Origin of the sequence: Flavobacterium sandaracinum, from assembly GCF_004349135.1 — a bacterium.
GTDB classification, from domain to species: Bacteria; Bacteroidota; Bacteroidia; order Flavobacteriales; family Flavobacteriaceae; genus Flavobacterium; species Flavobacterium sandaracinum.
The window spans coordinates 288,358-403,700 of the sequence record NZ_SMFN01000001.1; the positions used below are offsets into that span (position 1 = coordinate 288,358).

General features: G+C 34.2%; 105 protein-coding genes, 4 tRNA genes and 1 riboswitch (2 of these 110 only partly in view). Of the genes, 64 read left to right on the plus strand and 45 right to left on the minus strand.

Annotated features, from left to right (window positions below):
• Positions 1-346, plus strand: the 3' portion of a protein-coding gene (locus E0F91_RS01295) for a phosphoribosyltransferase domain-containing protein (protein ID WP_132064564.1). 155 nt of this gene lie to the left of the window's left edge; 346 of the gene's 501 nt are visible here — the last part of the coding sequence; its start codon lies beyond the left edge, outside the window; it ends in the stop codon at positions 344-346.
• Here the strand turns inward: E0F91_RS01295 and E0F91_RS01300 are convergent.
• Positions 338-856 (minus strand): shikimate kinase, encoded by a 519-nt coding sequence (locus tag E0F91_RS01300; RefSeq protein ID WP_132064565.1) that lies wholly within the window; start codon positions 854-856, stop codon positions 338-340. The genes E0F91_RS01295 and E0F91_RS01300 overlap by 9 nt on opposite strands.
• Positions 857-982: 126 nt before the next feature.
• Here E0F91_RS01300 and E0F91_RS01305 point away from each other — a divergent pair.
• From E0F91_RS01305 to E0F91_RS01315, 3 genes are all read left to right on the plus strand, one after another.
• Positions 983-1,055: transfer RNA gene (locus E0F91_RS01305), tRNA-Lys, on the plus strand.
• 39 nt (positions 1,056-1,094) lie between these two features.
• Positions 1,095-1,167 (plus strand) — tRNA-Lys (locus tag E0F91_RS01310).
• A 42-nt stretch (positions 1,168-1,209) separates the two neighbouring features.
• Positions 1,210-1,292: transfer RNA gene (locus E0F91_RS01315), tRNA-Leu, on the plus strand.
• Positions 1,293-1,397: 105 nt separating this feature from the next.
• Here E0F91_RS01315 and E0F91_RS17650 read toward each other — a convergent pair.
• On the minus strand, positions 1,398-1,559 hold the full coding sequence (locus E0F91_RS17650) for a hypothetical protein (RefSeq protein WP_165930072.1): 162 nt from the start codon (positions 1,557-1,559) through the stop codon (positions 1,398-1,400).
• Positions 1,560-1,800: 241 nt separating this feature from the next.
• Between E0F91_RS17650 and E0F91_RS01320 the strand changes: the two genes are divergently transcribed.
• On the plus strand, positions 1,801-2,307 hold the full coding sequence (locus E0F91_RS01320) for a tetratricopeptide repeat protein (RefSeq protein WP_132064566.1): 507 nt from the start codon (positions 1,801-1,803) through the stop codon (positions 2,305-2,307).
• Positions 2,308-2,389: 82 nt separating this feature from the next.
• On the opposite strand, the gene E0F91_RS01325 is transcribed toward E0F91_RS01320, so the two are convergent.
• The 4 genes from E0F91_RS01325 to E0F91_RS01340 form a co-directional block, all read right to left on the minus strand.
• Positions 2,390-2,926 (minus strand): DUF4252 domain-containing protein, encoded by a 537-nt coding sequence (locus E0F91_RS01325; protein ID WP_132064567.1) that lies wholly within the window; start codon positions 2,924-2,926, stop codon positions 2,390-2,392.
• Position 2,927: 1 nt separating this feature from the next.
• On the minus strand, positions 2,928-3,482 hold the full coding sequence (locus tag E0F91_RS01330) for a DUF4252 domain-containing protein (protein ID WP_132064677.1): 555 nt from the start codon (positions 3,480-3,482) through the stop codon (positions 2,928-2,930).
• Positions 3,483-3,603: 121 nt separating this feature from the next.
• Entirely contained in the window at positions 3,604-4,101 is a 498-nt protein-coding gene (locus E0F91_RS01335; protein WP_132064568.1) for a hypothetical protein, read from the minus strand.
• Positions 4,088-4,597, minus strand: coding sequence for an RNA polymerase sigma factor (locus E0F91_RS01340; RefSeq protein WP_132064569.1), 510 nt, complete (start codon positions 4,595-4,597; stop codon positions 4,088-4,090). Before E0F91_RS01340 ends, E0F91_RS01335 begins: the two co-directional genes overlap by 14 nt.
• Before the next feature lie 121 nt (positions 4,598-4,718).
• Here E0F91_RS01340 and E0F91_RS01345 point away from each other — a divergent pair, with 121 nt between their 5' ends.
• On the plus strand, positions 4,719-6,170 hold the full coding sequence (locus E0F91_RS01345) for a S41 family peptidase (protein ID WP_132064570.1): 1,452 nt from the start codon (positions 4,719-4,721) through the stop codon (positions 6,168-6,170).
• Between the two features lie 239 nt (positions 6,171-6,409).
• Complete coding sequence (locus E0F91_RS01350) at positions 6,410-7,030, plus strand: N-acetylmuramoyl-L-alanine amidase family protein (RefSeq protein ID WP_132064571.1); 621 nt, start codon at positions 6,410-6,412, stop codon at positions 7,028-7,030.
• A 70-nt stretch (positions 7,031-7,100) separates the two neighbouring features.
• Here the strand turns inward: E0F91_RS01350 and E0F91_RS01355 are convergent, their stop codons facing one another.
• Complete coding sequence (locus E0F91_RS01355) at positions 7,101-9,056, minus strand: TonB-dependent receptor plug domain-containing protein (protein WP_165930073.1); 1,956 nt, start codon at positions 9,054-9,056, stop codon at positions 7,101-7,103.
• A gap of 99 nt (positions 9,057-9,155) precedes the next feature.
• Positions 9,156-9,493: riboswitch (cobalamin riboswitch) on the minus strand.
• A gap of 82 nt (positions 9,494-9,575) precedes the next feature.
• Between E0F91_RS01355 and E0F91_RS01360 the strand changes: the two genes are divergently transcribed.
• From E0F91_RS01360 to E0F91_RS01370, 3 genes are read left to right on the plus strand one after another with little or no spacing between them, the layout of a single operon-like run.
• A complete protein-coding gene (locus E0F91_RS01360; RefSeq protein WP_132064572.1) occupies positions 9,576-10,718 on the plus strand; it encodes an ABC transporter substrate-binding protein in 1,143 nt (380 codons plus the stop codon).
• Between the two features lies 1 nt (position 10,719).
• Entirely contained in the window at positions 10,720-11,751 is a 1,032-nt protein-coding gene (locus tag E0F91_RS01365; RefSeq protein WP_243698815.1) for a FecCD family ABC transporter permease, read from the plus strand.
• A complete protein-coding gene (locus tag E0F91_RS01370) occupies positions 11,751-12,533 on the plus strand; it encodes an ABC transporter ATP-binding protein (protein ID WP_132064573.1) in 783 nt (260 codons plus the stop codon). The genes E0F91_RS01365 and E0F91_RS01370 overlap by 1 nt, the downstream gene beginning before the upstream one ends.
• Here E0F91_RS01370 and E0F91_RS01375 read toward each other — a convergent pair.
• Positions 12,530-12,985, minus strand: coding sequence for a tRNA (cytidine(34)-2'-O)-methyltransferase (locus tag E0F91_RS01375; RefSeq protein ID WP_132064574.1), 456 nt, complete (start codon positions 12,983-12,985; stop codon positions 12,530-12,532). The genes E0F91_RS01370 and E0F91_RS01375 overlap by 4 nt on opposite strands.
• A 23-nt stretch (positions 12,986-13,008) precedes the next feature.
• Positions 13,009-13,593, minus strand: a complete 585-nt coding sequence (locus tag E0F91_RS01380; RefSeq protein ID WP_132064575.1) for a pseudouridine synthase — start codon at positions 13,591-13,593, stop codon at positions 13,009-13,011.
• 167 nt (positions 13,594-13,760) lie between these two features.
• Here E0F91_RS01380 and E0F91_RS01385 point away from each other — a divergent pair, with 167 nt between their 5' ends.
• The 6 genes from E0F91_RS01385 (at position 13,761) to E0F91_RS01410 (ending at position 21,022) form a co-directional block, all read left to right on the plus strand.
• Positions 13,761-14,126 (plus strand): hypothetical protein, encoded by a 366-nt coding sequence (locus E0F91_RS01385; protein ID WP_132064576.1) that lies wholly within the window; start codon positions 13,761-13,763, stop codon positions 14,124-14,126.
• Positions 14,127-14,337: 211 nt separating this feature from the next.
• Positions 14,338-17,751, plus strand: coding sequence for a T9SS-dependent choice-of-anchor J family protein (locus E0F91_RS01390; protein WP_132064577.1), 3,414 nt, complete (start codon positions 14,338-14,340; stop codon positions 17,749-17,751).
• Positions 17,752-18,014: 263 nt separating this feature from the next.
• On the plus strand, positions 18,015-19,385 hold the full coding sequence (locus E0F91_RS01395) for a DNA recombination protein RmuC (protein WP_132064578.1): 1,371 nt from the start codon (positions 18,015-18,017) through the stop codon (positions 19,383-19,385).
• Between the two features lie 6 nt (positions 19,386-19,391).
• Positions 19,392-19,757 carry a 6-phosphogluconate dehydrogenase gene (locus E0F91_RS01400; protein ID WP_132064579.1) on the plus strand — a complete coding sequence of 122 codons (366 nt, stop codon included), beginning with the start codon at positions 19,392-19,394 and terminating at the stop codon, positions 19,755-19,757.
• On the plus strand, positions 19,758-20,303 hold the full coding sequence (locus tag E0F91_RS01405; RefSeq protein WP_132064580.1) for an acyl-CoA thioesterase: 546 nt from the start codon (positions 19,758-19,760) through the stop codon (positions 20,301-20,303).
• A 179-nt stretch (positions 20,304-20,482) separates the two neighbouring features.
• Entirely contained in the window at positions 20,483-21,022 is a 540-nt protein-coding gene (locus tag E0F91_RS01410) for a YceI family protein (RefSeq protein ID WP_132064581.1), read from the plus strand.
• 2 nt (positions 21,023-21,024) lie between these two features.
• Here the strand turns inward: E0F91_RS01410 and E0F91_RS01415 are convergent, their stop codons facing one another.
• Positions 21,025-21,939: a TIGR01777 family oxidoreductase gene (locus tag E0F91_RS01415; RefSeq protein WP_132064582.1), complete on the minus strand. Its 915-nt coding sequence runs from the start codon at positions 21,937-21,939 to the stop codon at positions 21,025-21,027.
• Between the two features lie 117 nt (positions 21,940-22,056).
• Between E0F91_RS01415 and E0F91_RS01420 the strand changes: the two genes are divergently transcribed.
• The 9 genes from E0F91_RS01420 to E0F91_RS01460 all read left to right on the plus strand — a co-directional run bounded on the left by E0F91_RS01420 (position 22,057) and on the right by E0F91_RS01460 (position 30,303).
• A complete protein-coding gene (locus E0F91_RS01420; RefSeq protein WP_132064583.1) occupies positions 22,057-22,716 on the plus strand; it encodes a TetR family transcriptional regulator C-terminal domain-containing protein in 660 nt (219 codons plus the stop codon).
• Positions 22,716-24,023: an ABC1 kinase family protein gene (locus tag E0F91_RS01425; protein WP_132064584.1), complete on the plus strand. Its 1,308-nt coding sequence runs from the start codon at positions 22,716-22,718 to the stop codon at positions 24,021-24,023. Before E0F91_RS01420 ends, E0F91_RS01425 begins: the two co-directional genes overlap by 1 nt.
• Entirely contained in the window at positions 24,023-24,157 is a 135-nt protein-coding gene (locus E0F91_RS01430) for a DUF2256 domain-containing protein (protein WP_165930074.1), read from the plus strand. The genes E0F91_RS01425 and E0F91_RS01430 overlap by 1 nt, the downstream gene beginning before the upstream one ends.
• Positions 24,133-25,437, plus strand: a complete 1,305-nt coding sequence (locus E0F91_RS01435; RefSeq protein ID WP_132064585.1) for a DASH family cryptochrome — start codon at positions 24,133-24,135, stop codon at positions 25,435-25,437. The genes E0F91_RS01430 and E0F91_RS01435 overlap by 25 nt, the downstream gene beginning before the upstream one ends.
• Positions 25,438-25,446: 9 nt before the next feature.
• Positions 25,447-26,931 (plus strand): cryptochrome/deoxyribodipyrimidine photo-lyase family protein, encoded by a 1,485-nt coding sequence (locus E0F91_RS01440; RefSeq protein ID WP_132064586.1) that lies wholly within the window; start codon positions 25,447-25,449, stop codon positions 26,929-26,931.
• 48 nt (positions 26,932-26,979) lie between these two features.
• Positions 26,980-27,264: a TIGR03643 family protein gene (locus E0F91_RS01445; protein WP_394331019.1), complete on the plus strand. Its 285-nt coding sequence runs from the start codon at positions 26,980-26,982 to the stop codon at positions 27,262-27,264.
• 56 nt (positions 27,265-27,320) lie between these two features.
• Positions 27,321-28,004 (plus strand): SDR family NAD(P)-dependent oxidoreductase, encoded by a 684-nt coding sequence (locus E0F91_RS01450; RefSeq protein ID WP_132064587.1) that lies wholly within the window; start codon positions 27,321-27,323, stop codon positions 28,002-28,004.
• A gap of 153 nt (positions 28,005-28,157) precedes the next feature.
• Positions 28,158-28,769 (plus strand): GTP cyclohydrolase I FolE, encoded by a 612-nt coding sequence (gene folE / locus E0F91_RS01455; protein WP_073350854.1) that lies wholly within the window; start codon positions 28,158-28,160, stop codon positions 28,767-28,769.
• A 115-nt stretch (positions 28,770-28,884) separates the two neighbouring features.
• Positions 28,885-30,303, plus strand: a complete 1,419-nt coding sequence (locus E0F91_RS01460) for an SDR family oxidoreductase (RefSeq protein WP_132064588.1) — start codon at positions 28,885-28,887, stop codon at positions 30,301-30,303.
• Positions 30,304-30,377: 74 nt separating this feature from the next.
• Here E0F91_RS01460 and E0F91_RS01465 read toward each other — a convergent pair whose 3' ends face one another.
• From E0F91_RS01465 to E0F91_RS01495, 7 genes are all read right to left on the minus strand, one after another.
• Positions 30,378-31,673 (minus strand): cryptochrome/photolyase family protein, encoded by a 1,296-nt coding sequence (locus tag E0F91_RS01465; RefSeq protein ID WP_132064589.1) that lies wholly within the window; start codon positions 31,671-31,673, stop codon positions 30,378-30,380.
• Positions 31,673-32,134, minus strand: a complete 462-nt coding sequence (locus E0F91_RS01470; RefSeq protein ID WP_073350848.1) for an SRPBCC family protein — start codon at positions 32,132-32,134, stop codon at positions 31,673-31,675. Before E0F91_RS01470 ends, E0F91_RS01465 begins: the two co-directional genes overlap by 1 nt.
• 165 nt (positions 32,135-32,299) lie before the next feature.
• Positions 32,300-32,740 (minus strand): sterol desaturase family protein, encoded by a 441-nt coding sequence (locus E0F91_RS01475; RefSeq protein WP_132064590.1) that lies wholly within the window; start codon positions 32,738-32,740, stop codon positions 32,300-32,302.
• 46 nt (positions 32,741-32,786) lie between these two features.
• On the minus strand, positions 32,787-33,626 hold the full coding sequence (locus E0F91_RS01480; RefSeq protein WP_132064591.1) for a phytoene/squalene synthase family protein: 840 nt from the start codon (positions 33,624-33,626) through the stop codon (positions 32,787-32,789).
• 1 nt (position 33,627) lies between these two features.
• Complete coding sequence (locus E0F91_RS01485) at positions 33,628-35,103, minus strand: phytoene desaturase family protein (RefSeq protein WP_132064592.1); 1,476 nt, start codon at positions 35,101-35,103, stop codon at positions 33,628-33,630.
• Positions 35,104-35,140: 37 nt separating this feature from the next.
• Entirely contained in the window at positions 35,141-36,037 is an 897-nt protein-coding gene (locus tag E0F91_RS01490) for a MerR family transcriptional regulator (protein ID WP_132064593.1), read from the minus strand.
• Between the two features lie 664 nt (positions 36,038-36,701).
• Positions 36,702-38,744 carry a CotH kinase family protein gene (locus E0F91_RS01495; RefSeq protein WP_132064594.1) on the minus strand — a complete coding sequence of 681 codons (2,043 nt, stop codon included), beginning with the start codon at positions 38,742-38,744 and terminating at the stop codon, positions 36,702-36,704.
• A 422-nt stretch (positions 38,745-39,166) separates the two neighbouring features.
• Here E0F91_RS01495 and E0F91_RS01500 point away from each other — a divergent pair, with 422 nt between their 5' ends.
• The 6 genes from E0F91_RS01500 to E0F91_RS01525 all read left to right on the plus strand — a co-directional run bounded on the left by E0F91_RS01500 (position 39,167) and on the right by E0F91_RS01525 (position 48,168).
• Entirely contained in the window at positions 39,167-39,802 is a 636-nt protein-coding gene (locus tag E0F91_RS01500; protein WP_132064595.1) for a phosphoribosyltransferase, read from the plus strand.
• Between the two features lie 312 nt (positions 39,803-40,114).
• A complete protein-coding gene (locus E0F91_RS01505; protein WP_132064596.1) occupies positions 40,115-40,798 on the plus strand; it encodes a nitroreductase family protein in 684 nt (227 codons plus the stop codon).
• Between the two features lie 37 nt (positions 40,799-40,835).
• The gene (locus tag E0F91_RS01510; RefSeq protein WP_132064597.1) at positions 40,836-41,729 is read left to right on the plus strand and encodes a dienelactone hydrolase family protein; all 894 of its coding nucleotides are present in this window, start codon (positions 40,836-40,838) and stop codon (positions 41,727-41,729) included.
• Positions 41,730-41,862: 133 nt separating this feature from the next.
• A complete protein-coding gene (locus E0F91_RS01515) occupies positions 41,863-42,264 on the plus strand; it encodes a (deoxy)nucleoside triphosphate pyrophosphohydrolase (RefSeq protein ID WP_132064598.1) in 402 nt (133 codons plus the stop codon).
• Positions 42,261-45,401 (plus strand): DEAD/DEAH box helicase, encoded by a 3,141-nt coding sequence (locus E0F91_RS01520; protein ID WP_132064599.1) that lies wholly within the window; start codon positions 42,261-42,263, stop codon positions 45,399-45,401. The genes E0F91_RS01515 and E0F91_RS01520 overlap by 4 nt, the downstream gene beginning before the upstream one ends.
• Positions 45,402-45,735: 334 nt before the next feature.
• Complete coding sequence (locus E0F91_RS01525) at positions 45,736-48,168, plus strand: zinc-dependent metalloprotease (protein WP_132064600.1); 2,433 nt, start codon at positions 45,736-45,738, stop codon at positions 48,166-48,168.
• A 227-nt stretch (positions 48,169-48,395) separates the two neighbouring features.
• Here the strand turns inward: E0F91_RS01525 and carB are convergent, their stop codons facing one another.
• Together carB and rpmH are read right to left on the minus strand one after the other, a co-directional pair.
• A complete protein-coding gene (gene carB / locus E0F91_RS01530; protein ID WP_132064601.1) occupies positions 48,396-51,248 on the minus strand; it encodes a carbamoyl-phosphate synthase large subunit in 2,853 nt (950 codons plus the stop codon).
• A 157-nt stretch (positions 51,249-51,405) separates the two neighbouring features.
• Positions 51,406-51,567 carry a 50S ribosomal protein L34 gene (gene rpmH / locus E0F91_RS01535; protein WP_007136275.1) on the minus strand — a complete coding sequence of 54 codons (162 nt, stop codon included), beginning with the start codon at positions 51,565-51,567 and terminating at the stop codon, positions 51,406-51,408.
• A 164-nt stretch (positions 51,568-51,731) separates the two neighbouring features.
• On the opposite strand from rpmH, the gene E0F91_RS01540 reads away from it, so the two are divergent.
• Entirely contained in the window at positions 51,732-52,247 is a 516-nt protein-coding gene (locus E0F91_RS01540; protein ID WP_132064602.1) for a DUF2892 domain-containing protein, read from the plus strand.
• A 357-nt stretch (positions 52,248-52,604) separates the two neighbouring features.
• Here the strand turns inward: E0F91_RS01540 and E0F91_RS01545 are convergent, their stop codons facing one another.
• On the minus strand, positions 52,605-53,519 hold the full coding sequence (locus tag E0F91_RS01545; RefSeq protein ID WP_132064603.1) for a lytic transglycosylase domain-containing protein: 915 nt from the start codon (positions 53,517-53,519) through the stop codon (positions 52,605-52,607).
• 54 nt (positions 53,520-53,573) lie between these two features.
• Positions 53,574-54,230: an alpha/beta hydrolase gene (locus E0F91_RS01550; RefSeq protein WP_132064604.1), complete on the minus strand. Its 657-nt coding sequence runs from the start codon at positions 54,228-54,230 to the stop codon at positions 53,574-53,576.
• A gap of 113 nt (positions 54,231-54,343) precedes the next feature.
• Here E0F91_RS01550 and E0F91_RS01555 point away from each other — a divergent pair, with 113 nt between their 5' ends.
• On the plus strand, positions 54,344-55,060 hold the full coding sequence (locus E0F91_RS01555) for a pirin family protein (protein WP_132064605.1): 717 nt from the start codon (positions 54,344-54,346) through the stop codon (positions 55,058-55,060).
• A 29-nt stretch (positions 55,061-55,089) separates the two neighbouring features.
• The gene (locus tag E0F91_RS01560) at positions 55,090-55,374 is read left to right on the plus strand and encodes a GNAT family N-acetyltransferase (RefSeq protein ID WP_132064680.1); all 285 of its coding nucleotides are present in this window, start codon (positions 55,090-55,092) and stop codon (positions 55,372-55,374) included.
• A gap of 244 nt (positions 55,375-55,618) precedes the next feature.
• Here the strand turns inward: E0F91_RS01560 and E0F91_RS01565 are convergent, their stop codons facing one another.
• Together E0F91_RS01565 and E0F91_RS01570 are read right to left on the minus strand one after the other, a co-directional pair.
• Positions 55,619-57,253, minus strand: coding sequence for an ABC-F family ATP-binding cassette domain-containing protein (locus E0F91_RS01565; RefSeq protein WP_132064606.1), 1,635 nt, complete (start codon positions 57,251-57,253; stop codon positions 55,619-55,621).
• A gap of 171 nt (positions 57,254-57,424) precedes the next feature.
• Positions 57,425-58,888 (minus strand): alanine/glycine:cation symporter family protein, encoded by a 1,464-nt coding sequence (locus E0F91_RS01570; RefSeq protein ID WP_132064607.1) that lies wholly within the window; start codon positions 58,886-58,888, stop codon positions 57,425-57,427.
• Positions 58,889-59,244: 356 nt separating this feature from the next.
• On the opposite strand from E0F91_RS01570, the gene E0F91_RS01575 reads away from it, so the two are divergent.
• Positions 59,245-59,778: a murein L,D-transpeptidase catalytic domain family protein gene (locus E0F91_RS01575; protein WP_132064608.1), complete on the plus strand. Its 534-nt coding sequence runs from the start codon at positions 59,245-59,247 to the stop codon at positions 59,776-59,778.
• Between the two features lie 116 nt (positions 59,779-59,894).
• Here E0F91_RS01575 and E0F91_RS01580 read toward each other — a convergent pair whose 3' ends face one another.
• Together E0F91_RS01580 and E0F91_RS01585 are read right to left on the minus strand one after the other, a co-directional pair.
• Positions 59,895-61,070: a GlmU family protein gene (locus E0F91_RS01580; RefSeq protein WP_132064609.1), complete on the minus strand. Its 1,176-nt coding sequence runs from the start codon at positions 61,068-61,070 to the stop codon at positions 59,895-59,897.
• 525 nt (positions 61,071-61,595) lie between these two features.
• A complete protein-coding gene (locus E0F91_RS01585) occupies positions 61,596-61,847 on the minus strand; it encodes a type B 50S ribosomal protein L31 (protein ID WP_066077760.1) in 252 nt (83 codons plus the stop codon).
• A gap of 242 nt (positions 61,848-62,089) precedes the next feature.
• On the opposite strand from E0F91_RS01585, the gene E0F91_RS01590 reads away from it, so the two are divergent.
• From E0F91_RS01590 to E0F91_RS01625, 8 genes are all read left to right on the plus strand, one after another.
• Positions 62,090-62,620, plus strand: a complete 531-nt coding sequence (locus E0F91_RS01590; protein WP_132064610.1) for a DUF4199 domain-containing protein — start codon at positions 62,090-62,092, stop codon at positions 62,618-62,620.
• 6 nt (positions 62,621-62,626) lie between these two features.
• Positions 62,627-63,586 carry a glycosyltransferase family 2 protein gene (locus E0F91_RS01595; RefSeq protein ID WP_132064611.1) on the plus strand — a complete coding sequence of 320 codons (960 nt, stop codon included), beginning with the start codon at positions 62,627-62,629 and terminating at the stop codon, positions 63,584-63,586.
• 171 nt (positions 63,587-63,757) lie between these two features.
• Positions 63,758-65,485 (plus strand): phospho-sugar mutase, encoded by a 1,728-nt coding sequence (locus E0F91_RS01600; protein ID WP_132064612.1) that lies wholly within the window; start codon positions 63,758-63,760, stop codon positions 65,483-65,485.
• Positions 65,486-65,563: 78 nt separating this feature from the next.
• Positions 65,564-67,411 carry an ABC transporter ATP-binding protein gene (locus tag E0F91_RS01605; protein ID WP_132064613.1) on the plus strand — a complete coding sequence of 616 codons (1,848 nt, stop codon included), beginning with the start codon at positions 65,564-65,566 and terminating at the stop codon, positions 67,409-67,411.
• A gap of 38 nt (positions 67,412-67,449) precedes the next feature.
• On the plus strand, positions 67,450-67,629 hold the full coding sequence (locus E0F91_RS01610) for a hypothetical protein (RefSeq protein WP_132064614.1): 180 nt from the start codon (positions 67,450-67,452) through the stop codon (positions 67,627-67,629).
• A gap of 2 nt (positions 67,630-67,631) precedes the next feature.
• Positions 67,632-68,333, plus strand: a complete 702-nt coding sequence (locus E0F91_RS01615) for a DUF2971 domain-containing protein (RefSeq protein WP_132064615.1) — start codon at positions 67,632-67,634, stop codon at positions 68,331-68,333.
• 579 nt (positions 68,334-68,912) lie between these two features.
• Entirely contained in the window at positions 68,913-69,170 is a 258-nt protein-coding gene (locus E0F91_RS01620; protein WP_132064616.1) for a hypothetical protein, read from the plus strand.
• A gap of 15 nt (positions 69,171-69,185) precedes the next feature.
• Positions 69,186-69,983, plus strand: coding sequence for a DUF3667 domain-containing protein (locus tag E0F91_RS01625; RefSeq protein WP_132064617.1), 798 nt, complete (start codon positions 69,186-69,188; stop codon positions 69,981-69,983).
• Positions 69,984-70,121: 138 nt separating this feature from the next.
• Here E0F91_RS01625 and E0F91_RS01630 read toward each other — a convergent pair whose 3' ends face one another.
• The 3 genes from E0F91_RS01630 to E0F91_RS01640 form a co-directional block, all read right to left on the minus strand.
• Positions 70,122-70,844: a hypothetical protein gene (locus E0F91_RS01630; RefSeq protein ID WP_132064618.1), complete on the minus strand. Its 723-nt coding sequence runs from the start codon at positions 70,842-70,844 to the stop codon at positions 70,122-70,124.
• Between the two features lie 108 nt (positions 70,845-70,952).
• Entirely contained in the window at positions 70,953-73,421 is a 2,469-nt protein-coding gene (locus tag E0F91_RS01635; protein ID WP_243698816.1) for a TonB-dependent receptor, read from the minus strand.
• 11 nt (positions 73,422-73,432) lie between these two features.
• Entirely contained in the window at positions 73,433-75,130 is a 1,698-nt protein-coding gene (locus E0F91_RS01640; protein ID WP_132064619.1) for a M23 family metallopeptidase, read from the minus strand.
• A 174-nt stretch (positions 75,131-75,304) separates the two neighbouring features.
• On the opposite strand from E0F91_RS01640, the gene E0F91_RS01645 reads away from it, so the two are divergent.
• From E0F91_RS01645 to rny, 3 genes are all read left to right on the plus strand, one after another.
• A complete protein-coding gene (locus E0F91_RS01645; protein WP_132064620.1) occupies positions 75,305-75,595 on the plus strand; it encodes a hypothetical protein in 291 nt (96 codons plus the stop codon).
• A gap of 8 nt (positions 75,596-75,603) precedes the next feature.
• Positions 75,604-75,897, plus strand: a complete 294-nt coding sequence (locus E0F91_RS01650) for a cell division protein ZapA (protein ID WP_132064621.1) — start codon at positions 75,604-75,606, stop codon at positions 75,895-75,897.
• Between the two features lie 208 nt (positions 75,898-76,105).
• Complete coding sequence (rny, locus tag E0F91_RS01660) at positions 76,106-77,671, plus strand: ribonuclease Y (RefSeq protein ID WP_132064622.1); 1,566 nt, start codon at positions 76,106-76,108, stop codon at positions 77,669-77,671.
• Between the two features lie 110 nt (positions 77,672-77,781).
• On the opposite strand, the gene xerD is transcribed toward rny, so the two are convergent.
• Together xerD and E0F91_RS01670 are read right to left on the minus strand one after the other, a co-directional pair.
• Positions 77,782-78,699, minus strand: coding sequence for a site-specific tyrosine recombinase XerD (xerD, locus tag E0F91_RS01665; RefSeq protein ID WP_132064623.1), 918 nt, complete (start codon positions 78,697-78,699; stop codon positions 77,782-77,784).
• A gap of 75 nt (positions 78,700-78,774) precedes the next feature.
• Positions 78,775-79,365, minus strand: a complete 591-nt coding sequence (locus tag E0F91_RS01670) for a porin family protein (RefSeq protein WP_132064624.1) — start codon at positions 79,363-79,365, stop codon at positions 78,775-78,777.
• Positions 79,366-79,765: 400 nt separating this feature from the next.
• Between E0F91_RS01670 and E0F91_RS01675 the strand changes: the two genes are divergently transcribed.
• From E0F91_RS01675 to E0F91_RS01685, 3 genes are all read left to right on the plus strand, one after another.
• A complete protein-coding gene (locus tag E0F91_RS01675; RefSeq protein WP_132064625.1) occupies positions 79,766-80,329 on the plus strand; it encodes a porin family protein in 564 nt (187 codons plus the stop codon).
• A 76-nt stretch (positions 80,330-80,405) separates the two neighbouring features.
• Complete coding sequence (gene aroQ / locus E0F91_RS01680; RefSeq protein WP_132064626.1) at positions 80,406-80,819, plus strand: type II 3-dehydroquinate dehydratase; 414 nt, start codon at positions 80,406-80,408, stop codon at positions 80,817-80,819.
• A 94-nt stretch (positions 80,820-80,913) separates the two neighbouring features.
• Positions 80,914-83,400: a DUF5686 and carboxypeptidase regulatory-like domain-containing protein gene (locus E0F91_RS01685; protein ID WP_132064627.1), complete on the plus strand. Its 2,487-nt coding sequence runs from the start codon at positions 80,914-80,916 to the stop codon at positions 83,398-83,400.
• 169 nt (positions 83,401-83,569) lie between these two features.
• Here the strand turns inward: E0F91_RS01685 and E0F91_RS01690 are convergent, their stop codons facing one another.
• The 4 genes from E0F91_RS01690 to E0F91_RS01705 all read right to left on the minus strand — a co-directional run bounded on the left by E0F91_RS01690 (position 83,570) and on the right by E0F91_RS01705 (position 87,063).
• Positions 83,570-84,439 (minus strand): cation diffusion facilitator family transporter, encoded by an 870-nt coding sequence (locus tag E0F91_RS01690; protein WP_132064628.1) that lies wholly within the window; start codon positions 84,437-84,439, stop codon positions 83,570-83,572.
• A gap of 114 nt (positions 84,440-84,553) precedes the next feature.
• A complete protein-coding gene (gene murA / locus E0F91_RS01695; protein WP_132064629.1) occupies positions 84,554-85,864 on the minus strand; it encodes a UDP-N-acetylglucosamine 1-carboxyvinyltransferase in 1,311 nt (436 codons plus the stop codon).
• 100 nt (positions 85,865-85,964) lie between these two features.
• Positions 85,965-86,690, minus strand: a complete 726-nt coding sequence (locus tag E0F91_RS01700) for a DUF4290 domain-containing protein (protein ID WP_132064630.1) — start codon at positions 86,688-86,690, stop codon at positions 85,965-85,967.
• Between the two features lie 88 nt (positions 86,691-86,778).
• The gene (locus tag E0F91_RS01705; RefSeq protein ID WP_132064631.1) at positions 86,779-87,063 is read right to left on the minus strand and encodes a DUF493 family protein; all 285 of its coding nucleotides are present in this window, start codon (positions 87,061-87,063) and stop codon (positions 86,779-86,781) included.
• Between the two features lie 147 nt (positions 87,064-87,210).
• On the opposite strand from E0F91_RS01705, the gene E0F91_RS01710 reads away from it, so the two are divergent.
• The 5 genes from E0F91_RS01710 to E0F91_RS01730 all read left to right on the plus strand — a co-directional run bounded on the left by E0F91_RS01710 (position 87,211) and on the right by E0F91_RS01730 (position 91,782).
• Positions 87,211-87,750 (plus strand): AAA family ATPase, encoded by a 540-nt coding sequence (locus tag E0F91_RS01710; RefSeq protein WP_132064632.1) that lies wholly within the window; start codon positions 87,211-87,213, stop codon positions 87,748-87,750.
• A gap of 59 nt (positions 87,751-87,809) precedes the next feature.
• A complete protein-coding gene (locus tag E0F91_RS01715) occupies positions 87,810-89,705 on the plus strand; it encodes a RecQ family ATP-dependent DNA helicase (RefSeq protein ID WP_132064633.1) in 1,896 nt (631 codons plus the stop codon).
• Entirely contained in the window at positions 89,705-90,652 is a 948-nt protein-coding gene (gene fmt / locus E0F91_RS01720) for a methionyl-tRNA formyltransferase (protein WP_132064634.1), read from the plus strand. Before E0F91_RS01715 ends, fmt begins: the two co-directional genes overlap by 1 nt.
• A 178-nt stretch (positions 90,653-90,830) precedes the next feature.
• Positions 90,831-91,103 carry an HU family DNA-binding protein gene (locus tag E0F91_RS01725; RefSeq protein WP_073017033.1) on the plus strand — a complete coding sequence of 91 codons (273 nt, stop codon included), beginning with the start codon at positions 90,831-90,833 and terminating at the stop codon, positions 91,101-91,103.
• A 118-nt stretch (positions 91,104-91,221) separates the two neighbouring features.
• Positions 91,222-91,782 carry a YqgE/AlgH family protein gene (locus E0F91_RS01730; protein WP_132064635.1) on the plus strand — a complete coding sequence of 187 codons (561 nt, stop codon included), beginning with the start codon at positions 91,222-91,224 and terminating at the stop codon, positions 91,780-91,782.
• On the opposite strand, the gene E0F91_RS01735 is transcribed toward E0F91_RS01730, so the two are convergent.
• Entirely contained in the window at positions 91,779-92,618 is an 840-nt protein-coding gene (locus tag E0F91_RS01735; RefSeq protein WP_132064636.1) for an aminotransferase class IV, read from the minus strand. The two genes, E0F91_RS01730 and E0F91_RS01735, sit on opposite strands and share 4 nt — an antisense overlap.
• 55 nt (positions 92,619-92,673) lie before the next feature.
• On the minus strand, positions 92,674-93,066 hold the full coding sequence (locus E0F91_RS01740) for an START-like domain-containing protein (RefSeq protein ID WP_091203555.1): 393 nt from the start codon (positions 93,064-93,066) through the stop codon (positions 92,674-92,676).
• Between the two features lie 154 nt (positions 93,067-93,220).
• Here E0F91_RS01740 and E0F91_RS01745 point away from each other — a divergent pair.
• From E0F91_RS01745 to E0F91_RS17655, 3 genes are all read left to right on the plus strand, one after another.
• Positions 93,221-93,294 (plus strand) — tRNA-Met (locus tag E0F91_RS01745).
• Positions 93,295-93,347: 53 nt separating this feature from the next.
• Entirely contained in the window at positions 93,348-94,712 is a 1,365-nt protein-coding gene (locus tag E0F91_RS01750) for a tyrosine-type recombinase/integrase (RefSeq protein ID WP_132064637.1), read from the plus strand.
• Between the two features lie 281 nt (positions 94,713-94,993).
• Positions 94,994-95,248, plus strand: a complete 255-nt coding sequence (locus E0F91_RS17655) for a hypothetical protein (protein ID WP_165930075.1) — start codon at positions 94,994-94,996, stop codon at positions 95,246-95,248.
• 1 nt (position 95,249) lies between these two features.
• On the opposite strand, the gene E0F91_RS01755 is transcribed toward E0F91_RS17655, so the two are convergent.
• From E0F91_RS01755 to E0F91_RS01785, 7 genes are all read right to left on the minus strand, one after another.
• Positions 95,250-95,942 (minus strand): M48 family metallopeptidase, encoded by a 693-nt coding sequence (locus E0F91_RS01755; RefSeq protein ID WP_132064638.1) that lies wholly within the window; start codon positions 95,940-95,942, stop codon positions 95,250-95,252.
• Between the two features lie 2 nt (positions 95,943-95,944).
• Positions 95,945-99,106 carry a type I restriction endonuclease subunit R gene (locus E0F91_RS01760; RefSeq protein ID WP_132064639.1) on the minus strand — a complete coding sequence of 1,054 codons (3,162 nt, stop codon included), beginning with the start codon at positions 99,104-99,106 and terminating at the stop codon, positions 95,945-95,947.
• A 161-nt stretch (positions 99,107-99,267) separates the two neighbouring features.
• Positions 99,268-101,157: an AAA family ATPase gene (locus E0F91_RS01765; RefSeq protein WP_132064640.1), complete on the minus strand. Its 1,890-nt coding sequence runs from the start codon at positions 101,155-101,157 to the stop codon at positions 99,268-99,270.
• Between the two features lie 11 nt (positions 101,158-101,168).
• Entirely contained in the window at positions 101,169-102,428 is a 1,260-nt protein-coding gene (locus E0F91_RS01770; RefSeq protein ID WP_132064641.1) for a restriction endonuclease subunit S, read from the minus strand.
• 322 nt (positions 102,429-102,750) lie between these two features.
• The gene (locus E0F91_RS01775) at positions 102,751-104,568 is read right to left on the minus strand and encodes an RNA-binding domain-containing protein (RefSeq protein ID WP_132064642.1); all 1,818 of its coding nucleotides are present in this window, start codon (positions 104,566-104,568) and stop codon (positions 102,751-102,753) included.
• A 92-nt stretch (positions 104,569-104,660) separates the two neighbouring features.
• Positions 104,661-106,184 carry a type I restriction-modification system subunit M gene (locus E0F91_RS01780; RefSeq protein ID WP_132064643.1) on the minus strand — a complete coding sequence of 508 codons (1,524 nt, stop codon included), beginning with the start codon at positions 106,182-106,184 and terminating at the stop codon, positions 104,661-104,663.
• A 1-nt stretch (position 106,185) separates the two neighbouring features.
• Positions 106,186-106,749: a restriction endonuclease subunit S gene (locus E0F91_RS01785; RefSeq protein ID WP_132064644.1), complete on the minus strand. Its 564-nt coding sequence runs from the start codon at positions 106,747-106,749 to the stop codon at positions 106,186-106,188.
• A 109-nt stretch (positions 106,750-106,858) separates the two neighbouring features.
• Here E0F91_RS01785 and E0F91_RS01790 point away from each other — a divergent pair, with 109 nt between their 5' ends.
• The 7 genes from E0F91_RS01790 to E0F91_RS01820 all read left to right on the plus strand — a co-directional run bounded on the left by E0F91_RS01790 (position 106,859) and on the right by E0F91_RS01820 (position 113,370).
• Positions 106,859-107,860, plus strand: a complete 1,002-nt coding sequence (locus tag E0F91_RS01790; RefSeq protein ID WP_132064645.1) for a hypothetical protein — start codon at positions 106,859-106,861, stop codon at positions 107,858-107,860.
• 92 nt (positions 107,861-107,952) lie between these two features.
• Positions 107,953-108,249: a helix-turn-helix domain-containing protein gene (locus E0F91_RS01795; protein WP_132064646.1), complete on the plus strand. Its 297-nt coding sequence runs from the start codon at positions 107,953-107,955 to the stop codon at positions 108,247-108,249.
• Positions 108,250-108,251: 2 nt separating this feature from the next.
• The gene (locus tag E0F91_RS01800; protein ID WP_132064647.1) at positions 108,252-108,713 is read left to right on the plus strand and encodes a hypothetical protein; all 462 of its coding nucleotides are present in this window, start codon (positions 108,252-108,254) and stop codon (positions 108,711-108,713) included.
• Between the two features lie 79 nt (positions 108,714-108,792).
• Positions 108,793-109,848, plus strand: a complete 1,056-nt coding sequence (locus tag E0F91_RS01805; protein WP_132064648.1) for an AAA family ATPase — start codon at positions 108,793-108,795, stop codon at positions 109,846-109,848.
• Positions 109,848-110,048 (plus strand): hypothetical protein, encoded by a 201-nt coding sequence (locus tag E0F91_RS01810; RefSeq protein ID WP_132064649.1) that lies wholly within the window; start codon positions 109,848-109,850, stop codon positions 110,046-110,048. The genes E0F91_RS01805 and E0F91_RS01810 overlap by 1 nt, the downstream gene beginning before the upstream one ends.
• 60 nt (positions 110,049-110,108) lie before the next feature.
• The gene (locus tag E0F91_RS01815) at positions 110,109-111,113 is read left to right on the plus strand and encodes a DUF6371 domain-containing protein (RefSeq protein WP_279432778.1); all 1,005 of its coding nucleotides are present in this window, start codon (positions 110,109-110,111) and stop codon (positions 111,111-111,113) included.
• A 718-nt stretch (positions 111,114-111,831) separates the two neighbouring features.
• A complete protein-coding gene (locus tag E0F91_RS01820) occupies positions 111,832-113,370 on the plus strand; it encodes a Fic family protein (RefSeq protein ID WP_132064651.1) in 1,539 nt (512 codons plus the stop codon).
• Between the two features lie 665 nt (positions 113,371-114,035).
• Here the strand turns inward: E0F91_RS01820 and E0F91_RS01825 are convergent.
• Together E0F91_RS01825 and E0F91_RS01830 are read right to left on the minus strand one after the other, a co-directional pair.
• Positions 114,036-115,040 (minus strand): PorP/SprF family type IX secretion system membrane protein, encoded by a 1,005-nt coding sequence (locus E0F91_RS01825; RefSeq protein ID WP_132064652.1) that lies wholly within the window; start codon positions 115,038-115,040, stop codon positions 114,036-114,038.
• A 5-nt stretch (positions 115,041-115,045) separates the two neighbouring features.
• Positions 115,046-115,343, minus strand: the end of a protein-coding gene (locus E0F91_RS01830; protein ID WP_132064653.1) for a PKD domain-containing protein. Its footprint extends 8,669 nt past the window's final position; the window shows 298 of its 8,967 coding nt (coding positions 8,670-8,967); its start codon lies beyond the right edge, outside the window — the gene reads right to left on this strand; it ends in the stop codon at positions 115,046-115,048.

Genomic DNA, 115,343 nt, shown 5'->3' on the forward strand with positions numbered 1-115,343 from the left:
GCTAGAAACTATTTCGCCAATTAAAGTTTCTCTTTGCGAAGTACAAATTAACAAACAGAATCCGGACTTACCGATCCACACTTCTTTATCAAAAGAGCACTATGCCAACAAAGGCCTTATTCTTGTGGACGATGTATTGAATTCAGGAACCACATTGATCTATGCCGTACGACACTTTATAGACGTTCCTTTGAAAAAATTTAAAACAGCCGTTCTAGTTGACAGGAATCATAAAAAATACCCTGTAAAAGCAGATTTCAAAGGCATATCCTTGTCCACATCATTATTAGAGCACGTTCAAGTGGTATTTGATGAGAACAATGATAATTACGCGTATTTAAGCTAAAAGGTCCATAATATCCAACACCGTCTGATGAATTGTCTTATCATCAACCACCACGTTATATTGTGCTTGATTGTAATAGAAACTTCGTTCAAAAAGGTGGATAGCAATAAACTCTTTCATTTCGCCCTCACTTTTATCCGCAAGTAGAGGGCGTTTACTTTTATTAACTGCTAATCTTTGAAACAAAGTTTCAATGGACGCTTTCAGATAAATAGAAACAACACCTTCCCCTTTTAGCAATTCATGGTTATTGGCATAACATGGCGTTCCTCCCCCTAAACCAATAATTAACTCATCGGGAGAATGCAACAATTCCAAAAAAACTTCGTGTTCTAATTTTCTGAAATAAATTTCTCCATGCTTTTCAAAAATAGCATTTATCGATAAATTCGTTTTCTCTTCTATCTTTTTATCCAAATCAACAAAAGGGATTTTGATATTTTTTGACAGGCTACTGGCAATTGTAGACTTACCACACCCCATATAGCCTAATAATATAATTTTTCTCATAGAATAAAACCTTATAAATTAAGGCGTTAAGATTTATTGTTTAAAAAAGACAAATTTATAATAAAATTGCTTGGAAAACTCCAAAATAAGTCCTTATATTTGCACCCGCATTCAAGGAAAGAATATGACTCGATAGCTCAGTTGGTAGAGCACATCACTTTTAATGATGGGGTCCTGGGTTCGAGCCCCAGTCGGGTCACAATTTTAGTGATCAACACATAATTTCCTTGAAAGCATTGACTCGATAGCTCAGTTGGTAGAGCACATCACTTTTAATGATGGGGTCCTGGGTTCGAGCCCCAGTCGGGTCACAAAAGGTCGAGTAATTTATTACTTGGCCTTTTATCTTTTTAGGCCACGTGGAGAAACGGTAGACTTGCCAGCTTGAGGGGCTGGTGCTCGCAAGGGCGTGTGGGTTCAAATCCCACCGTGGTCACAAAACAAAATGCTTCTGAAAAATCAAGTTCACTTGACGTTTTCAGAAGCATTTTTGTTTAACAAAAAATCGATTTATAGAAATAACAAGAATCTCATTGTTTAGTTAAAAAATTTTCCCCAAAGCATTTAAAAAAAACATAACCATCAAAACTCCTACAGATACGCTTCCTGCAAACAAGAAGAAAGTTCCAATGTATAAAAATACTGTAGTATTCTTTTTTTTTACAGGTTTGTTATAGTGTCTTTCTGCTGCTGTGTTTTCCATCTTTAGTCTGTATTAATTTAAAAAAAGGATCCGATTAAAATCTTTACTAATGCAAAATTACAAGTATAAAAAAGCTTCCACAATACCAACTTTTAGTGATTTTTACTATTTGGACCACCTAATTTAAAATAAATTCTATTTCTGTTCGTTAACTAACTAGCTAAAAAAAAGATTGTACCTTTATCTCATAGATTTTGGTAAAAAAATAAAGAAATTACCCCAATATCAAACCTTACTTTTTATGAAGAAATTAGTCCTACTCGCATTATTATTAAGTTCCTTGGCTGGATGGAGTCAAAGTCCAATCGCTTATGATCTATTTGACAAAGCCATAAAAAAAGCAGAAGGCGGCAACACCAAAGGCGCTATCGACGACTACAGCAAAGCTATTCGGATTGATCCTTTGTTTGCCTCAGCTTATTTAAACAGAGCGCTTTTGAAACAAAAATTAGGCGATATTAAAGGTGCTTTAAATGACGTTAACACCACAATAAAAATAGAACCTAAAAGAAGTGATGCTTACACCACAAGAGCTGACATCAACTATAAGGCGAAGGATTACAAGAGCACTATTGAAGATTGCACCATGTCTATTAGTTTAAACGAAAAGGATTATATCGCCTATAACCTGAGAGGTCTTTCTAATTTTCATGCACAAAATAAGAAAAATGCATGTGCCGATTTTACCAAAGCAATTCAGTTAGGCAGTCAAAGTGCCGTTAAAAACAAAAAAATGTTTTGTAAATAATTCTTTTAAAAAAAACTGGAATTTACTCAAAAAAAAAGCGTCTTGAACTTATCAAGACGCTTTACTTTTTTGAACTAACAATTTATTTATTCATTAATTGTTGCAGCGGTTTCAACTGCTCCAAATCAATATTAGATTGTTGCAACACCGTCATCATGGTCATCACACTAGTAGGGTTCATATCTTTACCTAAAATGCGCACTACTGCAAAACCATTTTCTTTCTTATTGGCATAAAAAACAAATTCCTCGATGTGCTCATCTGTTCCCACGAAACTTACTGAAGCACCTTCCTTTCCAGAACCAAATTTCATCAATTGTTGGTATTTTTTATCCTTCAAAATCAAGTCCACTTTGGCACGTTCCATTTCAAACTCCGCTTTGTTTTTATCATTTAATTTGAAAGCCAAAACATTCATTTTGTCAAAAGATTTTAAAGCATCATTTTGAGCTACAGATAATTTTGTTTTATCGACATTCAAGATATCAGGAGACACATCCAAAGCAATAAAGTTTTTATTTTCGGTGTTTTCTACAAAATATTTTTGCAAAGTCGGCTCCGAATTACAACTGATCAGTATTAAACTCAACAGCAGCAAAATTCCATATCCTGTTTTCATCTTATCTTTTTCCTTTAGTTGCTTTTTTCAAATCATCACCTCCAGGAATTCTCATCTTGTCAGTAAGAATCGAAATTTCATTTAAATCAAAGTTACCAGTCAAAGACATTAAAACGGTATCCTCATTTTTAGCGCCTTCAATAAACATCAACAACTCTCTGATTTGAGAATCTGTTGACCCTGATTTTACCAATATTTTGATGTTTCTGCCATTTTCATTGACGCGCATTAACTCTTCTAAACCAGCTGATTTGATATACTTATCAGCCACTACTTTCATTTCACCTTCTACACGAGTACTTTTTGTGGTGAATACTTTTAAATTATCCAGCTTTTTGATCAACGCTAAATATTGTTGGGTTTCTTTATCTGAGGCGTCAACTTTTACTTTACTCATTAAGTCAAACATTTTTTTGTTGACAATAATAGAGGTTACGTCATCTTGTCCGTCGAATTTATCAAATGCCGCTTGCGCAAAAATGGGACTCGCAATAAAAACTAACATTACGGTGATTAAAAACTTTTTAGCAGTACTTAAACGGCTTTTGTTTTGCATCTGATTTGCTGGTGTGCAAAAACTTGGATTGGGATTGATTGATTTCATTTTTTTAAATTTATTTAGCATTATTTTAATTGATTGTGGCGTTTACGCCGTGATTATTGTTTTCTAAAAGCAATTAAATACCTCTAGATTTATTTTTGGTTTTTCGGAATACTTTGTTTTTTGCTATTTGATATTCTTCAACATACTTTACACTTTCTATGCCAACATTTACATTTTTTGACAATAGTGAAAGCGCTTTTTGAGTTTCTTTAAAAGCTACTTCGGGATCATCATACGTTCCTAAATCTTTGCTGTTATTTACCGGTTCCGAATGATAGAAAACATACGTACCAATTCCCATCAAAACAACAACCGAAGCTGCGATCGACAACCAGCCTAAATTTCGTTTTTTAATGCCGCTTTCCTCCTTTTGAATTTCAAATAACGGCATTTCTTGTTCAAACTGTTGTTCTTTTGCCACAGCAAAATGATTAAATAATGCAGCATACTTTTCTAAATGTGGCGCAACCTGCTGAGTCGCAAAATAATCCTGTAATTCTCTCTCTTCCGCAATAGAAGTTTCACCTTCAAAGTATCTTTCAAGTACCGTTTCTACTTTATATAATTCCATAATTATGTGTTTTTGTCATGTATTCTCGTATCGTTTTTCGTGCTCTGGAAAGGGCTACTCTAATTGCACTCTCGGTCATATCAAGCATTTTTGCTATTTCTTCAAACTCATATTGTTCTATATCACGGAGCTGAATGATGATTCGCTGTTGTTCGGGCAAGAGACTGATACTTCTTTCAACCCAATTCAAACTATCGCAATCTTCCAGTTTTTTATCTAATGTGGGCGCTGAATCTGTATAATTGGAATGAACAATTTTGAGATTTCCTGATCTTTTGGACTTTAACTGGTCTAAACAATAATTTTTTGTCATCGTCATCGCAAAAGCTTCAATGCTACTATAGCCCGCCAATGCTGTATTTTTGCTCCATAATCTCACCAAAACTTCCTGCGTGGCGTCTTCGGCTTCCTCTGTACTGACTAGCAAGCGCTTTGCTAATCTAAAGACTTTGTCTTTGAATGGAGCCACCATTAACACAAACTCATTTTGGTTCATAACAACTTCGGTATTAAACGGGTTATACAATTAAGACGATTCAAAATTATTTTTGCTACATTAAACTTAAAATAAAACTAAAGTTAGTATTTTTACGTTACTATAGTATTAAACCAAATTTATGAGAACCTACTTCAAACTTACGCTTTTATTGTTCATTACGGCTTTTACTTTTCAAAGTTGCCAAGACAACGATGACATTCCGCCTCCCCCTAGTTTAGAAATCCAAGATTTTATTTGGAAAGGAATGAATCAATATTATTTATGGCAAGCCGACGTGCCTAATTTAGCAGATGATCGTTTTGCTGACCAAACCGCATTAAATACTTTCTTAAGTGGCTACCCCGTTCCAGAAGATTTATTTGGAGCATTAAGAGTGAGTCCATCAATAGATAAATTCAGTTGGATTGTAGATGACTATTTAGAACTAGAAGGCAGTCTTCAAGGTACTACTAAAAACAACGGTGTCGATTTTGGTTTAAGTTACAAACCAGGAAGTTCAACTGAACTATTTGGTTATGTACGTTATATTATTGCCAATTCAGATGCATCGACTAAAAACATTAAACGTGGGGATTTCTTTACAGCCGTAAATGGGACACCACTTACCCTAAGCAATTACCAATCGTTGTTATTTGGTTCCAATGAAAATTACACACTAAATCTTGCGGATTTTAATGGAACTACTATTGTTGGAAATGGCAAATCAGTAGACTTAGCAAAAACAGTATTAACTGAAAATCCAATTTTAATCAATAAAGTAATCACCTCTGGTTCTCATAAAATTGGGTATTTAATGTATAATGGTTTTTATGCCAATTTTGATACTCAGTTAAACGAGGCTTTTGCGTCTCTAAAATCTCAGGGAGCTACCGAACTAGTTTTGGACTTACGGTATAACGGAGGAGGTTCCGTTCAAACTGCCACTCGATTGGCCAGTATGATTACAGGACAGTTTACAGGAAAAGTATTTGCTAAGCAACAATGGAATAAGAAAATCAATGATTACTTCGAAGCCGAAAGCCCAGAAGCTTTGTACAATTACTTTACAGATAAAATAGGAGCTACAGCAATTAATAGTTTAAACTTAACCAAAGTTTACATTCTTACCAGTGCTAGTTCCGCATCAGCCAGCGAACTCGTAATCAATGGGCTTGAACCACACATCAATGTAATCCAAATTGGGGATGTTACTGTTGGAAAAAATGTTGGATCTGTGACGTTATATGATTCCCCAACATTTGGATCCGAAAATAGAAATCCAAAACACCGATATGCCATGCAACCTCTTGTGTTAAAAATTGTAAATTCTGTTGGTTTTGGCGATTATTTCAATGGATTGCAACCTGATTTTTTAGTGAAGGAAACAGTGAGTACTTTAGGCGTTCTTGGAGATCCTTCAGAACCATTATTAAGTACCGCGATTGCAAAAATCGCAGGAGCATCCCGAATGATGAGACAAAGTCCGGGTAAAGAATTTAATTTTTTGACCGATTCAAAATCCATATTAGGAATACAAAACCAAATGTATCTTGAGAAAGCTCCAGAAGGACTTTTGAGAGCTCTAGAATAATAGAATAACTATTTTTCATCTTACAGAACCATAGAACTGCAAGATTAATTATTGGAATACAGTACCAGTTTGCCACATTTTTGAAGAGCACCATCTTTGAATCTGTGGCAATCTTTTTTAATGATGGCCCTTTTTTGAACCTAAATTTTTACTATTACTCGTTAAAAAATAAAAAAATTGAGATAATAAATATCTTTTTTGTAAGTTTATATGGAATAACTTCCCAAACTGAAAACCCTATGAAAAAATCAATTCCGTTATTTTTAATCTGCGCAGCTCTAGTTTCTTTCGCATTTGTAAAACCTGATACAAAAACAACCAAGCAAATCAATGTGGTTATTGATGCTGGACATGGTGGCACTGACTTTGGAGCCACTTCCAGTTCTGGTACTGAAAAACTGATTGTAGAACAAATCACTACTAAAATAAAATTCTTGAATAAAAATGAAAATGTAGTAATTCATCTTACGAGAAATGAAGATAAATATATTTCTCTATCCGATAGAACGGCGATTATTAACAATATCAAACCAGACTTAGTTTTGTCCTTGCATGTGAACCAAAGTGCAAATGTAGCTAAATCCGGAATGGAGTTTTATGTCGCCAATGAATCTGCGGCTAGCGAAAAATCCATTTTGATTGCAAATGCCCTTCGTACTAAATTCACTCAAAACAATACGCTCAAATCATCTGAAGTAAGAAAAGCGCCTTTTTTCATCTTAAAAAAATCAGAGGCACCTGCAGTATTGGTTGAATTGGGTTATATGTCGAATCTTGATGATCGAGAATATTTGACCAATGACTTGGAACAAAACAAAATTGCAGCAACAATTGTAGCATTTATTTCTGAATTGAAATAACAACAACTCTTGTAAACAATAAAAGGCTTTCAGTGACGAAAGCCTTTTTTGTATTAATAAAAATTCCGAATTATAACTTGATATTCATACCCAATTTAAAATTCCTTCCTAACGTATTATAGCCTACATTTTCAACAAAATCAGCATTTAAAATATTGCTAACCGCACCAAAAACGGACAACCTGTTTTTAACCAATTCATAGCGAACTGAAGTATTTACCAATTGGTAGGAACCTAAAACAATCTTCGTTGTAGCAAAAGTATTTCCATCAAAAAAAGCATCATTTCTACTGTCCACATATTGATAATCCAGATTAAAAAACAATCGGTCATTGATTTGAAAATCCAAAGCTGAATTCACTTTATGCTTTGGAATCAAGCGATCCAGGGCTTTATCTACTTGTGTAAACGTATAATTAGAGTTCCAATTGATTTTTTCGCTCAAGGCAAAAGAGAATTCGGTTTCTACTCCTTTTGCTTTATTCATTCCGTCTATATTAATGTAGTTCGAATCGAAAGTTACCGGATTGAAATAAAATCCTATGAAATTAGTTTGTTCCCGGTAAAAAGCGACCGCATTCAATTTGATTTTTTTATCCGAAAGTTGGGTTTCAAAACCAGCTTCTACAGTTCTGTTTTTCTCCGGTGTTAAATCTGCATTTCCATATTCAGAATACAATTGGTACAAACTAGGCGTTACAAAAGCGGTGCTGTACGACGCTAAAATTTTCAAAGGAATCGATTTAAAATCAAAAGAAGGATTCACATTATAAACCAATTGATTCCCGTACTGACTGTGAATATTCAATCGTGCTCCAGCGTTTAAATTCAATCCAAAATCCGTGGAAAAAACACCTGTAACATACGGATCAATCATATTAAACTTTGTAGCTTCCTTCAAAATTCCGCCAAAAGGAGTAATACTGTTCATATCATGAAACTGATATTGTGCTCCAGCCACAACAAAGAAAGATTCTGAAAATTCATATTTATTAAAACCATCTACATTCACACTTCGAGATTCATATTGCGAGAATCCCGGTGTATTCGAATAAAAATTGAAATCATTATACGTTCGTACTATTTTATTAAAGCTGGAATTCAAAACAAATTCCCCTTTAGAATATTTGTATTTTGGTAAAAAACCAAAGCGAAATTGCTCTGAATCGGTGGAATTCAAATCGGTATCATTTGTACCGGTATTATCAAAAGTAGCATCGTAATCCATTTTGACTTTGTCATAACTACCAAAGAAATCCAAGGTCAATTTTTCTGTGGCTTTATACCCTAACTTTGCCAAATAATTGATTCTGGAAAAAAGATCTTCTTCGTAATTATCATCTGGATTTACAGGAGCAATCTGTGACATTCCGCTTATTTCAGTGCTATTCAAAGAGGCAAAATAATTCACTTTATTTGCATTTCCGTTAACCGAAAAACCTTGATTGTAATTTTGAGCGCTGGTTTTAGCAGTATTTGCAGTATTATTGGTTCCTACATTTACATAGGCATTTCCTTCAATCGCTTTTTTGCCAGATTTTTTTAACGTAATATTTATTACTCCAGTTCCGGCACCTGATCCATACAACGTACTTGCTGCGCCTTTCATAATTTCGATACTTTCCACCTGCTCTACCGGAAGCAAACGCAAATCATACTCAAAACTAATTCCTGATGCATCATTCACCGGAATTCCATCAATAAGAATCAAAACCTGATTGTTTTTTCCACCGCGAATGTAATACCCTAAATTTTTTCCCGCAGCACTTTGGTTCCCATTAATTTCTACCCCTGCAACGGAACTTAAGACATTGGCAAGGCTTTGTCCCGCTTTGTTTTTCAAATCCTGAGCGGTAATTTTAGTGATTACTTTTCCTGATTTCTCCTTTGCCAAAGCAAATTTAGAGTCGGAGACCACTACTTCTTTCAATTCATCTTGAGAAGAAATAGTTTCATTTTGTTGCGCAAAAGCACAGCTAGTTATTAGTACGCACAACGCACTAATACGAACGATTTTTTTGTTCATTTAATTAAACATTTAGTAACAGCTATTTTCTGTTACATGACTAAAAATGGGGAGAAAAGCATAGAATTACCCATACCCAAACCTTTTTTCCCGAAAGTTTGATACTCGATGTAATAGGCAGGTCTCCTGGCTTGCGTCTTGTTGTTTACCTTCTCATTCTGGATTTTAGGATTCTAAATTTATTCATTAAGGATTTTTTACTCCTAATTCGTAAATCAATATTTCTAAAATTTTTGAACAATGGTTTTGTAGATAACAACAAGCTTGATAGCTTACAGTTGCGGGTACAGCCCAGGATTTTAGATTCTTGATTTAGGATTCTTGATTTAGGATTTAACTCCTGAAATCTGAATCCTGAAATCTGTAATCTCTCACCTGATTCCCTTTTAATGCTATTTTGAAAAAACAAAACAGCAACCTCAATACGGGTGCAAATATAGCTTTATGATTGGAATAAAAAATAAATTTTGATTTTTAAAAAGGATTAAATATACCTTTGCACTTCTTGAAAACCATTTTATGAAATCTTTTTTATTCCCGTTCACGCTCTTTTTATTTGTCATTTCCATAGCTGGATGCAAACAAAACAAGGACAATCCAACCGCCAATAATACAACTTCAGCAAATGAAATTCAGTACGCTAAAGGATTGGAAATCTATAAACACAACGGGTATACAATCGTTACCATCACAAGTCCTTGGCCTAACGCCAAAGAAAATTTCACCTACGTTTTACAAGAAAAAAACGGAATCATTCCAGACAGTTTAAAACAGTTTCCCATCATTCCAATTCCTATAAAATCGATTGTTGTCACCTCAACCACGCACATTCCAGCATTAGAAATGTTAGGCGTAGAAAACACCTTAGTAGGTTTTCCAAACACCGATTACATCTCTTCCGAAAAGACCAGAAAAAGGATTGATTCTGGAAAAATCAGGGAAGTTGGCACCAACGAAACTTTAAATACCGAGGTTTTAATTGATATGAATCCCAATCTAATCGTCAGCTTTGGTTTGAACAACAGCAATCCAACTTTAGATAATCTGCAAAAAAGCGGTTTAAAAGTGATGATAAACGGCGACTGGACGGAGCAATCTCCACTTGGAAAAGCCGAATGGATTAAGTTTTTCGGCGCGTTGTATGGATTAGATTCCAAAGCCAATACTATTTTTTCTACTATCGAAAAAGAATACACAAACACTTTGGCTTTAGCCAAAAAAGCAACATCAAAACCCACCGTCCTTAGCGGTGCAATGTTCCAGAATCAATGGTACGTTCCACAAGGCGAGAGTTGGGCTTCGCTATTTCTTAAAGACGCACAATCTAATTATTTATGGGCTGAAACTAAAGGGACTGGCAGTTTGCCATTGCCTTTTGAAAAAATCCTAGAAAAGGCACAAAATGCCGAATATTGGATTGCTCCAGGTGACTTTTCTTCGTTGAAACAAATGAGTGACAGCAATCCGCATTATAGTGAATTTACCTCGTTTAAAAATAAAAAAGTATATTCGTACAGTATTAATAAAGGCGCAAAAGGAGGGATTTTATATTTTGAATGGTCTCCCACTCGCCCCGACTGGGTATTGAAAGATTTGATTAAAATTTTTCATCCAGAATTGCTGCCCAACCATAAACTTTTTTTCTTTCAGAAATTAGAATAAATTGACTAAAACCAACCGAAATACAGTACTTTTTATATTCCTAGCTATCGGAATGTTTTTTTTGTTCCTAATCAACATCAGTTTAGGATCCGTTTCTATTCCTATAAAAGAAGTTTTTAATAGCTTAACGGGGCAAAGTGCCAGCAAAGAAACCTGGGAATATATCATTATCAATTATCGTTTACCCAAAGCTATTGCTGCCATTCTTGTTGGGATGGGATTATCCATTAGCGGTTTATTAATGCAAACTTTGTTTAGAAATCCGCTGGCTGGACCTTACGTTCTGGGATTGAGTTCCGGTGCTAGTTTAGGTGTTGCTACAGTCATTTTGGGCGCCACCCTTTTACCTCCATTTGTAGCTACACTTTTAGTATCATCGTATGGAATTGTATTGGCTTCTAGTCTGGGTAGTTTCACTGTTTTACTGGCAGTATTGGCTGTTTCTCATCGCTTACGGGATACGATGGCGATCTTAATTGTAGGACTGATGTTTGGGAGTTTAACCAGCGCCATTGTTGGAACTTTAACCTATTTTAGTACTGCTGAACAATTACAAAAATTTACTTTTTGGTCCTTGGGAAATCTAGGCAATTTATCTTGGACTTCCATTTCTCTTTTATCAATTTGTGTTGTAGTTGGTCTACTTTTAAGTTTGTTCAGTATTAAACCACTAAATTCATTACTTCTAGGAGAAAATTATGCCCGAAGCTTGGGTTTAAATTATAAAAGATCACGTCTGATTATCATTTTTGCCACCAGTATTTTAGCAGGAAGCATCACCGCTTTTGCTGGTCCAATAGCCTTTATTGGATTAGCGGTACCTCATATAGCAAAGCTGGTTTTTCAAACGAGTAATCACACGATTTTATTCTGGAGTACCATACTTTTCGGGGCAGTTATCATGCTTATTTGCGACAGTATTTCGCAACTTCCAGGCAGCGATTTCACGTTGCCAATCAATGCTGTAACTTCTATTTTCGGTGCTCCAATTGTGATTTGGTTACTAATTAGGAAACGAAAAATGATGGGATAATGGGAAATAAAATCATCTTACAGGCTACACAAATCAGCATTGGTTATACTGATAAAAAAAGAAATACCATTATTTCATCAGGTATTGATTTGTCTTTAGAAAAAGGAAAACTTATTGCTTTGATTGGTGCCAATGGTATTGGGAAATCGACACTTTTGCGAACAATAACAGGCATTCAAAAAACAATTTCAGGAACTGTTTTACTCAATGGTCAAAACATTCATGAAATAGACGCTTTGACCTTGGCACAAAATCTAAGTGTGGTTCTGACCGAAAAATTGCCTCCAAGCAACTTGACTGTTTTTGAACTCATTGCGTTGGGAAGGCAACCCTACACAAATTGGATAGGAAAATTAACTGCTGCTGATATCGTAAAAGTAAATGAAGCGATGGAATTGACACAAATCAGTCATCTAGCTACCAAAAAGCATTACGAAATCAGCGACGGACAATTACAAAAAGTATTGGTTGCACGAGCTTTAGCTCAAGATACACCACTTATTATTCTTGATGAACCCACAACCCATTTAGATTTATTGCACAAAGTTTCTCTCTTTAAATTGCTAAAAAAACTCACCGCCGAAACGGACAAATGCATACTTTTTTCTACCCACGATATTGATATGGCGATACAATTGAGTGACGAAATGATCATCATGACTCCTGAAACTGTTCAACAAGATCAACCCTGTAATTTTATTTCTAAAGGAAGTTTCAATACGCTTTTCAAAGATGAACATATCATTTTTGATGCGTCCAAAGGTAAATTTGTAATTTCTTAAAGCTTTAATGCTAGTTGTCGTTTTGCTTCCCCAATGACAAACGCCACCGAATTAGCAATATTAAAACTTCGAATCAACGGTGACATGGGAATTGTCAGATGATTTTCGAATTGGTTCAAAACTGCTTCGCTCAATCCTTTACTTTCTTTTCCAAAAACCAACCAGTCACCATCCTGAAAATCAGTCTCTAAATACGACTTTTTGGCATGAGAACTCATCAGGAAAACTCGCGATAAATCGGGAATTTGAGCTTTCCATTCGGCTACATTTTGATATTCAGTCACCTCAAGATGCACCCAATAATCCAATCCAGAACGTTTTAGGTTTTTGTCATTTATAACAAATCCAAAAGGATGAATTAAGTGCAAACGGCTTTCGGTACCCACGCACAATCGACCAATATTTCCGGTGTTGTTTGGGATTTCAGGTTCTACTAAAACGATGTTTAACATTGCAATTATTGTTATTTTTATTATTATTTTTCATTCGAATCGACTGCAAAATCAGGCACTTCCAAAACTTCTCCTGCCGGTAAATCATTGAGATGTACGTTACCTATTCGAACACGAACCAATCGCAATGTTGGGAAACCAACAGCGGCAGTCATTTTACGAACTTGGCGAAACTTCCCTTCATTCACAATTATCGAAGCCCAAGAAGTTGGACCGTGACGTTCATCGCGAATTTTTTTTCCTCTAGTACCAAAAGCAGGAATTTCATTGATCAAAAAAGCGGTACACGGTTTGGTGACGTATTTAGTTCCATTGAAACCTATTTCAACCCCTTTTTGTAATTGCTCGATGGCTTCTTGATGAATAATGCCATCAACTTGGACATAATATTCTTTATCGACTTTTTTACTTCGAATGATTTCGCTCATCATACCATCCGTTGTCAGCAATAATAATCCTTCGGAATCTTCGTCAAGACGACCAATTGCCATCGTACCTTTTGGAAAATCATACAATTCTCCTAGCAGTTTCTTTTTTCTTTTTAACTCGTAAATAAACTGACTCAAATAGCCGTAAGGTTTGTGAATAATGAAATGCGAATGAGACATTGAATTGAATTAATTGTGCGCGCAAAGATAGTTTTGTTTTTGTTGGATTTAAAAGTGACGGACTACATTTATTGCGGTAAACCAAAAGCAATGTTAAATAGTTCATACATCTAAAATTAATAACGTAATATTATAAAAAGTAAGACTAACAATTAAACAGCAAGATCATGGAAAATAATGATTTAGGTTCAAAAAAGACCAATAATAAACAAAATACAAACGAAGGATTTAGCGGTGAGAACCTGACCAAAAATAAAAATCCGGACTCAACCCATTTAAAAAAAGAGGTTGAAACTGACAACCATGGAAATCAAAAAATTGTTGAAAGAGCAAGAGATATAGACGGAACTGTAGCACAAAACGATGCCGACACCTCTGATAATTTAAAATCAGATGTAGAGCAAGTTCCTGAAGAACAAGCAAAAAAAATGGTAGAAAATAAAGATCATAATTCGGATATTATTCCAAATCGCTATCCTAACGAACATCCTGACAATAAGGAAGACCGAGGAAATATTAAACTGGATAAGTAACAATTAATTTAGTTTGAAAAAGACCAATACGAGTTAAATGCGTATTGGTCTTTTTTGTTGTTTATTTTTAAAATTTGGAACGAAAATTAAATATTAGTAAATGAAACTTAAATCTGAAAATGTTTTCGTTTACAATCTAAAATAGCTCAATTTATAATATTCTCTTAACGTTGGAAATATTATTTTTGCTGCTTAATTCAATTGTAAACCTATGAAACACAATTACCATTTACGCCATTTAATGGCTTTTTTAAGTTTTTTTTATTGTCTATCAACAACCGTTTTTGCCCAAGGAACGGCACCCATAGCGCAAGAGTTGCCATTTGCTCAAAATTTCACCGCTCTTGATGCAGCATCTACCACTTATCCCGCAGGGTTTCAGGGCTGGACCGCCAGCACAGCTCCGGGAAGTTCATTCAATACAACAGCTACATTAGTTGCAGATAGGGCCTTAGTTGCCAGTAGTACAGCTGCTACCAGCAGTGGAAATTTCCATAATTACAATGGAAAAATTGGATTTTTAAACACCGGTTCCTTAGATTTAACAATTGGGTTTGCATTCAAAACACTTGGTAAATCCGGAATTGCAGTAGAATATGATGCGATGGTGATTCGGAATCCTTATAACGGAGGTACAAATAGCCGTATAAACGAATTAGTACTGCAATATCGGGTTGGCACAGCCGATGCTTTTATTACTTTATTACCAACGGTCTATGCCAGCGGAACAACAGGACAAACTTCGGGTACAACAGGACAAAACATTCAAAAAATAAAAGTTGTTCTGCCGACGGAATGTGATAATAAAGAAGTAGTTCAGATCCGATGGATTTCAAGACAAGTTTCAGGTGGTGGTTCACGTCCCTCCTTTGCCGTTGACAACATCAGCGTGAATAATGATGTTACACCTCCTGTAAATGGGGATGGTTTTCCAAAAATCAGCAACATCTTGTCAGATGGATTTGATTTTTCATCTCAATTAGACGAAGCTGGTAAAACCTATTTTGTGGTATTACCAACAGCAAGTGCAACTCCAAGCACAGCTCAAATAAAAGCAGGAACAAATGCTACTGATACAGCGGCTTTACAAGCAGGTATAATCGAAATCGCAGAACCTAATGCTCCGTCTGTAAAAAACATTACGGGACTAACCTTAGCAACTGCTTATGTGGTATATTCTGTATCCGAAGATGCAACCGGCAACACCCAATCGGAAAGCAATAAACTGGAAATAACAACTTCCAGCACTGTAGTCCCTTCCTTATTAACTACTAAAACTGCTTTAGATTTTAGTTTTGTAGAGCAAAATTTTAGTTCCACACCATTAAATTACCAGATTAACGCTCAAAACCTTACTGGAGCGGTAACCTTGACTGCAACCGGAAACTTTACAATCTCGAAGAATGAAACTACTGATTTCCAAACCACATTGGTTTTCCTATCAGAAGATTTCAATATGGGAAGTACACCTTTAGTTTATGTCAAATTTACACCTACTGCAACCGGCCTTTTTTCAGGACAAATCACTCATGAAACAAACGGAGCTTCTACTAAAACGGTGGCGGTATCAGGAACAGGAATTAATCCTTACATCCAAGATTTTAATGATGCAAATGTTCTAACAAACAGCGGTTGGACGGAATATAGCGTAGCGGGTGACAAGATTAAGTGGGTAAGCACCACGACACGTTTTAACAGTTCACCTGCAGCAGTTCAAATAAATGGATATTCTGAAACAGGAGCCAGCAAAGATTGGTTAATTTCTCCTAATTTACGTTTGAATACATTTGACAAATTCCCTTTGTTGTCTTTCTATTCTCGCAAATTTTTCTCTGGAACACCACTTAAACTAATGATTTCTTTAGATTATGATGGTAAAAGCAACCCAGAAACAGCAACTTGGACTCCTTTAGAAGGCGATTTTCCTACCACTACAGGAACTTTTAAACAGTCGCAATACATCAACTTGGAAGCTTATAAATCTGATCATACTTTTATAGCTTGGGTTTACGAAACTACAAATTCTGGTGGAACGGATACTGCTGAGTGGACCCTTGATGATGTAAAAATCGCTAACGAAACAGCATTTCTAGCCTCAAATCCTACTTTGAATTTTGGAGAAGTAGCGCCAAATACAGCGTCAACAAGCCAGTCTTTTATTTTCATGGCAGGCGGTTACGGCGATATCACTGTAACGGCTCCTGCTGACTACCAATTATCTGTTGACAACAGTAATTTTCAATCTAATTTAGTGATTTCAGCTACTGATGGAGTTGCAGGTAAAATAATTTATGCTCGTTTTTTCCCTTCTTCCAAAGCATTGAGTATTTCGGGTCCTTTGACAGTTGTTGGAACCGGATTGAACCAAGAAATAGGCTTTTTAAATGGATCTTCCTTACCTAAAACAGAAACCTTTGATATTGTAACCTACAACTTAGAATTTTTTGGAAGCAATGTAATCGGTTCAACAGGAACTGAGTTTGGTCCAATAGACGACGCATTGCAAATTGAAAATGTTGCCAAAGTAATGAATACACTAAACGCGGATGTCTATTCCGTTCAAGAGGTTTCTGACGATGCTGCTTTAGATGCATTAATTCAAAAAATAAGTATCAACGGAAAAACTTTTGACAAAGTAATTTCTCCGGCTTGGTCCTACTCTTTCAATGCACCTGAAGCGGATTTCCCTGCTCAAAAATTAGTAGTACTTTATAACACCCAAACCACTACAGTAAAAAAGAGTCGCGTAATGTTTAGTAAACTATATAATGACATTCGTGCAGGAAATACAACTTTACCCAATTACCCGGGCGGAAATAGCACTAGCTTTTACTCCTCTGGACGCTTACCACAAATGGTTGAAATTGAAACGAATATCGGCGGTGTAAAAAAAGATGTAAAAATCATTAATATTCACGCCAGAGCAAATAGTGGCAGTGATATCGCAAGATACAACATGAGAAAATATGATGTTGAACTTTTGAAAGACAGTTTAGATGTCAATTACCCAGATGCCAATTTGATAATTTTAGGAGATTATAATGATGATGTCGATGAGTCCGTTATTGCAGGAAACCCTTCATCCTACCAGAAAATGGTGGAAGACAATGTACGCTACAATCCTTTAACTCTAGAAATTAGCAAAGCAGGAGCTTTTACTTACCTGTCCTCAGGTGGTTTCTTAGATCATATTATCATATCAAATGAATTAACTAAGGATTATGTACCCAATTCTACTTTCGTTTACGACCCTCGACTGGAGGTAGCAAATTATGTCAATACTACTTCTGATCATGCTCCAGTTATCGCACGTTTTGAATTAAAAACAGATACAACTTTAGCTATCAATGACTTAATAGCAACAAAAGGATTGTCTGTAATGGCCTATCCTAATCCCGCTTCAGAATCATTCAATATTGTTATTAATTCAGAAAACGGACAAGACTTAAGTTTAAATATTTATGATATTCTTGGAAGAGCAATGGGAGCTCCAACGCAATTAAAAGGCTCAATTGGTGAAAACACTACAAAAATAAATAGTACTAAATTACCTGTTGGGATTTATATATATACCCTTTCCAATGGAAACAAGGTTGTATTTAAAGGAAAAATACTAAAAAAATAGAATCCCTTTTTTACATTTCAAAAGCCAGATTTCTTCATTGAAATCTGGCTTTTTTTTCTAAAATAGTGTAAGATAACTCCCTGCTGAAATAAAAAAACTACTAGATCGCTATCAAAAAAGGAGATAATTACATATAAAACTACCCTAGAGAATCCTATTTTTTCCAAATATATAGCCTTCAAAAACTTACTCTACTATTTTGATTTCTCAAAAGAAACTAGCAAACTTTTGTTTATTTTTACAACCTTACAAAACGAAATTTTATGTCAAATATGCTTCCCTTTTTACTGATTTTCATCGTTGCTCTTGGTATTGGAGTTTTTATTGGGAAACTTCTATTTGCAACCCGATTCCAGTTGGAAAAAAGTAATTTGGAAGAAAAATTAATCGCTTTAAACTCTCAATTCAACCAACAGAAAGAGCAACTAGTGATTGATAAAATCGGTTTTGAAAAACAATTAGAAGCCCAAATCGTTGCTAAAGAACGTATCCGAACTGAAAAAGACAGTTTAGCAATTCAACTTAGTAAAAAAGAAGTAGATTTCGAAAATCTCTGGGAGCGCAACAAAGAACAAAAAGAAGAAGTCGAAAAACTACAGGAAAAATTCACCATTGAATTTGAGAATTTAGCCAATAAAATATTGGAGGAAAAATCGAATAAATTTACCGAACAGAACAAAGAAAACATGAAAAATATCTTGACGCCATTACAAGATAAAATTCAATTATTTGAAAAAAAGGTAGAAGATACTCACAAAGAAAGCATTGATTATCATGCGGCTTTACGCCAACAAATTCTGGGTTTACAAGAAATGAATATCCAAATGAGTAAGGAAACCATCAACTTGACCAAAGCACTCAAAGGCGACAGTAAGATGCAGGGAAATTGGGGCGAATTAGTTTTAGAACGCGTTTTAGAGAAATCAGGATTGGAAAAAGGCCGTGAATACGAAGTGCAACAAGCCTTCACAACAGAAGAAGGAAATCGCGTATTTCCGGATGTTGTCATTAATCTGCCGGATGGCAAAAAGATGATTGTCGATTCAAAAGTTTCTTTGACCGCTTATGAAAAATACATCAATGAAGAAGATGATACTTTGAAAATTAGCTATTTGAAAGAACATGTCAATTCCATCAAACGCCATGTTGAGCAATTAGGAAATAAAAATTATCATGATTTGTACCAAATAGAAAGTCCAGATTTTGTATTGTTATTCATCCCTATTGAGCCCGCATTTGCCATGGCGCTGAATGAAGATACCAGTTTGTACAATAAAGCATTCGAAAAAAATATTGTTATTGTAACTCCCGCCACATTATTAGCTACCTTACGAACGATTGATAGCATGTGGACCAATCAAAAACAGCAGGAAAACGCATTAGAAATAGCACGTCAAGCAGGAGCATTATATGATAAATTTGAAGGCTTTGTAAGTGACTTGATCAAAATTGGAAAAAAAATAGACGAGAGTAAAACAGAATACGGTAATGCGATGAATAAACTTGTGGAAGGAAAAGGGAACCTAATTGTAAGTGTAGAAAAATTAAAAAAAATGGGAGCAAAAGCAAAGAAAGCACTTCCTGAAAACATGTTAAACCTGGCCGATAAAGACGAAAATCAATTATTAAATTAATAAAAAATGAGAAAATTTTTAATGGTTACCATTGCAATAGTAGTACTGTTTATTGTAGGTTATTTTACTTTTTTATACAACGCGACCTACAGTGAGGGCTTTCGTTCAGGCGAATTAATCAAGGTCAGCAACAAGGGAGTCGCTTTCAAAACGTGGGAAGGAGAAATTAGTCAAGGAATTTCCGGAGCACAAATATTTTCTTTTTCAGTAATGGATAGCGAAGAAAAAGTAATTTTAGATTTAAAAGAAATAGAAGGTCAATATGTTCAAGTAAAATATGTTGAACGGTACCGAACCTTTCCCTGGTGGGGCGACAGCCGTTATTTTATTACTGATGTCAAAAAAGTAAATTCACCCTTTAAAATAAAATAAATGAATCGCACCTTTAAAACTGTAGCGTCCTCGGATATTAGTATCTCCGAATTAATGTTGCCTTCCAACACAAATTTTAGCGGTAAAATTCATGGGGGATACATCTTATCCTTACTAGATCAAATTGCGTTTGCTTGTGCCTCAAAATTTTCCGGTAATTATTGTGTAACTGCCTCTGTAGACACCGTAAATTTCTTAAAACCTATTGAAGTAGGGGAATTAGTAACGATGAAAGCCAGCGTGAACTTTGTAGGAAACAGTTCTATGATTGTAGGTATTAGAGTGGAAGCAGAAAATATTCAGACTGGAAAAATCAAACATTGCAACTCTTCCTATTTTACGATGGTCGCCAAAAATAGCGAAGGTAAAAGCACACTAGTTCCTGGTTTAATTCTTTCTAATATGAAAGATGTACGCCGTTATTTCAACTGTATCAAACAAGTTTCCTTGAAAAAGGAACAAAATATTCACGAAGAAGTATTTGATTACACTTCGGAAGAATCATTGGAAAGTTTAAAAAAATATAATGTAAAGTTAGAACTATAAATGCAACGAAATTTCTAAATAGAGAAAAGTAGACCTTTAATTTTATCACTATTATTTCATAGCAATTTCTGATAAAAAGTCATCAAAAATTAACTAATGCCCAAGATTTTTAATTGAGTAACTGCTTTTATTTCAACAATTTATTTTGTAACTTTAAGTAATTTAATTCATAAAACGTTATGAAAAAAATTACTCAAATAGTACTGCTTTTCATTGCAATTGCTGTTACTGCTCAAGAAAAATTAGTTTCGTACGTAGGCATCACAAATTTTGAAGCTTCCATTCCTTTGTTTGAAGAAGTAAAAGCAATAAATGAAAAAACCACCTGTATTTTAATTACAAAAACAGGCGACTTCGCTTGTTGGATTAACATCAAAGATTTTAAATTCAAAAGAAATTTGATGGAAGAGCATTTCAATAAAAATTACATGGAAAGCAGCCGGTATCCTAAAGCCGTCTTTAAAGGCAAAATTGAAAAACTAGATATAAACAATCTTACCTCAGAATTTCGATCCTATCAAATCAATGGTAAAATAACCATACGAGGACGTACTAAAAAAATATCAATCCAAGGAACGCTAAAGAAGGTAGAAAATGGCATTGAACTGCAATCCGAATTCCCCTTAAACACGGATGATTTTAGGATCGAAATTCCTTTTATCGTACGCAGCAAAATAGCGAAAAACGTTACCACTCAAATTGTTTGTGTGTTAAAATAATGCTATTTTGTTAAACAGTCTCGCAATGCCTCTTCTAAATTTTTAAACTTAAATTTAAAACCTGTTTGTTCTATTTTATCAGAGGAAATTCTTCTTCCTGTTAATACAATTACGGCCATTTCCCCCATCACAAATTTCAGAACAAACGCAGGCACATTAGGCAACCAGATCGAATAGCCAAAAATACGAGCCAATGTTTTAGAAAATACGGCATTGGTGGTATTGTCGTTTATGGCAGCGTTATAAGGCCCAACCATTTCGGTATTCTCAATCGCTTCTAAATACATCGTACACAAATCTTCAACATGAATCCATGGCATATATTGGTTGCCTGAACCCAATGCTGAACCCAATCTGTATTTGAAAAGCGGAATAAGTTTTTTCAAAAAACCATCATTTTTGCCTAAGACTAATCCCGTTCGGATTTTTACGGTCCGGATATTTAAATTTTCAATAAAATCAATAGACTCTTCCCATTTTTGGCAGGTGTATCCTAAAAAGTCATTGGCTGGTACGGTCTCTTCGGTACAGATTTTTTTCCCATTTACTGCTCCATAAATTCCAACGGCTGAGGCTGAAATAAATGCGTCAAGTTTCTTATAATGCTTTTTCAGTACCGAATATAACAGTTGGGATGATTTTTCTCTACTGTCAATAACAGCCGCTTTTCGTTTAGCAGTCCATCTTTTCTCTGCAATATTTTCGCCAGCAAGATGAATGATATAATCTGCTTTTAAAACAGCTTCCTCTTCAATTGTACCGTTCGCAACATCCCATTTATAGTAGAAAATATCTCCCTTATTTTTCTTTTCAGTTCTACTCAAGATAGAAACTGAATATCCTTTGGCAAGCAACAGCCCAGTTAAATGTCTACCAATAAATCCTGAACCGCCGCTTATTAAAACATTTTTTTTCATAATAGTGTAAAGCTAATGATTTATAATGATATAAAATTATATTAAATTTTGTTTAACTTTATTAATATATCGTTAAACATTCACTACCTTTATACTCTAATTTGAAACATAGAAAAAATGGCTACTAAAAAGACAACAATAACTAAAGACAAAATAGTTTCAATGTACATGAATTATGTACTAGAGCACAGTGAAAAACCAAAATCAGTATATCATTTTACAAAAATAAATGATTTTTCGGAAACAGAATTTTATGCCTTTTTTGGTACTATCGAAAGTATTGAAAAGGAAATTTTTAAAATGTTTCTGGAAAAAACAGTGGATTTGCTAAATAAAAACAAAGACTACGAAACCTATGACATGAAAAGTAAGTTACTAAGTTTTTACTTCACTTTCTTTGAAATACTAACCGCCAACAGAAGTTATGTAGTAATGACTTTGAAAGAGCACAACAATCAATTGAAAAAATTGATGCAACTTTCTGGACTTAAAAATAGCTTTAAAAACTATTTGGCTGAAATTATTTCAGATGACTTTAGAACACAACAAGAAAAACTTCAAAATTTCCAAGAAAAAACATTTCAAGAAACCTCTTGGATACAGCTTTTATTAGCATTAAAGTTCTGGATAGATGATTCTTCTCCTGCTTTTGAGAAAACAGATATATATATCGAAAAATCAGTGAAAGCCTCTTTCGAACTAATGAATATTGTGCCTTTAGACAGCTTAATCGACTTTGGAAAATTTATTTTCAAAGAAAAAATATACAACAAATAATGAAAACCATAGACTACATTCCTACTTCAAAAATTGAAAGAGCTACAAAACTAGTACAAACAGGTGCCAAAGTTGGTGTAAACTATTTAAAATATTATGGAGAAAAAATGGTCAATTCAGATTTGACTCGTGATAAATTAAATGAAGACAATGCAGAGGATATTTACGATGGACTGAAAAGTCTGAAAGGAAGTGCTTTGAAAGTTGCACAAATGCTAAGCATGGATAAAAGTTTTCTGCCGCAAGCCTATGTCGAAAAATTTTCGCTTTCCCAATTTTCTGTTCCGCCACTTTCAGCTCCTTTAGTGTTAAAAACATTTAAGGCAAATTTTGGAAAAACACCATTTGAAATATTTGATGAATTCAACTCCACCTCTCTAAATGCAGCTAGTATTGGACAAGTGCACGTTGCCTTTAAAGACGGTAAAAAATTAGCGGTAAAAATTCAGTATCCTGGAGTTGCCAACAGTATTTCATCTGATTTAGCGATGGTAAAACCCATTGCCATCAGAATGTTTAACCTTCAAGGGAAGGATTCCGATAAATATTTCAAGGAAGTAGAAGACAAATTGATTGAGGAAACCAATTATCTCTTGGAATTAAAACAAAGTCAAGAAGTAGTTGCCGCTTGTAAAAAAATCGAAAACTTAGTCTTTCCAGAGTATTATCCAAAGTTTTCATCAGAGAAAATCATTACGATGGACTGGATGACTGGGATTCACCTTTCTGAGTTTACAAAGAAAAATACGGACCAAAAAGTGGCTGACAAAGTGGGTCAAGCCTTGTGGAATTTCTACATGTACCAAATTCATATTCTGAGAAAAGTACACGCTGATCCACATCCTGGAAATTTCTTAGTGAACGATGCAAACGAATTAGTGGCTTTGGATTTTGGGTGTATGAAACAGATTCCAGCCGACTTTTACACTCCGTATTTTGAATTGATAGATACAAAAGTAATCAACGACCCTAAAATATTCAATGCTAAATTATTTGACTTAGAAATTTTACGAGTAGACGATTCCAAAGAAGAGGTAGCTTATTTCACCGAATTGTTCCATGATTTATTATCCTTATTTACAAAGCCTTTTCAAGCAAAAACATTCGACTTCTCAGATGAAACTTTTTTTGAAAGTATTGCGCAATTGGGAGAACGATTTTCAAAAGATACGAATCTAAGAAAAATGAATGGAAACAGAGGCTCTAAGCACTTTATTTACATGAATAGAACCTTTTTTGGCTTATACAATTTGATGTTTGATTTGAAAGCAAAAATTGTTGTCAATGAATATGAAAAATACAACTAGTGAAAAAGGAAAATCTGCCTTCCAAAATGTGCTTGGTATGCAACCGACCATTTAATTGGCGGAAAAAATGGGAGAAAGTATGGGACGAAGTCAAATATTGTAGCGAAAAATGCAAAAAAAACAAAAAGGGTTAGTTTGGTTTAGAAATGATTTAAGAGTTACTGATAACGAATCATTAACCAATGCTATTGATGAAAATGAAGCCGTAATCGCGGTGTATTGTTTTGATCCAAGACATTATGAAGAAACAAGATTTGGATTTAAGAAAACAGAAAAGTTTCGAGCTAAGTTTCTGATTGAATCGGTAACGGCGTTGAAGCAAAATCTAGAAAAATTGAATATTCCGCTTTTGGTTTATCACCAAAAACCAGAAGATTCGATTTCGGAAGTTATAGTTCAAAATGAGATTACATCTATATATTTCCAAGAAGAATGGACGAGTGAAGAAATGGAAATTTTAGAGAATGTTAAAGTGAAAATTTTAGATTCGATCAATTTTAAAAGTACTTACAATCAGTTCTTATTTCATCCTGAAGACATCCCGTTTGACATTCAATCGATTCCAAATGTTTTTACACAATTCAGAAATCAGTGTGAAAAAGCAACGAAAATTCGTGCTGAATTTACGGTTCAACCCATGCCAGAAGACAATTTGATTGCAAACGAAACTGTAATTCCTAGCATGGAAACATTAGGTTTTACTGATTTTAAAATGGATTCCAGAACGGCGTTTCCCTTTCTTGGTGGCGAAGAAGAAGCACTGAAACGATTACAGAATTATTTTTGGGAAACCAAAAAACTGAGTGTTTATAAACTGACTCGCAACGGATTAATTGGTACTGATTTTAGTTCGAAGTTCTCTCCTTGGTTAGCCAACGGTTCTATTTCGGCGAAGACTATTTATTGGGAAATCATTAAATACGAACAACAAATCACTAAAAACGAATCTACGTATTGGTTGATTTTCGAATTGATTTGGAGGGATTACTTTAAATATATTTCACTAAAAAATGGGAATTCTATTTTTAAAATTGGAGGAATTCTAAACAAAAATTACGATTGGAAAAGAAACACGGCTGACCTTAAAAAATGGATCAACGGCACTACTGCAGCTCCTTTTGTAAATGCAAATATGATTGAATTACAAAAAACAGGCTGGATGAGTAATCGTGGAAGACAAAATGTAGCTTCCTATTTTGCAAAAGACCTTCTGATTGACTGGCGTATCGGTGCCGCGTATTTTGAAGCGATGCTTATCGATTACGATGTGCACAGCAACTATGGCAATTGGATGTATGTTTCTGGAGTGGGCAACGATCCTAGAAACCGAAAATTCAATGTTGAATTACAAGCAAGCAATTACGATGGACAATCAAAATTCCAGAACTTATGGTTGCAACAACAATTATTTTAGAAAAATAAAATGAACACAAGTAAAAAAATAATCAATGTGGTTTGGTTTAAAAGAGACCTTCGTTTACAAGATAACGAGGCAATCTTTAATGCAATAAACACGGGCAAGCCAACTTTGTTACTTTACGTATTCGAGAAATCTTTAGAAAATGATTCGCATTACAGTTCGCGACACTGGAATTTTATAAAGCAATCCATAGTAGATTTAAATAAACAACTGAAACCTTCCAACACGCACATTCTAGCAGTCTCGTCAGAAGTGCTTCATGTTTTCAATATCTTAGAGGAACTTTACAAGATAGATACTGTGTTTTCACATCAGGAAACAGGATTGAAAGTCACCTATGAAAGAGACAAAACATTCAAAAGATTTTGTAAAAACAACCAAATAAACTGGGTTGAAAACACGAATAACGGAATTTTCAGAGCTTTAAGAAACAGAACCAATTGGGTATCTCAGTGGGAAGAATATATGAATCAACTCCAATATGTTTTTGATGCTAACCCAACAAATTACCTGTCATCTGAAGCTATCGAAGAACTTGAAAAAACATTAGAGAAAACAAATCTAGAGACTATTCCAGATAGCATCTTCCAAAAAGGAGGCGCTACCATGGCTGGCAAATATTTACAAACTTTCTTTGATGAACGCTACCATAATTATAGCTCACATATTTCAAAACCTTTACTAGCTAGAAAAAGTTGCAGCAGATTATCACCCTACATTGCTTGGGGGAATTTATCCTCTAGACAAGTGTTACAAAAAGCGGCTACTTTTAGACTGGTTTGCAACGACAAGAAACAAATTGATTCGTTTGTGTCCCGACTCACATGGCAAGCACATTTCATACAGAAATTTGAAATGGAAGAAATCATGGAGTTTGAAAGCGTAAATAAAGGATTTCATTCCTTGAAAAAGAAAATCAATGAGAATTATATTGAAGCATGGAAAACAGGACAAACTGGCTTCCCATTGATTGATGCTTGCATGCGGTGTTTGAACGAAACAGGCTATCTAAATTTTAGGATGCGTGCCATGCTCGTTTCGTTTTTTACCCATAATTTATGGCAGCCATGGCAGGAAGCTACACAACACCTATCCCAGATGTTTTTGGATTTTGAACCCGGCATCCATTTTCCGCAGTTACAAATGCAGGCTGGTGAAACCGGTATCAACATGTTACGCATATACAATCCAATCAAGAACAGCTACGAGCACGATGCGGACGGTGAGTTTATAAAAAAGTGGGTTCCAGAATTACGAGATTTACCTCGCGCTTTTGTACACGAACCCTTTAAAATGACTTATTTAGACCAGAAATTTAACAATTTTGAAGTAGGTGTCAATTACCCAAAACCAATTGTGAACATGGAAAGAACCAGGAAATTTGCAAGTGATTTTTTATGGCAAATGAAGAAAAATCCTCTGGTAAAAGAGGAAAGTTCAAGAATTTTAAAACTTCATACCATGGCTGACATTGGCGACAGCGAATAATATTGATAGAATTTAGCAATTAACCTCAACATTAAAAAATAAAATACCGTGACTATTAAAAAAGACCTCACTGATTTAGAAAAAGATAGAATAATCGAAATGGCTTGGGAGGATCGAACTACGTTTGATGCTATTTTACTGCAATTTGGATTAAAAGAACAAGAAGTAATTGAGTTAATGCGCACCGAAATGAAACCTTCCAGTTTTAGAATGTGGCGCGAAAGAGTACAAGGTCGTAAAACAAAACATGAAAAGCGAAGAGACTTTAGGGAAGGCCGTTTTAAGTGTACGATGCAACGACAGATTAACAACAACAAAATTTCTAAAAGATAACTTAGGAAAGCAATAAGAAAATACCGAATAGAATTAAATAACTAATTGAACAATATATGAAAAACATAGTAATCATTGGTGGTAGTAAAGGAATTGGTAATGCCATTTTATTGCAACAATTGGAGAACAACATCGTCTACAACATCAGCAGAAATGCGCCAGAAATTACGCATGCCAATCTGAAACATTTTACCGTGGATGTTTTACAAGATGCGCTACCAGAAATAGAAGCCATAGATACACTGATTTATTGTCCGGGTTCTATAAATTTAAAACCTATAGGAAGTCTGAGTATTGAGGACTTTAGAAATGATTTTGAAATAAATGTCATTGGAGCTGTAAAATCCATTCAGAAATACTTACCAGTTTTAAAGAAAGGAACAAATCCATCCATCATTCTTTTCAGCACCGTTGCGGCTAAATTAGGAATGCCTTTTCATGCTAGTATTGCTACTGCAAAAGCGGGAGTCGAAGGATTAGTAAAATCATTAGGTGCCGAGTTAGCTTCAGTTGTGCGGATTAATGCCATTGCTCCAACTATTACTGAAACTTCACTTTCGGCTAATATCTTGAGAAACGATCGCATGAAAGAAAACATGATCGAGCGCCACCCCATGAAAGGATATTTGAAACCGGAAGAAGTAGCCAATATGGCAAACTTCTTGATTTCTGAAAATGCAAAATCAATTTCAGGTCAAGTGTTCGAGATGGATTACGGAATAGTGACTTTTAAAATATAATAAAACAGAATTTTCTACCAGTAAGAAATTAAGACTAGTACGTTAACGCGCTTACTTATTGTTAATCATCGAATGGTTTAAATAAAAAATGCTGCAGAACGCATTTAAAAAATAAAATAATTAGCCCAATATATAATTGAAATATAGAATACGATGATAAAAGAACTAAAAAGCTACGAGAAAATTGAACAGTACGACGCGGAAATAACAGCATCACTAGCAGATAATTATAAAACTATAATTGACAATCTAGGTGAAGATGTCACTCGTGAAGGTCTAGAAAAAACTCCTGAAAGAGTAGCAAAAGCCATGCAGTATTTAACACATGGTTACGGATTAGATCCTCTAGAAATACTTCAATCGGCTATGTTTACTGAAGACCACAAGCAAATGATTGTGGTGAAAGATATTGAAGTGTATTCGATGTGCGAACACCACATGCTTCCATTTTTTGGTAAGGCACATGTAGCCTATATTCCAAATGGAAAGATTGTAGGTTTAAGCAAAATCCCAAGAATTGTGGATGCTTTTGCCAGAAGAATGCAAGTACAAGAACGCTTGACAGACCAAATTAAAGACTGTATTCAAGAGGCATTAAATCCACTTGGGGTTGCCGTTGTAATTGAAGCACAACACATGTGTATGCAAATGCGTGGTATTCAAAAACAAAACTCAGTTACAACCACTTCTTCTTTTACAGGAGCATTTGAAAAAGACAAGACTAGAAAAGAATTTATCAGTTTAATTTCTAATAAATTCAGTTAATTTGGAACTAAAAAAATTTGGTACACTAAAAAGACTGAAAAAAAGCCGTAAAATAGTTCGTCATTTGTGACTAAATTATTGCTAAGTTTACAATGTATCGACAAAAAACAAAATCATGAAAATTCTCTTAACAGGCGCAACAGGTTATATTGGAAAGCGACTTCTACCCTTATTGATAGGTGAAGGACACGACGTAATTTGTTGCGTAAGAGACAAAAACAGGTTTAATTGCCCAATTGAATTTCAAGACAAAGTGTCGGTCATTGAAGTGGATTTTCTACAGCAAGACACATTAGCTGCCATTCCAGAACAAATCGATGCTGCTTATTATCTTATTCATTCCATGTCAGGTTCTGCTACAAATTTTGATGAATTAGAAAGTATTTCAGCTCGGAATTTTGTGCAACGACTGCATCAAACCCAAGCCAAACAAGTTATTTATTTGAGTGGCATTGTCAACGATAAGTCATTATCCAAACATTTATCTTCCAGAAAAAAAGTAGAAGAAATTTTAAACACAGGTAGTTATGCTACTACAACACTACGAGCTGGAATTATTGTAGGATCAGGAAGTGCGTCGTTTGAAATCATTCGGGATTTAGTCAATAAATTGCCCATCATGATTACCCCAAAATGGTTGAATACTAAATGTCAACCTATTGCTATTCCGGATGTTCTTGATTTTTTGTCTAAATCATTACTAAATCCAGTAACCTACAATCAAAGTTTTGACATTGGAGGACCTGATATTTTAACGTACAAAGAAATGCTTTTAGGATTTGCAGAAGCCAAAAAATTAAAGCGATGGATTTTTACTGTTCCCGTAATGACCCCAAAATTATCCTCCTACTGGTTGTATTTTGTAACCTCAACTTCCTATAGACTGGCCTCAGCACTAGTCAGCAGCATGAAAGTAGAAGTAGTCTGCAGTGATAACCGAATCAATGAGTTATTGCATGTAACACCAATGACCTACAAACAGGCGCTTTCCCGTGCTCTGATAAAAGTAGACGAAGACAAAGTAGCTTCGAGCTGGAAAGATTCCTTAATTAGCGGGCGTTTTAGTAGCAATATGTCGGAATATTTAAAGGTTCCAAAAAAGGATTGCTTCATTGACCGTCGCAAAATGGAAATTATAGATCGCGATTTCACTATACAAAGAATTTGGTCTATTGGTGGCGACACCGGTTGGTATTACGGTGATTGGTTGTGGGATTTACGTGGCTTTATTGACAAATTATATGGTGGTGTAGGATCTCGAAGAGGAAGAACGAATAGACATGATATTCATTCTGGGGATGCTTTAGACTTTTGGCGCGTTTTGTATGCCAATAAAGAAGAAGGAAAATTAATCCTATTTGCCGAAATGAAACTGCCTGGTGAAGCTTGGCTAGAATTCAAAATTATCGGAAATACGTTGTATCAAGCAGCGACTTTTAGACCCAGAGGGATTTGGGGGAAATTATACTGGTATTCTGTTTTGCCGTTCCATGGATTTATTTTCGAAGGAATGCTGCAGAAATTGATTAAATAATATTGTTAAACAATAAGTCATATAAGTTTTTCTTTAAATTATCTAAAACTTACATGACTTATATGTTAAATAAATTACTTCAGAATTCCAGCTTTGTAAGTGGCAATCGCTCTATCTCTGGCCATAGCGTGCTCTACCATAGGTTTCCCATATCCTAAATCAAATTCTTTGATCCATTTCCGAATATAAATACCCTTTTCATCGAACTTTTTCTGTTGAATTTCTGGATTAAAAACACGGAAATAAGGCGCTGCATCACACCCGGTTCCTGCTGCCCATTGCCAGTTTCCAACATTGGCAGACATATCATAATCCAATAATTTTTCAGCAAAATAAGCTTCACCCCATTGCCATTGAATCATTAAATGTTTGATAAGAAAACTCGCAACCACCATGCGAACCCTATTGTGCATGTATCCGGTTTCATTGAGTTGACGCATTCCTGCATCAACCATTGGATAGCCTGTTGTTCCAGAACACCAACGCTTAAAATCTTCCTCATTGTTGCGCCATTGAATCCCATCATACGCTGCTTTGAAGTTTTGGGTAACGACTTTTGGAAAACTGAACAAGATTTGCATAAAGAATTCTCTCCAAATCAATTCACTCAAAAAGACATCATTTTTATGAAATGCCCAATTAACTAATTTCCGTACGCTTACCGTTCCAAAACGCAAATGTGGCGACAAATATGAGGTTTTATCTAAGGCTGGAAAATCTCTTATATCTTGATAATTTGCAATAAATTTTAAATTATGCGGCTTTACTTTTATATTACTTTCTTCAAAACCTATTTGTTTTAAAGTGGGAAAAGCAAAACGATTTTTGTGAAAGTTAGAAAAATGCGCTGCGGTATCGTATTCTTGAACCGGAGCCATTGATTTGTATTTTTCCAGCCACTTATTTTTAAAAGGCGTGTAAACTGTATAAGGCAATCCGTCCGCTTTTGTAATTTCTTTTTCTTCGAAAATGACTTGGTCTTTAAAAGAATAAGCCATGGTTTTATTGGTTTCTAAAAGTTCACAAATTACGGTGTCACGTTGTAACGCATACGGTTCGTAATCTTTATTGAAGAAAACTTCCTTGACCTCAAACTCTTCAATAAGCGCTTTCCAAACGTCAATAGTTTTTCCTTTTTTTACTAAAAGTGAACTGGCAATTTCTTGTAATTGTGTATTTATTTTCGAAAGTGAAACATGGATAAAACCTACTCTAGCATCATTTTTTGGTAAACTGTCTAAAATGGCATCATCAAAAATAAACAAAGGAATCACTGGAAATTTAGACTGTAGCGCTTGATATAAACCTACGTTATCTTCTAGACGCAAGTCGCGTCTAAACCAAAAAATAGAAACTTCTTGCTTGCTCATTATTTTGAATTAAACATTTCATCCACTTTAGTAACACGGTATTCGAAAATGGATTTCAATTTATTTTTAACGACCAATGTGTTCATGATTCGGCCTAAAAAGCCAAGTGGCAATCCGTAATGTACCACATCTGTCATTTTGGTTCCGGTTGGAGTGGCTTCAAAGAAATGCTTGTGGTGCCAAAAACTGTAGGGACCAAATTTTTGCTCGTCTATGAAATAACTATTTTCCTTTACTTGTGTAATTAGTGTCATCCAAGATAAAGTTATTCCAAAAAGTGGGGTAACTTTATACTGAATGATTTGTCCAGGATACATCGATTTTTGATCAAAATCCGTGATTTGAAAACCCATTCCTTCTGGTGTAATTTTTTGAAGATTTTTTGGATTTGAAAAAAAAGCCCAGCATTCTTCAACAGTTGCATTTACGTGTTGCACTGTTTCTTGTTTGTATATTTTCATGATTGGTGTTTTAGAAATAATTAGTGTCTTACGGACAAGCTTGCGTGAGGGACAGCAGTGGAGCTCTTTATTATACAGCCTGTCAAGGCAGTATAAAAAAAGCGGGAACGGATTGCCCGACCCCGCTGTAACGCTAGTGAAAGTGGGGTCACGCCCCAATTAAACTTATATTTTATAATATTTGAACGGTACAAATAACATTCCGAAACACTCGCCGTGGGCTTTACCCAAATGTTTGTGGTGTACTTTGTGTGCTTTACGCAAGCCGACTAAATACTTATTATTCGTGTGTTTGAACCATTTGAAACGTTGGTGAATTAATACATCGTGAATTAAAAAATAACACAAACCATAAAACATAATTCCTAGCCCGATGAAGAATTTATAATTCAATCCCCCTTCGACTCCGTAATAAAAAAGCGCAATGCTAGGAGCCGCAAAAATCACAAAAAAGATATCATTTCGTTCGAATATGTTTGCGTATTTAGGTTGGTGGTGATCGGCATGGAAATACCACATAGAGCCGTGCATTACGTATTTATGAGTGCACCAAGTAACACATTCCATTATTAAAAAAGTACTTAGAAAAATCAAAAAAAATATCATTTTATTCTATATTTAAGTATAACAATCCTTTAAAATAAGTTGTAAATTAAACTAACTTTAATTTATAAGAAACAAAAGACTTAGCTAATAAGCCCGCTTTTGTGTAGTTAGAAACTCGGATTCTGGCATTTCCTATTTCATGGCAAGGCGTGTTTTCTAACTTTTTTAATAGTTTTTTGTAGTACACAAAAGCGGTGTACACGCCAAACTTAGCTTCGATAGGAAGTTTTACAATTCCTTCATAAGCGACTCTGAAATCTTCTTCGATTTCATTGATGATTGCGGTTTTTGCATTTTCATCGAATGAATTCAAATCGACACCAGGGAAATAATTACGATTCAACACCAAATTATCATCCTTTAAATCACGAAGAAAATTCACTTTCTGGAACGCAGAACCCAATCGCATGGCTTCATCTTTCAGTTGCTCATAACGTTTATTATCACCCGCTACAAAAACCTTAAGACACATTAAACCAACCACATCCGCAGAGCCATAAATATACTCGTCGTACTCGGCTTTGCTGTTGTAATCTGATTTTATCAAATCTAATTTCATGCTTTTAAGAAAGGCCTGAATAAGGTCATCCGTTATATTATTTTCCTTCACAGTCTGCTGAAAAGAATTCAAGATTGGATTTAAACTAACTCCTCGGTTAAAGGCTTTATAATACTCATCCTCAAACTCAGTGATTAAACTTTCTTTGTCAAAACCATGGAAGCTATCCACAATTTCATCCGCAAAACGAACAAAACCATAGATGCTATAAATGGCATCTCTTATACTGGGTGACAACATATACACCGCCAGAGAAAAAGAGGTACTATAGCTTTTTGTAACTAACTTGCTACACTTAAAAGACACATCATCAAATAATTCCTTCATACTATTGTTCTGAAAATTGCTTATTAATTAATTCCGACACTAATTTTCCAGAAATTAATGCTGGAGGAACTCCGGGTCCAGGAACGGTCAATTGACCAGTAAAATATAAATTCTTAACCTTTTTGCTCTTTAGCTTTGGTCTTAAAAATGCAGTTTGTAATAAAGTGTTTGCCATGCCATACGCATTCCCTTTGTACGAATTATATTCAGACACAAAATCATTTTTACAAAACGATTCCTTAAATATAATATTATTTTTTACGCTTTGCTGTGTTAAAGTTTCAAAACGATCTATTATTTTATCAAAATATTCTTCTCGTAATGCTTCAGTATCATTAATTCCAGGAGCTAAAGGCACCAGAAAAAAACCAGATTCCATACCTTCAGGAGCGGCAGTTTTATCCGTCAATGAAGGGAAGTTCGCATAAAACAAAGGTTCTTTTGGCCATTGCGGTTCATCGTAAATATCTTTGGCATGTTGGTAAAAATCAACATCAAAAAACAAAGCATGATGCGAAATGTTTTCTATTTTCTTATCGAAACCTACGTAAAATAATAACGAGGAAGGAGCAAAAACGCGGCTATCCCAATATTTTTCTGAGTATGCACGAAATTCTTGATCCAATAAAGTCTCCGTGTGATGGTAATCAGCACCACTTAAAATCAAATCTGATTTTACAATTGTGCCATTGACTTGAATGGCTACAGCGGTTTTATTTTCAACAATTATCTTTTCAATATTGGCATTGGTTTCAAAGGCAACACCCAATTCTAGCGCTAAACTTTCCATAGCCCGCACTACATCAAACATTCCGGTTTTTGGGTGCCAAGTTCCAAGACCAAAATCGGCATAATTCATAAAACTATAAAACGACGGGGTGTCAGAAGGTTTAGCTCCAAGAAACAATACTGGAAATTCCAGAATTTGAATCAGTCTTTCGTTTTTGAATTTTTTTCGAACATCTCTACTGATGTTGCTAAAAAATTCCCCTACTTTCAAAGCTGTTTTTGTTGTGATTAATTCCAGTGGCGAAACGCCGGGACGGTACACTAAATCTTTGATAGCAATATCATAATTACTTTTGGCCCGAGCCATAAAATCTTGTAATAAGGCACCGCTCCCTTTTTCGATGGCTTCAAAGGCGGCAATAATCTCCGTTAAATTGTCTGCTATGGTTATAAAATCATCTATGCCGTAATACACACGGTATGCAGGAGATAATTTTATGAGTTCATAATAATCTGTTGTTTTCTTGTCAAAATCAGCAAAAAAACGATCAAACACATCGGGCATCCAATACCAACTCGGACCCATATCAAACGTAAAACCCTCTTTTTTTAGTTGTCTCGCTCTGCCTCCTATTGTCGCATTCTTCTCATAGACAGTAACATTGTGACCACTCTTAGCTAAATAGCAAGATGCTGCTAAAGCTGAAAATCCAGAACCTATTATTGTAATCTTTTTTATCTTTTCCATTTGTTTAGCAAATATACGAATTGTTTAAACAAAACAATTAAATCCAATCAACTAATTCGGTGATTGAATTGAAAGTTGTTATTCGTTCCGGCAGTTCCTCTTTTTTTATAAACTCAACCATGCGTCCAATATACCATAATTCAGTGGTTTCATCTAGTAATTCCTCAGACATTTTTTGCAAGTACCCATCCAGCAGATCTCGCTCTGGCTGTACCGTTAGATAAGAGACAAAAACAACAGAGTCAAAATGATTTTTCAGATCTTTCAAATTTTCAATAGGCATACTTTCCCCCAAATAAATGGTTTTGTAGCCGTGCAACAAAATCTCATAGTTGAGATACATTAGACCCAATTCATGAATCTCATTCATAGGAAGAGACAAAACGAAGACTTTGTCTAGTTTTGTTTGTTTTAAAATTTGAAGCTTTTCCGTATTAATCAACAGCTTTTGTTTAATTAAGTAGCTGATAAAATGTTCATGCGCTGGAGTTATCGTATCGGATTGCCATAACAACCCTAATTCATTCATTAAGGGTATAAACACTTGGTGGAATATTTCCTTGAATGATTTTTCAGCTATTAACCAATTATAAGTATTAAAGAATAGCTCTTGGTCAAAATTCATCATTGCCATTTTAAACTCACTGATTGCGTGGCTTTTGGCGGTTTTACTTGAAATTATCTCGCGTACTAAAGACGGTATTTTATCTTGTGGGTACGTTGCTATTTTTGAAATTTTATAGCCATAATCATGTAATAATGTAATATTTAACAATTTTTGTAGGCTGGCCAAATCGTACAAACGAATGTTAGTATCCGTGCGCATGGGTTGAAGAATATCATATCGTTTCTCCCATATTCGTATTGTATGCGCTTTTATTCCTGAAAGGTTTTCAAGATCCTTGATACTGAATACATTTTTTACATTGTTCATCGTTTATCGAAATTTAATAAACAAATGTAAAATAAATTTAATTATAAAATCGTACTATCGTACTTAAACTTTCATAGTGCTTGAAATATTTTTGTAAAAACGTGTCAATATTCAAATTTAAGTACAACACGTAGACACCCTTTAAATGGTACTTAATTTGGAAATTTAAGCTGATTTCTTATTTTTAAACCAACAGTTGAGATCGCAAACTTAGTCTCCAGTCCCACCAAAACGAACCATTTATTCTATAAATTACTAATTAACAACTGTTTATCTTAAGCCCAATAACGGTTCACAAACAAGGGAAGCAATCCTTACAAGATGTATTACAAACAAACTCATTTTAGCAAATACAGCTCAAATAGAGTGTAAAAAAAAGTACCATCGAATATTAAAACTTGTAGTACAAAAAAAAACAGATCAGTAAAAGCCTAAACTTTTTCTTATCTGTTCTTAAGTAATAAGAATAAAACAATGACGTATTTTTTTTTACCATATAAGTCATTGAAGTTTCATTTGTGTAAGACTGATAACTTAAACAATAATAAGGTCATTTAAGGTTTAATGCTTACATGACTTTTTATGTTAAATAGTATTTCACTCCTTTTATAGTACGGCAATAAATAAGTCCAACTACTTAAAATAGCTACTATTTGTTTTTCACTTATTTTTTTATAATTTTTTTACTGGTAAAACCTTCTTCATTGTATACCGTTATGAAATAAATACCAGGAGCATAAGTACTTACATCCAGATTGACATTATCTGAATTTGTTTTTACTTCTTGTACTAAAGCACCTAAAATACTAAACAATTTAACTCCAGTCATGGATTTATCAGCTTGTATGGTTACGCTATGGGTAACTGGGTTGGGATAGATCATGAGGGATGCTGATGCTAAAAATGATGGATTAGACAAGGCATCGCTAGTTGAAGCTACCCAACTTGAAGCCAAGTTATTATCTAACGTTGTACTGATCAGTTCCAGATAACTACCGCCACCATCAGGTGAAGTTGGCCATGGTGCTGAATCAAAATATTCTACGGAATCAATTGTATTTCCATCTGCATCCGCCAGAACAATTTTTTGCGATTTATTTGATAAATTTCTCGTGAACTGACCAAAAGGAACTGTACCATATTTACTTTGAAAAGTAGCCGCATTGCTTGTTAAAAAAATGGTTTCATTTGCTCCAATAGTTGAATTGTAAGGAAACTGAAAAGTGAGTCCTAACTGTCTAAAATACACACCGGAAAGATTGACAGACCGATCACTTATGTTCTTTAAGGCTACAAATTCTAAATCATTACTGACTGGAAAATCTGTTGCTGTTTTTGGATTGTAGTTAATTTTAGTAATTACTAGCGGTGGTACCGTAACATTGGCACAATTTGAAAATGAGCCTATATTATTTGTGATCCAAGTCGTTCTATCGTTAATAAAGGTTTTAATTCTATTTACATCCGTAACATGATCGTTTATAGTTCCCCATCTTTGACTCTCGCGAGGAATAGCTTCGCTTATGTAGCTTAAAGCAGTATCAACATAGGCAATCAGAACGTCTTTATTTAAAGGCTGACCTGATCCGTTGAGTTCGTTCCAACGTTTTGCAAGCTGACAATTGAATTCTCCGTTGTCAAATAAGTAACTCCAAAAAGGGGGTCCAACTCTATTCCCGTTATTAAACTGCCATTTATCAACATGGCTACTGTTGGTAAAAGTACTTCCAAAACTCTGATTGAAATCCCATACCGGTCCCGCCCGCAGTTTTCCTGCACGGTCTTTATGAAAAAAAGTACTGGACTGATACACATCCGCATTAGAAGCCAACTCATTGACCAACATAAAATCAACGAAGGAAGGAACATCAATAATAGTGCGGTATCCGTCTATTAAGTCATTATCATAAGCATGGTCTTGCAATCTATTGAATTCCGCTTCAATATACTGTGTTTGCTCTGGTGTGGCATTTTCAGGCTTAGGTAAATCATGAACAAATTTAGTTTCGTCCATCCAGAAAGCGACAGGATCTCCACCGGTTGTTTTATCCGCTTTTGTGATATAGCCTCCGGTTATATTTGGCAAAGTATTGTCCGTAACTTCAATTTTTAGTACGTTAACCCTATTTTCATTGGATTTAATTTTTTCCTGAAAAACATAAAGCCCTTTGTAATCCCCATTGATAACGACTTCACAAAATTCTGTTTTGGATGCGTAATTCCCCAATTGTCTTGACATGAAATAGCACAAATAATCCCTAACTAAGGAAGGATCAAAACCCAGTCCATTCAATATCCAATCGTTCTCACTTGGCATCCCAAAAATACTCACGTTATTATTAGACGTATTATCCGACTTCAAAGTAGTTAAACTATATTGTTTTTTGGGTAGCGTTTGCGTAGAAGAACCTCTTATTTCGATACCAATTCGACCGCTATAATTTAAAAATGAAGTCGTATTCTGATCCGTAAGGAAATTTCTAGTCCCATCTGGTCTCTTGATAATTTTCATCGTTGCCAAAATTTTAGGATCATCCAAAATTTCAAGAGGCAAATTAGTATTGGGATCATTATCTGTCGTAATAATGACAATAGGTAGATTACTATCGGTAAAAGTTTGAGCCATCACAGAATTAGAAGTAATCAATACAATCAACAAAATGATTGTTGAAATTGTATGCAGCCGAGTAATGTACAATTTTTTCATAATTTTATTTCTTATTAAATTAAAGTATAAATTTAATAAAAAATACAATACAATGTGTTGATAATCAATTATTTATGAAAAATAATGCCTATCAAAATAAAACTAAATTTTATGCTTTTAGGATAAGACTTCAAGTGCCTTTAGCAAGGCTGTTTTCAATACAAAAACAAGTACGCAACGATCTCAATTTTGGCTTTTGAGAATAATAGTGGGTTGCGAATAGACAAACTTTCCACTGCCCTATTTTGATTCACCATAAAATATAAATACTACAGGCCATAGGAGATAACAGCTAATACGCTACATGGTTCCCATTTATCAACGAGATGCAATAATTTTTACAACACTATAAATATAATCTATATAATTGAAAATCAGTACATTTACATACTTGTTTATTTTAATTTTTTAAATTGATACTTATGGATAACGAACTATTAAAAGACAGATTAGAAGCGGGCTTACTACTCTCCAAGAAACTAAAAAAATACAAAAATACAGATAGCGTAATCCTCGCCGTTCCTCGAGGAGGAGTTCCCGTGGGAAACAGCCTTGCAAAAAACTTACATCTTCCCTTAGATATTGTACTCTCAAAAAAGATTGGGCATCCCTACAATAAAGAATTTGCCATTGGTGCAGTTTCCTTAAATTCAATTAGTATTGACCGTGATCACAAAATTCCTCAAAAGTACATTGATGCTGAAATCATCCGGCTCCAAGAGTTCCTACGAGGAAAATATGAATATTATAGAGGCGCTCAACAACCGCTGGACATGGAGAACAAAAACGTAATCTTGGTAGATGACGGGATTGCTACCGGAAATACATTACTAGCCAGTATTGCGATGCTACGAAAAAAAAATCCAGCAAAAATAATCGTTGCCGTTCCCGTTTTGCCCTATGAAATGGTATCGGTCTTTAAAAAAAATGCTGATGAATTAGTCTATTTAATCGCTTCCAAAGATTTTTCAGGAGTTAGTAGTTTTTATGAACTTTTCGATCAAGTAGAAGATGAAGAAGTAATCCAGCTATTGAGCACTAGTAATCCAACCGCATAATGCAAGCGAACGGTCGTGAATAGAACTCAATAGAAAATACCGCCATTATGCTAAACAGGAACACTGAAAGGAGGGGTACTTTTCTACCCTCAATACGGCAGAATTTTTATTTTAACCCCTTATTTTGGCGACAGCAGATGAAGTAGCAACCACAAAACCGTAGCAGCACCGATACAATAAAACAGAAGATTTGATAGCAGACTGAACAGCCAGAGTAATCTATTCTTTGCCTGTTAGCCACATAAGTACAACTACAAACACAAAGGACTTCTATTTTTTTTTATATTTGACAGTAAGAAAATAACATTCTAAATGGCTGATAAAAAAATAATTGACAACTATCCTTATATTCATTACAACACACCCGTTCTTTCTGAGCCAGAGATGATAGAACGTTCCCTTTCTTTTTATGAAATAATGGACCGTAGGCGTTCTGTAAGGGAGTTTTCAGACCGATCAGTTCCTAAAGCAGTAATTGAAAACCTGATAAAAACGGCTTCAACGGCTCCTTCTGGCGCACACAAACAACCTTGGACTTTTTGTGTGATTGAAAATCCCGAAATTAAAAAACAAATTCGCATCGCTGCGGAGCAGGAGGAACTTCAAAGCTATGAATCTCGCATGTCAAGTGACTGGTTGGATGATCTAAAACCCTTAGGGACCGATTGGCACAAACCCTTTTTAGAAACCGCACCTTACCTCATCGTCGTTTTTAAACGCAGCTATGAATTGGATGTTGATGGCAACAAGAAGACCAACTATTATGTTCAAGAAAGCGTGGGTATTGCCGTTGGTTTTTTATTATCTGCCATTCATAACGCGGGTTTAGTCTCGTTGACCCACACGCCTAGCCCAATGAATTTCTTAACCAAAACGCTAAAAAGGCCCATCAATGAAAAACCTTTTTTACTTATTCCTGTTGGTTACCCTGCAGAAGACTGCTGGGTTCCGGACATACAAAGAAAAGACCTTGCGGCCATATCCGTTTTCTATTAATTGAAACAAAAGCATCCCTTTATATAAAACTAGCACTATGAAAAAAATAACCAAAGAAGACATCAGTCAAGAAGTATTTGACTTGTACGATGATTATGCACACAATAAAATTGACCGCCGTAGCTTTGTCGAAAAACTATCTCTATTTGCTGTAGGCACACTCACACTGCCTTCGCTACTGAGTTTTATGACGCCCAATTATGCGGATGCCGTGCTCATAAAACCCGAAGATCCTAGAATAAAATCTGGATTTATTACCTATGATTCGCCCAAAGGTGGCGGAACAATTAAAGGACTTTTATCCCAACCCACGGGTACCAAAAAGAAAGTACCGGGAATCATTGTTGTGCATGAAAACCGAGGATTGAATCCCTATATTGAAGACGTAGGACGCAGAGCAGCTGTAGAAGGATTTATCACTTTGGCACCAGATGCCTTGTCGCCATTGGGTGGTTATCCCGGAAATGATGATGCGGGACGCGAAATGCAAAAAAAACGAACTCGAGAGGAAATGCTCGAAGACTTTATTGCCGCCTACAACTATCTCAAAGCCCACAAGGATTGCAACGGACACATCGGTGTAGTAGGATTTTGTTTTGGAGGTTGGATTGCCAATATGATGGCGGTTAAAATCCCGACTTTGGGCGCTGCCGTTCCGTACTATGGAGGCCAACCCACAGCAACCGAAGCCGAACTCATAAAAACGCCTATCCTAGCCCAATACGCTAGCTTAGATACGCGTGTCAATGAAGGTTGGCCCGCGTATGAAGCCATCCTTAAAAAGAACAAAGTACACCACACTGCTTATTTTTATGAAGGCGTGAACCATGGTTTTCACAACAACACCACGCCACGCTATGATGACAAAGCCGCTACTTTATCTTGGGAACGTACCATTGCGTTTTTTAAACAAGAACTCAAAAAAAAGTAAAAATATACGGTTTGATGAAAAAGTGGAAAGGTAATGTTTCCACTTTTTTTTTGTTAAATTTCCTAATTTATGGATTTCCGTATATTTGTTAGCAGTGGATTTTGTAATATTGAAAATCAATACAACGTGAACTATGCTAGAAAAATCGACTATTAATGTAACCTGTGCCATCATTTTTTTTGATCAAAAAATTCTAGTTACACAAAGAAGTGAAACCATGAAATTACCATTGAAATGGGAATTCCCTGGAGGAAAATTAGAAGATAATGAGACAGAAGTTGATTGTATCAAAAGAGAAATAAAGGAAGAAATAAATATTGATATTGAAGTTTTAGAGAAACTATCAAGTAGTATTTATAATTACGGAACATTTCAAATTAAATTAATCCCATTTCTCGCAAATTTTGTTTCAGGTGAAATAAAACTTACTGAACATAAAGAGTACAAATTATTAAATAAATCTGAATTAAGGAATTTAGATTGGGCTGAGGCAGATAAACCTATTGTTGAAGAATTATTAAAGTTAGAAATATGAATCAAGGATTATATGAAGAGTTAGTAACTAAACTAATAAGTAATAAGTTGAGTGAATTAGATAAAAACACTTTTCAAGTTAAAACTACATCAATTGATAAAGCGGAAGCTGCACAGTTATTATCTGCACATATTGGAAAAACAATTCGACATGCTTTTACTTTGATAAAAGGCGATAATATTTTGGAAAACCAAATTGAAATCGCTAACAAAATCATTTTATTTCTAAAAGATGAATTAAAGAAAGAGGAGTTTAAAGATGACTTAATTGAAACGGAAGGTAAAATATTAAACGCAGTTTTTACTAAAATAGATGCACATTTTACAGATTTAGATTTGCATCTCAAAGAAATCACACCTTACACAAGGTTAATTCATAGTGAACTTTTTACTGGCGGAAATTCAGGTACTACGCTTGAAAGTGAGTTGAGAAAAGAAATTTTGTCATCTGATAGAATAGATTTATTAGTTTCATTTATAAAATGGAAAGGAATTAGGATACTAGAAAAAGAACTTAGAGAATTTACAACTAGAGGCGGAAAGCTTAGAGCAATAACAACAACATATGTTGGGGCTACCGATGCAAAAGCTGTTGAACTTTTAGCATCATTAGAAAATACAGAAGTTAAGATTTCATACAACACAGGAAATGAAAGATTGCACGCAAAAGCTTATTTATTTGAGAGAAACACAGGTTTTCATACTGGTTATATTGGTTCGTCTAATTTTTCTCGATCTGCTTTGACAGATGGTTTAGAGTGGAATTTAAAAATCACCACAAAGGAAGTTAGTCACATAATTGATAAATTCAGAAAAACATTTGAAGCATATTGGCAAAATTCAGAATTTGAATTATTTGATAAAAATAAGGATTCTGAAAAATTAGTTAAAGCATTAAAAGACGGAAAATTTTCAAAAGATTATACTCCAAATAGTATTTTCTTTGATATAAAACCGTTTCATTATCAACAAGATATACTTGAAAAGTTAGAAGTTGAAAGAACAGTTCATAATAGATTTAAGAATTTATTGGTTGCCGCAACTGGAACTGGAAAAACAGTTATTTCAGCATTTGATTATAAAAGTTTCAGAGCAAATAACAAATCGTCAAGACTGCTCTTCGTAGCACATCGAAAAGAAATATTACAACAAGCAAAAGCCACTTTTCAAGGTGTTTTAAAAGATAATAATTTTGGCGAATTATGGGTAGATGGCCTAGAACCCGCTAGCAATGAATATGTTTTTGCATCAGTTCAAACTTTAAATAACAGACTGAAAAACATTAATCTTTCACCCGAATATTATGATTTTATAATTGTTGATGAAGTTCATCATATTTCTGCATCTACTTATAGACCAATATTAAATTATTTTAAACCAAAAGTATTATTAGGATTAACAGCGACTCCTGAGAGAATGGATGGAGAAAATATTTTAGATGATTTTTGTGGTCGAATAGCAGCAGAAATAAGACTTCCAGAAGCATTAAACAAAAAATTATTATCACCTTTTCAATATTTTGGAATTACTGATAGTATTGATTTAACGAATGTAAAATGGGAAAAAGGAAAGTATGTCGCTAGTGAATTGACAAGTTTGTACACCAAAAATAATGTTCGAGTTGGTGAAATTATTAGAGGACTTGAGAAATATTTAAATGATATTAATGATGTTCGTGCAATAGGATTTTGTGTCACCGTTGAACATGCTGTTTTTATGACTGAAAAATTTAATCTAGCTGGCCTAAAAGCTGAAGTTTTAACCAGTAAAAATTCAAGTGACAGAGAAAAAATAAGAGAACAATTTAAAAAGAAAGAATTCAATTATTTATTTGTTGTAGATATTTTTAATGAAGGTGTTGATATTCCTGAAATAGATACCGTTTTGTTTCTTCGTCCAACAGAAAGTTTAACCGTTTTTTTGCAACAGTTAGGACGTGGATTGCGTTTAGCAGAAGGTAAAGATTGTTTGACCGTTTTAGATTTTGTTGGTAATTCACGACCTGAATATGATTTTGAAAATAAATTTAGAGCATTAATAGGAAAAACAACAACGTCAGTTCTTAAAGAAATTGAAGATGATTTCCCGCACTTACCTTTAGGTTGTTCAATAGTTTTGGAGAAAAAAACTAAAGAAACAATTTTAGAAAATATTAAAAGAGCAACGACTCTGAATGTAAATCAGTTGATTACCAAAATTACTAATTATCAGCATCAAACTAACCTGCCATTAAAAATTCAGAATTTTATTGAATTATACAATATTAAATTGGAAGCCATTTATAAAAAAGATAGTTGGTCAAGGCTTTGTGAAAGAGCAGGAGTTATTGATAATTTTGATAATTTGAATGAAAAGCAAATTCTTTCTGCAATAAGTAAAAAATGGCTTTCATCAAGTTCAACAAGCTATTTCAATTTTATTTTAAAACTAGCTAAAAAGGAGTTTAAAGTTAGTATAAATGATTTTGATGAGAATGGAAAGACTATGTTGTTGATGTTGCATTATGATGTTTGGCAAAATGCAGGCGATTTTAAATCTTTAGATGAAAGTATTAATCAAATTGGAAAGAATAAAATTTTAGTAAAAGAAATTATAGAAGTTTTAGAGATTTTAATTGATAGAATTGACTTCAAAGAAATAGACATTAGTTTACCATATAAGCAACCATTAAAAGTTCATGCTAGATATACAAGAGATCAAATTTTAACTGCTTTTGGTCTAAGTACTTTTCATAAAAAATCTTCTAGTAGAGAAGGTGTCGCAGAAAATGTTAATTTAAAGACAGAACTTTTATTTGTTAATCTTATCAAATCTGAGGAGAATTTTTCACCAACCACAATGTATGATGATTACGCAATAAGTGAAACTTTATTTCATTGGCAGAGTCAGAATTCATCTAGGCCAGATTCAGGTAAAGGCTTATCATATGTCAAACATATAGAAAATGACAAAAAGATTTTACTTTTTATAAGAGAAAAAGCAAATGATGAAAATGGAAATACTATGGGTTATGTTTTTATTGGTGAAGCAAATTTTGCAGCAACAGAAGGTTCTAAACCAATGAATATAAAATGGGAATTAAATGAACCAATGCCCAATTATCTTTGGAAAGAGTCCGCTAAAATGTCTGTTGGATAAAGGCCTGAATTTATATATACTACAAACCCAAAAAGCCCCAACCGGGGCTTTTCATTTATAATCCATTCAAGTTCATTTGCGCAACTGCTTTTTTATTCTAGAGTACCATTCGTAGAACTGATCGTCTTTAAGGTCACCAATAAACAAGATGCTTTCTCCTGTTGATTTTGTCTCTTCTTTTAAGTCTTTTTATCTCAAAAATATAACTCAAAAAGTAAGAAAGAATTTAATTATATTTGATCGAACAATATAACCTTCAAAAATATATTGATTTATAAAAATGATTTCCAAGCACTTATACAAACGGCATTAATCAACAACAAAACAAACTATAATGAAACTACACGTACTTCGCTTTTTATTCTTACTGATTTTGGTTCCCTTTTATGCAAAGGCACAAACCGTATCGATCCCAGAAAAAACAAAAAACATGAAAGGCTACACTGGTTTCAAACCTTTTTACTGGGATGAAAGTACGGGTAAAATATGGCTACAAATTGATACATTTGATACCGAATTCTTGTATCAAACAGCGCTTTCAGCGGGATTAGGATCCAATGATGTTGGTCTCGACAGAGGTAAATTAGGCGCAACAGCAATTGTAAAATTTAGTCGAGTAGGCAACAAAGTTTTGATGATTCAACCCAACTATTCCTATCGCGCCATTACAAATGATGCCGCCGAAAAAAGAGCGGTTGAACAGTCCTTTGCACAATCCATATTATGGGGATTCACAGTTGCAGCGGAAACTAGCGGAAGTGTTCTAGTAGATGCCACCGCTTTTTTCATGCGCGATGCTTTAAAAATAAGTGCTGTTTTACAAGCAAACAACCAAGGTACTTATTCGCTTGATGAAACCCGCAGTGCCTTATACTTAGAACGCACGAAAAACTTTCCGCTCAATTCTGAATTTGAAACCACGATGACGTTTGTTAATAACAGTGGGAAATCTGGCAGCCATGTAAATACAGTAACCCCAAACAGTGAAGCCATAAGCCTGCGGATGCATCATTCATTTGTTGCCTTACCCGACAATAATTTTGAAACTCGTAAATATGATGCGCGTTCCCCTTACAATACTAATTCTTATTTTGACTACAGTACACCCGTTTCAGAACCCATTGAAAAAAACTTTATTAAGCGGCATCGTCTTGAGAAAAAAAATCCTTTGGCTGACCGAAGCGAAGCCATTAAACCCATTGTCTATTATTTGGACAATGGTACTCCGGAACCCATACGAAGTGCTTTATTAGAAGGTGCTAGCTGGTGGAATCAAGCTTTTGAATCAGCTGGATTTATAAATGCTTTTCAAGTTAAAATTTTACCTGAAGGAGCTGATCCAATGGATCTTCGCTACAATATGATTAACTGGGTACACCGGTCAACTAGAGGCTGGAGTTATGGCTACTCCGTTCATGATCCCAGAACGGGTGAAATCCTAAAAGGAAATGTTAGTTTAGGTTCCTTGCGTGTCCGCCAAGATTATCTTATTGCACAAGGATTATTGGCTCCTTTTGAAAATGGCGATGTCCCTGCCGACGATAAAATGCTGCAAATGTCTTTACAACGTTTAAAACAATTGGCTGCTCATGAAATTGGCCATACGCTGGGACTCATGCACAACTATATTTCAAGCGCACAAAACAGATCCAGTATTATGGATTACCCGCCACCAATGGTGACCTTAAACAGCAATGGCGAAATAGATCTCTCTAATGCCTACACCAATGAGATTGGGGACTGGGACAAAATCAGTATTCAATATGGATACACCCAATTTCCCAAAGGAACCGATGAGGCTGCAGCTTTAGATAAAATAATAGCGGATGCTACAAGCAAAGGACTCACCTTTATCTCCGATCGTGATGCTCGTGATCCGGGAGGATTGCATCCTAATGTTCATTTGTGGGATACCGGAACTGATCCGGTAACAGAATTAAAAAGGGTTATGCAAATTAGAGCAAAAGCACTTTCAAAATTTGGAGAAAACAACATCCGCAAAGGTACTCCAATGGCTCTGCTTGAAGATGTATTAGTGCCTGTTTACTTGTTTCACCGCTATCAAGTCGAAGCAGCTACCAAAGTAATTGGTGGACAATATTATTCCTATGCCATAAAAGGCGATGGACAAATGATTACAAAATCAGTTTCTAAAGAAGAGCAATTAAAAGCCTTGAATGAAGTGATCGCTACTATGGATCCAAAAGTATTAGCACTATCAGAAAACATACTAAAATTAATTCCGCCACGCCCGGTTAACTATGAGTATACCAGTGAATTATTCAACCGCAAAACGGGTTTGGCCTTCGACCCATTGTCCGCTGCCGAAGCTGCTACTGATATTCCACTTTCATTTTTATTCCATACCAGCCGTCTGAACAGATTAGTTGAATATCAAGCAAAAAATGACGGTCTTGGTATTGATGATATGATTCAAGTTCTTACTACCAAACTTTGGAACGGACAAAAATCAGTAGGGTTAGAAGGATTGATACAACAACAAAACGAACAAATGCTGCTTACCTATTTGCTAGCCGTTTCGGTGAATGATAATGCCTCGTTTGCCACAAAAGCTGCCTTATTAAAAGCAATAGACGACCTCAAAACAAAGGTAACCGCCCAACTTAAAAAAACAAAGGACAGTACTCAAAAAGGATATTTACTGCTAACACTTGACCGAATTAAATCACCTGAAAAGGCAAAAGCAACGTTACATCAATCAGCGCCTCCAGGAGCTCCCATAGGATGCGGTACGAATGAAAATTAAATAAAATGCATTGACATCAACCCGCTGGATGCAATTTGTTTTTCATCCTTCGAACTAGGAATCAAAGCTAAGTTTCAATTCTAGAGAGCGTAAAGTTGAAGTATAGTACTAATTAAACCAATTGAATAGATACCCGCGGATTAACACTATTGGGATACTATTTTAGAGTAATTATTAAAACCCAAAAAAGCCCCAAACGGGGCTTTTTCTATATTAAGAAGTCAAACTTACTTACTCAAATACATTTTTCTTCTGGAGTACAATTCATAGAACTGGTCGTCTTTTAGGTCATCAATAAATAAGATGCTTTCTCCTGTTGATTTCATTTCTGGTCCTAATGCTTTGTTCACATTGTGGAACTTACTGAAAGAGAAAACCGGTTGTTTGATGGCATATCCTTTCAATTGTGGGTTAAAAGTAAAATCAGTTACTTTATTGTGGCCTAACATCACTTTGGTTGCATAGTTTACATACGGTTCACCATACGCTTTTGCAATAAAAGGAACCGTACGGGACGCTCTAGGATTCGCTTCAATGATGTACACAATATCATCTTTTATCGCAAACTGAATGTTGATTAAACCAACGGTTCTCAATGCCAAAGCAATATTCTTCGTGTGGTCTTTTATTTGTTGCATCACAAATTCACCTAAGTTAAACGGTGGCAATGTCGCATTACTGTCGCCAGAGTGCACTCCGCAAGGTTCGATATGTTCCATAATTCCTATGATGTACACATTTTCGCCATCGCAAATCGCATCGGCTTCGGCTTCAATCGCACCATCAAGATAATGGTCTAAAAGCAATTTATTTCCTGGAATCGTTTTCAATAAATTGATTACGTGCTCTTCTAGTTCTTGTTTGTTGATTACAATTTTCATTCCTTGACCACCCAATACATACGAAGGGCGAATCAATAATGGAAAATCCAAAACATCTGCTAAAGCAGAAGCTTCGTCGGCTGTTTCTGCGATTCCAAACTGTGGAAAAGGAATCTTCAAATCGGTTAACAATTCAGAAAAACGTCCTCTGTCTTCGGCTAAATCCAAAGCGTCAAAGCTCGTTCCTATAATTTTAATGCCATATTTAGAAAGCTTCTCAGCCAATTTCAAGGCGGTTTGTCCTCCTAATTGTACGATAACGCCTTCTGGTTTTTCGTGTTGGATAATATCGTAAATATGCTCCCAGAAAACCGGTTCAAAATACAATTTATCGGCCGTATCAAAATCCGTTGAAACCGTTTCAGGATTACAGTTGATCATGATGGTTTCATAGCCACATTCTTTGGCGGCAAGCACACCGTGTACACAAGAGTAATCAAATTCGATTCCTTGTCCAATTCTATTTGGGCCTGACCCAAGAACAATTATTTTCTTTTTATCCGTAACAACACTTTCGTTATCCACGTAACGCGTACCATCTGCTTTTTCAATTTCGGCTTCAAAAGTGGAGTAATAATACGGTGTTTTTGCTTTAAATTCGGCCGCACACGTATCTACCAATTTAAACACACGATTGATATTCATTGTAGTTCGCAACGTATGTACTTGGCTTTCTAGACAACCCATCATGTGCGCGATTTGTCTGTCGGCAAACCCTTTTTGTTTCGCTTCCAGTAACAATTCTCTTGGCAAAGATTCTACTTTATAGTTTGAAATCTCTTTCTCTAATGTATATAGTTCTTCGTATTGTTTCAAGAACCACATATCGATTTTAGTAATTTCATGAATGCGACTCAACGGAATTCCCATCGCGATAGCATCATAAATCACAAAAACACGATCCCAACTCGCAAAAGTCAGTTTCTCGATAATTTGTTCGTAGTTGGTATATCCTTTTCCGTCCGCTCCTAGCCCATTTCTTTTGATTTCCAAAGATTGAGTGGCTTTGTGCAAGGCTTCTTGGAACGAACGTCCAATTCCCATTACTTCCCCAACGGATTTCATTTGAAGTCCCAACGTTCTGTCAGCACCTTCGAATTTATCAAAGTTCCAACGCGGTATTTTTACAATCACATAATCCAAAGTCGGTTCAAAAAGTGCCGAAGTCGATTTGGTGATTTGGTTTTGCAATTCATCTAAATTGTAACCTAAAGCTAATTTTGACGCAATTTTTGCAATAGGATACCCCGTTGCTTTTGATGCCAAAGCAGAGGAACGAGACACACGAGGATTGATTTCGATAGCAACAATATCTTCTTTATCATCTGGCGAAACGGCAAACTGTACATTACAACCTCCGGCAAAATTACCAATGCTACGCATCATTAAAATAGCGTAATCACGCATTTTCTGGAATGTAGTATCTGATAAAGTCATGGCTGGTGCAACGGTAATCGAATCTCCCGTATGAATTCCCATGGGATCCATATTTTCGATCGAACAGATAATCACAACGTTGTCGTTTTTATCTCGCAACAATTCCAACTCATATTCTTTCCAACCCATTAACGCTTTATCAATCAACACCTCATGAATAGGCGATGCTTCTAAACCTCTGGTTAAAAGTTCGTCAAAATCTTCTTTTTTATAGACGATTGCAGCTCCAGTACCACCAAGAGTAAACGAAGGACGTATTACTAATGGAAAACCAAATTCCTGGGCTATTTCTTTTCCTCTAAGGTAAGACGTACATATTTCAGCTGGTGCGGAGGGAACACCTATTTTTTTAAGCAATTGTTTGAACTGCTCTCTGTCTTCGGTAATATTAATAGCATTTACATCAACCCCTATTAATTTTACTCCAAAATCAGCCCAAATTCCTTTTTCATCAGCTTCCAAACACAAGTTCAAAGCCGTTTGTCCGCCCATTGTAGGCAAAACAGCATCGATTTGAGGATGTGCTTTAAGGATTTCAATGATTGATTTAGTCGTCAAGGGTTTCAAATAAATATGATCGGCCATGGATGGGTCGGTCATAATCGTTGCCGGATTGGAATTGATCAGGATAACTTCAATTCCTTCCTCACGGATCGAACGAGCAGATTGTGATCCCGCATAATCAAATTCACATGCTTGACCAATAACAATAGGACCTGAACCTATTATTAAAACTGATTTTATGGATGTATCTTTTGGCATTGTATAAGTAGTATTGTGTTGTGTAGTTGTTATTTCAAAAGACTAAAGTTATGAAACTCAAATCTTTTACTTGTAAATCGCACTCTTTTTTTAACGAATAGGTATAAAAAAAGGCGATACTAAAAAAAGTAACGCCTTATTTATGTTTATACAAACATTATTTTTTGTGTCTTGGTTCGCAAGAAACAGTCAATTTATGTCTTCCTTTAGCTCTTCTTCTAGCAAGAACTTTTCTTCCATTCGCAGAAGCCATTCTGTCCATAAATCCGTGCTTATTTCTTCTTTTTCTTTTCGATGGTTGAAACGTTCTTTTGCTCATTGCTTTGTATCTTTAAAATCTTATTTATATGTCTTCCTATTTTTGAATAACTGTTATTCTAAAACCGAGTGCAAATATACAAAGACTTTTTTTTCTCACAAGCCCTTTTGTAAAAATATTTTCAATTCATTTTACTATATTTGTGATCTTAAAATAAACACACTATGTTTCACAGAAATATTAAACTTATTATCGCCGGACTTATTATTCTTACTGGCATTTGGCAATTCACAGAAAGCAATATCGGTAACGGAATATTCCTTCTACTATTAAGTGCAATTCCTATTTTCCTTTACTTCAAAAATGAATTCATCTTATTGGCGTTCTTAAAACTTAGAAAACAAGATTTTGAAGGCGCTAAAAAATGGTTGGCTTACATCAAAAACCCGGAAACGGCTTTGGTACAAAAACAACAAGGTTACTTTAATTACCTGCACGGAATCATGCTTTCGCAAACGAATATCAATCAAGCGGAGAAATATTTCAAAAAAGCGATTGAACTGGGATTATCTATGGATATGGATTTGGCTGTTGCCAAATTAAACCTAGCCGGTGTAGCCATGACACGTCGCAGAAAATTAGAAGCTACTTCCTTATTGAACGAGGCTAAAAAATTAGACAAACAAAATATGCTGAAAGATCAAATTGTTATGATGAAAGAGCAAATGAAGAAAATATAATTTCTTTTACACTTTTAGAAAAGGGCCAAATGATACACATTTGGCCCTTTTTTGTCTTTAATCCTATTTTTTTGAAAGAACAAAACTGCTTCACCTTTTTTTTGTCAACCACCCAATGCATTTAAGCAATTAGTTGTTTTATTCGTGACATGTTTTTTCTAGTGAATTTCTGTTGCTGATACCAGTGTAATTAATTTGATCATTTCAACGAGGGAGAAGTAGCATTAGTTAATCTGATTGTGTGATTTCTCCTTCGTCGAAATGACAAAACAACTAAATTTATTCATGAGATGTAGCTCGGTACACTTCACCGATCGTCCTATTTTCTTAAATGCCTTAGATGGTTAAAAAAAACAGTTAATATCCTTCCAATGGGATCTCGATGTGATACGTTTTACCTGAGGTATTGATTAGCTTCGTTTCCCTAAGCCAAGGATTATGTATTTTTAAAATTTTATAATTAATTCCCTGTCTTTTTGCAAAAGCGACTAAATTAGTAATGGAATAATCTATTGTAACTTTTTTCGTCGGAATCATTTCATACTTATCCTTTTTATTGACTTCGAAACCAAATTTAGGTGGGTTCTTCATAATTTCTTTAAGCGCCATTATTCGGAACAAGTACCGTCCTGTTTCCTCATTCATATACAAATCATAATAATTTGTTTGTTTTTGGAAATCCAATAATTTTTTAATTCCAACCAATCCTCTATTATAGGAAGCGGCAGCTAATGTCCAAGAACCAAATTTTGCTTTAGCATTCAAAAGAAAATCGCAGGCTGCCTGAGTTGATTTTTCAAGATGATAGCGCTCATCTACATTCGTATTTACTTCCAAACCTATTTCCCTAGCGGTTTCCGGCATAAATTGCCATACGCCTCTTGCCCCAGCCTTTGACACAACATTTACTAATCCACTTTCTATAACTGCCAAATATTTAAAATCATCTGGAACTCCATTTTTCTTAAGAATGGGTTCTATTACTGGGAAAGCGCGATTGGCTCTCTTCAAGGCCAGAATCGTGTACGAATGGTAATTGGTATTCACTATTAATTCTCTATCAAATCGCTCTTTTACATCTGCAATTTTCAAAGGAGCCTCTTCCCCGGCAAAGTCAATTTTTTCTGGAAAATAATGCAGTGTTGCTTCTTTCTCAACAACCTCTTTTTGAACTAATTCTGTATTAGGATTTTTGCATGAAGCACTAAAAATCAACAAACCTCCTGCCAAACACCGAACTGCGATAGTACGTACTATTTTAATTTTTCTCATTTTATTAGTTTAGCTGTTCTTAATAAAAAAAAACAGCTTATTTATATTTTTCTTCTAACTTTCAATAATGCCAGGTAAATTCGTATTAAACCATCTGTATTTATTTAAAACCATAATATGCGTTCCTCCTTTTACAACGATGCAATTCTTAATATTTTTAATAGGAAAAACATCATCCATATCACCATGAATATGAATTACGGTTTCATCGACAACAGTTCTGTCCCATAAAACGACCTGTTCTACTGCCCAGTTTAAGTAGCGAATATCGCGAACGGAAAGAAATTTTTGATATAGTTTTAATCTTTGATTCACTTTATCCCCAAAAGAAAATTTAGCAAGAGTCTCGATATTAGCGATTAAACGCAACGGAATTAATTTATAGGCTTTAGTAGTTTTAGCAATCTTCAGTCTTCGCGGAAATTCTGCATTGCATCTTACACTTGAAATAATAATAACCTTGCGAGCGGCACTATATTTTGCCATTTCTTGAACCAAAATACCTCCAAATGAAACTCCAATTAAAACCGGATTTTCATGTTTGATTTTAGTGGCAATCCGCTTGGCATAATTCGTCAAGGATTCATTGTCTAGTGGGATTTCCCACTCTAATAAGTGTGTTTCAAATGTTTCTTTTGGAAGGACAATCCGCTCAAAAATAGCTGCACTTGCCGCCAAACCTGGCATTAAATAAACATGGATTTTACTCATAATTGTTTTAACGATTTTATAACAATATTCCACTTTTTTATAGCGAATTTTGTATAAAATTAATTTTTTTATCGGTAACCCTCCCATTATTTACTTTATATTATCAATAATTTATGACAACACAACTCTTCACATCAAATACCAGAGGCACGGCTGATTTTGGTTGGCTAAAAGCCAATTTCTCCTTTTCATTTGGAAATTATTTTAATCCTAAGCGACAACAATTTGGCATGTTACGTGTTTTAAATGACGATACTATTGCTGGCGGAACAGGTTTTGGCACCCATGCACACGCCAATATGGAAATCATTACGATTCCACTCGAGGGCGGGTTGCAGCATCGCGACAGTATGGGAAATGAAGGGATAATTGGTTTTGGAGAAGTACAAGTGATGAGTGCCGGCTCTGGAGTAGAACATTCTGAAATGAATGCTAGTCAGAAAGAAGAGGCAAAAACATTACAGCTATGGGTATTTCCTGACACAGAAAACGTGACACCAAGATACGACCAGAAATCATTTGATATTGAAAATCAAATCAATACCTTTGTAAACATCGTTTCGCCAAAGGATCAAAATGATGGCAATGCACTTTGGGTTTACCAGAAAACCTTTTTTCACTTGGGCATTTTCGATAGCGACACCAATTCGAACTATACGGTCCGAATTCCTAAAAATGGTGTTTACTTATTTTTAATTGAAGGCGAAATAGAAATTAATAACCACGTTTTGAAGGCAAGAGATGCCATGGGAATAACTGATTTTGACTCATTTGAAATCAAAGTTATTTCCAAATCAAAAATACTTTTGGTAGAGGTACCAATGAATTAAAGTTAATTATTATGGATTCAGTAATCCGCATGGAAATCACAGACAATACTTTTGCAAGACAATTTGAAACTACAATAGAAGAAGGGTTAGTTTCGGTTGAATATTCATTCCAAGAGAGGAAAATATTTTTAACTAAAATAAATGTTCCAGAATCATTTGAAAATGAAGAATTCATCTCTAGTTTCCTAAAAAACATTATGGAAATTGCTACGGAACGAAAATTTAAAGTCGTGCCCATCTTACCTAAAATCGTGGTGTTTTTCAAAAAAAATCCCATTTATAAAGAATTGCTTCCTCCCGGAATCCGCTTGTAAAACGATAAAGTAAGTGAAGTAGTTATTTCACCGCAGATTTACAGATTTAAAAATGATTTAAATTTATTGTTTTTTGAGGTGTAGTAATAAATTGGCGGTTCAACTCGTAGCATGAATTGTTATACCGTAGAATCACAGATTTAAAAAAATGATTTAAATTTATAGGTCATCCCTAAAAATCTGCGAATCTGCGGTTAATCAGACGCGCTAATTCTCGCACTTTCCATGTTTAATTAATGTGATGCTATTTCTCTATCTCGCGCATGCTCTCCATTTTCTTATTCGCTAAGAAACCGGTAATATCTTCAAAATGTTCTACTACTCTTTTGTTTCCAAATTCAAACACTTTTGTCGCCAGTCCGTCTAGGAAATCTCTATCGTGTGAAACTAATATTAAAGTTCCGTCAAAATCTCGCAAGGCATCTTTGATAATGTCTTTAGTTTTCATGTCTAAGTGATTCGATGGTTCATCCAGAATCAATAAATTTACTGGTTCTAGCAATAATTTGATCATCGCTAAACGGGTTTTCTCTCCACCGGAAAGCACTTTTACTTTTTTGGTCACATCATCACCCTGAAACATAAAAGCGCCTAAAATATCTTTGATTTTGGTACGGACATCTCCAACAGCAATATCATCAATCGTTTCAAAAATAGTGGCGTTTTCATTTAATAAAGAAGCTTGATTTTGCGCAAAATAACCAATTTGTGCATTATGGCCAATTTCTAAACTACCACCATTGATTTCAATCTCTTTCATGATTGCTTTAATCATCGTCGATTTTCCTTCCCCATTTTTTCCAACGAAAGCCACTTTTTCTCCTCTTTCAATAACAATATTAGCGTCTTTAAAAACCACATGATCACCGTATGATTTAGATAAATCTTTTACAATTACCGGATATTGTCCCGAGCGTACTGCTGGCGGAAACTTTAATTTTAATGCTGATGTATCTACTTCATCAACCTGAACGATGACCAATTTCTCTAACATTTTGACACGCGATTGCACCGCATCTGTTTTAGAAAATGTCCCTTTGAAACGATCAATAAAAGTTCTATTGTCGGCAATCATCCGTTGTTGTTCATCGTAGGCTTTTTGCTGATGTATACGTCTGTCTTTTCTAAGTTCCAAATAATGAGAATATTTGGCTTTATAATCATAAATACGTCCCATTGTAACTTCGATGGTACGGTTCGTAATATTATCTACAAAAGTTTTATCGTGAGAAATTACCACAACTGCTTTGGCCGAATTAATCAAGAAATCCTCTAACCACTGAATACTTTCAATATCCATGTGATTGGTAGGCTCATCTAGCAAAATTAAATCTGGTTTTTGCAGAAGAATTTTGGCCAACTCAATTCGCATTCTCCAACCTCCTGAAAATTCAGATGTTTGACGATTAAAATCTTCCCGTTCAAAACCTAAACCAACTAAAATCTTCTCTACTTCAGCCTCATAGTTCACTTCCTCAATGGCATAGAATTTCTCACTTAAATCAGAAACCCTTTCGATTAATTTCATGTAGGCATCACTTTCATAATCGGTACGAATGGTCAATTGCTCATTGATTTCATCAATCTCTGCTTTCATTCCAAAAATTTCTCCAAAGGCCTTCGACGTTTCTTCCATCACCGTTGCGCCATCAGTAGTTAACAAATGCTGAGGCAAATAAGCCACAACTGCATCTTTTGGTGCCGATATGTTTCCTGTTGAAGGTTTGCTTTGTCCTGCAATTATTTTAAGAAGCGTTGATTTACCTGCTCCATTTTTACCCATAAGGGCAATTTTATCATTTTCATTAATAGCAAAAGAGACATCACTAAAAAGCGTTGTACCACCAAATTGTACTGAAATATCGTTAACTGTAATCATTGAAATGTAGATTTGTAGATTCGGCTGTTCGTTACGCTGAAAACCGATTTGTTTTAAAAAGTGCAAAGATAGATTAATTAAGTAATTGGTTTACTAAAAAATAAGAGCTTCTAGAAAACAGAATAAATTCTGCTATCTAGAAGCTCTTAAAGCAGTATGTATCACGAAGGACTATACTTCTTTCTTTTTATTTATCGTATTCCAAATATGGGCATTTGACACCCCAATATCTTCTGGATGAAAAACAGGATCAATTCCTGCTTTTAGTTGTCTTTCGTAATCCTTCAAGGCTAATAATGCTGGCTTTTGTAAAAGAAGAATAGCAATAATATTGAACCAAGCCATTAATCCAACTCCTAAATCACCAATATTCCAAGCTAATTTTGCTTGATTGATAGAGCCATACATAATCACTACCATCATAAAGACCTTCAGTAAATGAGTGTAAATAGGAGATTTGAAATTCCTTGTCAAATACGAGATGTTTGTCTCAGCAATGTAGTAATACGCTAATAGGGTAGTAAAAGCAAAGAAAAACAATGCGATCGCAACAAAATAAGATCCAAAACCAGGCAAAACACTATCCATGGCTGTTTGTGTAAATCCAGGACCAGCCGAAACATTTTGTGCTCCTTGATACAGATACTCGGTAGCTCCATCGGGACCTGATACGGGATTCAGCACATTATATTTTCCCGTAATCAACAACATAAATCCAGTAGCTGAACATACTAGCAACGTATCAATATAAACCGAAAAGGACTGAACCAACCCTTGTTTAGTAGGATGCGAAACATTTGCTGCAGCAGCAATATGTGGTGCTGTACCCTGACCTGCTTCATTAGAATAAATTCCTCTCTTCACACCCCACTGGATTGCTAAACCAAAAACAGCTCCAAAACCAGCTTCCATATTAAAAGCACTTTTAAAAACTAAGGCGATTACACCGGGGAGTTTATCAATATCAATCGCAATGATTACCAATACAATCACAATGTAAGCGATCGCCATTATTGGAACCACAAATTCAGTGAATTTCGCGATTCTTTTTACACCACCAAAAACGATAGCACCAAATATCAAAGCCACCACTATACCCGATTTCCAAGTCTCAATTTCAAATGCATTCTGTATTCCGTCTGCAACAGAATTAGCTTGAACACCTGGTAATAACACCCCCGCAGAAACAATAGAAACAACCGCAAATAAAACACCAAACCATTTCACGCCTAAACCTCTCTCAATATAGAAAGCCGGTCCCCCGCGAAATTCCCCCATGTGTTTTTCTTTATAAATTTGGGCTAATGTAGCCTCTACAAAAGCAGTACTTGCTCCAAAAAAAGCTACCATCCACATCCAAAATAAGGCTCCAGGCCCTCCAAAAGCAATTGCAGTAGCAACCCCTGCAATGTTTCCCGTGCCTACCCTACCTGCTAAGGACATTGATAATGCCTGAAAAGAAGAAACCCCAGATTCAGAACTCTTGCCGTCAAACAATAACCGAAACATCTCTTTAATATGACGTATCTGTAAAAAGCGCGTACGTAAAGAAAAATACAACCCAGTCCCCAAACACAAAATAATTAATGCATCACTCCATACAATAGCATTTAACATCCCAATAATCTCTTCCATAAATCTTTTTTATTTAATAATCTAAACTGAGTAAATCGTACTTGTTTTCTAATTATTTTTATAAAAATAAAACATTAAGCCTCAAAAAACTAACTCCGAAGCACTTAAAAGCCTTTTGAGAATACAATTGACTAACAATCAATCCTTAATAAATTAGAAAACAGAGTGCAATAAAAGTCTTATTTTATAGTTTTGTATTTGAAATACAGGTCTTTGTATAATCAAAAACCTAAAAAGAAAGTTACCGTATTTCGAAGCTGTTTATTTTTTGCGAGAATGGCGCAGACTATGATGTTGACCTTGTGCTGGTCCAACGCAATTGAAAAAGTTATAGAAACTATTTAAAAAACGGAACCATGAAAAAAAAACTAACTATACTTCTTTTATGCAGTTTCCATTTTATTGTTGCGCAAGGCAACCAAGAAATTATAAAGAAAGCATACGAAATCCAGACAAAATGGGGTTTTAAGGCTACAAATAAAAACATTGTAACCTTAATTGATTTTTCAAAATCAATAGAGGAAGCAAGACTTTATGTTATTGATTTAAAAAATAGTAAAATACTCTTGACCAGCAATGTTGATCATGGTTCAGGTTCAGGTACAGGCTTAACACCTACTCTATTTAGTAATACTGAAGGAAGCAATGCAACTTCTCTTGGCTGCTATGTTACTTTGCAAACCTACAAAGGTACGTGGGGTTATTCTTTGCGATTAAATGGATTAGAGGACAACAAAAATTCCAATGCTTTGAAAAGAAACATCGTGGTCCATTCCTCAAAAAGAATGTACAATAAATTCAGCTTAGGCTGCTTCTCCGTTCCAGACAAGAATGCTAATATGCTGATTGACTTAATAAAAAATGGCTCTCTCGTTTATGCCTATCAATAAAAAACCTAAAAAGCCTCGATTAGAGGCCTTTTAGGTTTTTTCACTATGCTTAAATAAAGACTAAAGTTGGAATTTAAGTTGATTTAAAAGGAATTCATTCTTACCTATCAAAAAAACTACTCTTTCCTCCACTTTTTAGATTCCTCAAAAACATGTTCTAAAATAGCCGCTTCTCTTTCATCAAATTCCACATTTCTGCGACTCATGACTAATCGAGCGGTTTCAAAAGCTTTTTTAGTGATGTAGGTCGTAAAACCAGCTGCACCGCCCCATGAAAAACTAGGTACAAAATTGCGTGGAAATCCACTACCAAAAATATTAGCGCTCACTCCTACAACCGTTCCCGTATTGAACATGGTGTTAATGCCACATTTGCTGTGGTCTCCCATCATCAAGCCACAAAACTGAAGTCCTGTTTTAGCAAACCCTTCGGTTTCATAACTCCACAATTTTACTTCTTCGTAGTTATTTTTTAGATTCGAATTATTACTGTCGGCGCCAATATTACACCATTCCCCAAGAACTGCATTCCCTAAAAACCCATCGTGTCCTTTATTGGAGTATGCAAACAAAACCGAATTATTAACTTCCCCTCCTATTCGAGAATGTGGCCCCACAGTTGTAGCGCCATATACCTTAGATGCCATTTTTACTTGCGCATTTTCGCACAAGGCAAAAGGACCTCTAATAACAGATCCCTCCATGATTTCAGCATCTCTTCCGATATAAATCGGACCCGTCGATGCGTTTAAAGTAACAAATTCTAACTTTGCTCCTTCTTCTATGAAAATATTTTCAGGAGCAATTACGTTGACACTTTTTGGAATGGGCTGTGATCTTCTATCCTCTATTAAATATTCAAAGTCTTCTCGAATTGCTGCATCATTCTTAGCAAAAATATCCCACGTATTTTGAACCGTCAAACAGTCCTCATTATACTCTATAATCTCGTAAGTATCAAAATCTACTTCTTCCTGCTCTTCATTGGTATAAAAAGCAATTACTTCATCTCCCTTAAAAATAGCTTGATTTGGTTCTAGATTACTTACCATTTCGACCAAAATATCGTTTGGAAGAAAAGAAGCATTTATCATTACATTCGTCTCTAATTCCACCATTGGAAATTTTTCAGACAAATATTCTTCTGTTAATGTAGTTGTGGTAGATCCCAAACGCATTTCCCATTTTTGACGAATCGTCATAATACCGATTAAAATATCAGCAACCGGGCGAGTAAACGTAAAAGGCAACAAGGCATTTCGAGCCGGGCCGTCAAAAAGTATATAATTCATTTTATAGAGTATCAGAAGTTACAAAGGCTCAAAGTTACAAAGTTTTGAATAGCAATAAAAATAAAAGACACTCTTGGGAAAACACAGAAGCTGAAATAATTAAATACTACACTTTTTTTAAACCATTAAGGTCTTAAGAAAATTAAGGTTGCTACATCAAAAAGTTACTGAAGGTGTTATCAAGAAAATCGGAACACTTTTTTTAAACCATTAAGGTATTAAGAAAATTAAGATTGCTATATCAAAAAGTTATTGAAGGTGTTATCAAGAAAAGCGGAACACTTTTTTTAAACCATTAAGGTATTAAGAAAATTAAGGTTGCTATATCAAAAAGTTATTGAAGGTGTTATCAAGAAAATCGGAACACTTTTTTTAAACCATTAAGGTATTAAGAAAATTAAGGTTGTTGCCAAACTAAAATTGTGAGGAAGAAAGGATATCATAGCAATGCAAAAAATAATTGTTTGCGCATAAAAAAGCCCCGCAAAATTGCGAGGCTTTCTATATTTTGAAAACAAGCTTTTATTATTTAGCGTGTTTAGCGTATTTAGTTTTGAACTTGTCAATACGTCCTGCAGTATCAATAAGTTTAGATTTACCTGTGTAAAAAGGGTGTGAAGTTCTAGAGATCTCCATTTTTACAACTGGGTATTCAACACCGTCAACTGTTAATGTTTCTCTTGTATCTGCAGTAGATTTAGTGATAAAAACTTCGTCATTTGACATGTCTTTAAATGCAACTAATCTGTAATTTTCTGGGTGAATTCCTTTTTTCATCTTGTTAATCTTTTTTTATTTGTTGATTATAATTAGTCTTGAAGCTTTTCTTCTAACAGAAAAGGTATAAACTCCTTATAACTTTTTGTTTTACACTATTATTTTGAGTCTGCAAATTTACAATTTTTTTCCAATAAACAAATCTTTGTATCACTTTTTTTATATAATCGTAAAAAGCGATTTTTACCTCCGAATATATTGGGAATTGCTATATTTGTGGATTAATTTTAAAACAACCACAAATGATCAACGAAATTATTAAGAAGAATGGAATAACCTTTGGAGTAGCCATCGGAATTGTTTCTGCATTAATTACAGCAACAATATACGCTATTGATTTAAATTTATTCACTTCATGGTGGATTGGAGTTTTAAGCATTTTAACTTATCTTATACTGGGAATTGTCTTGCTTTCTAAAACAAAAAGAGAACTGAACGGAGTTTTCTCTTTCAAAGATGCTTTTACAACGTATTTCATAGCCATACTAATAGGTATTTTAATTTCTACTCTTTTTAATATTCTTTTATTTAATTTTATTGATCCTTCAGCTAAAGATACTTTAAGTGAATTAATGATTAAGTACACTGTAAATATGATGCAGAAGTTTGGCACACCAGCATCAGCAATCAATGAAGCTATCTCAAAATTAAAAGAAAACAGCCCTTATTCTACTTTAGAATTACTTAAAGGTTCTGTTTTTAGTATTGTTTTCAGTTCAATTTTTGGCTTAATTTTGGCGGCATTCTTTAAAAGCAAATCTACACAAGAATAAATAGTAATGAATTTATCTATACTCATACCGCTTCTTAACGAAGAGGAATCGCTTAATGAACTCTACAACTGGATCATCAAAGTGATGCAATCTCATAATTATACGTACGAAATCATTTTTCTGGATGATGGAAGTACCGATAATTCATGGACTATTATCGAAGGATTTGCAACTAAAAACCCTAACGTAAAAGGGGTTCGTTTCATTAAAAATTTTGGAAAATCGCAGGCACTGCATGCTGGTTTTGCAAAAGCGCTAGGTGATGTCATCATTACCATGGATGCTGATTTACAAGATAGCCCAGAGGAAATTCCGGGATTGTATGATATGATTACCAATGGGAATTACGATTTAGTTTCGGGTTGGAAAAAGAAACGCTACGACTCTATAGTAGCAAAAAACTTGCCTTCGAAATTATTTAATTGGGCGGCGAGAAAAACATCTGGTGTAGCATTGAATGATTTCAATTGTGGATTGAAAGCATACAAAAATATTGTCGTGAAAAACATTGAAGTATCAGGTGAAATGCACCGATACATTCCGGTTTTAGCAAAAAATGCCGGTTTTGGGAAAATTGGTGAAAAAGTAGTGCAACACCAAGCCAGAAAATATGGTGAAACTAAATTTGGGATGGAACGTTTTATCAATGGGTTCCTGGATTTAATTACCATTTGGTTTCTTTCTCGTTTTGGCAAAAGACCAATGCATTTATTTGGCGCCATGGGATCGTTAATGTTCATTATTGGTTTTATGTTGGCCGGATATATTGGAATTTCAAAACTCTACCACATGTACAATGCTATGCGCTACAGTCTGGTGACGAATAATCCTTGGTTTTACATCGCATTGACGACAATGGTTTTGGGAACACAATTATTTTTGGCTGGATTTCTTGGCGAAATAATTTTGAGAACAAAAAACAATGAAGAGCGTTATAAAGTATCGAGTGAAGTTAATTTTTTATAATTTAGACTGAAATTAATTTTCCAGGATACGCTCTTAGCCCTGATAGCAGTGAAAATCCTTTCATGCTGGGGTTCAGCAGGAAAGATTGTAACGGATAGCAGGATTAAGCTCCTAAATAAAACAACTTTTTTTAAATTTTAATTACGAATTTAGAAACTAAAAAAATAGAGCATGGATATCAAACAAAACATTTTAGATGCAGTTAATGAGTGGCTGACACCAACATTTGACACCGCTACACAGGAAGCGATCACCGAAATGATGACTACATCTCCTAAAGAACTGGAGGAGAGTTTTTACAAAAATCTTGAATTTGGAACTGGTGGAATGCGCGGTGTTATGGGTGTGGGAAACAATCGCATTAATAAATATACGCTGGGAAAAAGCACACAAGGACTTTCGGATTACTTGCATACTTCATTTCCTAATCAACCGTTAAAAGCTGCTATTGCTTACGATTGTCGTCACAATAGCGATACTTTGGCTAAACTAGTTGCGGATGTTTTTTCGGCTAACGGAATTGAAGTGTATTTATTTTCAGAGATGCGTCCTACTCCAGAATTGTCATTTGCGGTGAAACACTTAGGATGCCAATGCGGAATTGTGCTAACGGCATCACACAACCCACCAGAATATAACGGATACAAAGTGTACTGGCAAGATGGTGGACAAATTGTACCGCCGGAAGACGAGGGAATCATCAATGTTATTGAAAATTTAAATTACAATCAAATCAAGTTTACAGCCAATGAAGACTTAATCCATTATATTGATACAGCAGTGGATGAGGCTTTTATCAAATCGACTATTGAGAATGCAAGTTTTGGGACTTCGGCTGAAGCCAAAAAAGAGCTGAATATTGTTTTTACCTCTTTGCACGGAACTTCTATAAAATTAGTTCCTGACACTTTAGCGCAAGCGGGCTACCCTAATGTAAATATTGTAGAAGAACAAAGGGTACCAAATGGGGATTTCCCTACGGTTAAGTCTCCAAATCCTGAAGAACCGGAAGCATTGACAATGGCATTGGCCTTGGCTGATAAAACGAATTCGGATATTGTTATTGGTACGGATCCAGACTGCGACCGTTTAGGAATTGCCGTGCGAAATAATGAAGGTAAAATGACTTTGCTGAACGGAAATCAAACGATGATTTTGATGACTGCCTTTTTATTAGAACAATGGAAAAAAGCAGGAAAAATCAACGGAAAGCAATTTGTAGGTTCTACTATCGTTTCTACTCCTATGATGATGGAATTAGCCACAAACTACGATGTGGAATGCAAAGTGGGATTGACTGGTTTTAAATGGATTGCCAAAATGATTAAGGATTTCCCAGAGTTAGAATTCATTGGCGGTGGTGAAGAAAGTTTTGGTTACATGGTTGGCGATGCCGTACGCGATAAAGATGCTGTTGCAGCTACACTGTTGATTTGCGAATTAGCGGCTCAAGCCAAAGCGAAAGGTAGTTCAGTGTACAAAGAATTACTACAATTGTATGTTGATAATGGTTTTTACAAAGAACATTTGGTTTCATTGACTAAAAAAGGAATGGATGGTTTACAGGAAATCAACCAGATGATGATTGATTTACGGGAGAATCCATTGAAAGAAATCAACGGACAAAGAGTTGTTATGGTGGAAGATTACCAATCCTCGATAGCTAAAAACCTATTGGATGAAACCGAATCTACAATGGCAATTCCAAAATCGAATGTTTTAATTTACTACACTGAAGATGGATCCAAAATTTGCGCTAGACCAAGTGGAACAGAGCCCAAAATAAAATTCTACATCAGTGTAAATACGGAATTGGAATCAGTAGAAGATTTCGACGAAGTAGAAAGCATCTTGGACAATAAAATAAAAAATATTATTACTTCAATGCAATTGAATTAATTAAATACAAAATTGATTTTTCTGACAGACCCGATAAGTGTAGCACTAATCGGGTCTTGATGATAAAAAACAACTTAAATGGACGCAAATTTCAAAAAAATAATTCCTTTCACGAACCCATATCGTTCGCATGTGGTATGGAACGTACTCTTTAATATTCTTTACGCATTGTTTAGCACTTTGTCTTTTATTGCATTAATCCCAATGATGGACGTCCTTTTTAGTACTAGTGAAAAAATAACGGAGAAACCCGTTTTAGAATCTATTTTTGATATCATCAAATTTTCAAAACAGTACCTATATTACAACATCACATTACTCACTGAAAAAAATGGTCCTGAGTTTGCCTTATTGTTAGTAATAGCGATAGTAAGCGTGACGTTCTTATTAAAAAACCTATTTAATTACCTAGCATCGAATCACTTGATGCATTTAAAAAATGGTGTATTGAAGGATTTAAGGAATTCAATGTACCATAAAATCATCAACTTGCCTGTTTCTTACTATTCAGAAAAAAGAAAAGGAGATATTATGGCCCGAATGCTAGGCGATGTAAACGAGGTTCAAAATTCTTTTTTTTCTGTCTTAGAATTGATTGTTAAAGAACCAATGACCATTATATTTACACTTGTAGGTATGATTGCAATAAGTTTCAAGCTGACCTTATTTGTCTTTATTTTCATCCCGCTTTCAGGGTTGCTAATATCAAAAATTGGTAAAACACTGCGCAGCAAATCCGAAAAAGTTCAATATGAAAACGGCTATCTAATATCGATTGTAGAAGAATCTTTATCGGGACTAAAAGTGGTAAAAAGTTACAATGCCGAATCAAATTTTAAACAAAAATTTAATGATTCCGTTACCCGAATTTTAAAATTATCTAATAGCATAGGTAAAAAAAATAATTTGGCCACACCATTAAGTGAGTTCTTAGGAATCATTACCATTTGCATTTTGCTCTGGTTTGGCGGAAAAATGGTACTTGTTGATACCTTACCAAATGGGAAAGCATTGCTGGATGGTGCTAAATTCCTTGCTTACATGGGCCTTGCATACAATATTTTAACCCCTGCAAAAGCCATTTCAAAAGCCTCGTATTCCGTAAAAAATGGACTAGCGGCTGCCCAACGTGTTTTTGAAGTTTTAGAAGTAAAAAATGAGATTACCGATAGTGAGAATGCCGTTAAAAAATCAACATTTGAAGACAGTATAACCATTCAGAATATTAATTTTAGATACGAAGAGGAGAACGTTTTAAAAGACTTTTCACTTCAAGTTAAAAAAGGGCAAACCGTTGCGCTTGTAGGACAATCCGGAAGTGGAAAAAGTACGATAGCTAATTTGTTAACTCGCTTTTATGATGTTAATGAAGGAACTATAAAAATTGATGGAATTGACATCAAAGACATGAATCTGCACTCACTTCGTGATTTGATGGGGTTAGTAACACAAGACAGTATTTTATTTAATGATACCATAAAAGCAAACATTGCTTTGGGAAAATTAGATGCGACGGATGATGAAATAGTAGCAGCATTGAAAATTGCGAATGCCTATGAATTTGTAAAAGACCTGCCGTTAGGAATTCATACCAATATTGGCGACAGCGGAAACAAACTTTCTGGGGGTCAGAAACAACGATTGTCTATTGCGCGTGCCGTTTTGAAAAATCCTCCAATTATGATTTTGGATGAAGCCACATCAGCATTGGACACTGAAAGTGAAAAATTTGTTCAAGTAGCACTAGAAAATATGATGCAAAACAGAACTTCTATTGTAATTGCACACCGTCTTTCTACGATTCAAAAAGCCGATTTGATTGTAGTGATGCAAAAAGGAAAAATTGTGGAGCAAGGAAAACACGAGGAACTTATAGCCTTGAATGGCACTTATAATAAATTAGTGAATCTACAATCTTTTGAATAAAAGATTGTAGAGATTTGATTTAATATTAAACAAAAGATATGAAAAGAGAGTATTTTGGAATGCTATTTATAATAGGTTTTGTTTGTTTAGCGCTAACAGCTAATTACTTTTTTGGGAAGTTAATTCTTGAAGACTATATTTCTAAATTCATTGTAATTTGGATTTTAATTGCTTTTAATGTCGGCCAGTATTCCATGCGATTTCCAAAATCTTTTTAAAAATGTACATCAACAATCCAAACATAAAGCTTCCTGAAAATCCAAATACTGTTGTTTGGAAATACTTGGACTTATCTAAGTTTTTAGATTTATTGATGTCCGAAAAATTATTCATGTCTCGATCCGATAAATTTGAAGATCAATATGAAGGGACTTTTAGCGAACCTACATTTGAGGAAATAAAAAAGCTTTCCATTGACAATCCTGACTTTTTGAATTATTATAAAACACATCGGGAGAAAGTTGCGGTTAGTAGCTGGCACATCAATGAATATGAATCGTTTGCTATGTGGCAAATTTTCACACAAAACAGCGAAGGTTTGGCCATTCAATCCACTATTGGACGTTTACAGGAATGCTTGAATCCGGAGACTAATTTTGAGCAGTATATCGGGGAAGTCAATTACATCGATTATAAAAAAGAACACATTCCGTTTGATGATTTGTTTTTTCCTTTTTTATTCAAACGAAAAAGCTTTCAATATGAAGGCGAAGTGCGCATCTTGACTGACATTGGCGAAAGCGAAATCAAGATTAATGAGGGACTGAAAATAAGCGTAGATATCAATCAGTTGATTGAAAAAATATACATTCATCCCAAATCAGAAAACTGGTATAAAAACCTTGTGATTCAATTAGTGAAAGAACTTGGTTTTAATTTCACCATTGAAAAATCAGACTTGGAAAGTGATATTTTGATTTGACAACAACTTAAAAAAATAATTTGGACGAAACCATTTTAAGTTATTTCCAAATCAATAAAGCAAGATTTTTTATATTTTTTAGATAAATATTGCTTTTAAGCATCTAAAAACTATTAATATAAAATCAATCACCTTGATATTAAATCAATAAAAGGAAAAAATATCAATATCATGACTACACTTTATTTGAAATAAGCAAAAATTATTTACCATTATGATGTATTTTCGTAGCAAAATTTTAATGAATTAAGATCTTCAAAAAATAGAGCAGATGAATTTGAAAAACTTGACTAACGAAGAACTATCAATAGAATGTAAAAAAAGAAAATCAGCTCGCACATTTGCTGGTTTTTTTATTGGAATGTTTATTGGTATCGCAATATGAAGTACTGTAAAAAACGGACTTGGATTTTTTACTTTCTTGCCTATTTTGGTGGGATATTATTTTAGAAAAGTAGGCTCGAATTTTAATGAAATTAAAGATGAAATGGCGTTAAGGATAGACAATTTATAAGACCCCTTTACACTATTGAAAATCAAAAAACCAACTAACTATACTATTTAAACCAAATCAAAATTATGAAAAAAAATACCTTAGCAGAAATATCAAATGAAGAACTTTTAAAAAGGAGGGAACTTTTTAAAGGAATTGCAATAGGTTTCTCTATTATCTACCTGTTGATTATAACCCTTATACTATACCTCCTAGTAACAAAAGGACTTAAAGAAATATCAGCAGTTGTATTTGTACCAATTTTCCTTTTACCCACAACATTACTGCCGTTGCTAATCTATTTCGGGATGTTAAAAAAAGAAATTAAATCCAGACAACTTTAATTCACCTTACAATCAATGGACCAAAACTGCCTAAACTGCAGCACACTAATTTTGAATAATTTCTGCGATAATTGTGGACAGAAAAAATTTAAAAAAATAGACCGAAAATACATTTGGGATGAGATTCAATACACTTTCTTACATACCAATAAAGGATTTCTATATTCGATAAAAAACATTATCAAGAATCCAGGGAAAACAGCGAGAGCGTTCGTAGACGGAAATAGAGTAAATCATTACAAACCAATATTGTTAGTATTTGTATTAAGTGGTATCTCCACTTTTATCTCGATAAAAATAATTGGTTTCGAGAAAATCATGAGTGCTTTTTATGCTAGGGAAACTCTCAACTCTGCATACATGAATGATGTAATGACTGCTCTAAAAAGTTATAATTCAATTTTAATGTTACTGCTTGTACCCGTCTTTGCATTAACGACCAAACTTGCGTTTAGAAAATGGGGAAATAACTACTATGAACATGTAGTAATAAATGCTTATATTGTTTGCGTTTACACTCTCTTTAACATTATTATAATTAGCCCGTTACTATATATTTTCAAAAATAATATGGACTACTTTACAATGACCTCTAGTTTGAGTATGTTAAGTGTTCCTTTAATTTTAGTTTGGTTTTTTAAAGGATTTTATCCAATGAGGCCTCTAAAAAGTATTATCGGCCGTGTACTTTTAACTTTTACCTGCTTATTTATTTTGTTTTTACTTTTTGTGGTACTTGCGATTATTGGAGGTGTTGTTTATGCCATGATAGCTGGACCAGAATCATTAGAGTATTTCAAGCCAAAACAATAATCCTGAGTTTGTAAGTAAAACAAACCAATTATATACAAAACGCAGTTGCTTCAAGAATTTAAACAACTGCGTTTTGAATTTTGATATTGAAATAGAAAAATCAGATTTAGAAAGTGATATTTTGATTTAGAAATTTAACTAAACTGGCTCGTAACCCGTTATTTTCCATTCTTTAGTAGACAAATCGATGAAATAATAATTCACCACATCTTGCTTGTCAAACTCGCCATTTTTATTGGTATCCTCAACAGTTCGAAAGTACAAACGGTTTTTAGAACCTATCAATTTCCAGTCAATTAATTCTTGAAAATCAGAGGACATCTTAGTGAATCGATCCCCGCTAATATCACTTAAATACAACGCTTTGATATCGCTTGTGTCTAATTTTCCGTCTTTGTTAGTATCCATATCCACCATGGTATACACCATAATCTGGTTGTTGGTTCTATCAGCAACCGACTTTAAATACGTGGCTGTTTGAATTAAAACAGGTTTATCGGTCAATTTACGGATGGAATCCGAATCTACTTTTTGGAATTTTAAATTTTGTAAAAAACCAGTGATTTCAAATTCACCATAGTTTGATATGGTAAAACTCAAATCATTCACACTAGAAGAACCATATCTCGATTTTATTCCTTTCTCCCGAATACTTAAATCCGCAACAGGATGAATCAAATAGTCCGTTCCCTCCATTTGAAGAGGCAAATCAGCAATTTGTATTTGTGTAGAATCTGCTTTGGCTAGTTCTTTTGCTTTACTTGTTCCATCGTAAGTCACTTTTGGTTTTTCAACTTCTTCCTTACAACTGGTTAAAAACAAAAATGCTAGTCCTATTATCGAAATATGTAGTTTTTTCATGTTGATGTACTTTAAAATCCAAATGTAATCATTTTTAAAAATGGTAACGCCATTCAATACTTGATTTAACTAATTAAAATAAGATTAACTGCTCCTAAATTATATGGTTTATAACTTCGCAGTTAACTTTATATTAAAAACTCTGGTCGTCATATAATTAGGAATTGCATATTGATTTTTAGAATACACATCCCGTACCCAAGTATTGGTAATGGCATTTTGATTGTCAAAAAGATTAAAAATTTCCAATCCTATCGCCAACTCTTTAAAGTCCTTGAACAATCCGGAATTCTTTTTTACAGTAGTATTGTCAATAAAAACTTTAGAGAAACCCACATCTACTCGGCGGTAATCATTCAATCGGTTTTGGTATAAATAAGGATCCGCATACGATGGCGAACCGCCTGGTAATCCCGTATTGTAAACTAGATTTAGATACAATTTTATGCTTGGAATATTAGGCATATAATCTTGGAACAAAATCCCAAATTTCAATCTTTGATCCGTAGGTCTGGCAATATACCCTTTATCATTACTGTTTTCCTCAGTTTTCAAATAACCAAAACTAAACCACGATTCTGTTCCTGGTACAAACTCCCCGTTCAAGCGCACATCTAATCCTTGCGCATAAGCGGTCGTATTATTGTTGGCTGCATACCGTATGCGAACATTGTCAATCGTGTACGTATTTACATCGGTTAACGATTTATAATACAATTCCGAAACCAACTTGAAAGGGCGATCCCAAATTTTGAAACTATAGTCATTCCCTAAAACAAAATGAACCGATTGTTGTGCTTTGGTATTGGGCTGTACCGTTCCATCAGCAGCTCGCAATTCCCTATAAAATGGCGGTTGATGGTATAATCCTCCCGAGAGTCTAAAAACCATATCTTTCTCCCAATCTGGTTTAATGGCAAATTGTGCTCTAGGACTAAAAGTGATTTGCGATTTTCCAGCTATAGCAGCGCCTAAAACCTCCCAATTGTGAAAGCGAACGCCAGCATTATACCAAACTTCACTTGAACCAATATTCGATTTTAAACTCCACTGACCGTACCCTGAAAACCGATTGATGGAGTTAAAATTTGTCGCTCGGATATTTTGATACGGAACAAGCGGTCCGATGTAAGGCGTATACGGTTGATCATTTTTAGGCAAATCAATAATGGGTGGATTCAATGAAAAACCAGCTGAATCAATAACCTCCCACTCTATTATTCTGTCACGAATGGATTCTCGTGTATATTTTATTCCCCACTCCAACTGACTTTCTTTCCAATCATGAAATCCTTTTATCTCAGTATTTACAATCAAGGCATCCAAATCATTTCTGGCATGACTTAACTGTGAACCAATTCCTCTAGTGAATGCAACATCTCCAAAAGTTTCAGATCCAATATTAGAATCCACTTCACCCAAACGGTACTGAGCGAAAATATCAAAATATTCTTGTTCTAAAGTATGAAAAATAGACCCGATAAATTTCAGCGTAAAATTATCCGAAACATTGTATGTTGTCTTTACAGCGCCAAAATAGGTATCGTACTTATCCTTTTCTTGACCTTCATAAAAAACAGTGAGCGCCATAGGATTATCTATGGTTCCAAAATTAGTCCGCCTCGATAAGGGTTGGTATTGGTATTTATTTTGAGAGATATTCCCCAGAAAACTCCATTGCCATTTAGTCGAAGCTTGGTAATTTATATTCGTTTGAATATCGGCAAAGGATGGCGTAAAATTCGTTTGTGTCTCTTGGCTGTTCACCAAAAGACTGTTATTGCGGTACCGTACTCCTGTAACTGCGGACCATTTTTTATCTTTTGAAACCGCATCAACAGCAACGCTTCCACCAAGGAAACTAGCTTCTAGGCTTGCGCCAAATTGCACCGGTTTGCGGTACGTTATATCTAAAACAGAAGACAATTTATCTCCAAACTTTGCTTGAAATCCTCCCGCCGAGAACTCAATGTTTTGCACTAAATCCGTATTAGTAAAACTTAATCCTTCTTGTTGTCCGGATCGAATCAAGAACGGACGATAGACTTCAATTTCATTCACATAAACCAAATTCTCATCATAATTCCCACCGCGTACGGCATATTGCGTACTCAATTCGTTATTAGAATTTACGCCTGGTAAGGATTTCAAAATATTTTCGATTCCAGCATTTGCTCCAGGGATTTTCCGAATCATTTCAGGCTCAATTGCAGTAATACCCTGAATTTGCTTCCGGTTGTTTGAGGTCACAATGACTTCTCCCATTTGTTCTTCTTGATCACTCATTACTGGATTAAACTCCCTTTGTTCATTGGTGTCCAGAGAAAAAATCACAGTTATTTTTTTTAAAGAAACATGCGTAAAAACAAGAGTCACTTGTTGGTTTGCAGGAACTTTTAGATTGTAAAAACCATTTTGATTGGTACGCGTTCCACCACTCGAATAAGAAACATTGACGTTTTCTACTGGTTGATTGTTTTTGTCTAAAATAACTCCTTTTATTCTCGCCGTTTGAGCGGATAAAGTTAGACTCAAAAAGACAAATAAGAATACAGGTAATAATTGATTCGCACCCAAAGTGTATGGTTTTATTTTTTTTGACTTCTAAAAAAACGAGTTTCAAAGGTAGTTGAATTCCCTACATTATCTGTTACAACAACTTTTAAATCATTGGCACCATCCACAGCAATACCATCACTAAAATAATGAGTCAATTTTCTAGTCTTATTATCGTATTCAAATAATACCCATTTTCCGTTTAAAAAGCCATTGTATGATTTAATACCTGATAATTCATCGTAAATAGATAGTTGTAGCGTTTTTTGATCACTAATCCATTTTCCTTCAACGGGAACAGGCATAAATATTTTTGGGGCAACAGTATCTGAAACCAACGCATATTTGCCCAAGATTTTAACCTTAGTGTTAAATACATTATCCTTTCTGTAGGTTGGGTTGTAATTTATTTTTTTTCCTTCGATTCTGCCAATAAACATTTTTTCTTTTTGCAATTCACTTGATTTAGTATCTTCAATAGCTATCGTAAAATTAGTGTGCGCTGGCACGGTATCATCATGTAAAAACAACGTATCATTTTTTACATCAAAATTCAAATCAAAATCTTCATAAAAAGTTCCCGCAGGAAAGAAAACCGACATGTTTGCTAAGGCAAAATTGCTGTCTTTATTCGCTCGAACAAAATAATTGGATTGCGCAGGTTCCTTGCTTATTATGGTTGGCAAGATATCGTATTTGATGGGAATTGCGATTGTTTTTTTATTTCCAAAAAAATCTGAAACTTCAATACGATACAAAGATGCTAAGTTTGGCATTACTGGCAAAACCCCTTTATTATCATCTGCTTGGATAAAGCTCAAATTATAGGGAGTTTTCATGAAAAGCTTTTGAACGCGTTGTTGCATTTTCTTATATCGCGAATAATCAATCAGCGCATTGATATAGCGCATATCATCAAAGGAATACGTATTGAATTCATATCCGAAATTTGGTTTTCCGTTATAAAAAGACTGCACTTTATACACCCCATTATTATTAAAAGAAACATCATCCGTGTCATAAGCCGAAATTCCAAAACCAATTGCACCATTTGCAACCACTTTATCTGCAAGATAGGTTCCGTCTTTTTGTAATGAAACATTCAATAATAAAGGACGTTTAGAATGATTCACTGTAGTTTTCGAATCCAAAGGATACACATAAACACCTGAAACAATTGGCTTCTTAGTGTCTTTCAAAAATTTATTGTAGCCAAAAAGCATTGGATTTATGATAAACTCCGTTTTAGAATCCCGAAATTCAAAATGCAAATGCGGTCCTTCTGAAGCGCCTGTATTACCTGAAAAAGCAATAATATCGTCTTTTTTTACAACCATTTCATTCGGCTTAAAAAACATTTCAATTTCAAACGATTGTTCTTTGTAATGCGTTTTCTTGATGTAGTTTTCAATTGCACCATTGGCCATTTTTAAATGTCCATAAACAGATGTATACCCATTAGGATGATTGATGTAAATTGTTTTTCCGTTACCAAAAGTTGATATTTTTATTCTTGAAACGTACCCATCAGCCACTGCAAAGACCTTTAAACCTTCTTTTTGTTGGGTTTTCAAATCGAAACCAGCATGAAAATGATTGGGTCTCAATTCTCCAAAATTCCCTGATAGTTGCATCGGAATATCTAAAGGCGATCTAAAATAATCTTTTGGATAGTCTACTTGGGCAAAAACTCCAGTACAGAAAAATAAAAAATATACAGAAAATCTCATGGTTTACATTTTTGCTAAGATAAAAAAAGTATTCAAAAGAGCACTAAAAAAATTAGTTCGTAACCATTTATACAACTGATATTTAACTAATTTAATGCAAAAAAAATAATAAAATATTGCAAAATTAAAAAGGAATACTAACTTTGTATGATTATGTAATGAATAAGATATATAATGAGTGCGATTGCAGAAATTATTGATACTCTTGAAAGTAAGATTGAGAAACTTTTTACTAAAATGAAAGGTTTGGAGAAAAACAATCAAGATTTGAAAGACGAATTAACAAAAACTGCATCCATAATACAAAATCAATCACAGCAGATTGAAGCATTAAAAACGCAGTATGAAACACTCAAAGTAGCAAACACATTACTAGGCAGTGACGATAATAAAAGAGATACGAAGCTTAAAATAAATTCATTAATTCGCGAAATTGATTACTGTATAGCACAGCTATCAGATTAATAAAAAATATGGACGAAAAGCTTAAAATTAAAATATCAATAGCGGACAGAGTCTACCCATTAACGGTAGATCTATCACAGGAAGAAGGCCTTAGAAGCGCTTCGAAAAAAATTGATAAGATGATCAAGCAATTTGAAGAAAATTATGCCGTTCGTGACAAACAAGATGTTTTGGCCATGTGTGCCTTGCAATTTGCCTCGCAAACAGAACAAAAACAAATTGACAATACCATTGATGGAGAAGCTACGATTGAAAGAATTAAAAAAATCAATACGCTTTTAGATCAATATCTCGACAAATAAACGTTCTTTACAAAAACTAAGATACTGCCTACATTAGTTCTTATTTGGTAAACTCAACACTAACAATTTAGAATGAGCAAATCATCGTTACTATAGCAAGCCAATTCAGTTTGGAAGCTTGAACAACGAGTTAGCTCAAAACTTGTCTTTTCGAGTTTATTCAATTCACTCTAATGTAGGCTTTTTATATATATAAATTTTAACAAACATGGACAACATATTAACGATTATTATTTCAGGAATTATAGGTATTGCAGGAGGTTTTTTTATCGCCAAACTGATAGAAAAAAGCAACATTTCCAACTTAATTAAAAATTCAAAAAAAGAAGCCGCTTCCATTTTGAAAGATGCAAATCTTGAAGCCGAAAACATAAAGAAAGATAAAATTCTACAAGCAAAAGAGAAATTTATTGAATTAAAATCAGAACACGAACAAGTTATTTTATCTCGTGATAAAAAAGTGGCTGAAATAGAAAAAAGAGTGCGCGATAAAGAATCTCAAATTTCTAATGAATTATCAAAAGCTAAAAAAGTCAATGATGATTTTGAATCAAAAACTGTAGAATACAATACTAAAATTGAGAATTTAGACAAGAAACAAGCTGAAGTTGAGAAACTGCATAAAAGTCAATTGCAACAATTAGAAGTAATCTCTGGCTTATCAGCTGAAGAGGCTAAAAACCAATTGGTAGAAGGTTTAAAAGCGGAAGCTAAAAGCAAAGCGATGTCTCACATACAAGACACGATTGAAGAAGCTAAATTAACTGCACAACAAGAAGCTAAAAAAATAATCATCAATACCATCCAAAGAGTTGGTACAGAAGAAGCAGTAGAAAATTGCGTTTCTGTTTTCAACATTGAATCGGATGATGTAAAAGGTAGAATCATTGGTCGTGAAGGTAGAAATATTCGTGCACTAGAAGCGGCTACTGGAGTAGAAATCATTGTTGATGATACACCCGAAGCGATTATCCTTTCTTGTTTTGACCCTGTACGTAGAGAAATTGCACGTTTGGCATTACACAAATTAGTAACGGACGGAAGAATTCACCCAGCACGTATTGAAGAAGTAGTTGCAAAAACGGCTAAACAAATTGACGATGAAATTATAGAAGTTGGTAAACGTACCGTTATCGATTTAGGAATTCACGGATTACACCCTGAATTGATTAAAGTGGTAGGTCGTATGAAATACCGTTCTTCCTACGGACAAAATTTATTGCAACACTCGCGTGAAGTATCTAAACTGTGTGGAATCATGGCTGCTGAACTTGGCCTAAACGTAAAACTGGCTAAAAGAGCTGGTTTATTGCACGATATTGGTAAAGTTCCAGATGCCGAAAGTGATTTACCACACGCTTTATTAGGAATGCAATGGGCGGAGAAATATGGTGAAAAAGAAGAGGTTTGTAACGCTATTGGGGCACACCACGATGAAATTGAAATGAAATCATTATTGTCGCCAATCATTCAGGTTTGTGATGCAATATCAGGAGCACGACCAGGAGCAAGAAGACAAGTATTGGATTCTTACATTCAACGTTTGAAAGATCTTGAAGAAGTAGCGTACGGATTTAGCGGTGTAAAAAATGCTTATGCCATTCAAGCTGGTAGAGAACTTCGTGTAATTGTAGAAAGTGAAAAAGTTTCGGATGAGAATGCCGCTAGTTTATCATTCGATATCTCACAAAAAATTCAAACTGAAATGACTTATCCTGGACAAGTTAAAGTAACTGTTATTCGCGAGACAAGAGCCGTGAATATTGCAAAATAATCTTCCTCTAGCTTCACCAAAAAGAATAAAGAATAAAAAATAAAAAGACCTATTGAATTTCGATTCAATAGGTCTTTTTATTTTTATTATAAAGCACAACTCTTCTGTTTTTACTTTTCCAAGCTATCAAAATTATTTCTAGGATGGAAGGAATGAAGCACTTCCGTCAAAAACTTACGATCAAGATGCACATAAATTTCTGTTGTTGTTATCGATTCGTGACCTAACATTAACTGAATAGAGCGTAAATCAGCACCATTTTCCAACAGATGTGTTGCAAAAGAATGCCGCAAAGTATGTGGACTAATCGTTTTATTTAAATCTATTTTTATCGCTAAGTTTTTAATAATAGTAAAAATCATAGCTCTGGTCAACTGCCTCCCACGTCGATTCAAAAATAAGGTATCCTCAAATCCCTTTTGGATACCACTATGATTTCTACTGGTTTCGCGGTATAACTGAATGTACTTTTGAGTGATTTCACTAATGGGAACAAAACGTTGTTTGTTACCCTTTCCTGTGATTTTAATAAAACCTTCTTCAAAAAATAAATCGGATATTTTTAATGCGACCAGTTCAGATACTCTTAAGCCACAACCGTACAGCGTTTCCAGCATGGCTCGGTTTCGCTCTCCTTCATTTGTAGTCAAATCAATAGCTTCTATAAGTCTGTCGATCTCATCCACAGCTAAGATATCGGGTAATTTCCGTCCTGTTTTTGGTGTTTCAATCAGTTCCAATGGATTGTCTGTGCGATACTCTTCAAAAATTAAATAACTAAAAAAACTTTTGAGACCTGAAATAATTCTGGCTTGCGAACGTGGATTAACTTCCTTTGAAACACTATAAATAAACTGTTGCACCAATTCTCCTCCAATAGTAATAGGCGAAACAAAGCTGTTATTTTGATCTAAAAAAAGACACAAACGTTCAATATCAAAAGAATAGTTTTCTATTGTATTCTTTGACAAACCGCGTTCAATTTTTAGATACGATTGATAACTCTTTATATAACTGTCCCAATTCATGGCTCCAAAGTAACTCTTTTTTAGGCACAAAAAAACCACTACTAAGAGTAGTTTTGATATAGTAAAAAGAAATAATTATTTTCCCCATTTTCCGCCACCCACATAAAATCCTAAATGGATTCCTACGTATGAATTAGCTACAGTACCTTGATTATTTCCATTGATATCTTGTAAAGTTGATTCAGGCACTAAATTATATTCTAATCCCATTCTGAATTTTCCCCACTCAAAACCACCACGAACTAATCCTCCCATTTTACCGGTTGCATCTACGGTAAAATCATTATTATTATCCGTATCATCCAATTCTACATTTGCAATACTATAATAACCAGCACCAGCACCAATATATGGAACAAAAGATTTCCCCGCGCCGTTGAAATAATAATCATAAGTAGCAACATACGAGCCATTAGCAGCCACTTTTGCACTAGTAGTAGCGCCAGAATCATTTATATCACGAACAATCGCAGCTACTCCTATTCGTAAACCAACATTCATATTATCTTTAATATTATATTTGGGTTCTAATGACAGCAAGATTCCTCCACCACCGTTTGTTGGAACAACTCCTAAATCTAAGCCCACTCTAAAACCACCCTCATTTTGTGCGTTTCCACTGAGACAAAGCAAACCAATACATACTGATAAAATAACTTTTTTCATTTTTTAAATATTTGATTAATAGGATTATAAAATTATACTAATTTTATAGTAATAGACTTCCTACCATTATAAGTTGTTAACATTTTTTACTAGATCAAAATTAAATTATCCAATACCACAAAAAATATAAACACTAATTTTATAATTAATCATTAGTTAATTGGTACTAAATAAAAAAACAGTACATGAAATTCAAAATGCTATAATCTAACCTTTTACCCTAAATAAAACTTGTGCTCCTAGTTGAAAATAATAAAATTTAACAAGCAATAACAAATCCGAGCTGTTTTGGACTAATTTTTGTATCTAGGATTTCCGAAACTGTTCACAATAATTATTAAACAAAACAGTTTTAAGTAAGAGTCCCATTTCAATTAATAATAATCAATAAAAAAAAATTATGAAAAAAATAATTCTAGTAGCAGTAGTGCTTCTTGCCGGATCAGTAGATATGCAAGCACAGTTAGTACGATTTGGATTTAAAGGTGGATTGAATTACGCCAATCAATCAGGAAGCAACATCACAGTAAACAGTGACAATTATAATACCGATGCGATAACCAGCTATCATGCGGGTTTAGTAGCTGAGCTTAAATTAACAGATGGTTTCTCTATCCAGCCCGAATTATTGTATTCTACTCAAGGGGCAACTTATAAGAACGCCGTTGATGAATTCAAGAACGAATTGGGTTATTTATCCATTCCTGTTTTGGCAAAAATACATTTCAACAAAACTGTGAGTTTAGATCTTGGACCACAAGCCTCTTTCTTATTAAGTGAAAGAAACGAATTTGATGTCAAAAATGCAGAAACTTTTGAGTTTGGAGTAGCAGGAGGATTAAGTTTAAATGTCACTAAAAACTTTTTTCTTCAAGGACGTTATGTATTAGGATTAACTGAGGCTTCAAAAGAAGCAGAAGTTAAGAATTCAGTACTTCAAATTTCAGCAGGATTTAAATTTTAGTACTACTATAAAATTAAATTTACTAAACCGTTCTATAAATTGGAACGGTTTTTTTATTTTTACCAAAACAAGCACCATGAAAATCAGTATCATCAACGGACCAAACCTCAACCTTCTTGGTAAACGCGAACCAGAAATTTATGGAAGCCAAACTTTTGAAGAATATTTTACCACTTTGCAAATCCAATTTCCAACTATTGAATTTACTTATTTTCAAAGTAATATCGAAGGTGAATTAATTGATAAAATTCAAGAATACGGTTTTTCATTCGATGGAATTATCTTAAATGCTGGAGCGTACACGCATACTTCCATAGGAATTGGCGACGCCGTAAAAGCCATTACAACTCCAGTTGTTGAAGTCCATATTTCGAATACTTTTTCTCGTGAAACTTTTAGGCATCAATCCTATATTTCAGGTAATGCGAAAGGAGTTATTCTGGGTTTTGGTTTAAAGAGTTACGAACTCGCGATACACTCTTTTTTGTAGTTCCACATTATAATTACCTCCCAAAGCAATCTTTAACAAATAATTAATACGCTCTTTTTAAACTTCTTCTATTTTTGTGAGAGAAAAAACTTTCATGAAAAAATACTACTTACTTCTGCTTTTCTTAGTTTCATTTGGCAGCCATGCACAAATAAAAGGAACTGTTTCGGACGAAAAAGGAAATCCCTTGCCTTTTGTCACTATTCTTCAAGAAGACACCTATAATGGAACCACTTCAAACGAACAAGGAAATTACGAGTTCAACTTAAACAATAAAGGAAAACAATCCGTTGTATTTCAGTTTTTAGGTTTTAAAACCCAAAAAGTAGCTATCCAAATTGATAAACTACCTTATTCGTTGAACATCCAAATGATCGAAGAGAGTTTCTCGTTGAACGAAGTAATCATCAACAAAAAAAATAATCCAGCTTTAGCGATTATAAAAAGTGCGATTGCCAGCAGGAAACAAAACACTGAAAAGACGAATCGATTCAACGCCGACTTTTATTCCAGAGGTATTTTTAAACTAAAAAATGCACCTAAAAAAATATTAGGACAAAAAATTGGCGATCTTAATGGTGCTTTAGATTCTACCGGAACCGGGATTATTTCATTGTCCGAGACCTTTTCTAAAATAGCATTTGAAAAACCCAACAATTTAAAAGAAGTCGTTACAGCCTCAAAAGTTAGTGGCAGCAACAATGGCTACAGCTACAATACGGCCAGATCTTCGTTCTATGATTTCTATGACAACACTATCGATTTTGGTGTCCAAATGATATCTCCAATAGCGAATAATGCTTTTAACTACTACAATTACAAGTTAGAAAGCACTTTTATTGACGAAAATGCCAACATGATTAACAAAATAAAAGTATCTGCAAAGCGCGATAGCGAACCTGTTTTTGAAGGATACATTTATGTCGTGGAAGATTCCTGGGCAATTTACGCCGTTGATTTAGATATAAAAGGCTACCGAATAAAAGAGGAGTTTCTGGATGTAATGACCTTAAAACAGAACTTTAGCTACAACAAAAGCAATAAAATTTGGGCCAAAAACACCCAAAGTCTCGAAATTACAGCCGGTGCTTTTGGTATCAAATTTACCGGTAAATACAATTATGTGTATAGCAATTACGAATTCATAAATGCATTTGCTCCCAAAACATTTACAAATGAAATTACGCGCATCGAAATAAATGCCAATAAAAAAGACAGCTTATTTTGGAATGCGAACAGACCCATTCCGTTAACAATAGAAGAAAGTACGGATTATGTCAGAAAAGATAGCATTTACAAAGTTCGAAATTCAGAAAAATACTTAGATTCAATTGATGCAAAAGGAAATAAATTTAAACTATTAAAACTGCTGACCGGTTACACCTATAAAAATAGTACCAAAAAAAACAGTTTTAGTTACGAAGGGTTATTAAATCTTGGCTCACTAAGTTTCAATACCGTTCAAGGATATAATTTTGATTCGGGGTTTCGATACACCAACTGGAAAAACCAGGAAACTAAAGGAATATATACTTCGATCAGTACCAAACTCAATTATGGTTTTGCTGAAGATCGTTTGCGTGTCACCGGACAATTTATCCACCGGTTTAACAATCAGAATTATGCCACGTTATATATGACTGGTGGTAGCTCCGTAAAGCAATTTAATCCGAATGAGCCGATTAGCAAAGTGATAAATACAATAAGCTCTTTGGCTTTCAAGAACAATTTCATGAAGCTGTATAATCTGGAATCGGTTGCAATTGGCTACAGCCAAGACATTGCAAATGGAGTAAATCTAAATGGAAAGATAGACTACCAGCAACGCAAACCATTATTTAACAATACTGATTTTTCTTTGTTTAGCAAAGACGATTTATACACGTCGAATAATCCGTTGGCACCAAATGATTTCACCAGTTCGGCTTTTGAAAAGCATCATTTGACGAAAATTAATTTGCTTGCAAGAATCAATTTTGGAAACAAATATTCCTCTCGTCCCGATGGCAAATTCAACATCCGAAATGATAAATATCCAACGCTATATTTAGGATATGAAAAAGCAGTTGCAGCCAACGAAAAGAAGTATGAGTTTGACCAGTTCAACACGAGATTAACATACGATTTGACCTTGGGCAATAAAGGAGTTTTAGGGATGAATCTAAAAGCAGGAAAGTTTCTGAATGCAGATAATATTGCTTTTATAGACTACAAGCACTTTAATGGCAATCAAACCCACATTGGACAAACAGCGCGTTATTTGAATGTGTTTAATTTGCTTCCATATTATTCTAACAGTACGAATGACAGCTATTATGAAGCGCATACGGAATACAACGACAAAGGATATATTATAAATAAAATACCGTTGTTGAATAAACTTAAATCAACTTTAATATTGGGTGCTCATGCACTGGCGACTCCTAATAACAAACCTTATACTGAAGTCACAGTTGGGCTGGACAATTTAGGTTTTGGTAAATTTAAAATGCTTCGTGTCGATTATGTACGTTCCTACCAAAATGGTTTTCAAGGGGATGGAGTTGTTTTTGGGTTAAAGTTTTTGAATATATTGGAGTAAACAAAGATTCTATTGATCAGTTCGAGTGTAGATGAGAACACTTAGTGCATCTCGATTGCGCTCGATGTGACAAAAACAATGGACTAAAAGATTATGACAAATAGTATTAAATTAAAAAAGGCACCAGAAATTAATTTTGGTGCCTTTTTTAATTTTATTGGATACCAATCTAATCATTTGGTTCCACATGAATTAACACATGTCCCAATTCCGGGATTTCTTCCCGCAAAGTATCTTTTAGTTTATGAGCGAGATCGTGCCCTTCTTTCACAGTAATATTTGAATCAACCGTTGCATGTAAATCCACGTGATATTGCATACCGGCTTTTCGAATGAAGCATTTCTCGGTATCAATAATTCCATCCACCTGAATAGAAATCATTCGGATTTGCTCGATCAAATCATCGTATAAATGCTCGTCCATTATTTCGCCCAAAGCGGGTCTGAAAATAAGGTAACTGTTATAAAGTATGAATCCCGAAGCAAAAAGTGCTGCCCAATCATCAGCAGATTCGTAACCATTCCCCAAAATTAAAGCAAGCGAAATCCCAAGAAATGCCGCCACAGAGGTTATTGCATCGCTGCGATGGTGCCAAGCATCGGCTCTTAGTGAGGAACTATTGGTTTGAATGCTTCTTTTCATCACGATTCGAAAAGAGTATTCTTTCCAAATTATTATTGCACCAAGAACGATTAATGTCCACGGTTTTGGCAATTGATGCGGCGTTCCAATATTGATGATACTTTCATAGGCAATAATTGTAGCCGATGTAATCAAAAAACCTACCACCAAAAAAGTAATCAAAGGTTCTGCCCTGCCGTGTCCATAAGGATGATTCTTATCCGCTGGCCTGTTTGAATATTTGATTCCAAACAACACTAAAAAAGAAGCAAAAATATCCGTAGTCGATTCAATTGCGTCGGCAATTAGGGCATACGAATTTCCAAAAAAACCGGCTAAGCCTTTTATAATTGCCAGACAAGTGTTTCCTATGATACTAAAATAAGTCGCCTTGATTGCCGTTTGTTCGCTTGACATGTATTTTATTTATAGGTGAACTAAAACTAAAATCGTTTAAGTAAACCGAATTGAATTTTAGATTTAAATCCTTTCTAGCTTACTTAAACGATATTTTTTTATGATTTATGTTAGTTACGCGCGTACGATATTCGCTCCAATGGCTCTCAATCGTTCGTCAATGCGTTCGTATCCTCTGTCAATTTGTTCAATGTTTTGAATCGTGCTCGTTCCTTTTGCAGAAAGCGCCGCTATCAATAAGGAGATTCCAGCACGAATATCAGGAGATGACATTGTGGTTGCTTTGAGTTGTGATTTGAAATCATGTCCCATAACAACAGCACGGTGTGGATCACATAACATGATTTTTGCTCCCATGTCAATTAATTTATCGACGAAAAACAATCTGCTTTCAAACATTTTTTGGTGAATCAAAACATCGCCTTTTGCTTGAGTAGCCACCACTAAAACAATACTCAATAAATCCGGAGTAAATCCTGGCCAAGGCGCATCAGCAATTGTAAGAATAGAACCGTCAATATCTGTTTTCACTTCATATCCATCTACGTGTGCAGGAATGTAAATATCATCGCCACGACGTTCCAATGTGATTCCTAATTTTCTAAAAGTACTAGGTATAACTCCAAGGTTATCCCAACTTACATCTTTTATTGTTATTTCTGATTTTGTCATGGCAGCAAGACCAATCCAACTTCCGATTTCAATCATATCGGGAAGAATTCTATGCTCGCAACCACCTAAACTTTCAACCCCTTCAATAGTCAATAAATTAGATCCTACACCTGTTATTTTAGCTCCCATAGAGTTCAACATCTTACACAATTGTTGCAAGTAAGGCTCACAGGCAGCGTTATAAACGGTTGTTTTTCCTTTGGCCAAAACAGCCGCCATAACAATATTAGCAGTTCCTGTTACGGATGCTTCGTCCAATAACATATCGGCACCTTTCAATCCTTTTGGTGCTTCTACGCCATAAAAATGATCTTCTCTGTTGTAACGGAATTTAGCGCCCAGATTGATGAATCCTTCAAAATGCGTATCCAATCTTCGGCGTCCAATTTTATCACCACCTGGTTTTGGAATATATCCTTTTCCGAATCGGGCCAAAAGTGGTCCAACAATCATAATAGAACCTCTTAAAGAACCGCCTTCTTTCTTGAATGCTTCGGTTTCCAGATATTGTATGTTCACTTCATCCGCTTGAAAAGTATACGATCCTGATCCTGTTTTTTGGATTTTTACACCTAAATTTCCTAAAAGCGTAATTAGTTTATTGATATCTATAATATCGGGAATATTATTGATAATCACTTTTTCAGGTGTTAAAAGAACGGCACATAAAATTTGTAACGCTTCATTTTTAGCTCCTTGTGGCGTGATTTCTCCTTTTAGACTAATGCCTCCTTCTATTTTGAAAATTCCCATTTTTTACAGTTATGAGTTATAAATTATTAGATATAAGTTAAAAATTGAGCGCTAAAAGTTAGAAAATTTCATAACTAAAAACCCCTAATTAATAACTTCCTTACAAAGGTTTTCTATTTTGATTTTTGTGAACTGGATTTGGTTTTCCCGTTTTCGTATTCTTATTGCTAAGAATTTTCGGTTGGCCAACCGGTAAGATTTTATTCGAAACCCGTTTGTTGGTTCTTAATAAATCAGTGGTATTTAATAATTCTTCAGTACTTTGAATCAAATTCAATTTCCCGTCGGACAGTTCATATAAATGTTCGAAAATTACATCATCTTTCACCGTGTCTTTATTCCAACTCAAATAGGACTTTTTCATGTGATTGGCAATCACTTTCACCAACGCACTTTTCATCTCGCCATCTTCCCATTTATTAGCCACATCAATCATATATTTGATGTTGTTGCCATAGTACCTGTATTTTGGAAAATTCTGTGGGTATTTTAAAACATCCGGTTTCAGCTGTAACACTTCACGCGATGGAATTGGATACGGAGAATCCGCCACCAATTTAAAATCAGACATAATAAACAGCTGATCCCACAATTTGTGCTGAAAATCAGGAACATCACGCAAATGTGGATTCAAACTACCCATCACCTGAATAATGTATTTTGCCGCTTTGTTGCGTTCTACATCATCTTCAATTTTAGTTGCTTGATCAATCAATTTCTGCAAATGACGGCCGTACTCTGGAATAATCAAATGCGATCTCTCGGCATTGTATTCCAAATGATGCACAACATCATTCGAGTTTTCTTTAATGTATTTTGAATTCATATTCGAAAGTATCTGTTTTGATTCCTAATGCTTTTTTTTCGAATCGTAATACCATTCGAACTTAGCACATCAAAATCTTGTGTTGTATTTAAAGGGAAATAATACCTTTTATTGTAGAAACTTCTAGGTATTTATCTACTATTTCTTGTGCATCTTTCATAGTGACATCAACAGATATGCTGGTAAACTTTCCTGTCTTGGATTTTCTGGTTTTAATAACCGCGCCCATACAATCAAAAGCCAACTCTACTCGCTCTACATTGTCACTTTCTGTTGGTACAATAAATTTAAATAAGTATTCTGCTGGCCATGTATTACTCATATCCAACTCCACTTTTAATCTATCATAAAATTCTTCAGTCTTCTTATCCATTTTCTATTTAAAAATAAAGGCAAATATACGGTTTCAAACGTAAATTATGAATTTTGAATTATGATTTTTTGTCTAATCGCATTTTAACCGCAATGATTTTTTCAAATCCCGATAAGTTTAAGTAAATTTGCCCCTTATTTTTTAAAAGTGCAAAAAGAAATCATAGTTATCATTGGCGGTCCAGGAACAGGTAAAACCACTATTATCGACGGATTGGTCGCTAGAGGACATTGTTGTTATCCCGAAATTTCCCGGGAAGTGACTTTGGAAGCAAAAAAACAAGGAATCGAGCAATTGTTCCTTGAAAAACCTTTGTTATTCAGCGAATTACTTCTTGAAGGAAGAAAGAAACAATTTCAAAATGCTACAAAAGAGCCTCACGAAGTTGTGTTTATCGATCGTGGAATTCCCGATGTTTTGGCTTACATGCATTATATTGGCGACAGCTATCCTGCTACTTTTGATGCCGCTTGCCGCGAACATACCTACTCAAAAATATTCATTCTTCCGCCTTGGGAGGAAATTTATATCAGCGATCACGAACGTTACGAAAACTTCGAACAAGCAAAACTCATCTACAATCATCTTACGGAAACCTATCAGAATTACGGTTACGAACTGATAGAAGTTCCAAAAGACACGATGGATAACAGAATTCTTTTTATCTTAGATGAAATTTCTAAATAGGCTACAGGCTTAGGAATTAAGCTTTGGACTGTTTTTCAATGAAATGAAATCTTAACTTTATGCAAGAAGCAGTAGCTATTCTTCAAAAATATTGGAAGCACGACAAATTCAGATCGCTGCAAAAGGAAATCATCGATTCCGTTTTAAGCGGTCATGACACTTTTGCATTGATGCCAACTGGCGGCGGAAAATCAGTTTGTTTTCAAATCCCCGCTATGATGAATAAAGGCATTTGCCTCGTCGTCTCGCCATTGGTAGCGCTGATGAAAGATCAAGTCGCCAATTTGCAAAAGCGAAACATCAAAGCGATCGCATTAACAGGCGGAATTCGATCCGAGGAAATGATTGATTTATTGGACAATTGCCAATTCGGAAATTACAAATTCCTTTATTTATCACCAGAGCGTCTTCAGTCCGATTGGATTTTGGAACGAATAAAAAATCTTCCTATCAATTTAATCACCATCGATGAAGCGCATTGCGTTTCCCAATGGGGACATGATTTCCGACCTGCTTATTTAAAAATTTCGGAATTAAAAAAGCATTTTCCAACAGTGCCCTTTTTAGCCTTGACCGCCACTGCGACGCCAAGAGTCAAAGAAGATATTATCAGTGAGTTGGGATTACACAAACCTCAAGTTTTCGAAAAATCATTTGCCAGAGAAAATATTGCTTACATGATTTTTGAGGTCGAGGATAAACTTTTTAGAATAGAACAAATTCTGAAGAAAAATCCTCAACCTTCCATAATATATGTGCGAAACAGAAAATCGTGTTTGGATATTTCTTCCCAACTGAATTCGTTAGGATTTAAAGCTACGTATTATCACGGCGGACTTTCGTCCAAAGAAAAAGACAAAAACATGCAGTCTTGGATGAACGAAGAAGTGCAAGTTATTGTGGCTACCAATGCCTTTGGAATGGGAATTGACAAAGCCAATGTAAAAACGGTCATCCACATTCAGCTTCCAGAAAACATGGAAAATTATTATCAGGAGGCAGGACGTGCGGGAAGAAATGGAGAACGAGCTTTTGCGGTTTTATTGACCAGTCCATCCGATAGTATTCAGGCTCAAAGCCAATTCATTACTGTTCTTCCCGATAAAAAGTTTTTGAATCTCATGTATGTCAAGCTCTGTAACTATTTTCAAATCGCTTACGGAGAAGGAATCAACGAACAATTCAACTTCAATTTGCATCATTTTTGTATAAAATATGAATTCCCAACCTTGAAAACGTACAATGCGATGCAATTCTTGGATAGACAAGGAATCATTAGCTTGTCTCAAGAATTTTCAGAAAAAATTACGCTACAATTCTTGATTTCATCGAAAGAAGTGATTCGGTATATGAGTTTAAATCCAAACGACGAGGAAATTATTTTAGCCATTTTGCGCACGTATCCAGGAATTTACGAAATGCAAACCGCGTTCAATCTGCAGCTTATTGCCAAAAAATCAAATCATAAGGAAACTGAAATCCAAGCTGTTTTGCATAAATTAAAAGAAAAAGAAATTATAGATTACCATTCGAAAAATAATGACGCCACATTAATTTTCAATGAAGTTCGCGAAGATGACAGAACCATCAATCGGGTTTCAAAACATTTAGAGAATCAAAATCAATTAAAGAAAGAGCAGCTTCAATCTGTAATCCACTACATCAGTGAGAAAAAAGTATGCAAAAACAAGTTGATTCTAAATTATTTCGGTGAAAAAACAACCGTTGATTGTGGCATTTGTTCGTTTTGCATTACTAAGAAAATAAAGAAAAAAGATGTATCGCTGCTTTCTAAAGCAATTATTGCTTTATTACAAGCCGAAGATTTAAATTCGAGAGACATTCAAAATAAAACTAAAAATAGTCCGGACGAAGTTATTGGCGTACTGCAGGATTTATTAGAAAACAACACAATTTTGGTTAAACCAAATAACAAATATACTTTACGATCATAATGGAAAAATTACGAATTGTTTTTATGGGTACACCCGAATTTGCGGTGGGAATATTAGACACAATAATCAAAAACAACTATGAGGTTGTAGGTGTCATCACTGCTGCAGATAAACCAGCAGGTCGCGGACAAAAATTAAAGTATTCTGCAGTAAAAGAATATGCATTGGCAAACAACCTTACTCTACTTCAGCCTATCAGTTTAAAAGACGAGACTTTTTTATCGGAATTGAAAGCGTTGAACGCTAATTTACAATTTGTAGTTGCATTTAGAATGTTACCAAAAGTGGTATGGGAAATGCCCTCTTTAGGCACTTTTAATCTTCATGCTTCACTCCTGCCGAATTATCGCGGAGCTGCACCGATTAATTGGGCAATCATCAATGGAGAAACTAAAACTGGGGTCACCACTTTTTTTATCGATGATAAAATTGATACTGGGGCAATGATTTTAAGTTCAGAAATTCCAATTGATGAAACTGAAAATGCAGGACATTTACATGACCGATTAATGGAATTGGGAAGCAAGACCGTTATTGACACTTTGGAAATGATAGAAAAAGGAAATGTGTCGAGAGAAATCCAAAAAGACACCGCCGATATTAAAACAGCTTACAAACTCAACAAAGAAAATTGCAAAATAGATTGGACAAAATCAGCTCAGGAGATAAACAATCTGATTCGGGGTTTGAGTCCTTATCCAGCAGCTTGGTGTTTCTTTGCAGATAAGACTGAAGAATGGAATGTAAAAATATATGAAGCCAAAATAATTTCTGAGGAGCATAACCATACAATTGGAAGTTTAATATGTACCAAAAAAGAAATAAAAGTTGCACTAAAAAACGGATTTATCCAAATCCTTAATTTACAATTTCCAGGCAAAAAGAAAATGAGTACACCAGAATTACTAAATGGTCTTGCATTTTCAGTTGATGCAAAAGCTTATTAAAGTCAACAAAAACGGGGTTTTTTTGACTTTAACGGGAAATAATTGATGATTTATCAACAAAAAAATTAAGTTATCAACAAAATAAACTAAATTAACATAAAACACTTGCAAGGAACGTATTTCCTATTAAATTTGTGTATTAACAATTTTTTATAACCAACAATTAATAACTATTATTATGAACAAATCAGAATTAATCGATGCTATCGCTGCTGATGCAGGAATAACAAAAGCTGCAGCAAAATTAGCTTTAGAGTCATTTTTAGGAAATGTAGGAGGTACTTTGAAAAAAGGTGGAAGAGTATCTTTAGTAGGTTTCGGATCTTGGTCTGTTTCTGCTAGAGCTGCAAGAGACGGTAGAAATCCTCAAACAGGAAAAACTATCCAAATCGCTGCTAAGAATGTAGTGAAATTTAAAGCAGGTGCAGAATTAGAAGGTGCTGTAAACTAGTTTTAGTTCGCCCTATATAAGCAAAACCTTCCATCTGGAAGGTTTTTTTATACGTTTCAACGATTTTATTTGGCACTCTTATAATAAAAAACTTAAATTTAATAAAAAATCTAATCCCATGATCACAGATAAATTAAAAAAAGGATATTTGCTTATAGCAGAGCCTACAATAATAGGGGATTTGTCGTTCAATAGATCGGTAATTTTATTAGCTGACTATAATGAAGAGGGGTCCGTTGGTTTTATAATTAACAAGCCCTTAAAGTACACGATACATGATTTAATACCAGATGTTGATGCACGCTTTAAAATTTACAACGGCGGTCCAGTGGAGCAAGACAATCTATATTTTATACATAACATTCCAGAACTGATTCCCAACAGTATTGAGATATCGAATGGAATTTATTGGGGAGGAGATTTCGAATCTACAAAAGAACTGATCAATAAAGGAGCAATTAGCAACGATAACATCCGATTTTTTTTAGGATATACGGGCTGGCATGAAAACCAATTAGAAAGCGAAATGGAAAGCAATTCATGGATCATCACCGCTAATAGCTACGAGAACAAAATCATAGGAAAATCAGCAACGCATTTCTGGAAAGAACAAATCATGGAATTAGGCGGAGAGTATGTCATATGGTCCAATGCTCCAGAAAATCCATACCTAAATTAGGTACTGCTGATCATTTCATTAAGTTTTTCTAACAGTTGCAGCGCTGTATTCGTTTCAAAACTTTTTTTACGGTATTGGGTTATCGGTTGAATTCCCTTTATAACATTGGTAACAAATAACTCATCTGCTTTTTGAAGATCAAACGGAGAGATTACTGCCTCTTTCACTTCTAAATTTCCTATTTTTTTCGCCAAATTTAGAATTTGTCTTCGCATCACACCATTTAAGCACCCTTCAGAAACGGGCGGCGTAATTAATTTATTTCCTACTAACATAAAGAGATTTCCTTGCAATGCTTCAACCACATTTTTACTATCGTTTAGCAACAAGCAATTGTCTAAACCATTTTCATCTGCAAAAATACTTCCTGTTATATTTATTATTTTATTGGTCGTTTTTATTGACGAAAGTAATTGTTTAGTAATATAGAAGTCCTTGTATAAATCTACTTCATAATTCTTTTTTTCAATTGCATATAAAGTATTTTCTAGTGGTTGACTGTGAATTAGAAACGATATTGTATTATTTTGTGGTAAATAATAGCCACCATCATTTCTATATACCGTAATACGAGCACGAGCAGAAGCCGAGCAACCATTTGTAGCTACCACCGAAAGAATTTGCTCTTCCAAATATTCCATAGTAAAATTCATGGGGATTTCCATTCGAACCACCCGCATGGAAGACATCAATCTAAAGTAATGATCTTCCAAAAAAAGAATTTTATTGTTTATTATTTTAACTGTTTCAAAAACACCATCACCGTATAAAAAAGCACGGTTTTCGGTCAATATATTGTCGTCTTGCGACACGATAGTTCCATTAAAATTAATCATAAAAAAAGCCCTAAATTTTATTCAGGGCAAATATAAGTCATAAAATATGATTTTACTATACAGAACCAATGAGATGTTTCAAATCCGAAATTTGATTTTCCCATAATAGTGTAGCTTCATCTACCTCATCTTTGAGAGCAAAATCAACAACCATTAAAGAAACATCTTTGGTAAGTTCGTCGACTAAGATATGCAATTCAAAAAAGTACTCGGTATCCTTACTATTTTCATCAACCCATTTGAATTTCACCTTTTCACCTGTTTTCTTCGAGGCTAATCTTGCTTTTTCCTCGGAGTCATTCCAGATAAAAGTAAAAAATTCACCACGAGAATTCACATTATCGGCGAACCATTCAGACAGACCTGATGGAGTCGATATATATTGATACAATAATTGAGGCGAGGAATTTATGGGGAACTCGATTTCGTAACGTACTTTTTGATCCATGAGCTGCGTTTTATTTTTCCGAAATATATAGAATATAACTACATAAAAAAAGTCTTTTTAAAAATATTTTTTTTTCTTCAAAATATGCTTGCAAGCTGTATTATTATTTTTATATTTGCACCCGCGTTCAAGGGCAGTATTCCTTGAAACATTTGGCGAGATAGCTCAGTCGGTTAGAGCGCAGGATTCATAACCCTGAGGTCCCGAGTTCAAATCTCGGTCTCGCTACTAGATTAAAATCAACAGGAATGCGGCTTAGTGTACACTAAGCCGCTTTTTTTATGCAATCAATTTCACTACTTTTACGTGCCGTACACGTTTCCGTACACGATTTGCCTATGAAACTTAACTACAACACACCTAAATTATACACTGGAGGAATTGATATTTCACGATGGAATAAGCTCTCCAAAGCTGAACAAAAAGAAGCTCTTTCTAAGGAATGGTATCTCTATTATTCTTTTAGAGACTCCAAAACCAAAAAATTAGTTCGACAAAGCAATATAAAAGCAGGTGTCAATTTATTAAAGACAAAAGAGGAACGAGTAGAATGTTTAGAGATTCTTAAAATAAATCTTTTACATTTATTAAGAAGAGGTTTTGATCCAAATGAAAAAAACACCGCTCTTATCAATGAAGTTTTAAAGATTGAGAAGACAGTTGAACCAGAAGTTACTTTTCCTGCAACTGCAATTGCTCCACAAGCCAGTGAAACTAAAATCGAAGTTCCTGTAATTTCTATTCCTCACGAAATGACAATTCGCGAAGCCTTTGATTTTGGATTAAAGATTAAAGCTAAAGTAATAAACAAAACTTCCTATAGTGGGTTGCAAGGAAGAATCAATCGATTTTTAAAATGGCTGGATCTTGATGGCAGTTCTATTAATGGGATCTCCACTTTGGACAAAAAAACTATTATCAATTATTTGAATTTAGTTTTAGAAAATACTAGCGCACGTAACAGAAACAACACCCGTATCGATTTAAGTTCATTGGTTACAGTACTAGTTGATAATGAAATCATAAAAGATAATATTGTTACAAGTATTAACACATTAAAATCCACTCCTGAAAGAAACAAAACCTACTCTACCAATCAGGAAATTGCTTTATTAAAATATCTCCAAGAAAACGACGAAATATTACTTTTATTTATACAGTTCATATACTATAACTTTTTAAGACCTGTAGAAGTTTGCAGACTCAAAATAGGTGATTTAGATTTAAAAGGCAAAAAACTATTCGTTAGAGCCAAAAACAAGGCTGTCAAAATAAAAATCATACCTCAAAAACTAATTGATTTATTACCTGATATATCGAAAATGAATTCTACCGATTACTTATTTACTCCAACACAAATTGGAGGAGAATGGGATGCGGAAGAAAAAAACAGAAGAGATCATTTCTCCAAGCGTTTTAGAACTGTAAAAGATCAATTTCAATTAGGAAAGGATTATGGGCTTTATAGTTTCAGACACACCTCAATAACCAACTTATATAAAGAGTTAAACAAAACCCTTACTCCTTTTGAAACTAAAAGTACTTTAATGCAAATCACGGGACATCAAACTATGGAGGCACTTGAAAAATATCTACGTGATATTGATGCTGCTTTACCTGAGGATTATTCTCATTTACTTAAATAAAAAAATTAATAGAAAAATATATCATAAACTACGACGGAGAGCATCTAGACGAACTAGTCAGGAAAATAAATTTAATGCAAGGAATCCCTTTATCAGATATTAGAATCAAAGATTTAGTATTTAATCGTTTAGATGGAGAACCTATTCGAACTGGTTGCGGAGTTTATATCTTTAAGAACTTTGAAAGAACATATTATGTAGGAAATTGTGTTGCCAGAAATTTTGTTGAGCGTATACCTGCTCATTTTGACATTAGGCCTGTCGGATAGTTTAATAGCTTATTGAAGTCAATAATTAAAGATAAAAATATTTCATTAAGGGATATAAGTGGCAATGAAATCAATTACGAATTAGAAACTTCAGCCCAATTTGCTTTTGACAATCTCAATTTAATTTTGATAAATTTCCCAACCTACAGCAAAGATCAAATTAATAATCTCGAGACGTTATTAGCGCAAAAACTCAATCCAATAAATAAAAGATTTAGAAGATTAAAAAACAATACAATTCCATACAACGAACAGAATTTAATATAAATTAACCAAACTCCTCTAACTTCTTTTTCCAACGCTCCCACAATGGATTTTCTTTGGTTTGTAGATCAAAGAACTTTTGAGTATGATTGTGGTGTACTAAATGACATAATTCATGGATAATAACATACTCTATACAGCCTTTAGGAGTTTTGACTAATTCAGGGTTTAAGATAATCTTTCCTTCTGGTGTACAACTCCCCCAACGAGTTTTCATTTCTTGAATATAGATTCCAGTGGGTTCTACATTGTATTTTTTAAATTTCTCTATAATAGGTTCTGCAATAGCTTGAAATTTTTCTTTAGCTTTTATGCGATACCAATCATTTAGTAACTCTTTAGCTTTGTTTTTATTTTTAGTATTGATTTGAATGTAACGCCCTTTGTAATGCACTTCATTTTTTTTATCCTCAATAATTTCAATACGGTATTGCTTTCCTAAATAAAAATGAGATTCTCCCGTAACATATTTTTTATCATTGGGTTTTGGATAAAAGGTCAAAAAGAAGTTGAGCTGCTTGATAATCCAAGGCGCACGCTTTCTAACTTTAGCCTCTATTAATTCGAAGGAGGATTCTACAGGTGCTTTAACTACAATTCCCATATCAGGATTGACTGTAATACCTAATGTCTTACGTTTTGTATACAAAATTGTATACACTATCTCCTTAGATCCAAAATTAAGGGTATGCAACATGATTATCTGTAATTTAACTTTGCAATCTCAATACACTTCTCTGCCATTTCATCGGCTTTTTCTATTGAAACATGCATTTCATCAATTAAAAACTCTCCTATGTAGAATGTCATTTTTCTAATAATGTCAGGTTTTGTACTCCAGTCTACAATCGAATATTGTTTGATAATTTGATCTACTTCCATGGCAAACGGAATGGTATAATCATCTGAAATAAAATCATTTGCTTTTGCTAAACGATAAAACGGAATCACTTTGTCATTTTGCAAAATAGCTTCGGGAATATCGTCTGATTTTTTACTAATCGCCTGTTCTCTTAATTCCTTCAATCTATTAATCGCCACCACGTCAGAAATCCGTAAGGCTCGTAAATCAGATATGGTTTCCCGAATCAACTCAGATAGTTTTTTATAAAAAATTGGATCTTCATCCATTCGTTCCGAAATATGTTTTGCTGTTCTACTAGCAATCGTTTCTGCTTTAGCACGAGTACCAACCACCTTTTCTAGCTCTTTTTCGAATGCTTTTGCATCTAATATCGATACTTGCTCCGTTAATCGAATCACCTCTTCGGTGGTTACATGCTGATCCAACAGTTTCTGCAATTGCTTTTCGTATTTCTTAAAATCGATTTTATCTGAATAGGTATTTATAATCGAAATTCTCAATTGCGCATAAAACTTAAAATGGGTTTTATATAGCTCTTTTGTTTTGTCAGGAGTATTATTTTCGAAATCTATAGAAGAAAAAGCTAATTTTAAAATTTTAGCAAACTCCAAAAACTTCTGATAATAATCTACTCGAATCGCTTCATCTGTTAGCAAGGCAGCATAACTACTTATGTCCCATTTATTAGCCACATGCTTAAAAATAGCGTTCAATTCTGTATGTAATTGAGGTAATTTTGCAATCTCTGTTTTAATATCGGTAAAAGTCCCCGCTAAATCATCATCGTCAAACTCGTTGAAATCTGAATAAGCATTCATAGCTTCATTTAGCTCTCCGATGATTCCTTCATAATCTACAATAAAACCATATTCTTTGCCCTGAGAAACACGGTTTACCCTTGCAATAGCTTGTAACAAGGTATGGTCGCGTAATTTTCGACAAACGTACATAACTACTACTCTCGGTTCATCAAATCCAGTTAACAACTTGTCGATTACAATTAATAATTCTGGATAATCTGTTTTTTTAAAGTCTCGAATTAAGCGAACATCAAAATCTTTTCCGTGTTTGACTTCCATTTGTCTCCAGAAAGCAACTACTTCATTGCTGGGTTCACCATGAATATCGTCATTGCCTTCACGAGTATCTGGAGCTGACATAATCACTTCGCTGGTAACTTTGCCAATCAAGTCAAACGCTTTCTTGTATTTGACCGCTGTAGCTTTATCTGGTGTCACTACCATTCCTTTAAAACCACTGCGCTCGCCTGTTTTATCTAATCCCCAATTTTGAGTGTAGTGATCGGATATATCCCTTGCAATTTCATCAATACGTTGTTCTGTTTTTGAAATTAAATTAGCTCTACTGAATTTCTTTTTCAAATCAACCTTTTCATAATCGCTTAATGGTTCTGATACGCTATCAAAACCTCGGTCTAATGCTTTTTGATTAACATCTTGCACAGCATGACGGCCTTCGTAGATAATGGGTACAATTGCACCATCTTCTACCGCTTGCAAAATAGTATAAGCATCAATAATGCCACCAAATTTCTGAGCGGTACTCTTTTCTTTTTTCATCAAAGGCGTTCCTGTAAAAGCTAGAAAACACGCATTTGGCAACACCTTTTGCATTTTTACATTGAAGGTTCCGTATTGCGTTCTATGGCCTTCATCAATCAAAACAAAAATGTTTTCACTTTCTAATGGAGTTGAACCCAATTGATTTACAGCTGCTTCAAATTTATTGACAATCGTAGTAACCACGGCATCACTTTTACTTTGCAGCAGTTCTACCAGTTGATTACCCGTTTTAGCATTGTATACAGGTACCTCTACACTCCTAAAAGTATCTGTAATCTGAGTATCTAAATCTACACGATCCGTAACTAATATTATTTTTGGATTTCTGATGGTGAGATAAATCTTTCTGGCCAACATAGCCATAGTAAGTGATTTTCCACTTCCTTGGGTGTGCCAAACCACTCCGCCGTTTCTTTTTCCACCTTCGGTAATCTGAATTCTTTTGATGATTTTATTGATAGCAAAAAACTGTTGGTAACGGGCAATTTTCTTGCGTGTACCGCCTTCAAACAAAACAAAATCTTGAATTAAAGCCAACATTCGTTCCGGACGACAAAGAAAATACAAATAACGGTCTTGTTCGCTAACGGTTACTTGCTCCTTTTCTTTGAGTTCAATAATGCGTTGCTCCCACTCTTTTCTGTTAAGGAATAATTTTGCTTTTTGGGTCCCACTCAAAGTTTGGTTTACTAAATCTAAAATTATTTTTTCGTTCTCTTCACTTTTCTCTTTCCATGAAGCCCAAAACTCTTCTTTAGTATCTGTCGTAGCATATTTAGCTTGCAATGTAGAAATACTCAACAATAACTGACTATAAATATATAAATGTCTGATACCATCTTCCTGTTGGTTTCGGGTATGTTGCGAAATCGCTTCGGTAATGGGCTCTTTGATATCGGGGCGTTTACACTCGATAATTGAAAGCGGAATACCATTGATAAACAAAACTATATCTGGACGATAATGATCTTTGCTACCAGTGCGCATGACACTAAATTCCTCGGTTACATGAAACACATTGTTCTCAAAGTTTTTCCAATCAATGTATTGCATGGTGAAACTCTTTTTATCTCCATCAATACTTTGCTCCAAAGCCTTCCCCAGCGTAATCATTTCGTAGATTTTTTTACTGGCAGCAATGTAGCCATCATTCATAGGAATGTCTTTGAGTGCCTGAATACCGTTTTCGATATTAGCATCACTAAACAAAGCCATTTTGGTAGAACTGACCTGAATACTATTGATTTCGTTCAGTTGTTTCCTTAAAATAGGTTCTAAAATAACCGAAGCCGTTTTATTCCCTCGTAGGTTATCTACCTCCTCTGGACTTAAATAAGTATAGCCTAACTTTTGCAATAATTGCAAAGCTGGAATTTGTGATACTTGGTCTTCTTTGAAGGATGGAATATTCATATTTTAATCTTTATTTTCAAAATAGTCTGTAAATTCTGCGTTCACTATCATAAATAACATAAACAGACATTGTATATTCATTATATATATATATATATATATATATATATATATATTATATAGCAATACTCTCAAGTAACAAATTTTTAAAAATCTGTAACTTAATTTTTTAGTCTTTTAATTTCTGAAAACCAATGTTTCATTTCATCATAACCACCTCTTTCTACAATTCTATCTACTGTCATTTTTTCCACTGCTAATTGGTTTAATAGCTGCTTTTTTTGACTAGATTTCTCTTTCTTTTTCAATTCCTCTAAAACAGCCCAATCATTACCCGAATTGGTATATAAATTTTCTGCAACTTTAAAAGGTACGTCGTCAGTATCCGTTATTTCAGTTAGAGTACAAATATTTCCATTGGCAATATAAGCTTCATTAATGGCATTATGGTGCAAGTAACTTTCAAGCTCCTGTTTTGTCGTATTAAAAGCAATTTTATTTGGATTACCTTCTGCATTAATTTTTGCTACATACCCAATATAAGCAGGTACATCGCTATCATAAATATGAACTTGAGGTTTTCCAAGACCTTCAAGATAATTGTTTTCGATATAATGCTTTAATGACGATCCCCCAACAATCACCCAAGCTATATCATCTGAATTTAAATCCAAAATATTATTGTCTTGTGCATTTAAAATCAAACTGTATCTTTTCAATCCATTTACATCGTGATTTCCTTCTACAAAAATTATAATCTTAACTTTATCAGCAGGATTAGGTAAAATTCCTAAAGTTTGAATAATTTTTTGAATTGTAGCTTCGTTCTTTTCTCCTGTCACATAATCTAAACCATATTCAACTAATAAAGCATCTGGAACTTGAGAAATGTATCGTAATGATTGGATTGGTATTTCCCTAACTAAGTTTGCATTATGAGAAGTAAACATAACTTGTGTGTTATTTTGCTCACTCAATTCAATTAATGATTTAATAAGTAACAGTTGATGGTTAGGATGTTGTGAGGTTTCCGGTTCTTCTATGGCATAAATAATTGAAGGAGCATTAATGTCCGATTTTCTTTTTTCGGCTTGAGCTTGAAAAAAACTCAATAAAACAAGCCTTCTAACACCGCTACCTCTTTTATTTAATGGAATGTTGTTTTCATTCATCAATGTCAAATCAAAAACACTTTTCCAAGAAGGAGATTTTTTAAAATCTGTCTTTAATTTCTCTGCTAATGAGCTGTCAATATCTTTTAGCTTTGCAATAATTCCATCAGCAACCTCCGAAGATTTTTCTCTTACCTTTTCTTCGATTTGTTCCAATAAAACTCTAATTTCTGGCAGTGCTAATGTTTCATCAACAGCACTTTTCATTGGATCCTGAACATCTTTATCTTTGTCTTCTAGTGGTTTATCAACTTTAAATAAGGTAAATATGGGTAACATTACTTTTAACTTACCCCAAATAGTTTTTAAATTACTTTCAGAAGACAAACTTCCATCAACTTTAATCTCTTTCAATGCTCTATCACCACCTATAAATTCTCTTATTGCTCTTCTTAAAGCTGGGTTCTGATTTTTCGGAACACCTGTTAAATCAATTCCAAGTTCTTCTTCAGCCTTTAAAATTAGTGTGTCTTTTTTTAAACTTAATAAATTATCAATTCTTAAATCTACAGGGTAAAAACAATTTATAAATATTGATTTTGAAACAGTTGCTCCTACACTATACCTTCTTACTATCTCTAATTCATCATTCTCATTTAAAAGGCCTTCTTCTTTTGGTGAAGTTGGCACTGTAGCATCCAAAACAATTTTATCAGGAATTCCTGAGAAAAAACAAGTTACCTCTATAACATTACTATCCCCATTACTAGATAAATCTCCTGCATCAATGTTATCATTAAAGAAAGCATCTAAAGCCTCAATTATTGTAGATTTTCCAATATCATTTTTTCCAATTATACAAGTTAAATCATCAACAATAAAAACTGTTTCAGTATTATAACATCTAAAATTTTTTAATTTAATTTTTTCTAATTTCATATACTTTCATTTTAAAATTCCAGCCTCTTCTTCCCAGTGAATAAAACCTGCATCAAGCCTTTTTTCTGGTCTTTGAGTTGTTGCAACTTATTTTTTAATAATTGTATTTCTTCGTCAGCACATTGTAAAATATTGGCAATAGTGGTTTGTTCTTTATATTCTGGAACCTTTATTTTTAATCCAAAAAAATCATTTGGAGTAACATTTAATAAACCGTGTGCTCTTCCTCCTTCATGTGCTATTTTGGTCAAGCCTTTGTCTAATGAATTTACTTCAAAAAATTGTTCAAAAAACTCTCCTGAATTACTAGCTTCACTTTTTATCCTAAAACATATATAGAGTGTTGTTACTACCGCTTTATCAAAGTCTGTTAATCTTTTAGTTGCACCCCAAGGATAACCGTTAGAGTAACTTTTGTTATAACAAAAATCACCTTTTTGGACTAAAAAATAATTATCCAAAACATCACTTGCAACAATCTTATTGAAATAATCACCTTGTCTTATAAACCCTCTTTGCGCCGAAATTGTCACAACATTAGTATTTACCTCTACATTTTTACTTGTAACCCTTTCAAATACATCTCTCAACCTCATTTCCTTCCACTCTACACTATACCCTTTCAATCGTTTTTTACCTGAAAGCAATTGTTGCATTACCGCTTTTTTGTTCAATTCTTTTTGAGCAATAAGTTGGGTTTGTGTTGCAATGGCTTTGTCCCAAGTAGAAAGACAATTGGCTATGGCGTTTTGTTCTGGGAGAGGCGGGATTGGGAGTTTTAAAGATGAATATTCGGAGCTATTAATTCCAGGCTGACCACTTCTCATACTAACTGACGTAACCCAATCCCAATATGGTTTTGACTTAGTAAATGACCATAAAAAATAATCATTTGCTTTTGAAGTATCTACTCTAAATCTAATTAAGAAACCTGCAAATACTAATTTTCCGTCATTCTCATTATATAAATATGATTTCCCAACAGTTGCACCAGTTCTAACAAAAACCAAATCATTTTTATTTAGATAAAAATTACTTGAATTAACATCATTTACTGACTTTTTCTTCTCAGAACTAAAATTTCCTTCATCGTCAATATCAGTAATTCTTATATAAATTGGCAGTTGTTCGTCAAAATCAACGGCCGCAGCGTTTATTCCATAATCACCTTTGATAGTTATTACTTCCCCCAATGTTTTCACTTCCCAATCCTCAGGAATTAAACCTAAAGGAGAATTTTTGTAATTGGTTTTATGTTGTGTTGTGTTCATTTTATTCAAACTATTTTATTTTCTACTGTTAATTGAAAACCTCCAGAACCAGCAAACAAATCTATTATTGATTTTACAACGGTTGTTCTAAGTTTCGATTTCTGCAAACAAATCTGCAAACAAAAATCAGTTAAAACACTGATAAATAACCTTTTTTTGTTTGCACTGTTTTGCATTTTCATTCTAAATATTGTTTTTATTGCAAACAAAAAAGTCACAATTTCGTTTGCATTGCTTTGAAAGTCGTTGTTTTTGCAAACGAAACCTGCAAACGAAACTTCGATAAATCCCCTACTTTACTGGGTTTTTCGTTTGCAAAGTTTTACTTTATTCTTTCATACCATACTTTTCTATTATCTCTTCTAAGTTCTCTAATTAGACTATTTTCCTTCATTTCTGAAAACAACCTACTTATAAAATAAATATCATTATCGCCAAGAATCAAAAGTTTTCTTGCTCCTTCATTATCAATTTCATCTGCTGTATCAAGGTAACGCAAAATAGCCTCAATTTGCTTCGCTTTTTCTTGCTTTTTTAATTTAGAATAACTGATTTTATCATCTGTGGAAATTAACTTTGTTTGATGAATAATGTATTTTACACCTGAAGTTTTACCCGTAGTTTCAATAAATTCAATCTCTTGTAATTCTTTCAAAATCATTCGCAATTGATATTGATTGACAAAGGGATTAGCTTCTAATTGATGAAACGTTATCTTCTTTTCTGTGTAGATAGTGTTGAGTACTAATAACTTTTCAAGGTCAATATCTGAGCCTGTAATTTGCTTATACTCATAACTCAATTCTGCGAGTTTTTCAGAATAAACATCGGCATCAATTCTAAAAATTATAGAGTGTTCATTTTGTATTGATTTGGGTAATTTTTTCCCTTTAGAAAGTAAAGCTGTGAAAATTTTATCAAATCCTGTTCCTGCTTTTTCTGCATAGCTTACTTCTCGCATTACATCCATAATGTTTGGATTGCGAGGATTTGTTTTTCTTAAAAAATTTGTTTCATCAATGCCCTGAGGAAAATGTCCTGGACTTTCAAACTCAATATAGTTTGGATATTTTCTAATTTCAATGATTTGTTGTCTGCTATAATCACGATGGACAATTGCATTAATTAACATCTCACGCAAAACAATTTCAGGGTAATCATCGATATAATCTCTAAACAATCCGAAATGAAATTCTTTTACCTTTATTTCTGATTTTAATTGCCTAAAACAAGCATCAGCAATTTCAATTAAATTCCCAGAATATTCGAATGGTTTATAACTACCATCTTCATAATATCTAATGTATTTTATTTGACTATAAGGCATTTCTTTTAATGCTTTGCCATTACCAATAAATAAAATCCCTGTTGTCGTAGGTAGCTGAATTCCATTTTCTTCTTTAACCAATCCTAAAGTCTCGGTAAATTCATTAGCAGTATTTTTTAAATAAGGACTTTTAGGTTTTTCACTTTGAATTTTGGAAAACAATAAACGAGTTCTATCGATATCTTGCCAACCCGGAATTGGGTTTCCTTGTTTATCTTGATGTACAGATGCAAATGGTAAGTCCCAAGTTTTTTGATCGTATACAATTAGTCCTTTCTCAGATTGAATAGTAGCTATTTCATGAGGTTCAATTGCTCTATTGCCATCGTTACTTCTAATTAAATATTCACTTTTTGAAGTACGGTGCATTTGTCGTGAAAATGGAATTTCAAGCACTAGAACTTCACTATTATTAATTTTAAGTTTGTGAGGATGTAAAGTTATTGAAGGAACCGTTCTGTCTTGAATTTGTCTAATTAGTTCAAAAATTTTTGCATCTGTAGCTATAAAGCTCGGATTTATTTCTTTAGTATCATCAACAATTCCAACAAACAGAAATCCACCTTTTTTATTTGCAAAAGCAACAACATCTTTAGCAAGCTCTTCATATTTTGGAGCAAAATTTTTAATTGATTTACCAAAAACAACTTTGTCATCAAGTTGCTCTTTAAAATCAAGAATATCACATTCTCCTTGAGCCAGAAGATTGTAAAACCATTGAATGCTATGTTTTGTATACTTGTGCATAATTAAAAGTAGTTTGTAATAAATATTAAATTTTGTGATACACGGACAAAAGCCTGTTGCTTGCATCTATTTTATCAACATGTACACAAAAAGAGTATTTTGTATACATGTTTTTAAAACGTATACATAAAACCATCATTTCATGTACACATCTTGCGCTAATCAATTAACTCTTGCAAGTATTTTTCCATCTGAATTTGTACTTCTTTCAATTCCACCTCCAGTTTCCCAATTTCTTGTTGCACAGCCTGAATATCGATTATATCTTCTTCTTCGAAAGTATCAACATATCTAGGGATATTAAGATTGAAATCATTCTCCAGAATTTCATCAAAAGTAGCTACGAAACTGTATTTTTCTTCGGCTAATCCGCTTTTCAATTTTCCGTTGTGAAAATCATCATAGGTCGCTACAATTTTGGCAATGTCTGAATCACGTAACTTATTTTGGTTTTTACCACTTTCAAAATGTTTGCTGGCATCAATAAAAATAATATCGGTATTTTTTCCTTTGTCTTTATTGAAAACCAAAATGGCCGCAGGAATACCTGTTCCAAAAAATAAATTGGCAGGCAAACCAATTACGGCTTCCAGCAAATTGTCTTCAATGGTTTTTTGACGAATCTTCCCTTCGCTGCTTCCTCTAAACAAAACGCCGTGAGGAACTACAACACCTGCCTTCCCTGTTTCGTTCAAAGTTTCGATCATGTGACTGATAAAAGCCCAATCACCTTTGCTTTTGGATGGAACACCACGCCAAAAACGGTTATAAACATCGCCCGTCGCCATATCAGCTCCCCATTTATCTAAAGAAAAAGGTGGGTTTGCCACTACAGTATCAAACTTCATTAAATAGTCGCCTTCTTTTAGTTTTGGGTTTCTAATCGTGTCACCCCAACGAATTGTGGCATTATCAAAACCGTGCAAAAACATATTCATCACAGCCAAAGCCCATGTACTTCCGTTGGCTTCTTGCCCATAAAGCGAAAAGTTATTGTCGCCAACTTCTCGTCCTGCCTTAATCAACAAAGAACCCGATCCACAAGTGGGATCACATATTCTTGCACCCGATTTTGACTTGGTGAGTTTAGCCAACAAAGTAGAAACTTCGCTTGGTGTAAAAAATTCTCCTGCTTTTTTCCCTGCATCACTAGCAAAGTTGGCTATCAGATATTCGTAAGCATTACCAATTACATCTTCACGCTCTAAATGAGAAGGACTCAAATCCAACACACTAAAATCAGTCAAAAGGTTTTTCAAACGATTGTTTTTGTCTTTTACTTCACCTAGATTACTGCTATTGAAATCGATGTTTCTAAAAATACCACTCCCATCTTCGCTGCTTAATTTCTCCCTATTGGCTTCTTCCAAATCAGCCAAAGCAATATTAATGAGTTCTCCAATATTACTTTCGTTTCTATGCTCGAATAAATGGTCAAAACCACAATGTTCTGGCAATACAAAACGCTCCATTTTTAAAGCTCTTTCAGTTCGAGCTTCATCATTATTATATTTCGCTAAATATTCAATTCGTTTTTCTTTATTTACATCACTAATGTATTTTAGAAAGAGCATCGTAAGTATGTAATCCTTATATTGAGACGGATCTATAACACCTCTAAAAGTACCACAAGCGTTCCATACGATTTGATTGATGTCTTTTTGATTTATTTTTGCACTCATGTTACTGTATTGATTTGTATGTTAGTTCGTTTATATATACTTGTTTCAATTGGATTATTTGTTGTTGCAATTGATTCTCCTTCTTTTGTAAATTTGAAAACTCTAAAATAGAATTTTGTTTCGACACTGAAGGTATTGGAATTTCTATTTGTTCTAATGTAGATTTGGTTATGGATGAAATTGCAGTTCCACGAGCCATACTCCATAATATAGCTTGTGACTTAGAATGATTAAGAAACCAAACCACATACTCTGGTAATATATTTTTTGCTTTCACTTGTAGTACTAAAAAAGTAGTTGAAGCGACAGCTGGTGCATACCTCCCATCATAAACCACAGCAAAAAACTCTCGACCTTTCACAGCAAAGAGAATGTCACCTTGTTTCAAAATATGTTTTTCTAACTTTGGTCCTACACTCAAAACGGGATTTAAGTTTTCTACCCACTTTTTATATGAATCAAAATCGGTTGACTGAATATAATAAACATCAGGATTTGTATCGCCTTTAGCAAATACTCCTGATTTCATCTTTATTATATCGGTTAGTTTATAGGTCATAAACATATTTAGTACACTGTATACTTAATTTTTTTTGTAAAGTTAATGAATTTTTATTAAGTTTGACAAAGAAACGAGAGTAAGTTTCGTACGAAACAATTAAAAATAAAGAAATATGAAATATTATGGCATTTTAGATCCTGAAGAAATAAATAAAATAGAAGATTTAACGATAGGAGATATTGAAAACGTATTACATGAGAAAGACATTTATCATAATGTATTTTCCCAAGAAACTTTCGAGAAATTATTGAAAGTTAATTTTACACCCGATTTTGAAGAGATAGAGATAAAAACTCAATTTGTCCCACCGATCGATTTAATAAATGAATTTAATGATTTTATATACAATACATATAAACATAAATTTATTAAATCAAAGTCTCAATATTTTACGGATTTCAATGAAACCTTTTATGGTTATGAATATTTCGATTTAAGAAAAGTTGCTTTAGAGGAATTTAATGAAATATATAAATCTCTTAATATCCTGCAAGTTTCGATGGTAGCCGAAAGTATTTCCGTCAACGGTATATCACATACACATTCAACTGGAAAATTATTTAAATTACATACTTACCATCATCAAGTAAAAAAAAAATTAGCGACAACTGAAAATCTAACTTCCTATTTAACTGGGGATTCATCTTACTATGACGCCACTTTCTTTAGTGAGTCTGTTGAAACACAAGACGCAATGTACATAGAGTTAATGGCGCAAATATTAGTTGAAATAAATGATAAATACCAGTTTGAAGAAGACTTATATTATTCTAAAAAAACTAGTGAAGCTTTCAAATACAAAGATTTTGATACTATTTTTAAAAACTTAAAATCGTATCGATTTACTAACTCAACTTTAGTCAATTATAAAAATTTAAAAAGATCACACATTGAAAGCCTTTACCAAGTGTTACTTGAGTTTGATTTAATTACTGATAATAAGAAAAACTTCATTGATTTTATAAAAGATCAATATAAGTTTAAACTAACTAAAATTGCTACTTTTATTCCTAAAGAAAATTTACAAAACGATAAAAGAGTTGGTGCTTTACGTCAACGTTGGCTAAATTTTGACGTCCCAAAAAGTAATTTAGACTTGTTTTTTGATTTCTGACATAAATTTCACTGTTTCTGACACTTTTTTAATTTGCTGATATTATACATGTTAAGTTAATTGCATATCAATTAATATTAACTAAATTTATCATGAACACTCAGCAATTTTTTCAATCATTTGACAACCTCCAAGAAGAGGTAAAAGAACTCAAAGCACTTCAAAAAAGAGTTCTACTGCTATTAGAAAACTTTAGACTTATCTCCGCAGACAAATCCTCCGTATTAGAAGACTGGATTTCTGTAAAGGAAACCTGCACGTTATTAAGTTGTAGCGAGGTTACTTTGTGGAAAATTCGAAAGGAAGGCATAATACCATTTACAAGAATCAAACGAACGATTCGATTTAAGAGAATTGATGTACTTAATTATTTAAACCAAATAGGATAATTATGAAATCAGTCCCCTTACACGTGCGTGTACCTGAATACCTCAGTGACAAGCTAAACGTCGAATCTGCAGACTCAGGCACTTCCAATTCGGAGGTACTTCGAAAAATCATCTCCAATCATTATACGGTAACAGAAAATGACATTTACAATTCCAATAAATTTATTTATCTCACTTCATGGATTTTTCAAAAAAAAGGATTTCCACAAGATTCCAGTAATAAACAAACTTTAATTGATCTCAAAAACATCACATTGGAGGTTATTAAAAACAATAGTCTTCCTTCAAATCTTATGGAAGAATTTGAAAAACTACTATTTGATCTTCAAAGATTCATTGCTGCGTATGGAACAGAAAATAACAAATTCCGATTTTGTGTGCTATACCATGAAGATACCTTCGATTACACAGGACTGGCTGATTATATAGCTTACAAAGCTTTTGAAAACAGAATTCAACTTTAAATCTATTTGTCTACAGAATGTATTACAGCTTGTCTTACATACTGTACTACATTCTGTAGACAATTTAAAATAATCAGATATGCCAGAACAGCACCCAAATAACTTACAAACACCAATTGACTTCAAAAAAAGCTTAGAAAATGACTTGAAAATTCCATTTGAAAACACGAGTGTGGAAGAAAGTCGAAGTTGCTTCATGATTAAGCCGATGAATGAATGGATTGAAGAAGCCAAAAATCGTCCAATTCCCAATATGCTATTCAGTGAATTATGGTATCAACGGGAGACTTGCATCTTATTTGCCGATACTAATTTAGGAAAATCAATACTAGCCTTACAAATATCAAATTCTATCAGTAAAGGGATTTCTATTAAAGGATTCAAGAACGAAGTTGAACCACAAAAGGTATTATACTTTGATTTTGAATTATCAGACAAGCAGATCGAAAATCGATATTCTAAAAGTTACACCGAACACTACGTATTCAATGAGAATTTAATAAGGGTAGAAATCAATCCTGAACAGGACATTCCTGCAAAATTCAAAGATTTTGAAGAATTTTTATGTTTTTCCTTAGAAAAAGCAATTATTGAAACTCAAGCTAAAATTATAGTTATTGACAATCTAACATACTTAAAGAATGACACTGAAAAGGCAAAAGAAGCTTTGCCCCTAATGAAATATATAAATAGTATCAAGAAAAAATATGGCCTATCAATATTAGTTCTTGCGCATACTCCTAAACGAGATTCCTCTAAACCTTTGAGTAAAAATGACCTGTCAGGCAGTAAAATGCTAATCAACTTTTGCGACAGCTGCTTTGCAATTGGTGAAAGTATACAAAAAAATGGACTGCGTTATATCAAGCAAATAAAACAGCGTAATACGGAACTAATCTACGACACCGAAAATGTAATTATTTGCACAATTGAGAAGCAGTCCAATTTTTTAGAATTTGTATTTGATAGCTATGATGATGAAATGGAACATTTGAAACCTCGAAATAACAGCGAACAAGTTAGTGAGATCATTAGATTAAAAAACCAAGGACTAAGTAATGTTGAGGTTGGAACACAATTAGGCATATCAGAGGGAACAGTTAGAAATAAAATAAAAAAAGCAGATAACACATAATGACAGCACAACTAACTTATCAAATAATACAGACTCTCACCGAAAAGGAGAGAACGCTGCTATTTGATATGTTAGAATCTGAAAAGAAATCTTTCTCTCTTGAAGAATTAATTACTCCAAAGCGCAAAAAACCAGCCCTAGATTTAGACGTAATGAAGTATTTAATTAAAACCTGTTTTAGTAAAAATAAAGACTCGTAATATTCGTAACATTCGTAAGTCCTACGAATGTTACGAAGTTTACGAATAGAAAATAGACCTATGTATCGTTACTCACTCGATAAATCCAGTAAAAAATTTCCCTGTCCAAGCTGTGACATGAAATCCTTTGTAAGGTATTTTGATAACGAACAAAATAGCTATGTAGAAGGCGATTTCGGTCGATGTGATCGGCAAACCAATTGCAAATGTCATTTAGCGCCCAAAAATAATGGTGCAATCACAACTCTTGAAAATGCTCCAGTAAAAGTAAAAGCATCTACATTAAATCCTGGATTACTAAATCGATCCAAAAAGAATTTCACACAGAATAATTTTGTTCAATTTCTAAGAATTCATTTTTCAGAAGAGGAAATAGAGCTAGTAATTGAAAAATATTTCATCGGAACGTCATCGCACTGGAAAGGAGCAACTGTGTTTTGGCAAATTAATGACCAAAATGAAGTTAGAACTGGCAAAGTCATGTTATATAATCCTATTTCAGGATCAAGGGTAAAGAAACCCTCCAATCACATAACATGGGTGCATAAGCTTCTTAAAATAGATCCTTTTAACCTAAAACAATGCTTATTTGGGTTGCATTTAAAAAACTCGAACAAATCTAAAACAATTGCAATTACGGAAGCTGAAAAAACTACTGTTATGATGAGTTTATTGCTACCTAAGTATACATGGATGGCAACGGGAGGCAAAGGAAACTTAAAAAGAGAATTACTATTACCTATTAAAGAATACAATATTGTTGTTTATCCCGACAAAGCAGAATTTGAAGACTGGAATAAAATTATAGCTGCATTACAAAGTGAAGGCTTCAGAATAAGATGTAGTCGATTTATAGAAAATTTAGATGTGCCTGTGGGTACTGATCTTGCCGACATTTACTTAGAACCTAGACAAAGCAATTTTATAATTCCCACTCAAAGAAAACAATCTAAAGTTGAAATTGAAGTACAAAGACTGGCAGAGATCAACCCCGAAATCCTAACTTTGATTTCTGTTTTTGATTTATTGGATGAAAATGATAATCCTATTATTAATATTAAATAAAATTGATTAATTTAGCTTAAATTTTTAATATTAACCAGTACACGATTTCGTACACACTTTTGATATAAATCTAGTAAAACAAGGATATTTTCGATAATTTTTAGGAAATTTAATCGAATTCATAACCCTGAGGTCCCGAGTTCAAATCTCGGTCTCGCTACAAAACAAACCCTTAAACAGCAATTGTTTAGGGGTTTTTTCATTTAAATAAATTCATCACTCCATGACGAATTGGAGTGACGAATATACAAAAAAGAACGCGTTATCACCTTGATAATATGAATAATACACCTTACAGAACGCAGGAATATTACTATTCAGTCTTCGCAAGAGTATTATATTTTATAAACTCATACCCTTTTTTAAAAGAAAGGATTTATATTTTGGATAGCATTACTTGATCTTAATATTTTACATAAATAAAACAGTTTAGATAAAATTATTTCCTTCAAACTAAACAAGACTATTTCCAAATCTGATTTGTATCAAGAATAATTCAATTTTACAACTAAGCTTTTTACAGTTTTTTAAATAATTTATCATTCAGGACTGAATTGCTATTATCTAATCGGTAGCTAAAATTTTGTTTTTACTCATTTCATATTATTAAATCCATAACAATAAGTGTTTTTTCTCTAAATTGGTAAAAAACAAGTTCTTTTCACCAGATGTAACTATTTTTCACTTATTTTTGAATAATCAATTTTCACCAATACACATGAATACTAATCAATTTTCACTAAAAATAAATGTTTTTCACGGTCATAACGCACCTGAAGAAGGAATACTGGTAGGTTATGGTGCTTTAATAGAAGCTTTAACTCTGGCTATGCCATTCCCAGATCGTTTATCATTGATAAGTACTAAAAAACGTCAATATAAAACTGATCATTGGCAAGTATTTACTTCGCGTCACGAACCAGAAGACTCACTGTATAAACAATTGGTATTTGCCTTAAAATACGAAGGAATAAATTTATTGTTTTTTAAAAAACTATTTGAACAACTATCAGAAGAAACAATAACTTCATTGGTCCAAATAGAACCGCAAGGACAATACAGCCGTAAAATTTGGTTCTTATACGAATGGCTTATGGGGAAGTCACTTCCAATTCCAGATTTAAGTAAAGGAAATTTCGTTACTCTAATTGATGAAGACATACAATTTGCTTTGCCTATAAGTACAAATTCCAGCCGCCATCGTATAAAAAACAACTTGCCTGGCACTGTTGATTTTTGTCCGCTAATATTTAAAACTCCAAAGTTGAATGATTATATCGCTGATGATCTTTCCCATAAAAAAAATAGTTTTTTAAGCGAAATTCGTAAAGACGTACTACAACGAGCATCCGCTTTTTTATTGCTAAAAGATTCCAAAGCATCTTTTACCATAGAAGGAGAAACCCCCTCTAATACTAGAGCAATTAGGTGGGGAAAAGCCATAGGTCAGGCAGGTTCAAAACCATTAGAAAAAGAAGAACTATTGCGATTACAACAAATAGTGATAGAAAATAGTCGTTTCCTAAAAATGGGTTATAGGGACGAAGGGGGCTTTGTGGGGGAACATGACCGAGTTAGTGGAGAACCAATGCCAGAACATATTTCAGCAAAATGTCAAGATATTGAAAAATTGATGGACGGATTAATTGCAAGTTATAAAAACATTGAAGAAACTGGCTTTAATGCTGTTTTGGCAGCTGCAAAAATAGCTTTTGGATTTGTTTTTATTCATCCTTTTGTAGATGGTAACGGAAGAATACACCGATATTTAATACATCATATTTTAACTAAAATGCAATTTGCACAACAAGGAATAATCTTCCCGGTGTCTGCTTCTATTTTAAATCATATTGACGATTATAGAATCGTATTAGAATCTTATTCACATCCATTATTGGACTTTATAGAATGGAAAACTACAGAATCTAACAATGTAGCCGTACTGAACCAGACAATTGATTATTACCGTTATTTTGACGCAACTAAACAAGCAGAGTTCTTATTTGATTGCGTTAATGATACTATTGTAAATGTCATTCCCAATGAGGTAAACTATCTACAGAAATATGATGCTATGAAAAAATATTTGGATGATATTTTTCAAATGCCAGACAAAACAGTAGCATTACTCATTCGATTTTTAGAACAAAATAATGGGATACTTTCAAAAAGAGCTCTAGAAAAAGAGTTTAATGTCCTATCTGAAATTGAGATAAAGGAAATTGAAGAAAATTATATTTCAATTTTTAATAATTAATTTTCATCACCACACTAGCTATAACTTGTTTTCACAACCTTTTTAACCTTACTATTTCCACAAATAAAGGAGTGACGAAAAAGAGTGACGAAATCATCTTAAAACTAGTCAAAACAAGATTATCAATAAAACTAAATATTTTTTATTAAGAGTGACGTTAAGGAGTGACCTTTTGTTGTTTAGAGTCTCTTTTCTTAATTAAGACTGCTATGACAATTTTTTACAATCGTGTTTATAGTAACAGTGAAAATAATTGCACTATTACGTTTATTTGAAATCAATCCTTTATTAGAAGGCAAAAGACAAATTGACTAGCTGTTTAAATTGTTATCTAAACTCTTTTTTTAAGCTAATTAAAGTGCCTTTATTTTCATATAAGTAGTTGGACTTATTCATTACCGTACTATAAAAGGAGTGAAATACTATTTAACATAAAAAGTCATGTAAGCATTTAACCTTAAATGACCTTATTATTGCTTAAGTTATCAGTCTCACACAAATGAAACTTCAATGACTTATATGGTAAAAAAATACGTCATTGTTTTATTCTTATTACTTAATTAGTAAATCTAAAGGTTAAGTTCTTATTTTCATACCGTTAGGCTATCATTGTATAATAAATGCCCACTTATTTGATTTTTTTACGACCCTGTTGCTAGAGTAAATCAATAATTTTTTGCATAATTGGGGCAACCAAAACACTTTACATCAAGATCAAACTGATACGTCAAGGACAATTCATAGATCCCTCCTGTTTTCCCTATTTTTGAGGTACTAAAATCGTGTGATAACCCAAATTTTAAGTGCTCATATTGTAATCCGCCAAAAACATTTAACGACGTCACTAAATGACTGTTGTCTGACTTAGTTCCGGGATTTGTAGCAGCAGACAAACCAAAAAATACCGTTTTAAACATAACGGAAGATCCAAGATCCAAACGATTGTATTCGCCTTGATTCATGTAATTCGCTGTCAACAAAAACTTTGTTTCATAGGGAAACAAAGCCACATCTAAATAATCAACAACTAAAAATTCATATCCCCCACTGGCAGAAAAAAACATATTTAAAGGGATGTTTTTATCAGCAACAAAAGAAATATTAGGCTTGTTGATGTGTTTTAAAGAAAGTCCAAACCACGCATTCTCATTATTAAAAACCATCCCTGCGGTAAAATCAAAAAACTTAAATCTATCATTCAGCACTAAAGGATCTCCACTGGTAGGATTGATGGTTCCAGAACCTATATTAATTTGATCTTCTAATACTAGATTACCAAAACCAAACGATTTGGTTCCAAAACCAACCTCAATAGCAGGTCTAAAATACCAATTATCATTGAGCCTAACTCTGTACGCATAATTGACATTGAATTGGGTAAAACTGTACTGCGTTTTGTTTTCTCTATGATTCAAAATACTAAAACCAATACCACTATTGCTATTTTCGCTCCATGTATTAATAAAAGCATAATCGGTGTCAATTTTCAAATCCAAATCTGGCCACTGCGATCGATGGATAATCCCAGCATAAGTTGTTTCCAAAAAACCAGAAAAACCAGGATTTAGCGTTTCGGGAATGAGAAAATATTGAGTAAATATTGGATCTTGCGCTTTTGCTTGATTGAAAAAGCAGCAGAATAATAGGGGAAATAATATTTTTAATTTCATTTTTTTTAATTTATCAGCACTAATGCTCCTTTATCCTTAATTATTTTTCCGTAAAATGTTGTAGCGGTAATAGTGAAATAATAATTTCCATTTTCGCCTTCTTTAGTATTGATTTTTCCATCCCAGCCTCTAATATTTTCTCCAGATTCAGAATAAATTAAACTACCCCAAGTATCGTAAACATCAAAATGGATGTCGTTTAATCCTAAAAGAACAGGCGCAAAATAATCGTTGATACCATCATTATTGGGCGTGAATCCTGTTGGAGGAATTAAGCGATATCCTTTCTCTACCTCCAGAGTG

What these genes read in the sequence shown, in the direction of transcription:
- E0F91_RS01370 (WP_132064573.1), top strand. Translation starts at nt 11,751, where the DNA reads ATGGGAAATAAAATCATCTTACAGGCTACACAAATCAGCATTGGTTAT.
- E0F91_RS01700 (WP_132064630.1), bottom strand. Translation starts at nt 86,690, where the DNA reads ATGAATTCAAAATACATTAAAGAAAACTCGAATGATGTTGTGCATCAT.
- E0F91_RS01730 (WP_132064635.1), top strand. Translation starts at nt 91,222, where the DNA reads ATGATCACAGATAAATTAAAAAAAGGATATTTGCTTATAGCAGAGCCT.
- E0F91_RS01375 (WP_132064574.1), bottom strand. Translation starts at nt 12,985, where the DNA reads ATGTTAAACATCGTTTTAGTAGAACCTGAAATCCCAAACAACACCGGA.
- E0F91_RS01815 (WP_279432778.1), top strand. Translation starts at nt 110,109, where the DNA reads ATGTATCGTTACTCACTCGATAAATCCAGTAAAAAATTTCCCTGTCCA.
- E0F91_RS01380 (WP_132064575.1), bottom strand. Translation starts at nt 13,593, where the DNA reads ATGTCTCATTCGCATTTCATTATTCACAAACCTTACGGCTATTTGAGT.
- murA (WP_132064629.1), bottom strand. Translation starts at nt 85,864, where the DNA reads ATGGGAATTTTCAAAATAGAAGGAGGCATTAGTCTAAAAGGAGAAATC.
- E0F91_RS01820 (WP_132064651.1), top strand. Translation starts at nt 111,832, where the DNA reads ATGAATACTAATCAATTTTCACTAAAAATAAATGTTTTTCACGGTCAT.
- E0F91_RS01790 (WP_132064645.1), top strand. Translation starts at nt 106,859, where the DNA reads ATGAAATATTATGGCATTTTAGATCCTGAAGAAATAAATAAAATAGAA.
- E0F91_RS01440 (WP_132064586.1), top strand. Translation starts at nt 25,447, where the DNA reads ATGAACACAAGTAAAAAAATAATCAATGTGGTTTGGTTTAAAAGAGAC.
- E0F91_RS01765 (WP_132064640.1), bottom strand. Translation starts at nt 101,157, where the DNA reads ATGAAATTAGAAAAAATTAAATTAAAAAATTTTAGATGTTATAATACT.
- E0F91_RS01500 (WP_132064595.1), top strand. Translation starts at nt 39,167, where the DNA reads ATGGATAACGAACTATTAAAAGACAGATTAGAAGCGGGCTTACTACTC.
- E0F91_RS01675 (WP_132064625.1), top strand. Translation starts at nt 79,766, where the DNA reads ATGAAAAAAATAATTCTAGTAGCAGTAGTGCTTCTTGCCGGATCAGTA.
- E0F91_RS01505 (WP_132064596.1), top strand. Translation starts at nt 40,115, where the DNA reads ATGGCTGATAAAAAAATAATTGACAACTATCCTTATATTCATTACAAC.
- E0F91_RS01350 (WP_132064571.1), top strand. Translation starts at nt 6,410, where the DNA reads ATGAAAAAATCAATTCCGTTATTTTTAATCTGCGCAGCTCTAGTTTCT.
- E0F91_RS01475 (WP_132064590.1), bottom strand. Translation starts at nt 32,740, where the DNA reads ATGATATTTTTTTTGATTTTTCTAAGTACTTTTTTAATAATGGAATGT.
- E0F91_RS01520 (WP_132064599.1), top strand. Translation starts at nt 42,261, where the DNA reads ATGAATCAAGGATTATATGAAGAGTTAGTAACTAAACTAATAAGTAAT.
- E0F91_RS01395 (WP_132064578.1), top strand. Translation starts at nt 18,015, where the DNA reads ATGTCAAATATGCTTCCCTTTTTACTGATTTTCATCGTTGCTCTTGGT.
- E0F91_RS01300 (WP_132064565.1), bottom strand. Translation starts at nt 856, where the DNA reads ATGAGAAAAATTATATTATTAGGCTATATGGGGTGTGGTAAGTCTACA.
- E0F91_RS01795 (WP_132064646.1), top strand. Translation starts at nt 107,953, where the DNA reads ATGAACACTCAGCAATTTTTTCAATCATTTGACAACCTCCAAGAAGAG.
- E0F91_RS01550 (WP_132064604.1), bottom strand. Translation starts at nt 54,230, where the DNA reads ATGAGTAAAATCCATGTTTATTTAATGCCAGGTTTGGCGGCAAGTGCA.
- xerD (WP_132064623.1), bottom strand. Translation starts at nt 78,699, where the DNA reads ATGAATTGGGACAGTTATATAAAGAGTTATCAATCGTATCTAAAAATT.
- rny (WP_132064622.1), top strand. Translation starts at nt 76,106, where the DNA reads ATGGACAACATATTAACGATTATTATTTCAGGAATTATAGGTATTGCA.
- E0F91_RS01615 (WP_132064615.1), top strand. Translation starts at nt 67,632, where the DNA reads ATGTACATCAACAATCCAAACATAAAGCTTCCTGAAAATCCAAATACT.
- E0F91_RS01580 (WP_132064609.1), bottom strand. Translation starts at nt 61,070, where the DNA reads ATGAATTATATACTTTTTGACGGCCCGGCTCGAAATGCCTTGTTGCCT.
- E0F91_RS01670 (WP_132064624.1), bottom strand. Translation starts at nt 79,365, where the DNA reads ATGAAAAAAGTTATTTTATCAGTATGTATTGGTTTGCTTTGTCTCAGT.
- E0F91_RS01385 (WP_132064576.1), top strand. Translation starts at nt 13,761, where the DNA reads ATGGAAAATAATGATTTAGGTTCAAAAAAGACCAATAATAAACAAAAT.
- E0F91_RS01575 (WP_132064608.1), top strand. Translation starts at nt 59,245, where the DNA reads ATGAAAAAAAAACTAACTATACTTCTTTTATGCAGTTTCCATTTTATT.
- E0F91_RS01740 (WP_091203555.1), bottom strand. Translation starts at nt 93,066, where the DNA reads ATGGATCAAAAAGTACGTTACGAAATCGAGTTCCCCATAAATTCCTCG.
- E0F91_RS01515 (WP_132064598.1), top strand. Translation starts at nt 41,863, where the DNA reads ATGCTAGAAAAATCGACTATTAATGTAACCTGTGCCATCATTTTTTTT.
- E0F91_RS01320 (WP_132064566.1), top strand. Translation starts at nt 1,801, where the DNA reads ATGAAGAAATTAGTCCTACTCGCATTATTATTAAGTTCCTTGGCTGGA.
- carB (WP_132064601.1), bottom strand. Translation starts at nt 51,248, where the DNA reads ATGCCAAAAGATACATCCATAAAATCAGTTTTAATAATAGGTTCAGGT.
- E0F91_RS01510 (WP_132064597.1), top strand. Translation starts at nt 40,836, where the DNA reads ATGAAAAAAATAACCAAAGAAGACATCAGTCAAGAAGTATTTGACTTG.
- E0F91_RS01725 (WP_073017033.1), top strand. Translation starts at nt 90,831, where the DNA reads ATGAACAAATCAGAATTAATCGATGCTATCGCTGCTGATGCAGGAATA.
- E0F91_RS01760 (WP_132064639.1), bottom strand. Translation starts at nt 99,106, where the DNA reads ATGAATATTCCATCCTTCAAAGAAGACCAAGTATCACAAATTCCAGCT.
- E0F91_RS01340 (WP_132064569.1), bottom strand. Translation starts at nt 4,597, where the DNA reads ATGAACCAAAATGAGTTTGTGTTAATGGTGGCTCCATTCAAAGACAAA.
- E0F91_RS01590 (WP_132064610.1), top strand. Translation starts at nt 62,090, where the DNA reads ATGATCAACGAAATTATTAAGAAGAATGGAATAACCTTTGGAGTAGCC.
- E0F91_RS01645 (WP_132064620.1), top strand. Translation starts at nt 75,305, where the DNA reads ATGAGTGCGATTGCAGAAATTATTGATACTCTTGAAAGTAAGATTGAG.
- E0F91_RS01610 (WP_132064614.1), top strand. Translation starts at nt 67,450, where the DNA reads ATGAAAAGAGAGTATTTTGGAATGCTATTTATAATAGGTTTTGTTTGT.
- E0F91_RS01600 (WP_132064612.1), top strand. Translation starts at nt 63,758, where the DNA reads ATGGATATCAAACAAAACATTTTAGATGCAGTTAATGAGTGGCTGACA.
- E0F91_RS01630 (WP_132064618.1), bottom strand. Translation starts at nt 70,844, where the DNA reads ATGAAAAAACTACATATTTCGATAATAGGACTAGCATTTTTGTTTTTA.
- E0F91_RS01685 (WP_132064627.1), top strand. Translation starts at nt 80,914, where the DNA reads ATGAAAAAATACTACTTACTTCTGCTTTTCTTAGTTTCATTTGGCAGC.
- E0F91_RS01800 (WP_132064647.1), top strand. Translation starts at nt 108,252, where the DNA reads ATGAAATCAGTCCCCTTACACGTGCGTGTACCTGAATACCTCAGTGAC.
- E0F91_RS01335 (WP_132064568.1), bottom strand. Translation starts at nt 4,101, where the DNA reads ATGGAATTATATAAAGTAGAAACGGTACTTGAAAGATACTTTGAAGGT.
- E0F91_RS01650 (WP_132064621.1), top strand. Translation starts at nt 75,604, where the DNA reads ATGGACGAAAAGCTTAAAATTAAAATATCAATAGCGGACAGAGTCTAC.
- E0F91_RS17650 (WP_165930072.1), bottom strand. Translation starts at nt 1,559, where the DNA reads ATGGAAAACACAGCAGCAGAAAGACACTATAACAAACCTGTAAAAAAA.
- E0F91_RS01360 (WP_132064572.1), top strand. Translation starts at nt 9,576, where the DNA reads ATGAAATCTTTTTTATTCCCGTTCACGCTCTTTTTATTTGTCATTTCC.
- E0F91_RS01620 (WP_132064616.1), top strand. Translation starts at nt 68,913, where the DNA reads ATGAAAAAAAATACCTTAGCAGAAATATCAAATGAAGAACTTTTAAAA.
- E0F91_RS01775 (WP_132064642.1), bottom strand. Translation starts at nt 104,568, where the DNA reads ATGCAAGCAACAGGCTTTTGTCCGTGTATCACAAAATTTAATATTTAT.
- aroQ (WP_132064626.1), top strand. Translation starts at nt 80,406, where the DNA reads ATGAAAATCAGTATCATCAACGGACCAAACCTCAACCTTCTTGGTAAA.
- E0F91_RS01465 (WP_132064589.1), bottom strand. Translation starts at nt 31,673, where the DNA reads ATGAGCAAGCAAGAAGTTTCTATTTTTTGGTTTAGACGCGACTTGCGT.
- E0F91_RS01805 (WP_132064648.1), top strand. Translation starts at nt 108,793, where the DNA reads ATGCCAGAACAGCACCCAAATAACTTACAAACACCAATTGACTTCAAA.
- E0F91_RS01425 (WP_132064584.1), top strand. Translation starts at nt 22,716, where the DNA reads ATGAAAACCATAGACTACATTCCTACTTCAAAAATTGAAAGAGCTACA.
- fmt (WP_132064634.1), top strand. Translation starts at nt 89,705, where the DNA reads ATGGAAAAATTACGAATTGTTTTTATGGGTACACCCGAATTTGCGGTG.
- E0F91_RS01390 (WP_132064577.1), top strand. Translation starts at nt 14,338, where the DNA reads ATGAAACACAATTACCATTTACGCCATTTAATGGCTTTTTTAAGTTTT.
- E0F91_RS01540 (WP_132064602.1), top strand. Translation starts at nt 51,732, where the DNA reads ATGTTTCACAGAAATATTAAACTTATTATCGCCGGACTTATTATTCTT.
- E0F91_RS01735 (WP_132064636.1), bottom strand. Translation starts at nt 92,618, where the DNA reads ATGATTAATTTTAATGGAACTATCGTGTCGCAAGACGACAATATATTG.
- E0F91_RS01525 (WP_132064600.1), top strand. Translation starts at nt 45,736, where the DNA reads ATGAAACTACACGTACTTCGCTTTTTATTCTTACTGATTTTGGTTCCC.
- E0F91_RS01355 (WP_165930073.1), bottom strand. Translation starts at nt 9,056, where the DNA reads ATGAACAAAAAAATCGTTCGTATTAGTGCGTTGTGCGTACTAATAACT.
- E0F91_RS01480 (WP_132064591.1), bottom strand. Translation starts at nt 33,626, where the DNA reads ATGAAGGAATTATTTGATGATGTGTCTTTTAAGTGTAGCAAGTTAGTT.
- E0F91_RS01450 (WP_132064587.1), top strand. Translation starts at nt 27,321, where the DNA reads ATGAAAAACATAGTAATCATTGGTGGTAGTAAAGGAATTGGTAATGCC.
- E0F91_RS01330 (WP_132064677.1), bottom strand. Translation starts at nt 3,482, where the DNA reads ATGCAAAACAAAAGCCGTTTAAGTACTGCTAAAAAGTTTTTAATCACC.
- E0F91_RS01460 (WP_132064588.1), top strand. Translation starts at nt 28,885, where the DNA reads ATGAAAATTCTCTTAACAGGCGCAACAGGTTATATTGGAAAGCGACTT.
- E0F91_RS01770 (WP_132064641.1), bottom strand. Translation starts at nt 102,428, where the DNA reads ATGAACACAACACAACATAAAACCAATTACAAAAATTCTCCTTTAGGT.
- E0F91_RS01825 (WP_132064652.1), bottom strand. Translation starts at nt 115,040, where the DNA reads ATGAAATTAAAAATATTATTTCCCCTATTATTCTGCTGCTTTTTCAAT.
- E0F91_RS01690 (WP_132064628.1), bottom strand. Translation starts at nt 84,439, where the DNA reads ATGTCAAGCGAACAAACGGCAATCAAGGCGACTTATTTTAGTATCATA.
- E0F91_RS01490 (WP_132064593.1), bottom strand. Translation starts at nt 36,037, where the DNA reads ATGAACAATGTAAAAAATGTATTCAGTATCAAGGATCTTGAAAACCTT.
- E0F91_RS01400 (WP_132064579.1), top strand. Translation starts at nt 19,392, where the DNA reads ATGAGAAAATTTTTAATGGTTACCATTGCAATAGTAGTACTGTTTATT.
- E0F91_RS01605 (WP_132064613.1), top strand. Translation starts at nt 65,564, where the DNA reads ATGGACGCAAATTTCAAAAAAATAATTCCTTTCACGAACCCATATCGT.
- E0F91_RS01750 (WP_132064637.1), top strand. Translation starts at nt 93,348, where the DNA reads ATGCAATCAATTTCACTACTTTTACGTGCCGTACACGTTTCCGTACAC.
- E0F91_RS01565 (WP_132064606.1), bottom strand. Translation starts at nt 57,253, where the DNA reads ATGATTACAGTTAACGATATTTCAGTACAATTTGGTGGTACAACGCTT.
- E0F91_RS01715 (WP_132064633.1), top strand. Translation starts at nt 87,810, where the DNA reads ATGCAAGAAGCAGTAGCTATTCTTCAAAAATATTGGAAGCACGACAAA.
- E0F91_RS01705 (WP_132064631.1), bottom strand. Translation starts at nt 87,063, where the DNA reads ATGGATAAGAAGACTGAAGAATTTTATGATAGATTAAAAGTGGAGTTG.
- E0F91_RS01545 (WP_132064603.1), bottom strand. Translation starts at nt 53,519, where the DNA reads ATGAGAAAAATTAAAATAGTACGTACTATCGCAGTTCGGTGTTTGGCA.
- E0F91_RS01755 (WP_132064638.1), bottom strand. Translation starts at nt 95,942, where the DNA reads ATGTTGCATACCCTTAATTTTGGATCTAAGGAGATAGTGTATACAATT.
- E0F91_RS01570 (WP_132064607.1), bottom strand. Translation starts at nt 58,888, where the DNA reads ATGGAAGAGATTATTGGGATGTTAAATGCTATTGTATGGAGTGATGCA.
- E0F91_RS01410 (WP_132064581.1), top strand. Translation starts at nt 20,483, where the DNA reads ATGAAAAAAATTACTCAAATAGTACTGCTTTTCATTGCAATTGCTGTT.
- E0F91_RS01595 (WP_132064611.1), top strand. Translation starts at nt 62,627, where the DNA reads ATGAATTTATCTATACTCATACCGCTTCTTAACGAAGAGGAATCGCTT.
- E0F91_RS01560 (WP_132064680.1), top strand. Translation starts at nt 55,090, where the DNA reads ATGGAAATCACAGACAATACTTTTGCAAGACAATTTGAAACTACAATA.
- E0F91_RS01555 (WP_132064605.1), top strand. Translation starts at nt 54,344, where the DNA reads ATGACAACACAACTCTTCACATCAAATACCAGAGGCACGGCTGATTTT.
- E0F91_RS01325 (WP_132064567.1), bottom strand. Translation starts at nt 2,926, where the DNA reads ATGAAAACAGGATATGGAATTTTGCTGCTGTTGAGTTTAATACTGATC.
- E0F91_RS01435 (WP_132064585.1), top strand. Translation starts at nt 24,133, where the DNA reads ATGCAAAAAAAACAAAAAGGGTTAGTTTGGTTTAGAAATGATTTAAGA.
- E0F91_RS01640 (WP_132064619.1), bottom strand. Translation starts at nt 75,130, where the DNA reads ATGAGATTTTCTGTATATTTTTTATTTTTCTGTACTGGAGTTTTTGCC.
- E0F91_RS01420 (WP_132064583.1), top strand. Translation starts at nt 22,057, where the DNA reads ATGGCTACTAAAAAGACAACAATAACTAAAGACAAAATAGTTTCAATG.
- E0F91_RS01470 (WP_073350848.1), bottom strand. Translation starts at nt 32,134, where the DNA reads ATGAAAATATACAAACAAGAAACAGTGCAACACGTAAATGCAACTGTT.
- E0F91_RS01585 (WP_066077760.1), bottom strand. Translation starts at nt 61,847, where the DNA reads ATGAAAAAAGGAATTCACCCAGAAAATTACAGATTAGTTGCATTTAAA.
- E0F91_RS01415 (WP_132064582.1), bottom strand. Translation starts at nt 21,939, where the DNA reads ATGAAAAAAAATGTTTTAATAAGCGGCGGTTCAGGATTTATTGGTAGA.
- folE (WP_073350854.1), top strand. Translation starts at nt 28,158, where the DNA reads ATGATAAAAGAACTAAAAAGCTACGAGAAAATTGAACAGTACGACGCG.
- E0F91_RS01405 (WP_132064580.1), top strand. Translation starts at nt 19,758, where the DNA reads ATGAATCGCACCTTTAAAACTGTAGCGTCCTCGGATATTAGTATCTCC.
- E0F91_RS01495 (WP_132064594.1), bottom strand. Translation starts at nt 38,744, where the DNA reads ATGAAAAAATTGTACATTACTCGGCTGCATACAATTTCAACAATCATT.
- E0F91_RS01625 (WP_132064617.1), top strand. Translation starts at nt 69,186, where the DNA reads ATGGACCAAAACTGCCTAAACTGCAGCACACTAATTTTGAATAATTTC.
- E0F91_RS01345 (WP_132064570.1), top strand. Translation starts at nt 4,719, where the DNA reads ATGAGAACCTACTTCAAACTTACGCTTTTATTGTTCATTACGGCTTTT.
- E0F91_RS01485 (WP_132064592.1), bottom strand. Translation starts at nt 35,103, where the DNA reads ATGGAAAAGATAAAAAAGATTACAATAATAGGTTCTGGATTTTCAGCT.
- E0F91_RS01780 (WP_132064643.1), bottom strand. Translation starts at nt 106,184, where the DNA reads ATGAGTGCAAAAATAAATCAAAAAGACATCAATCAAATCGTATGGAAC.
- E0F91_RS01785 (WP_132064644.1), bottom strand. Translation starts at nt 106,749, where the DNA reads ATGTTTATGACCTATAAACTAACCGATATAATAAAGATGAAATCAGGA.
- E0F91_RS01810 (WP_132064649.1), top strand. Translation starts at nt 109,848, where the DNA reads ATGACAGCACAACTAACTTATCAAATAATACAGACTCTCACCGAAAAG.
- rpmH (WP_007136275.1), bottom strand. Translation starts at nt 51,567, where the DNA reads ATGAGCAAAAGAACGTTTCAACCATCGAAAAGAAAAAGAAGAAATAAG.